This window comes from Gemmatimonadaceae bacterium (assembly GCA_016720905.1).
In the GTDB taxonomy this organism is placed as follows: domain Bacteria; phylum Gemmatimonadota; class Gemmatimonadetes; order Gemmatimonadales; family Gemmatimonadaceae; genus Gemmatimonas.
This window is the reverse complement of sequence record JADKJT010000009.1, coordinates 1-115,343: the sequence shown is the minus strand read 5'-3', so window position 1 is coordinate 115,343 and position 115,343 is coordinate 1. Positions and strand designations below refer to the sequence as shown.

Sequence of the window (115,343 nt, the reverse complement as noted above, 5' to 3'; positions counted from 1 at the left end):
ACGAAGGGCGCTCCCACGCGGGCGCCCTTCGTCATTGCAACGACTGGTCGCCGAAGCGATTGCACCGTCGAGGGCGTGATCGACTGGACCCATTCTCTCGTCTTGATCTTCCTATGAGCAGTCTCCGTATGAGCTACACCAGCATTGCCGACAAGCTGCGGTGCCACGACATCATCATCCTCGATGGCGGCACGGGCACCGACATTCAGCGGCGCGGTGCGCCGATGAGCGGCGACACTTGGTGCGCGGATGCCAACCTCACGCATCCGGACATCGTGCGCACGGTGCATCGTGATTACATCCACGCGGGTGCCGACATCATCACGGCGAACACCTTTGCGACCAGCCCGATCCTGTTCAGCCACATCGGAAGGTTCAGTGATGTCGCGCACATTGACGCCATCGCCGTGTCTCTGGCGCGGGAAGCGACGGTCGGAACCGAGGTATGCGTTGCGGGCTCCATGTCGACGATGCGACCGATGGCGGCAGGCACCGATCGCAACAACCTGAACTTCGTGCTCAGCGAGCACGACGCGCGCGCCCTGTTCCAGGCCAAGGCGAACGGACTCAGGGCCAGCGGCTGTGATCTCATCATGATGGAGTTGATGAGGGACACCGACTACGCGGTGTGGGCCAGCGAAGCGGCACTCGCCACCGAATTGCCGTTGTGGATTGGCCTGTCGGCCGAGCGCGGCAAGGACGGCACGTTGCAGGGATGGGGGCGTGATGATTGCGACTTCGACGATATCGCGCGCACGCTGGCGGCGCTCACGCCCGAGGTGATGATGGTGATGCACACCTCACCGAACAACACAGATGAAGCGCTGACGATTTTGCGAAAGCACTGGACGGGCCCGATCGCCACGTATCCTGAGTGCGGTTACTTCAAGTCACCGGACTGGGAATTCATCGACGTGATCTCGCCGGATGAACTGGTCAGGAAGTCGCATGACTGGCAACAGCTGGGCGCTTCCATTTTCGGCGGTTGCTGCGGGATCGGGCCTGATCATATTGCTGCGCTGACCAGCGAATTCAAGACGCCACGAATCCGTTCGATCACGACCAGCGGTCCGTCGGCGAGGGCTTGAGCACGGCGCTCCGCGCAACGAAGTGTCGGCGGTGTGATTGCCCGCCAACTTGAACCCGAACGAGCAGATGACGTGGCCGGCGGCATTCGTGGTGGTGCGGTCGTACCTGGACCAACTGGTACGCGGCACCGGCCTCGCAGCCGAGCGTACCACGGTGATTGCCGCGTGCGCACGATGGCCAGCGAAATCAGGCGGCTGGCGACGGCGTCGAAGTAGTCGCGTCACGCAACTCGGCGTACACGAAGGGCGCTCCCACGGGGGCGCCCTCCGTCATTGCATCCGCGGCTCCAGAGCACGAGCGCGCGGCTGTTGCACGCGACGCGCCGCTCGCGGGAACGGGGTTTGTGCGGCATGTTAGAGGCCGTGCCTTCCCCGGCGTCCCGGACCGACCGACTCAACACGGCCCTTTTCGGCCGTTACCGCATCGAGCGCGAGCTTGGTGTCGCCGTCGCATCGGTGAATCGACTGTTCGACGTCTCCGTCTCTGCAGGTGGCACGCTCATGGTCGATGTCTTCCCGGACGGCAACCGCTTCGCCATCACCGAAGTGCAAGGGATAGCCGAAGCAGGCGAGATCACCGTCGTGTCCAACTTCAGCAGGCTGCTTCGCGGGACAGAAAGAAAGTGACACAGACGGATCGCCTGAATGCCGCGCTCACGGGCCGCTACCGCATTGAGCGCGAGCTCGGGGCCGGGGGTATGGCCACAGTCTATCTCGCCGAGGACCTGAAGCACGAGCGGAAGGTCGCGATCAAGGTGCTCAAGCCGGAGCTGGCCGCGGTGCTCGGCGCCGAGCGATTCGTGGTGGAGATCAAGACCACGGCGGCGATGAGCCATCCGCACATTTTGCCGCTGTTTGATTCGGGCACGGCGGATTCGTTCCTGTTCTATGTCATGCCCTACATCCAGGGCGAGACCATTCGCGAGAAACTCAATCGCGAAACGCAATTCGGTGTCGACGAAGCAGTGCGCATTGCGCGGGAAGTCGCCGACGCGCTCGACTACGCGCATCGCCACGGCGTCATTCACCGCGACATCAAGCCCGAGAACATTCTGCTGCACGACGGGCGGGCGATGGTGATGGACTTCGGCATCGCGCTCGCGGTGTCGGCTGCTGCAGGCGGGCGCATGACGGAGACCGGGCTCAGTCTCGGCACACCGCACTACATGAGTCCCGAGCAAGCGACGGCGGAGAAGGAGATCACCGGTCGTTCCGACGTGTACTCGCTGGCCAGCGTGTTGTACGAGATGTTGGCGGGGAGTCCGCCGCACACGGGCGCGAGCGCGCAGCAGATCATCATGAAGATCATCGCTGAGCCCGTGGAGGCGGTGACGAAATTCCGGAAGTCGGTGCCGGCGAATGTTGCAGCGGCCCTGGCGAAGGCCTTGGAGAAGCTGCCAGCCGATCGGTTTGCGAGCGCCAGGGAGTTCGCCGATGCGCTTGGCAACCCCGCGTTTGCCGTCGTCGATGGCAGCGCAGTGAGCGACTCAGCCACGCGATCCGTGACCTGGCGCCAGCGCATTGCGATTCCTGCCGCGGCGCTGGCGGTGCTCTTTGCGCTGACGACCGTGTGGGCCTTCCGGCGCGAGGCGCCACCACTGGCGGTTTCGCGCTACCAGATCGAGTTGCCCGAAGGCAAGGGTCTGGGCACCACCCAGTGGTCGCCCATGGCCGTGTCGCCGAATGGCTCGACGTTCGTGTGGGTGGGGCCGAACGATCGGCTGATGGAGAAGCAGCGTGACCGCCTGACGGTCACAGAACTGGACGGTACGGAGCGCGCATTCAATCCGTTCTTCTCGCCTGATGGATTGCAGGTTGGCTTCATGAGCGGGACGGCCGGCAACGCCGAGATCAAGGTTGTATCGCTTGCCGGGGGGCCGCCGAGGCTCGTGACGTCAGCCAATGTAGGCGGACCAGGCGCGACCTGGGGATACGATGGCTTCATCTACTTCGATGGGAGCGGGGTTGGCCCGCTTCGCCGCGTCCTCGCGACAGGTGGCGCGTCGGAGGCCGTCTCCACGCTCGATTCCGCGTCCGGCGAGTTCCAGCACAACTGGCCCGACGCGCTGCCTAACGGTCGCGGCATCTTGATGACGGTCGATCGGGGCGGACCCGGCGTCAATATTTCGAGCACCAACGACATTGCCGTGCTCGACCTCAAGACTCGCAAGCATCACATCCTCGTGCGCGGTGTCTTCGCGCGCTACCTCCCGACGGGCCACCTCCTCTACGTCACCGCCGGAGGCGTGCTGATGGTCGCGCCCTTCGATCAAGATCGCATGGAAATCAACGGCGCCACTGTTGCGCTCGCGGAAGGCATCACCATTCGGTTGGGCGGCGGTGGAGTCGAAATGGCGGTCTCAGGGACGGGAACCCTCTGGTACGGCACCGGAACGGGTGCGTTGGAGCGCACCGTCGTGTGGGCGACACGAACAGGCGACTTCACGGCAGTCGATTCCACCTGGGTTGAGGAGTTCGGGACACTTGCCCCTTTCGCCGGACGGTACGCGGCTGGCGATCACGATCGTCGAGTCCGGCGGCGAGAATGTATGGGTGAAGCAGTTGGGTCGACGCGACGGGCCGCTTTCCAAGGTGACCTTCGATCGCGTTGACCGCGCGCCCCAGTGGCACCCGAATGGCGCGCAGCTCATGTACGTATCGCAGTTCATCGGACATGGAAATGCACTGCGAATGGTGCGATCGGACGGGAGCAGCACCGCCCCGGTCTTGCTGGTCGATCGCGCCAGTGCGGGCTCGTGGAGTGCCGACAGCCAATGGGTCGTCTTCCAGACCGCCAGCCGGAACCTCGTGGGCGGTGAGGCGCTCACACCCGGCATCTTTGGTATTCGTCTGGGCCGTGATTCGACGCGCGTGCCGCTCGTCGACAGTCCATTTGCCGAATACAACCCGTCGGTCTCACCCGATGGACGCTGGCTGCTCTACGAATCCAATGTGAGCGGGGTTTACGAAGTGTATGTCCGCCCGTTCCCGAACACGAAGGAATCTCTCACCCCGATCTCAACCGGCGGAGGCTCGCGGCCCAAGTGGTCGCGCGACGGTCGAGAGATCTTCTTCGCCAATGCGAAGCGCGAGTTGGTGAGCACCGCCGTCATTCCCGGCCGGACGTTCGCCGTCGGCGCCTCGCAAGTGCTGTTCTCGCTGCAAGGCATCAGCGATTGGGATGTCGCGCCGGAAAGCAAAGGCTTCATCATGTTGCGAGCCCGTGAGAGTCAGCTGCGCCGGAAGCTCGTGGTGGTGGAGAACTTCCTTGAAGAGCTGAAGGCCAAGGTGCCGCCATGAGCGCGGTCGCCGAACGGCTCACCGCCGCATTGGCTGATCGCTACCGCATCGAGCGCGAGCTGGGGCAGGGCGGCATGGCCACGGTGTACCTCGCCGAGGATCTCAAGCACAAGCGTCGCGTCGCACTCAAGGTGCTGAAGCCAGAGCTCGCTGCCGTACTCGGCGCCGAGCGCTTCGTGCAGGAGATCACGACCACGGCGGCGCTGCAGCATCCGCATATCTTGCCGTTGTTCGATAGTGGCGAGGCGGACGGATTCCTGTACTACGTGATGCCGTTCATCGACGGCGAGACGTTGCGCGCAAAGCTCGATCGCGAAACACAGCTCGGCGTGGACGAGGCCGTGCACATCGCGACCGATGTGGCCGACGTGCTGCATTACGCCCACACGCGCGGCGTCATTCACCGCGATATCAAGCCGGAGAATATTCTGCTGGCGAACGGTCGGCCGATGGTGGCCGACTTCGGTATCGCGCTGGCCGTGTCCGCTGCGGCCGGTGGGCGCACGACGGAAACCGGCCTGAGTCTCGGCACACCGCACTACATGTCGCCCGAGCAAGCCACCGCCGAGAAGGACATCAGCGCGCGCAGTGACGTGTACTCGCTGGGCAGTGTGCTGTACGAAATGCTCGCCGGGCAACCGCCACACCTCGGCGGTTCCGCGCAGCAGATCATCATGAAGATCATCACGGAGCCCACGCAGCCGGTGACGACACTGCGCAAGTCGGTGCCGCCGAATGTGTCGGCTGCACTCGCCAAGGCGCTGGAGAAAGTTCCGGCCGACCGTTTCGAGAGCGCGGCGAAGTTCAGTGAGGCGCTGAAGAATTCCGCCTTCACGACAACCACGTCCGCGCAGATTGCCAGCGGCAGTGCGTCATGGAAACAGCGCGCCGCTGTGCCTCTGCTGATGGCGTTGCTCCTCGCGCTCGGTACCACGGGTTGGCTCTGGACCAAGCGCGCGCACCCGGCTCCCGTCACGCGCCTCGATCTCGCGGTTGGCACGGCGACACCGCTCGCCAGCAGTGACGTCGTGATCTCGCCAGACGGGTCGACGCTGGCGTTCGTCGGCGTGTTGGGCACCGACCCGCCGACTATCTACGTTCGCCGCCTCGATGGCGACGGCGACTTTCACAAGGTGCCGGGGACCGAAGGCGCAAACGCGTCGCCGACCTTCTCGCCGGACAGCCGGTCGATGGCCTTTCGCCGCGGCCAGACGGACGGCACGCTGGTGCGGATGGAGCTGAAGGGAGGAACGACGATGAATCTCCTGCACCTCGGCGTCGTGCCCGGCACCTACCTGCACTGGGGCACCGACGACAAGATCGTCTACTCGGGTGGCCCCAAGGGTATCTACCGCATTTCGGCGACGGGCGGCACGCCGGAGTTCCTGGCCAAGACCGCGGCCGCGGAGCGCTACTCCTTCCTGCTGCCCGATGGCTCCGGGCTTCTGTTCAGCAACGCCGAGGGCGTGTCAGTGCTCACCTTCGCGACTGACTCGGTCACCGTTCTCGCCCAGCATGCCGTGCATCCCGCCTACATTGCCACGGGGCACGTGCTCTACATCGCGGAATCCGGCGGCCTCTTCGCGGTCCCGTTCGACCTCCGCCGCCATGTCACCACAGGCCAGCCGTTCATGCTGCTCGACAGGGTCGCGGCGGCGGTCGGGCAACGTGGCTACTCCGTGTCAAGCAATGGCGTGCTCGTGTATCACGAGGGAACGCCGAACCTCCGGACGGGTGGTCAGGTTCCAAACCGTCTCGCGCTCGTCGACTTCACTGGGGTCATCGCGCCGATTCAGATTCCCTCAGGCACATACGCCCTGCCGCGGTTTGCGCCCAACCGCGGAGCGATTGCCTATCAGGTGTGGGCCAACCGAGGCATTGACCGCGATATTCATACGTTCGATCTCGCCACAAAGACCGATGTCCGCCTCACGTTCGCCGATGACAACACGAATGCAGTCTGGTCTCCCGACGGGACGCGCATGCTCTTCGTGAAGGAGGTCGGCGGAAGCAATCGGTCCGATCTCTTCGTCAAGCCGGCCGATAACAGCGGATCCGAGCAGTTGGTCCATCCGCAAGTCCGGCGCGAAGTACCCAGCGATTGGTTTCGCGGTGACACTGTGCTGTTCAACGCGATCGGCACCGGCGGGTGGGACATTTTCACTTACGCGATGAAAGGTGGCGGAACCCCACAGCCATACGCCGACGGAGCATGGAATGAGACCACTGCCAGAGTGTCGCCGGACGGCACACTCGCGGCATTCACCTCCAGTGAGTCAGGCTCGCCCGAGATTTGGATCCGCGACTTCCCCATTCCGAAGGGCAAGTGGCAAGTATCCTCCACGTCTGGGCAGGGGGTACGATGGTCGCGGGACGGGAAGTATGTCTACTACTGGAAGTCGTTCGCTGCGGCCGGTGACTCGCTCTTCCGTGCGCGCATTGACCGGACGCCTGCGGTCGTCGTGCGTGCGCCCGAGTTTCTGCTGTCGCTCGCCGTCAGCGGCGGCGTGGAGAACTGGGATCTCCATCCTGATGGCAAGCGGTTCGTCGTCACGCTTCCGGACCTCCCTTCCAATCCACCTGCGAGCACCCCCGGCGCGCAGGCCTCGCGATACCTCGTCGTACAGAATTGGTTTACGGAACTGCAAGCGATCACGGCAAGGGCGAAGAATTGAACACCGAGCGCCTCTCCACCGCCCCATCGTTGCGAAGTTGCGCGAGTGTTTCGGACTGTCGTCGGCATATCTCCTGAAAACCAATTTGCGTGTTGAATACGGCGCGATTTAGGGAGGAGAAGGCGGACACTTACGGTGGGTTTGAGGCGAGTCCAGACCCGCTCCTGGCTCGACGTGCGCGATCCGCTTCCCACTCAACGAACGGGCCGTCGAAGTCAACAAGTCGTGTGCCGTCAAACGACCACACACGCGTGGCGACCTCACGCAGGAACGCACGGTCATGACTCACCAGCAACACCGTGCCTTCGTACTCGTCGAGCGCGTCCTCGAGCACTTCGATGTTCTCGACGTCGAGGTGGTTGGTGGGTTCGTCCAGCACCAGCAGGTTTGCGTTCGCCAGTGTCATCAGCGCGAGCGCCATGCGGGCCCGTTCGCCACCGCTCAAGGTATGAATTTCACGGAACACCTCGTCCCCACTAAAGCCGAAGGCGCCAAGATGATTCTGCACGTTCCCGCGGCCCCAGAGCGGCCGCTGATCCTGAATCGCATCAAAGAGCGACACGCGCAGCGGGAGATCCGACAGGTCCTGCCGGAACCAGGCCGGCGTGATGGAGCCGCCCACGCGTACCTCGCCATGCGCCGGCGCGCGATCGCCGAGGATGGTGGAGATGAATGACGACTTCCCCGCGCCGTTGGGGCCCACGAGCGCGACGAAGTCGTTGCGTCGCAGCACGGCGGTGAAGTTCTCCACCAGCACGCGGCCCGGCACCTCCACGCGCAGCTCGTTGATGGCCGTCACCTGATCGCCACCGCGCTCCGCCACTTCGAAGTGCAGCGTCATGGCGGCCGGATCGCCGGGTGGCGGCGCGAGGCGGGGCAGCCGTTCCAGACGTTTGCGTTTGCCCTTGGCCTGAAATGAGTTCACGCCCGCGATGTTGCGACGGATGTACTCCTCTTCCTTCTTCACATACGCGCGCTGCTTCTCCATTTCGCGCTCGCGCGTGAGCCGTCGTTCGGCACGCTGTGGCACGAACTGGCTGTAGTTGCCCTTGTACGATTCGCTCGACTTCGCCTCGACGTGCAGAATGTTGGTGCAGACCGCGTCCATGAAGGCGCGATCGTGCGACACGACAATCACTGTCTCGTCGGCCTCGCTCAGCCACTCCTGGAGCCAGGTGGTGGTGTCGAGGTCGAGGTGATTAGTGGGCTCGTCCAGCAGCAGCAGATCGGCCGGTGCGATGAGTTGCGCCGCCAGGCCGACACGTCCTCGCTCCCCGCCCGACAGCGTCGACACCAGCCGCGTCTTCGATTCCTCGGCGTCGAAGCCGAGACCCTGCAGCACGGCGTCCACGCGCGCGTGATAGATGTATCCGCCAATGTCGGCGAATCGCTCCTGGTCGCGCCCGAACCGTTCGAGGAATTCGTCCGTGACCTGCTCGCCCATGTCACCCAGTTCGAGGGCCTGCTCGGCGATGCGTTGCTCGAGCGCCATGACTTCGCGCCAGGCAGCAGCGCCCGCTTCCCACACCGTGGTGGCGCCCTCAAAGGCTCGGTGCTGATCGAGCAGCGCGTGCCGGAGTCCCGGCTTGCGCGCGACGCTCCCCACATTGGGCTGCAGATCGCCGGTGATGACCTTGAAGATGGACGTTTTGCCCGCGCCGTTGCGACCGATGATGCCCCACCGCTCGCCCTGGGCGACGGTGAAGGTGATGTCCTTGAACAGTTCCGTGGCGCCGAAGGACACGCCGACGTTGGATACAGAGAGAAGGGTCACGCGGGGATGGAAGCAGTATGAGGGGAGACCGCACGCGACTGGCGCTACTGCGCTTCGCGAATCGGACGCGACGTGGCCGTCAAGATACTACCACGGGATACGACGCGCTCCTCGCGCACTATGGTCTGGCGTCAGTAAGGGCTAGCTGGTATCCGCGCGAGGCGTGGTCGACGGGGTCAGGTTAGTCGTGGACGCACTGTTCCACGAAGGCGACGACGCCTCGCGAGAACCGCTCCGGATCCTCCCAGTGCGGTGTGTGTCCGACGCCCTCAAACACCAGGAGGCTGGACGACGGGATCGAGCGAGCAAGGAACTCGGTAGCCTCCCGGTCGATGATCGTGTCCCTGTCGCCCCACACGAGCAGCGTCGGCATGCGAAGCGCCGCGAGCTCGGCCGAGTCGTTGGACTCCAGCAGCGACGCGAACGTCTCACGCCACACCCGCGCTGGCACCTTGAGGCTCTCTTCGATCATTGCGTTCAGGTAGGCTTGAGATGGGGCGCGCGAACGTTTCACCAACGAAGTCGCGTACGAAGTCGCGCGCGACCGGATCCTTCAGTGCAGCAAACGCCGCTCCCACAGAGGCCGCGTGATCGCCGAGCCTGACGAACGAGCCCTCAAGGATCACCCCGGCGACTCGTTCCGCGTGATCGAGCGCGAATCGCCGCGCGACGAGGGAGGCTGAGGAGTGGCCTGCAACGACCACCTTGGGAAGCGCGAGAGCGTCGACAAGCAGCCCCAGATCCTTCGCGTAGTCGTGGACAGCGTAGTTCGTTTGCGGCTTGTCCGAATCCCCGTGGCCCCGCGGCGAAATGGCAATGGTCCGGATCGATGCAGGCAGGAGTGGAAGAACGCGCTCGTAACTCCGCCACGAGTCGCTGAGACCGGGGATGAGAACCAGAACGTCCCTCGCCCGAGGGTCCCCAACGTCGACGTAGGACAGCGTGAGCTGCGACGTAAGTTTGATCTTTCTGGGAGCGGGCATGATCGGCATGATTGCGGGGGCCGTGGTGGCGCGAGTGTCAGTGGGCCTTCGAATATTGACAGCGAACCGTCCGGGAGGGACCGTTGTCTCAACACACAAGAGCCTTCGGCTCGTCAGCACTCACCCAAGCCCGGAGCCGTCCAATGGGATCGAACCCGCTCATGAAGTCCACGATCACCGGTATCGTGATGCAGGCCCTGATGGTAGTCATCGGCAAGTACGTGCCAGCGGTCTCCGCGATGCCGAACTTCTACGCCATCTGCGGCACGCTGCTGGCGACGGTCACCGGGGCCATGGTTGCCCGCAGTGCGCCTGGAGCGGCGGCCGGCACGACGGCGACCAACGGTGCCATCGCCGGCGGCGTGAGCAGTGTCGTGGGCGGACTGGCGGCCGTTGCCACTGGCCAGTGGCCTGATTTCCAGATTGTCCAAATCCTCTTCCCGTTGATCTCGGGCGCCGTTGGCGGCGGTGCGGGCGGCATGATTGGACGCATGATGTCGAAAGGTCGCTCCAACTAACGGCCACCATGCATATCGGGGCGCCGCGCAGCTCGCGGCGCCCCGATTGTTGTTTCGCGACTCGCGCTACTTGTTCGCGTCCAGCAGGGCTTTGCGTTGCAGCCAGGTCTGACCGTCCGTGATCCACTTGGCCGACGTCTCGCCCTTCAGGTAGTGGGCAAACCACTGCAGAATGCGTCGCTCATAGTCGATGGCATTCTCGCGTTTGCCCAGGCCGTGGCCTTCGCCGGGGTACAGCAGCATGACGGCATCCTTGCCGGCGCGACGCGCGTAGTTGTAGAACTCCACACCCTGCCGCATGTCCACCGTGGGATCTTCGCCGCCAATCTCCATGAGGATGCTCTTGGCCGCCATCACCTGCACGCGGTTGAGCGGCGAATTGCGAATCATCGCCTGGGGATCTTCCCACGGGGCCACCTGCATGCGGAACTGCCCTGTCTCCCAGTGATCAAACTCGGGGACGTTGCTCCAGTGCATCTGTCCCGCAAAGCTCCACATGTCGGTAATGCCCGCACCAGCCACGGCCGTCTTGAACAGCGTGCTGTGCGTGGCCAGATAGTAGGCCTCATAACCGCCCTGCGAGTGACCGCAATGGCCGATGTTGGCCGGGTCCACCAACCCGCGAGCAATGACCGACTTCACGGCCGCCTCCACCGAGTGCAGCACGGCAATGCCAGGTTCGCGCGGACGGAAGACAATGTCCGGCATAAGCACGAAGTACCCGTTCTGCGTGAACACGTTGGCATTGTAGTAGTCGTTCTCGCGCGGCACGATATACCGGTGCAGCCCCTGCGAGAGTAACTCGTACGTATACACGATCATTGGGTACTTCTTCTTCGCATCGTAGTTGGCCGGGTAGTACAGAATGGCCTGCAACGGTTTCCCGATGGTGCTGGTGAAATTCATCAGCTCGGCCTTCCCCCAGGCATACTCCTTCTGGAAGGCATTCGTCTCCGACCAACGCTGTGGAGTGGCCAGGTCGGCGCCAGCAACATACGCGTTGGGCGACTCCTCAAACGACTGTCGAACGAAGGCATAGCGATCGGTGCTGTCGGCCTTGGACAAACTCGCAATCGATGCATCGGCCAGCGCCAGTCGTTGCACGTCGCCATTGGGCATCAGGCGTGCGTATCCGCTCTTCTTGCTGCGCGTGCCGTACAGCGCGAGATACACGGGCTTGGCGAGATCCACCGCGCGATCGGCCGCCGATGCGCCAAATCCGACGAACGACACCACGCGATGCTCCAACTGCTCGCGCGCGCCATCGGTGAGTCTACGGCCACCGGAGCCGTCAAGCGCCAGCGCCCACACGTCGTACGCAGAGTTCACCAGCATCGTGGCCCCGTCCCTGGTCCACGTTGGCGATCCGATGGACGGCAAGACATCGCTGGGATGGTCGTCGGCGCGATCGACAAAGTCGACACCCTTGGATGCCCGCAATGTCGCGGTCAGGTTCGTGCGTGCACCACTGGACACATCCACCACCCAGTAGTCACGACCATCAAACCACGGCACGCGCTTGCCCGTGGGATCGGCCGGGAACAGCTCGCGCACTTTCGTCAGCAACTTCTTGCGACTACCGCTGGCAATGTCCACCGTCCACAGGTCCTGATCGCGCCGACCAAACTTCTGGCCAAACGGATAGGGTTTGCGATCGACTTCCGTGGCGAGGGCGTCGCCCTCCAGCACGGCTGTCGCCTCATTGGGATCGCTGCCCAATTGCACCACCGTGCCATCCTGCATCCGCCACGCGGCAAGCATGGTGGCGCGCAGATCGCGTTGTTCGGAGCTCCGCTGATCGGGGATCACGTGCACATCGTTGGTGTGCCAGATCTCCACGTCGGACACCTTTTCGTCACTCTTCTTCGGCGCATCAGCCACGGGTTCACGTTGCCGCACGCCGAAGTACAGCGTGCGTCCGTCACGCGACCACGTCGGACGCCGATAGTCGGCAATGCGCACGCTCGTCGGAAATGTCGTCGCCGTGGCCGCATCCAGCGTGCGTGGCGTCGACGCCGCCGAGCCCGCTCCGCTCCAGACGAGAATCACATGCGCGGTATCGGCGAATTCCTTCTGCACATTGGAGCGCAACACGGCCAGGTCGTCCGACTTGGGCCGCCACGAGAGCGCGCGGTACACGTTGGGCGCGGACTCCAGCACGCGAACGGAACCCGATGCGCCGTCATACAGTTGCACGCCGTTTCCGGCCCCACCGTCCACCAACACTGTGAACGCGAACAACGGCTTTGCGTCGCTCCACTGCTGCTCCACCACGTTGCTGAACAACAACCGCGTACCCTTTGCCAGATCCAGCACCAGCACGTCGTTGGTCTTCTTCCCCTCGGCGGCGTACTTCGTAACCGACACAAACCCGCCAGACGGATTGAAGGTGAACGCGCTGACGTCGGGAATGGTGATGGTCTCACCGGTGGTGAGGTTGCGAAGCGCGAAGGCGTTGCGCACCGGCTTCTTGTCCTTCAGCAATCGGTCCCGCTCTTTCGGCGCCACACCAACCAGATACGCGAGCCACCTGGAGTCGGCCGAAAAGGAGGCGCTCAACCCGTACGGAATGACCACCGTGGAATCGCGCGCGCTGGCGCGCACACGCAGCTCATTCTCCTCATTGCCTCGCGTGATCCCGTACGACAGATACGCGCCGTTTGGCGACAGCCGCGTGGCTCCCAGGGATTCCCACTTGCCGAGGTCTTTCGGCGTGATCAGGGCTTGGTCTGCGCAGCGAGCGTGACAGCCAGAGAAACGGCGCAGAGTGCGACGGAGAGCAGTCGACGGAGCATGGGCGGGGGGGAGTTTGTGAGGCGGGCAGCGGGGCCGACGAGAACATACAGCCCCACGGCGTCGCTTGCCGACAATTCCCCCAACCCGGGACAGCGATCAGGTGGCGATGGCAGGACCCGCGCGTACCAGCCGCTGATACTCCATGTACATGCTGACTCGCCACCGGGAAATCATCCCGAACGCCAGCACAAACAGCACACCGGCCGTCTGCATCGGTGACACGAGATGGCCGATGTATCCGCGCAGTGCGAAGCGCGCGGCCACGAGCCCCACCAGGATCCACAGAAATGCGCGTGAGCGCCTGAGGACAATGTCAGTGCCACGCCACTCCAGTCGCGATGATCGCCGCAACGGCTCGGCCAGCACCAGGGCGCCCAGCGCGAATGCACCCAACGCCCAGCTGAGCGGAATCCTCGACGGCGGATAGAGAAACATGCAGAAACCGGTGCTCATCCCCAGCGGCGGAATCACGATGAGGGGTACCGTCACCGGCCGCTGCGTCTCGCGCATTCGCCAGCCGAGCATCACCAGGGCACCGCCAAGCGTGGCGGCCGCGCCAGTGAGCATCGATGTGGGAATCGGTATCATCGGGTTGGACAGAATCGGGTGAACCGTGCCTCACCTGAACAATGCATGAGCGCCGATCGGCGCGACACTGTGGTACACGGAAACCCCCGAATCCGCATGTCCGTATGGATGATTCTCCCCACCTGACAGGAGTGCCTCATGGTTCGACGGGTCAAAATGTGGCGTGGTGTCGCAGTCGTGTTCACCCTGGTGAATCTGGGCGGGGCCGGGTATGCCGCCATGCTGAGTGAGTGGTCGCATGCCGGCTTGCACGTGGTGCTCACGCTGTTGGGGGTGTACGCCGTCTGGAGGCTGTTCAGGGGTGCGGAACCTGACATCCAGCAGCGCGCTGGGCCGACGGACGAGCGGATTGAGTTACTGCAGCAGTCGGTGGATGCCGTCGCACTGGAGGTCGAGCGCATTGGGGAGGCGCAGCGGTTCAACGCCAAACGGCAGGCCGAGCGGGCCGATACCCCTAAGTAGGCGCGGGGGGAACACCACGTCGCTTCACAGGGTTTACCGATCATGAAGGTCGCCGTGGCGCTGCTGCTTGCCCTCTCGTCTGGAATTCCCCGCGTGTCCCTCGGACAGCCGCCCTATCAACAGGCGGCCGACTCCGCGCGCCTGTTCCCATCCGTCTCGGGGTCCAATCTCGAGGGTCGCAAATTCTCGTTACCTGCCGACTTCGGGGGCGATTTCAACGTCGTGCTGGTGGCCTTCAAGCGTGAGCAGCAGAACGATGTCGACACGTGGCTGCCCTTTCTCCGTGAAACGACGGCCCGCCGAAGCGATGTGCGCGTGTACGAGTTGCCGACGCTCAATCGGGGCTACCGGTTCATGCGCGGGGTCATTGATGGCGGCATGGCTCGGGGCATTCCGGAACGTGCAACCCGCGAAGCCACCATCACCCTGTACATCGACAAGTCCCCGTTCAAGCAGGCGCTGGGGATCGACAGTGAAAGCCAGATCCGGATATATCTGGTGGCGCGCGGAGGCCGCGTGCTGTGGCACGGCAACGGGCGCTATTCGGAAGAGCTCGCGTCGGCGTTGGCCGCGATGTTGGCGAAGTAGGCGGCATCTGGCAATCGCCCGAACGGGCTCGACGCTACTTTCCCAGATTGTCAATCATCGATTGCGTGATCAGCACCCTGCCCTTGTCGGTCCGTCGGAATCGTTTGGCGTCCAACGTCGCGTCTTCGCCCACCACGAGCCCCGCCGGAATGCGCGTACCACGGTCGATCACCACGTTTCGCAGACGTGCCGAGCGACCGATGTCCACATAGGGCTGCACGACGGCGCCGTCCAGATAGGCCCACGAGTGCACTTTGACGCCGGTGAACAGCAGCGTCTTGTGAATACGCGCGCCCGACACGATGCAGCCACCTGACACGAGCGAGTTGAGCGCGAGACCTCGTCGACTGTCTTCATTGTGCACGAACTTGGCCGGCGGCGTGATCTCGCTGTACGTCCAGATGGGCCAGTTCTGATCGTAGAGGTCGAGCGACGGCGTCACGCTGGTAAGATCGATGTTGGCTTCCCAGTAGGCGTCCACCGTGCCTGCGTCACGCCAGTAGGCCTCCACCTCCGACTCCGCCTTTACACACGAGGTGCTGAAGCGATGCGCCACCGCCTTGCCGTGCGCCACGACATAGGGGATGAGGTCCTTGCCGAAATCGCGACTGGACGTGGGGTCGGCCGCATCACGACGCAGCAGCTCAAACAGGTACGCGGTGTTGAAGACATAAATCCCCATGCTGGCCAGCGCCATGTCAGGATTGCCGGGAATACCCGGCGGGTCGGCCGGCTTCTCCAGGAACGAGACAATGCGATCGCTCGCGTCCACGTGCATCACACCAAATCCTGACGCTTCAAGTCGCGGCACCTCCAGCACACCCACGGTCACGTCGGCACCCTGGTCCACGTGCTGCTGCAGCATCAGCTCGTAGTCCATCTTGTACACGTGGTCGCCGGCCAGGACGACCATGAACTCCGGGTGGTACGCCTCGATGATATCGATGTTCTGGAACACCGCGTCGGCGGTCCCTTCGTACCACTGCGTTTCAGACACGCGCTGGCTGGCCGGCAGGATGTCGAAGCTTTCGTTGCGCTCCGGCCGGAAGAAGTCCCAGCCACGCTGCAAATGCCTGATCAGGCTGTGCGCCTTGTACTGGGTGGCCACGCCAATACGGCGAATTCCGGAGTTGAGCGCATTCGACAGGGCAAAGTCGATGATGCGGGTTTTACCGCCAAAATAGACCGCGGGCTTCGCGCGGCGGTCGGTGAGTTCATACAGGCGAGAGCCGCGCCCGCCGGCCAGTACATAGGCCATGGCGGTGCGCGCCAGCGTTCCGTGGCGATGCAGGGGCGTCATACCAGAATCATGTTGAACGGGTGCAAGCGGCGGAAGGGTGTGGTATCACGTACATTGGCGCAGTACCCGATTCGGCTGTGCCCGTCACGATAACCGCCTGCCCGTCCGCCCATGCACGTCCTGTTCGCCGCTGCAGAAGTAGCCCCGTTCATCAAGACCGGAGGCCTGGCCGATGTCGCCGGTGCGCTCCCCGCCGCACTCCGCTCGGCCGGCCACGACGTACGCGTGGTGATGCCCCGCTATCGCGAACTGCGGGAGCGGGGGGTGCCGATGGAAGGACCGATCGCTGCCACGTTTCTGCCGGTTGGCAGTGGCTCGGAGGAGCTCCGCGTGTGGCGATTGACCGATAGCGCGGTGCCCACGTACCTGCTGGACATTCCAGCGGCATTCGAGCGGAGCGCCATTTACGGCGAGCACGATGATGATCGCCGATTCATCCTGTTCACACGCGGCATCCTGGCGCTCATGCAGCACTTGCGTGAAGTCGAAGGATGGCAACCCGAGGTGGTGCACAGTCATGACTGGCATACGGCGCTGTTGGCCAACTACATGAAGACGATGTACTCGTACACGTTTGGACACATCGCCACCGTGTTCACCATTCATAACCTCGCCTACCAGGGACAGTTCAGTACGCGCTCGTTGGCGTTGACCGGGCTCAGCGACCGCGGCATGATCGAGGACGCCATCGGACCGGGTATCGCCGGGTCGTTCAACGCCATGGCGCGTGGCATCGCGTTCAGCGACGTGATCAGCACCGTCAGTCCGACGTACGCGCAGGAGATCATGACGCACGAGTACGGCGAACGTCTGGACGGGTTGCTGCGCAGTCGTCGCAACCGGGTGGTTGGCGTGCTCAATGGCATTGATTCGGTCGCCTTCAATCCGGCCACCGACCCGCACCTCATCGAGCCGTACGATGCCGATGACATGGTCGGCAAGGTGGAGTGCAAGCGTGCGTTGCAGCGCGCGTTCGGGCTCCCGGTCGCTCCGGAGCGACCCCTGCTGGGCATTGTGTCACGACTGGTGGAACAGAAGGGGCTGGAGTTGCTCGATCAGGTGGTGCCGTCGCTGGTGAGCGAAACCAACGCGCAACTGGTGGTGCTGGGATCCGGCCAGCCGAACATTGCCAACGCCTTTCGCCGTCACGCCCAGCGTCACCCTGATCGCGTCGCCGCGCATATCGGATTCGACGCGCCGCTGGCGCAACGCGTGTATGCCGGTTGTGATGCGTTTCTGATGCCTTCGCGATTCGAACCCTGCGGACTTGGCCAGATGATTGCGTTGCGTTACGGCACGGTGCCGATTGTGCGCGCCACCGGCGGCCTCAACGACACCGTGCGCGAAGGTTTTGACGGCAATGGCTTTCGATTCCACGAGTACGAAGCACGCCATTTTGCCGATGCCATCGGCCGGGCGCTGCACACGTACAAGGACCAGGCCAGCTGGGCGATCCTTCGCGATCGCGGCATGCGTGAGGACAACTCCTGGGCGCATGCGGCGGAACAGTACGCCGCGATCTATCGCCTGGCCGGTAGAAAGTAGGGATTGGCAGGCGACCGCTTCTGGTGCGGCGCGTGCCCCCTATGCATCATTGAGGGATGGATATCTACCTGACGAGTCTTGCTCTTGGTGGCGTGGGACTCGTGGCCATGGCAGCCAGTGGTTTTGGACAGCACGGGCATGCCGGGCACGGCGGTGGCCACGTGGGGCACGACGCCGGCCATGCGGGTCATATTGGCACGCCGGTCATGCCGGTCATGCCGGGCCCGCGGGTCATGCTGGGCATGCGGGCCATGATGCGCACGCGGGTCACTCGCACGACGCGGCCCACGCGTCGTCCGGCGGATCGCAGTTGCTGCTGTCGTTGATGTCGCCGCGATTGCTGTTCAGCGTGTGCCTGGGCTTCGGCATGACCGGTCTGGTGGCGCGCAGCATGCTGGGCGGCCCCTTGCTGCTGGCGGCCGCTGTGGCCGGCGGCGTGCTGTTTGAAGCGCTACTGGTGCGACCGCTCTGGAACTCATTGTTCACGTTTGCCAGCAATCCCGCCCTGACGCTGGAAAGCGCCGTGTCCAGCGAGGCGACGGCCGTCACCAACTTCGACGGCAACGGGCAGGGGCTCATTGCCATCGAAATGGACGGCCAGATGGTGCAACTCCTGGGCACGTTGCAGCCGGACGATCGGGCGATGGCCATTCGCGTCTCGGCCGGTACCCGTCTGCGCATCGAGGATGTGGACGCGGCGCGCAACCGCTGCACGGTCTCACTGCTGTAACATCACTTCTCCTCAATCAGGAACAGATCAATGGACGGCTTAGTGTCGAGCACCGCGATTGTTGTCGGCGTCGTCGTGTTCGTTCTCGTGGCGCTGCCGGTGATCGTCGCGAAGTTTCTGCGCAATGTGGAGGCTGGTGAAATTCGCCTGGTGAGTTGGCTGGCCGGTGGGACCGTCACCTACCGGGGACCCGGCAAGTCGAAGGAAATCCCGTTGCTCACCACCGGCACCACCATCTCCAGCAAGGTGATCAACGTCGACCTCGACATCACCGACCAAACGGCGGATGTGGACGACACCGGTACGCCGCGGCCTATCAAGGTGCGCGTGCTGGCCAGCGCCATCGTCTCCGTCGGCGATTCCGATGTCCTCATCAAGACCGCGGCCAATCGCTTTTTCTCCAAGCAAGCCGCCGACCAGATGAACACGCTCACCGACCTGCTGTCCAGCTCCGGTCGGCGCGCCATCAATCTGCTCACGCACGATCAACTCTTCTCGGCCAAGGCCACACCCTCGGCCTCACGCGCGCTGCTGCCGCCGTCGGAAGGTTCGCTTCCGGTGCGCATGGCGCCAGCGCCGGTCGTGCCTGCTACCCATGGCGACGGCACCGTAATTGAGGACGAAGACGATCCGCTGGCGGTGATCATTCGCAAGGCGTGCTCACGCGAACTCACCGACTTGGGTCTCATCTTCAATTCACTGAACATCAAGATTGTGCAGTCGGAAGTGGCCGAAGCGCGTCGTCGTCAATCGGCGGCGGAGGCGCAGGCCAACGCAGAAATCGTGTCGGCCATGCAGGCGCGCCGTGCCAAGGAAGCGCAGCTTGACGCTGAACGCGCCATCTCCGACAAAACGCGCGAACTGGAGCAAACGAAAGCGGCCAATGCGGCGCTTATCGCGCAAGCCGAGGCCAAGCGACAGGAAGCAGCAGGACTGCAGCGCACGGCGGAGCTCGATGCCACGCAGATTGCGCAGGCACGGGCCAACGCATCAATGGTGCGACTGGAGGCCGAAGCGTCTGCGGACGCCGAAGCCATTCGTATTCGTCGGGTGGCGGACGCCACAGCCGAGAGTATCCAGAAGGTGAATCAGGCCATTCAGGCGGGCGGTGAGGCGTACTTCCGTTATCGCCAGATTGAAATGCTGCCGTCAATCGCGCCAGCCATTGCGCAGGCGCTGGCCGAAGCGCGCATGGTTACTATCTCCAACGGCGACGTTGGCGCACCGGAAACGACCACCAACAACATGGTGAGCGTGATACAGACCGTGCTGGCGGCGCAGATGGTGGGACGAGGCGGTATGCTGGCCAACGAGGGCGATCGGCCCAAGTGAAGGGGTGAACGCATCGACCCTTTCGGTCCAGACGTACCGTCCCGAGTTTCGGAGCGACTTTGAGCGCCTCAACCGTGCATGGCTGGAATCCCATGCGCTGCTTGAGGCTGCCGACCTCGTGTATCTGGAGGACCCCGAGGGACAGATCGTGGCGAAGGGTGGACAGATCTTCTTTGCCCTTGATGGCAACGAAGTGACCGGAACCTGTGCCGCCATCCCGGTGTCCGCGTCGGTGATGGAGTTGGCGAAACTAGCCGTCACACCGGCCGCGCAGGGTCGGGGTGTGGGTCGACGGCTCACGCTGGCGGTGCTCGAGTACGCCCGCGCGGCGGGCGCACGGGACGTCGTGCTGACCTCCAATACCCTGCTGACGTCGGCAATCCACCTGTATGAATCGCTGGGGTTCCGGCATGCCGAAATGCCGGCGGACGTACGATATGAAACGGCCGATGTCTACATGACGCTCAGTCTTTGATGGGACAGGACGAGCGGAAGGCGAAACTCCAACAGCTGCCCCCGCCGTAGGGCCTTCGTCACCCTTCCGAGGAATCTCCCGTGCTCGCTTCGTTCTTTCGTCTGATGGCCCTGCGCCCCCTGCTGTCGATGGCGATTCTGGGCATCCCGGTGCTGGCGCTGATTGCCGTTGGGCTGTTCACGATTCTCGCGCTGAAAGTCCTGATCTTCATTGTGGCGCCAATCCTGCTGGTGATCTGGTTGGTGCGGCGTGTGATGCAGCGAGACCAAGGCTCCGCCCCCTGATTTGAATGCTGAGGTGCGCGCGGCGATTGGTCCGCTGCGCGCCCTCGACACGCTTGCGCTTCGGGCCGATACTTGGGGTTCCTTCCTCCCTGCCCCGATGACCAAGCCGTTTTCGCGACGTGACTGGATCAAGACCGCTGGCGTTGCCGGTGGCACTGGCGCCGCTGGACCTGGTGACCGGCCTGGCGAACATCACGCCAGCCGAGACCCCGGCCACGGCCGTCCCGATCGACATTCGCGCCGCGTACGCGCCCGGCGATGTGGTTGAGCTGTACTCAACCAGCGACGTGTTCATTCCGCCGCGCGGCAACTCGTTCATGAGGTTCAGTTTCGACTTCCCTGAACCCGGCGTGGTTTTCGGCGATCACCGGTTCAGCTTTCTGCTCTTCACCGAGGAGAACACGTACAGCCTTGATCGTGCGCTCATGCGAGCCAGCGGCACTGCCGACGCGCTTGAGCTGACGTGCACAGGACTGGTGTGGGCGGGCGGACAGGAGAAGTCTCCCGGCACGGTGACGGTACGGTTCACCCGCACGGGTCGCACCATCGATTGGGATATCGTGGCCGAAATGGGGAAACCCATCAAGACAGTCACCACGGTCATTCGCGACATTCCACGCGGCAAGGTGTCGTTTGGTGGCGGCGCCTTGAACGACACGCGCGACGGCGACGTGCTGGGTGGCTACACATTTGGCGCTGGCGACCTGCACGGGGCGGGCACACCGCAAAGCATGACGACGGCGGTGTCCATTCTGCAGGCCGCCGAGGCGGACTTCCTGTACCTCACGTCTCAGGACGCCAAGGTGCGCCCCAAGCGCCACTACTATCAGGCAGGCGAACGGGCGTTTCGGCTGGAAGCCATCTACGAGCACGACGCCTGGCGCAACGACACGCGCGTGGTGGTACCACGATGGCAATTGGGTCATGCCGCGACATTTGAAGACGCGATGACGCCACACATGACCCACATCGAGAAGGCGTACAATCTCCCGAGTTGGGAAACGCGCCAGGATGTGCCGGCGTGGATGCGTGACATCGCCATGGTGACCACGCTGCACGGCATGCACTACACGGGCTTCATGTTCAACGACTACGCCCAGCAATTGGCGATTCTGCGATGGATGGCCACACAGATTCCCGCCGAGCGCGTGCTGGTGTTTCTGGCGTCGTGGGATGGACGATACTACTGGGACTATCCCAACTATGTGGTACCGCAGCGCATGGGTGGCGAGAAGGGATTCCGCACACTTATTGGTGAGGCCCGGAAGCTTGGCTTCAAGATGATGCCGATGTACGGCACGAATTCAGCCAACCGCAAGCAGCCGGTGTATGCCAAGGTGGCGTCGGGCGCCACGCACAAGATTGACGGTGATATTTACAACCTGAACTGGGTGGACTGGAACAACGACCGGCATCAGGATGGGTGGCTCACCTACATGAATCTTGGCGACGACACGTGGCGTCATCACATGGAGGGGCGCATCGCCGAGATGATCGAACGGTTTGATGTGGACGCATACTTTCTGGATATTGTGGGTGGGCACGTGAACAGCACCAACGGCGACATGCACGAAGGCACCCGGCAACTGGTGCGGAATCTGCGCGCCAAGTATCCGAAAGTAGTGGGCGTTGGCGAGATGCCGTACGACGCGCTGTATGAATTCATCCCCATGTATCACGCCGGCGGCGGCGGGCGGTGGCGCAAGTATGCGCGGTTCTTCCAGCACCTGAGTGCACCGGCGCCGGGACGCGGGAGCAGTGGCGTGCACGAAGCCGGCTTTGGCCGCTTTCGCACGGAAACGCTGGGGCTCTCGCCGACGGCAATTCCCACCTTGCAGGTGGTGGACGACACCTTCACCAAACACCGGGACACCATGGCAGCAATTATTGCCGAGGCCAAGACGCGGGCCGGGATCGCATGAGTGCGGCGCGTGGGTTGCGCAAACGGGCGCTGCAAGTTTCGCGCGCGCTGCGCGAGGCGGTGTGTGAGGCCAACATCGAGCTGTTTCGTCGCGGCCTCGCGCGATTCACCTTTGGCAATGCCAGCGGCGTGGATCGCGAGTTGGGACTGATTGTCATCAAGCCCAGCGGCGTAGCGTATGATGCGTTGACGCCGGCCCAATTGGTGGTGACCGATCTGCAGGGGAACGTGGTTGACGGCGCCCTGCGTCCTTCGTCTGACCTGCCCACGCACGCCGCGCTTTACCGGGCGTTCCCGCTGGTGGGGGGCGTGGTGCACACGCATTCCATGTTCGCGACGGCATTTGCGCAGGCACGGCGGGAGATTCCGTGTCTGGGCACCACGCACGCGGACTATTTCCATGGTGCCATCCCGGTGACCAAACCGTTGTCGGCCGCGGCCATTGCGGCAGACTACGAGGTGAACACCGGTCTGGCGATTGTGCGACGATTCAAGTTGTTGGACGCGAGTACAATGCCGGCGGTGCTGGTGGCCAATCACGCCAGTTTCTGCTGGGGGGCGTCGGTTGAGCGCGCGGTGGAGCACGCATCGTATCTGGAGGAGGTCGCCACCATGGCGTATCACACCCTGCAGATCGCGCCGAATGCGCTGGCGATACCGCGGGTGTTGCTGGACAAGCATTTTCTGCGCAAGCATGGTGCGGACGCGTACTACGGGCAGCGGTCCTGAAGCGGCTCGCGTTCGCTCTGGTTCTGCCGCACGTTCTGGGTGGTGCGCGACGCTCATCCACTCCATATTCGGCAGGATGATCATCTGGGAGTGCCCGTGGCCGTAGGCCGCGCTGATATCGCGTCGGAACTCCGCGCCTTCGCCGGTTTTCTGGGCGGCGTACCGCAACTGGTTCGCTTACAGATGCCGGTGCAGCAGGCCTTGGCCATCGTTCAGGAGCGACTGCGCTATCGCGAGCGCAATTTTCTGGCGGTGATGGAGCGTGGTGCCTACGGCAATCCCCGTAGCCCCTATCGCGCGCTGCTCGCGATGGCAGGATGCACGCTGGGTGACCTTCGCGCACAGGTGGCCAGCGACGGACTGGACGGCACACTGACGCGATTGCGTCGTGACGGCGTCTATGTCCGCTTCGAAGAGTTCAAGGGACTCGAACCGATCGTGCGCGGCAGCCTGACCATCCACGCCGTGCCGTCCGACTTCGACAACGTAACGTCGCGTCGCTACTACGCTACGACTACGGGCGGGAGCACCGGGGAAGGACGGCGGGTGTTTCTCGATCTCGAACATCTTGAGGCGTCGCTCCCCAGTCGCATCATGGTGCGACATGTCCAGGGCATTTCGGGCATTCCCGCAGCGAGTTGGTCGGACCTTCCCCCAGGTGGAGGCCTGAAGGCGGTGCTTCTGCAGGCGGCCGCGGGGGAGCCCGCGCTGGACTGGTTCACGGCTCGCGCACTGAACGCGCGTACGGTTCCACGACGGTACCGACTGGCTACGCATGCGGCGCTCACGGTGGCCCGACTGGCCGGAGCGAAAGTCGCGTGGCCGCGAAATGTCCCCTTCGATCAGGCCATCGTGCTGGCGCATTGGGCTCGTGAGCAGGTGCTGCGGGTCGGGGCGTGTACGATTCACTCGTCGGTCAGTCGCATTCTCCGCATTGCCATTGCGGCAACAGAGGCTGGTATCGACCTCACGGGTGCCGTGTTGCGTGGAGGTGGCGAACCGCCGACGCCTTCGAAAGTCGCGCAGATTGTTCGATCAGGAGCGACCTTTCATTCGAGTTACGCTTTCACTGAGGCGGGATCGGTCGGGTCGTCCTGTCTGCATTCCGAGAGCCCCAACGACCAACACTTCATGCGCGATCAACTGGCAATGATCCAGGCCTCAAGACCGGTACCCGGTTTTGACCTCGATGTACCGGCATTCTGCTTCACGAGTCTATTGCCGTCGGCACCGAAACTGCTGTTGAATGTCGAGTCGGATGACTACGGCACCGTGGACACACGGCCCTGCGGATGCCTGTGGGAGACACTGGGATTTCCAGAGCACATCCGCGACATCCGCAGTTTCCGCAAGCTCACGGGTGAAGGAGTGACGTTGGTGGGGAGCAATGTGGAGCGTATTCTCGATGAGCATCTTCCCGCGCGATTCGGCGGCACTTCGTTCGACTACCAATTCGTCGAGGAAGAGGACGAGCACGGATTTACAAGACTCACCTTGCGCGTCGCCCCGACGATCGCCCTCGGCGACGACACGGCCATCGTCGAGTTCGTGCTCCATGCCCTCGAGCGGACCGGCGTCGCGGGCGCGCTTGCGCTGCACAGCTGGCGACAAGCCGGTACGCTTCGCATCCGCCGAGAGGTTCCCGTGATGACTGCGCGTGGGAAGCTGATGCCACTGGTCGTCGGCGTGAGGGTATCGTGAGGCCAATGCCGCGCCCACGCCTCGCCTGGGTGCTGTTGATGGTGGTCGTGAGTGCGTGCAGCACCCGCGGCGATGCTCCTCCTGGTGCCCCCCCGCACAAGGTCCGCGTGGCGTTCTCACCGTATGTCAGCTGGGGACCGCTCATCATTGCGCAGTCCGAGGGCTATTTCCGCAACGAGGGACTCGAGATTGAGTTCGTCTCGGCGCTGCATTCGGAGGAGTCGCTCGTCGCGCTGATCACCGGCGACCTCGACGTGCGGCCAGGACCGTTGTCAGCCGGATTCCTCTCAGCCGTGTCGCAAGGCGCGAGAATACGCATTGTTGCGGGCATGGGCTACCTCGCGCGCGACGGATGCCCATACTTCGGCATCATCCTGCGTCGCGGCATCGACACGGTCGGTGTACCGGCGATCAAGCGAATGCGAACGAGTCAGGACGGATACACTCGCTTCCTGGTGAGTCGCATGTTGGCGCAGCGTGGCGTGCAGCTGGAGGACATCGAAACGCTCCGTCTGCCGGCTCCCGTGATGGTGAGTTCGTTGCAGTCGGGGGCCGTGGATGCGATCGCGGCTTCGGAGCCAACGCTCTCGCGGGTTGCCGGAGCCGGCCAGCGGTGGGTGACCGCTCAGGAGTCGTCTCCCGATTTCCAGTGGGGCGTTATTGCCTTCGGCGAGCGATTCCTGTCGCGCGAGCCGGATCTCGGCGTCCGCTTTCTGCGCGCCTATCGACGCGGCCTGGCGCAGTACGCCCTGGGCAAGACGGCGCGGAACGTGACGATTATCGCGCAGGCAACAGGAGAAACACCCCAAGCCACCGGCGACGCCTGTTGGCCAGCATTTCAGTCCGATGCGCGTCCGAACTGGGGCAGTATTGCGACATTTCAGTCATGGGCGCGCGCGGAAGGTTTGCTGGACCAAGCCGTATCCGAGAGCGCGGTGTGGGACTCATCGTTCGTCATGGCCAGCGACCGCGCGGCCGAGCCGCGCAAACGGTGAGTGCGACGGCACGGCATTTCGGCTGCGCCGGCGTTGGCCATACGTTCGTTGGTGACGGTGGCACGGTTGAGGCGCTGACCGATGTGTCAGTGATTGTTCACGAACACCCGTGCCTGCATCGTCGGTCCGAGTGGCTGCGGCCCGTCAACGTCGCTTTCGGTCTTGCACTGTGGGAATTTCGCTCGCCGAACTTCGGTATGACAACTTGGCCCGCATTGTCGAGTGTCACGGTGGTTTTCATATGGTATTTGCCGCTTGGTTAATCCATTTGTTAAACCCATTTCCCCAAACACCCCACCCTGCTCCAGAGTGACGCAACGAATCATCGCAAGTCGTACAGTCGAACCGTCGTCGCCACCGGCGTCACACCCCCCAGCGGCGCCTGCATGCTCAGCAACATCGGGCGACCATCAATCCAGACCGGGTGCAATCCCATGCGCGCGGCCGGCTGCGGGGCGGGTACGAACTTACCGTTTCGGCACACCCAGACGGTGATGTCGTTCGGGCCGGGGTTGGCTTCGTCGAGCACGAGGTCTGGGCATCCGTCGAGGTCGAGATCCGCCACATGAAAGTCCTGGACATAGAAGCTATTGCCGTAGGTTGGCATCAGTTCCGATGTGATGTCCCGAAACGCACCGCCGACATATTCGAGGAACTGCAGTCCACTCCGTTGGTAGAGATCCGCGACCGACGACAGGATCACCACGTGCCGGCCGCCGAACGTCCACTGGCGCATTTTCACCACCGAGGTGCTCGCCGCCCCAAATAGCCCAGTCGGCATCCGTACGGGCGCCGTGCGGAAACCACCGTGTCCGTCGTTCGGGTACATCACCCCGGCTGACGGCGCGTTGCCGGCCGTTGCCAGCAGGAGATCCGGCATCCCATCGCCGGTCACATCGTCGAGCAGCGTGCTGTTGAACATCCAATTCCAGCTGGGAATCGGCGGGTTGGGCGCTCTCGCCACCGAGTCCGGAAGACTGTTCGCATCGTACGTGAAGGTGCCGTCGCGATTGCTGCGCAGCAGATAGGGACCCACGGTGAGGGGACAACCGAGGGTAAACGAAGGTCGCGGATTGGTGACGTACGTTGGAAGGGATTGGTTGCAGCCAAAGTTGCCGGCAATCGTGACCATGATATCCGATACGCCGATGCCGCGCACATCGGCCGCGTCGGTCGAATGGGTCGATGCGTTGATGGGCGGCAAGGCGGCGCTGGCGTCCAGCAATCCTCCGCCGCGCGCGAAGAGTACGGAGTTCCGCTCACCAGGGTACGGAGTGCGGTCGCACCCCATGTTGCCGAAGAAGAGGTCCGGTTGCCCGTCACCGTCGAAATCCCCCACGGTGGCCACATTGTGATGCAGGACGTCAGCGGTACCAACAATGGTCACCGTCGACAATACCGGACCACTGGCAATGCGCACCGCCGCATATCCGATCGGCATGCAGGAAAACTGATTTCGTGGCGCGTCCCACGTTGGACCCGAGAAGACGGCCAGCGACGATCCATCGGCGTACCGCAACACTGCCGACACTCCATTGCTCAGATTCGCCGTACCTTGCAGGCGTGCGACTTCCGTCCATTGCGTGGCATTCGTGCGGGACACCGTGACCATGGCGCTGCCGACCTTGCTGAACGCGCTGGCCGTGATGGTCGACTCGCCGCCGCTCACAGCAGTGACGAGACCGGTGTCTGACACCGACGCAATCGTTGTATACTGGGATCGCCACGATATTGCGCGTCCCGTGAGAGTATTGCCAGCACTGTCCGTGGCCACGGCGCGCAACTGGGCCGTCTGTCCAGGTGCAATCGGAGCCACCAGTGCCGCAATCGTGAGCGACGCAACCCGGATGGCGGTGGCAGCGATAGCGGTTGATCCGCTCTTCCCTTCACTGCTGGCGGATAGGTTGACGGTACCCGGCGCCACCGCAGTGGCCAGACCCGCGGCCGAAACACGCACCTTCGCCGAGTCGCTCGATGTCCAGACAATGGTGCGGCCACTGAGGAGCGCCCCCGCAGCGTTCAACGTGGAGGCAACCAGCTGGCGTGTTTCGCCGATTTCGAGCGTGGCTGTGGCTGGTGAGACGACAACCGTCGCGACGGGTGCCTGCTGTACCGTGATCGTGGCCTGACCCTGACGACTGCCTGCACTGGCGATGATCTGGGCCTGCCCTGGCGTGAGGCCGGTGACTACGCCCCCCGCATCGACCGTGGCGACTGCTGAGGCGCTTGAACTCCAGACAATCGATCCGGTCGCTATGCCCGCACCGTTCTGGTCTTGACCACTGGCGCTCGCAGTAGTGCCCTGACCAACGGTCACAGAGAGCACACCGAGCGACACGGTCAGTGTATTAGGTACCGGCGTCGGCGGCGTGGGTGCCGGCGCATCACCGCCGCTGCAACCGTTGAGTGCCAAGGTGAGCGCGAGTGCCAGCGCACCGCGCAACCGGCCAGCGACCTGACAACCTGAGACAATGCGCATGGAGACTGTGCCCTGGCGAAAGTGGGTGCAACACCCGCACGTCGGTCAATCGACAACGCGAGCGCGCTCCTCAGCGGCAATCGCTCGAACCAGTGACAGCACCTGCCTCATCGCCGTTCGAGGCAAATCTGGCGTCCCCATCGCGAAGTATAGCTGGCGGCACAATGGAAACAGGGACGCTTGACGGCCGCAGCCAGCCCAGTCAACTTCGGCTGCTATGGTCCCCACTACGCCGCACACACCGGCAGCGATCACGCGCGCGACAACACTCCGGGCGCTCATTGGCACGATAGCGGCCGGACTGGCCGCGTTCGTGGTCGTGTTCATGATCGCCCGCGTCTGGATGTTCGCCGCGATCATCGAGGGCCCTGAGGTGCGCGAGCGCCTCGCCGAGGTCGTCCGGATGTTCAACTACGGCCTTCGGTACGACATCCGGGTGGGAGCGATCATGCTCGCGCCGTTGACGATCGCCGGGCTCATCCTGCTGGCATGGCCGCGCGCCGCACGGTCTTACGCCGCGCGCCTCCCGCTCGTCATCGCGACGCTCGTCACGGCGGCGGCGCTCGCGGCCATCGCGAACTACTTCTACTATGTGACGTTCGGCACCTACTTCGACGTGTTCGTGTACGGGCTCGTTGAGGACGATACGCGGGCAGTGCTGTCCACCATCGTCGCGGACTACCCAGTCGTGTGGGTGACGCTCGCCATCGTGGTCGCCGCGATCGTGACGACGAAGGCGACCCGTTTTGTGTCGCGCCGCCTTCTTGCTGCGCCATGGCGACGGCGCCCGCATTGGCAGGAGGCGCTGATCGTGGTCCTGTGCCTCGCCGCCTACAGCCTGGGCATCCACGCGAGGGTCAGCGCTGTCCCCCTCGAGCGCAAGGACGCGCAGGTCTCGAGCGTCAAGGCGCTCAACATGCTCACCCCGAATGCGCTTATGGCGTTGCAGTGGGCGAGAGAGGACCACCAGCGCGAGAGCGAGTTCCCGCGTGCGAGTGACAGCGAGGGGCGCGCGCTGCTCGCGGCGTTTGACGCAGTCCCCGCAGGCGGGAGCGCTGTCAGTGTTGACGCATTCACCGCGCGCACGCCAGCCAATGCCTACCTCGCCGCCAACCCGCCGCACGTTGTGCTGGCGCTCATGGAAAGCCTCGGCACGCACCTCTTGGCGCAAGACGACTCTGCGGCGAACGATGTGCTGGGGCGGTGGCGCCCCTACTGGCGGCGCGATTTCACCTTCACGCGGTTCGTATCGGAGGGGAACAGCACCATGGAATCGCTCGTGCGACTCCTCGTGTCGAGCCCCGCCTCCTACATCACGCAGACACGGCAGCAGCGCGTGCGGTACGTGAGCAACATCATCCTGCCGTACAAGGAGCGCGGATACCGGACGGTGTTCATCACGTCGGGCAACGGGTCGTGGAGGAACCTCGGCGTGTTCCTGTTGGCGCAGGGCTTCGACGAGGTGATCGACCAGAACGAGGTGATGCGCCGGTACCCCGAGGCCGGATCGACAACCTGGGGCACGTTCGACGATTACTCGCTGCGGTACGCGCGCGAGCGACTGGAGGAGGCGGATCGGAGGAACGAGCATGTGTTCATGGTCTTCCTCAGCATGACGAACCACCCGCCGTATGTTGTGCCGGCGCCCTACCAGGCGGGGCCCGTTTCCCTCGACGACGCAACGCGACGCCGGCTCTCGGCGCTCTCCTATGCCCCCGAGCAGGTCGTGCGGACAATGCAGTACGCGAACGACGCGGTGGGAGGCTTCCTTGAGGGGATAGAGCGGGGGGGCCCCGGGGCGCACACGATCGTCGCGGTAACGGGGGATCACAATGTGCGCGGGGTTGCGTATCCGGAGGCCGAGGAGGCCGTCCTCGCGAAGGCGGTCCCGTTCTTCGTGCACGTCCCCGCGCCGTACCGCGCGCATCTGGCGCTGCAGTACGATCCGCGAAGGGTCGGAAGCCACAAGGACATCATGCCGACGCTCTACGCGCTGAGTCTCTCCGACGCGAGGTACTTCCACCGCGGAGTGAACCTGCTGTCGCGCGACGCGCCGTTGTCGCCGTGGTACTTCGGGTTCAACGACGCGCTGGCCATCTCGGACGCGGGGGCGTTTATCGCGGCCGGCGGCGAGTTCCGGCCGTGGGCGGACACGACGGGGCTGCGACTGGGCGCTGCGGTGACGTCGAGCGACTCGTTGACTGCGCAGCGGATGCGGTTCGAAAACTTCCGCGCGCTGACCTGGTGGCAGATGAACCGGCAGGTCAACGGTCAACCATAGGCAAGGCTCGGCTCTAACCGCGCCGAGTCCGCGCGATCGCCTCGAGCACCGCGATGTCTGCGGTGTCCTGCGGACGGCCGGTACGCTTCGAGGCAATCAGCACGTCGATCGAAACCGTCGGTACCGGCACGCCATCGACATCGAACACGGCGATATCGCGACTCGCCTCCTCCCACTGCACGTTCCAGGCGCGTGTGAGCACATCGACATTCGGGGTGTCGCCGATCATCGTCACTCCGCGCTGCAGGAGATCGTCCGGCGTCAGGTCGCGCGCGACCCCGAATGGCAACGATGAGAGCGCTGCGATCACGCGCGCGGCATTCTTCCTCGTTGGCTCGATAAGGACATCGATGTCGCGCGTGGCGCGCGACGAGCCCCAGAGCTGCATGGCGGTGGCGCCGACCACGACGTACCGCGCGTCAGCCGCGTTGAGCAGTGCGCAAATACGCGCGACGCGAACCTGCGTGGCCATCACGTTCGGCCACGCCGCCGCCACTTGGCAAATGCGTCGTAGGTTTGGAACGTGCGCGGTTGCTCGATGGGCCGTGACGACGCCACGGAAAGCACGCCGAGTTCGTCGGCCTCGCGGATCCGCTCGGTGGCCGTCAGCGCAAGGTCGCGCTTCACCTGCGCGGCGCGCGACGATCCGAGGGCATGCACGCTCTCCCGCTCCTGCTCGGCGACGTATCGTCGGATCGCCTCGGCCACGATCCAGCTGCGCGAACGATCCTGCGCGCGCGCCAAACGGTCGGCGGCGGCGAGATCGTCCGGCGGTAGCGAGATCGCGATTTTTGCGTATGCGGTCATACCCAATACTACTCCCTCATACCGCAGTCCGTCAAGCGGGGATTCGCAAGGGGGCTGAGCGACTGTCCGCGCTATCCGCCACGCCCGTGGCGCACCTCAGCGGCAATCCCTCGAACCATTGGCAGCACCTGCCCCATCGCCGTTGGCGGCGAATCCGGCGTCCCCATCGCGAAGTACAACTGGCGATACACCGGATACAGCCGCTCATACACCGCCACACTGCGCGCATCAGGCAGCACTTCCCGATACGGCGGGCACAATGCGGCCTGCGCCTGTTCGATACCGGTAAACTCGCCGCACGCGAGAAACGCAAAGATGGCGCTGCCCAAACTCGTGATCGAACGCTCCGGCACGAGCACCGGCATGTTGAGCACATTGGCGTAGACCTGATTCAGCACTTCGCTCTTCTGCGGGATGCCGCCACCGTGAATGACGCGACGGATCGGCACGCCGTGCTCGCGCATGCGATCGAAGATGACACGGGTGTGAAAGGCGGTCCCTTCGATAGCGGCGTAGAGATCGTCTTCAGCCGTGCTGTTGAGATTCCACCCCAGCGTGACGCCGCCCAGGTTTGGATTCACCAACACGGTGCGATCGCCGTTGTCCCACGTGAGCCGCAGCAGGCCGGTCTGTCCGGCTTGATAGTGGTCAAGGCCCACCGACAGCTCTCCAACGCTTCGCCCGGTTCGTGCCGCCAGCGATTCGAACAAATAGCCGCACGCCGACAGTCCGGCCTCGATGCCCATATAGTCCGGATGAATCGATCCCGGCACCACGCCGCACACGCCGGGCACCAGCCCCGCGCTGTGCGCGATGCCCATGATGCACGTCGCGGTGCCAATAACGTTCACAATGTCCCCTTCCGCCACGCCGGCGCCCACCGCATCCCAGTGTGCATCAAACGCTCCCACCGGAATCGGAATGCCCGCCGTCAGTCCGAGTTGCCCGGCCCATGCCGGGCACAACGCGCCGGCGATGGACTCGGACGTCCGATACGGTCCATTCAGCTTGTCACGCATGCCGGCCAACAGCGGGTCGACGGCCACAAAGAACGCTTCCGGCGGATAGCCGCCCAGCGACGCATTCCACAGCCACTTGTGGCCCATGGCGCAAATGCTGCGGGGCACTTTCGCGGCGTCGGTGATACCACACAGGACTGCGGCCACCATGTCGCAATGCTCGAGCGCCGTCACAAACTGCGAGCGCTTGTCGGGATTGTGGCGCAACCAATGCAAGAGCTTGGCAAAGCCCCACTCCGACGAATACACGCCGCCGCACCACTCGATGGCCGGCAGTTTCAGCTCGTGCGCCACGGCCGTAATGCGTGCCGCTTCATCCTTCGCCCGATGATCGCACCACAGATAGTAGTCGTCGAGTGGCTCCAGTCCTTCGCCCACCGGGATCACGGTGGAGCCCGTGGTATCGAGTGCCAGCGCACGCACCACATTACCGTCGACACCTGCGTCGCGCAGCGCTGCACGCATGGCGTCCACCAGCGCCCTCATGTGCGCCGCGTGCGACTGCGTGGCGAAATCAGGATCGCTGGCCCGGCGTTGCACCGGATACTCGGACACGCCATGCCCGATCACCCCGCGCACACTGTCCACGATGGACACGCGCACACTCTGCGTGCCGAAATCCACTCCGGCCACGACCGTCATGGTCAGCCGTGCCTCAGTACATCCCACCCCATGTAGCGCGTGGTCGCCTCATGGACGGCATCGGCCACATGCGAAAAGGTACCAGCCACATGATGCTCGAATCCGTTGCGACAAATGTGCTTGAGCAGCGCTTGCAGTCCGGCAATCTCCACCACGCCAGCACCGCCGAACGTCGACAGCGGGTCACTGGTGAACTGCCCCTCGCCGACGTATCCGCGAATGACACCGGTCGCGTCGTCGGTGGAGAAGCGCGCGAAACTCATGGGCCCCGCCTTCACCTTGCCGACGATGGTGCCATAGGTGTTCTCGCGCCCCACCGTGCCGGCAATGATGGCCTGGTAGTCCATGGTGTGCGACTCGAAGAAATCGCGCGGCAGGTTGCTGCAGTGAAAGCAGACGGCCTTGTTGGGATCGTCACCGTAGTTGTTGTTCCAGTCCAACAACGCAGCGGGAGTCTGCGAAGCGAGTGTGAGGGCATGCATGCTGATGGTACCCATCACGTCCACTTCGCAGGCACTGGGGAGATTGGCGTTGCTCAGCATGCTCATCACGGTGCATGGCACGACGCCAAAGTACTCCTCCATGCTGGTCCAGCACTGCACGGCGCTGATGGTGACATCCACCTCCTTCATCCAGCGCTCCATCACCAACCCCAACTTGGCCATCTTGAGCAGCGGCACGTCGGGAATGCCACTGGTCTCCACATAGGCTTTCATCTCGTCCAGCTTGGCTTTCACACCCACATCACTGTCGGCCAGGCGCGCGATGCGACCCATGATTTCCGACAGGTCGATTGGCTCGACCGAGATGCCGGTGCGCTCAAGGATCTTCTCGCTGTAGCGCACGGTCTTGAAGGCCGCCGGTCGCGCGCCAATGGCCCCGATGCGCGCCCCCCGCAATCCCTTCACCACGCGGCACACGGCGGCAAAGCCGCGCAAGTCCTGCCGGAAGCCGGGCGACTCGGGGCGCTGGGTGTGCATCGAGGTCAGCGAATACGGGATGCCGTACTGCGTGAGCACATTGCACACCGACATTTTGCCACAGAACGCGTCCCGTCGATGGTCAATCTGCATTCTGGTCGGATCGTCCGAGGTGGCGTGCACCAGCACGGGCACGTGGAGTCCGGCCAGCCGAAGCGTGTCGGCCACGGCACGTTCATCGCCGAAGTTGGGCAGCGTGACCACGACGCCGTCGATCCGATCGCGGTGCTGTCGAAACAGGTCGGCGCACGCTCTGGCTTCGTCGCGGCTTTCGATGGCGCCATGATTGGACGCAGCGGCATCGATGATCACCGCATCGATGCCCTCTTCCTCGAGTGCCCGTAGGATATCGACGCGCCCGCTGGCCGCCAGATGCCCCGGAAAGAAGCCCCGATTGCCCACGATTACGCCCAGGGTCACCCGATGCGGGACCGGGGTCGCGGGCCTGGCAGTTTTCGCCGTGCGTGCGGCCGTCGCCTTGCCGCCAACATTTGATTCCAGCTTATGGATGGTCATGACAAGTGGCGAGATGAAATACGTTGACGGGCATGGTGGCGTCCGTATGTTACAGCGTTCCCGCCCACTGGACAAATACGTCAGACAGACGCCGTGAATATCGCTGCTGCGCCACCATCGCTGCTCGGTCAGTTCCGCGGGTCCATTCTGCGCTCACAGCAGTTCGGACTGGTGGTCGTGCTCCTGCTGTTGGGCACTGCCCTCACCATGGGCGCCGGGTCCCACATTGACCCGCAATCGGGCGAGGTGGTGAACAACTTCCTCAATCGCTACACCCTCATCCAGATGGCCACCGACGCGAGCGCGTTCGCCATCATGGGCGTGGGGGCAACACTGGTCATCATAGCCGGCGGCATCGATTTGTCGGTGGGCGCGATTTACGCGCTGGCAGGCGTGGTGATGGCCATGGTCTTGCGCGCCCTCGGGCCCATGGATCCTTCCACCACCGTGGCGGTCGGACTGGGGACCTGTCTCCTCGTCAGTATCGGCTGCGGCGTTGCCAACGGCGTGATGGTCATCGGACTCGGCGTCCATCCATTCATCATCACCCTGGGCACCATGTGGATTTTGCGCGGCATCGCCTTCGTGAGCAGCCACGCCGAGAGCATTCTCGTGCCGCAGGCGCTCACCGCAGTGGCGAAGGCGCCGCTGGGACTCGGCACGGCGTTGTATCCGGTTCCCCTGCTGAGCATGCTGATGGTGACCGTCGTGGGCGGGTTGTATCTCTCCCGCACCATATGGGGCCGACACATCTTCGCGATCGGCGGCAACCCCGAAGCCAGTCGCTACTCCGGCCTGAACGTCCCGCGCATCACCTTGGGCGTGTTTGTGGTTTCGGGACTGCTGGCGGGCGCTGCCGCCTTTCTTGGCGCGGCATTCTACGGCTCGGCCACCTCGTCCGATGCCAACGGGTACGAACTGTATGTCATTGCATCGGCCGTGGTCGGCGGCGCCTCCCTGTCGGGCGGTAAGGGGAGCGCGATCAGTGCCATGCTTGGCGCGCTGCTCATTGTGATGATGCGACAAGGCATTCGTACGTTGCATCTCGACCAGAACTATGAGTGGATCATCATCGGCACCGCGCTGATTGTTGCGGTGGTGCTCGATCAGCGCGGCTTCAAACGGTTGTCCGAGCGGTTTTCCAGGAGTGCATGAGACCGTGAGTCTCCCTCCGACTTTCACTGGGGTTTCCATGCGTACACAGTCCCTGCAGTCTCGACGCTCCCTCCTACTTCTGGCCGGTGCTCTCACGCTCAGCGCGTGTGGCCGTGGCAGTGACGCCGCCAAGACCACCGACTCGGCGGCCGCCAAGACATTCACGATTGCCATGATCGCCAAGAGCTCCACCAATCCCGTGTTTCTCTCGGGACGTCAAGGCGCCGATGCGGCCGCGGCTGAACTGTCCAAAACGCACGGCATCACGGTGAAGATCGATTGGCTGACGCCGCCAAACGAAGACGGCGCCGTGCAATCACAGCGCATCGCCGAGGCGGTGAACTCCGGAGCCAATGCCATTCTGCTGTCGGCCAGTGACGCGAGCAAAGTGCAGGGAGCCGTGAATGAAGCCGTCGATCGCGGCGTGCCAGTGATGACGTTTGACAGCGATGTGCCGGACTCCAAGCGTTTTTCGTTCTACGGCGGCGATGATGCGAAAATGGGCGTCCAGGTCATGGAGGAGCTGGCAAAGCAGATGGGGGGCAAAGGCCGGATCGCCATTATCGCCGGCAATCAGAACGCGCCGAATCTGCAGGCTCGTGTCAAAGGGGTGCGCGAGACCGCCACAAAGTACCCGGGCATTACCGTCGTCAATGCGTTCTATCATGCCGAAACGCCGCAGGACGCGGCGGCCGAGGTGTTACGCATCAAGAACGCGTATCCCGACATCAACGGGTTTGCGATGATTGGCGGTTGGGCACTGTTCACCCGCACCCTGCTCACCGATCTTGACCCCAAGAAGATCAAGATCGTGTCCATCGACGCGTTGCCCGCCGAGCTGGCCTATGTGGAAACGGGACTGGCGCCCGTGCTGTTTGCCCAGCCCACCTACAGTTGGGGATACGTGTCGGTGAATACCATCTTCGACCACGTCTACCTCAAGAAGGACGTCCCTGCCAAGGTGCAGATGGAGTTGGTCCGGGTGTCCATGGACAACCTGGGCGAATGGGCTCGGCAGCTCAAAACGTGGGGCTTCTCCGACGTCGATCCCAAGTACCTGGCACTCCCAAAGTAATTGTCCGTCCCTCGCATTCGATTCCGCCGCGTCACCAAGCGGTTTCCCGGCATGGTGGCGTTGCGCGACGTGTCGTTTGACGTCGCGCCGGGATCGTGTCACGCCATTTGCGGTGAGAACGGCGCGGGGAAGAGTACGTTGGGCCGGATCCTGGCCGGCCTGCATCAGCCGGATGCAGGGACGGTGGAGATTGACGGGGTCCCGGTGCATTTCGCCTCGCCGCGCGACGCGCTGGCGGCGGGCGTGGCCATGGTGCATCAGGAACTGGCTTTCTGCGACAACCTGACGGTTGGCGACAACCTGTCGCTCCGATCGTTGCCGCAGCGCTATGGATTCATTCGGTCGAGTGCACTTCGTGAGCGCGCACTGGAACTGCTTGAGGCCGCCGGCGCGTCGATTGATCCCGACCGCCGAATGGCATCGCTCAGCGTCGCCGAGCAGCAACTGGTGCAGATTGCCGCTGCGGTGGGGGAGGGCGCCAAGGTCATCATCTTCGATGAACCGACCAGCAGCCTGGGCGACGCCGAGGCGGAACGCCTGTACGCGCTCATGCAATCGCTCAGGTCTCGCGGCGTGACGCAACTGTTCGTGTCGCACCGCATGGGGGAGATCTACAGGCTGTGCGACACGATCACCGTGTTGCGCGACGGGCAGCACGTGGACACGCGACCAGCCACGTCGCTCAGCGAAGCGACCTTGGTGAGGCAGATGATCGGCCGTGAACTCGGCGAGTACTTTGCCACGCACGGCGAGAAGCCGCGTGGCCCCGAATCGCTGCGTGTCGAGCACTTCACATCACCCGGGCATTTCACCGATGTGTCGTTCGCGGTGCACGCCGGTGAAGTGGTTGGGCTGGCCGGACTCGTGGGCGCGGGACGCTCGGAGATTGCGCGCGCCATCTTTGGCCTCGACCCGTCGGTATCGGGGCAGGCGTATGTGCGAGGCAAGCCGGTGACGATGCGCAGTCCGCGCGACGCGATGCGGCACGGCATTGGCCTCGTTCCCGAGGACCGCAAGAAACAGGGACTCGTGCTTGGCATGCGCACGCGGGAGAACGCCACGCTCCCGACACTCTCGCGTTTCGCGCGTGGCGGCTGGGTGAATCGCCGGGCGGAAGGCACCTCCGTGCAGACCAGCTTTGCACGCGTTGCGTTGCGCGCCGGTCCGGAGGCGCCTGTCGCGTCGCTGTCCGGCGGGAACCAGCAGAAGGTGGTGCTGGCCAAGTGGCTCACCGCGGAAAGCGATCTGCTGATACTCGACGAGCCCACTCGCGGCGTTGATGTCGGCGCGAAAGCCGAATTGCACGCCTGGATTGATCAACGCGCCGCAGAGGGCGCGGCGGTGCTGTTGATTTCCAGCGAGCTGCCGGAGCTGCTTACGCTGTCGTCGCGCATACTGGTGCTTCGCGAGGGACAGTTGCGCGGCGAGTTGTCGCGCGCGGAGGCCACGCAGGATGCGCTGTTGCGGATGATGACTGGATTGGGCTTGACTGATGGAGGTTTGAGGGGAGAGGGCCTTAGGGGGGAGCAACCGAAGCGTTGAGCGCTAGAGGGGCCAGCCGGCGAGGGTAGAGCTCAGTCCTGCCCTCGCCGGCTCGCCCCTCTAGCGCTCAACGCTTCAGTTGCTCACCCCTCATGTCCCTCTCCCCTCATCCTTGCCCTGCCTTACCGCACGACCATGCGGATCGCATACACCGGCACTATACGCCCCGCGCCCACAGCCTGCAGCCGAACAGTGACGCTCCCCTTCCCTGCGGTCAGCGCAGCCGGCACGTCGTACACCGCGTCATAGAAAGCCGATGCCGCCTGGTTCGGCGCATAGTGTCCCACGCTCGTGCCGTCGACCAACACGTCGAAGTTCCCGAGCGGTGCCGGCAACCCCGGCTCGACAAAGTACGTAACCACAAGCGCCATTGGTGCAGTCGCACTCACCGGCAGGTCGTACGAGAACCATCCGGTGCCGGCGCGATTCGTGCGACGCTCGGCGCGTCCCACCACCCGATCTTTCGGGTCGCTCTGGTAGTTGCGGTCGCGCTCCGACGCGACGTCGCCCACTTGCACCAAGCCCACCGTACTGGCGACCAGTCGCGCCGCCGCCGCGCGCGCTGCCGCCATTTCGCCCACTCGACTTTCGAACTCGGCGGGCGTCAGCAGGTCGTAGTACAGCGAGTAACGGCGTCGATGCGTGCGGTAGAACGGCGTGAGCGCTATGTCACCAGCGACGGCCCCATCAGTCGCCCGTCGCGGTGCACCGGTAATGCGAAAGTCACCGCTTCGCGCCGCCGGCACCACGAAATCACCGGGCTGCCGGGAACTCGACACGAGCATCGGCACTTCGGTGCGCGGTGTGGTTTGCGCGTTCTCCGGCGTGCGGCCAATTCGTGAACCCACTTCGCCAGCCAGTGCGAGCGGTCCCCACATGATGGCCGTGACCTGCGGATTGTCGGCGGTAGGCTCCAGGTGCAGTGACTTGGGAAGTGTCACCGATACCGTATCGCCCGACTTCCAGGTGCGCGTGATGGAGACATACCCGCTCGATACCACTTCCGACTCGTTGCCGATGCCCCCGGCGCGACCACCGGCCACCGGATCGTTCAAAGTGGAGAGCTTGGGTTGTTCCAGCGCGACGCCATTGACCGCGATGGCGAAACCGTCGCCTGCCCAGACAGGGCGACGCACTGCCAGCGTGAACGACTTGGGCGTGGGAACGGTGACCCGAATGGTGGCCGAGTCGCCATCGGGGAAATTCGTGTCCATGGTGAGTTGCGCCTTGGCCACCGCGCACTGCGCCGTGGACGGCACAAACAGATTCACCCACACGGTATCGCTTGACTCGTAGTACACCCCCAGGCCGTGCAGGGCGTGGCTTTCCATACCCGATCCCACGCAGCAGGTGAAGTCGCGCAGCATGTCCTGATACTCCTGCTGTTCACTGCGCCCGACCGGCACCATGTACGAGGTGCGCCCATCGGTGGGGTCAATGGACGCGAGGATGTGGTTGAACAGCGCCCGCTCGTGAAAATCGGCATAGGCACCGTCCGGTCGCAGCGAGAACAGTCGTCGCGACAGCTTGATCATGTTGTACACGTTGCACGTTTCCGCCGCGCGACCGTCCACCCGGGCGCTGAGCTTGTCGGGTGGCCCGAAGTACTCATTGAGCCCGTGCCCGCCACTGGCGTAGCTGTGATGCCGAGCCACCCGATCGAAGAAGAACGACGCTGCCACGATATCGTCCATGTCGCCGGTGTAGCCGTAGCGCGCCGCCGAACCCATGAGCTTGGGAATCTGGCAGTTGCCGTGCTTGCCGGAGAGATTGTCCTGGTGCCGCTTGAGCGGTGTGGTGAATGCCTGATGCTCAAACCGACGGGACAACGCGAGCCACCGCGCGTCACCGGTGTCAGCGTACAGGTCGGCGAGGATCTCGTTCATCCCGCCATGCTCGGTGTTGAGCATGGATTGCATTTGCGTTTCGGTCAGCGGCGCCAGCACCTGTTCAGCCCACGCGGCGAACTTGATTTCCACCTTCAACGCCAGCGCACTACCGGTGTGACGGTAGGCATCCCGCAATCCGGCGTATGTCTTGTGCAACGTGTACCACGGTGACCAGAGACCATTCAGGTCGAAGCCGCCCGACTTGATCTCCCCTTTGGACACTTTTGCGAACGCCTCGCGCAAACCTTCCAGTGCGCCCACGTATCCGTCGCCGTTCACGCGCTGCACTTCGTCAAGCTCGCGCACGATATAGTCGGCGCGCTCCCTGAACCGCGCATCGCCGGTGGCTTTGTACATCAGCGACACACCCGACAGGTGATGGCCCGCAATGTGCCCGGTGAGATTCCGCCCGCCGCCGTCCCAGCCGGTGTACGGTTCCGCCTTCTGCGTGAGTCCTGCGCGCACGCGATAGTACGCCAGCATGCGATCGGGTTCGAGCGACAGCAGGTAGGTCGCGGTGAGATCCTGGGCCTGCTTGAGCGGCCCGCCCGTTACGCGTACGCGTTCCAGGGGCACGGGCTGCGCGCGCACCATACGCCGCTCGAAGGCGAGCGGTGCGGTATCAGTCTCGTTGAGGCGACCCAACGTGTCAGGCGCTGATTCCGTTGCCTCGGCCTTGGTCAGCAGTGGGCTCAGCGTGAAGGCCGCCGTCGTGGCTGCGGAGGCCTTGAGAAATGTGCGACGATGAGAGTCCATAAGTGCACCACAAGGTGAAGGCGAGTGTTCAACTGCAGACGCACGCGGCTGCCGGGAAACTATTTCCCCCGCAGCCGCGCCACCAGACCATCGACCCCATTGGGAAACTGGTCGTTGGCAAACCGATCGTCATCACGCACCGCCCGCTTGAGACGGGCCAGCTCGGTCTTGAGTGTGGCGGTAAGCGCGGACAGGCCGGGCTGCCCATACAGGTTGTGCAATTCGTACGGATCGTTGACCAGATCGAACAGCTCGTACTGATCCTTGGTCCAGAAGTAGATCAGCTTGTGCGTTTCGGTGCGGACGCCGTAGTGCGCCCGCGTATTGTGATCGCCCGGGTCGTGGTAGTAGCGATAGTACATCGACGTGCGCCAGTCGGCCGGCGTGCGCCCGCGCAGCACGGGCAGCAGACTCCGTCCCTGCATCTCGGGCGACGCGGGGAGTCCCGCGACGTCAAGAAACGTGGGCGCGAAATCCACATTGAGCGCCATCGCGTTGCTGGTGGTGCGCGGCGCAATGCCCGCCGGCCAGCGCACAAGGAACGGCATGCGGATGGACTCCTCGTACATAAAGCGCTTGTCGAACAGCCCGTGGTCGCCAAGGAAAAACCCCTGATCGCTGGTGTAGATGACCATGGTGTTCCGCGCGAGGCCACTGGAGTCCAGGTATGCCAGCAGGCGTCCCACGTTGTCGTCCACCGACTGCACGGTGGCCAGATAGTCCTGCATGTACCGCTGGTATTTCCAACGGATCAACGGCTCGCCTTTCAGGGTGACGGTTTTCCCTTCAAGCACCGTGGTGACGGAATCCGGCTTGATGGCACGCCACTGGTTGAGGGCCGGCCCTGCCAGGCCCGGGGGCGGCACCATCTTGAGATCTCGGTTGGTGAGATCGGCCGCAACCCGTTGCTGGTTTTCGTGCAGCGCATCGGTGCGCGTGGCATATGTATCCCACAGTGTGACCGGCTCAGGAATTCGTTGTCCGGCAAACTGCGCCGCGTGTGCCGAGTCCGGTTCCCACGGACGATGCGGCGCCTTATGGTGCACCATGACAAAGAACGGCTTGTCGCGTGGTCGATGCCGCAGCACCTCCAACGCGCGATCGGTAATCACGTCAGTCGCGTAGCGACCCGTATACGTGGACTCGCCCGTGGCCGTGTAGAACACGGGATCGAAATACACGCCTTGACCCGGCAGGATTTCCCAGCGATCGAAACCCACCGGATCGCTGCCGAGATGCCACTTGCCGATCATCCCCGTGTAGTACCCGCCCTGCTGCAGCAATCGCGCCACCGTCATGCGCTCACTGTCGAACCGATTGAACACGGTCACGCCGTTCACATGCGAATACTGGCCGGTGAGGATGGCCGCCCGGCTTGGCGTGCAAATGGAGTTCGTGGCAAACACACGCGTGAGCATGGCGCCTTCGCGGGCCAGGCGGTCCAGATTGGGCGTCCGGTTGACACGTGATCCATAGGCACCGATAGCGTGCGCGGCATGGTCATCCGTCATGATGTACAGAATGTTCGGACGAGTGACCCGCGGGCGCTGGGCCGACGCCTGGATCGGCACGTGCACGACCGCCCACATGACCAACAAGGCGTGCCACTTCATGGTGCCTCCTTACGGTTTCGCCGCGACGAACCGGATTCCTTTCAGCGCTTCGTTCTCGTGCGTCAGTTCAACCGCGCCGGCCGGGAAGCCGTTGAAACGCAGCATAAAAGCAATCACGTCGGTGATCATCGGTCTGGCATAGACACCCGGCGTATCGGTGGGCATGGACGTGCGCACCCGCTCATGCAATTCGTCCAGCGTCTGGCCGTTCCAGCTGCTCATGAATGCGCTGCCGGTCAGCGCCGGCGCTTCGTCACCGCCCGCCAGCGTTTCGCGATGACACCGCGCACAGGTCTGATTGTATGACGTCTGCCCACGCGCTGCCTGCTCGGCGGTAAACACGCTGTCCCAGGTGGACCGATCACGCGTGCGCGACGGCACGCGCGGGGTCGTTCCTCGCGCACCGCTGGCCAGCGCGGGGACCACCACCAGCGCGGCAAACAGGCCCACGGCACGACGTGCCAGTGACCTCCCAGCGTGCCAACTCACCGTGGGCCGGCCGTTGGCAAACGAAACGCGATGTACTCGCCCGAATACGGACCGCCACTGACCGCCACCACGATGTACTGGCGTCCGTTCACGGCATACGTCATGGGTGATCCGCTTTGCGGTGCGGGCATCATCACGCCGCCCACTTCCTTGCCGCTGGCTTTGTCGTACGCGCGCAGCATCGCGCCGCGCGGACGCGGTGCGACGGTGGTGACTTCCGGATCACCGGCAATCACCAGCGTCTTCGTCACCAACGTCCCGACACTGCCCGCCTGACCCGTGCGTGGCACAGTCACACCCTTGAGCGCTTCGTGATTGCGAATCGCGTCGGGGGTCTCACCGTGGGGCACCTGCCACACGATATCGCCACGATCGAGATTGATGGCCGAGATCGTCCCGTAGGGCGGTTTAAGCAGCGGCAATCCCTGCACGGTGAATCCACCGCCTCCGCGCCCACCGCCGGGCTGTGGGGCGAAGCCGCGCACGTAGCGCATATCCGACGCCCCCGGCGGCGGCACCACCAGCCCAAGCGGCGACGGCGAGGCGTTGGTTGCCGACACGTACAGCATGTGCGTGTCCGGATCGTACGAGCCACCAGGCCAGTTGGAGCCGCCGTTGGTGGGACCATTCGTGAAAGTGGCCAGTGGCCCTTCTGATTTGCTGAGTACCGGCGGCGTGAAGATGGGTCCCAGTTTGAAACGCGAGGCCATCGCCACGCCTGCGTCCTTGAGCGCCGGCGTGAAGTCAATCAGATCGTTCAGCGTGACGCCGTTGCGCGCATAGGCAGCCGGTTTCGTGGGCATAGGCTGTGTGGGCGCATACCATTCGCCGGGCACCTCGCCCTTCTCCACGGCCCGCTCCTCGAAGGGGAATACCGGCTTGCCGGTGACGCGATCAAACATGTACAGAATGCCCTGCTTGGTGGGTACCGCCACACTCTTCACCGCTTTTCCGTCAACCGTGATATCGGCAAGAATCGGCGCCGCCGCGAGATCGAAATCCCAGATGGGATGCCGTACCATCTGGTAGTGCCACTTTCTCACGCCGGTACGCAGATCCACGCACACCAGACTTTCGCCATAGAGATTGTTGCCCGGACGATGGCCGCCGTAGTAGTCGCCGGTGGGCGACTCGACGGGCAAATACACCAGCCCAAGTTCCTCGTCAACGGTGATCTGCGTCCACACACCTGTGTTGCCGGCATTGTCAGCCGATCCATCCAACCACGTGTCGTAACCAAACTCGCCTTTGCGCGGAATGGTATGAAAGGTCCACAGCTTCCGGCCCGTGCGCACATCAAAACCGCGAATGTCGCCCTTGTTGTTCCGATATGACTTGGGCGCGCCCCCCTCACGGAACGCGGCACCGATGATCACCACATCGCGCCCGATCACTGGCGCACCCTGATAGCCGATTTCACCGGTGACAAGATCCGGCAACACCGGCGAGTCCATGTCCTTCTTGAGATCCACCGCACCGCTGTCACCGAAGCTCAGAATGCGCGCACCCGTACGCGCGTCCAGCGCCACCAGTCGATACCCGGGCGTGGTATACAGAATGCGCGCGCTCTTGCCATCGGTCCAATACGACAGGCCACGGCCGGAGAGCGGGCGTGGAGCCGCGGCCCCGCGTTCGCCTTCGTTCTCGCTGTGCATCCACAGCAGTTCGCCCGTCGTCGCGTCGAGCGCCACCACCGCCCGTCGAGTGCCGCCGGTGGTGTACAGCACGCCCCCCACCATGAGTGGTGTGCCTTCCAGCTTGAACTCCGGACGCGGACCCAGTTGATCGGTCTTGAATCGCCAGGCCACCTCCAGCGTGCCGAAATTGGCGGCGGTGATCTGGTCCAATGGCGAATAGCGCGAGCCACGCGTGTCACCGGTGTAACTGGGCCACTCGCCGCTGGCGGTGCTGAACGACTTGCTTGCGACTTGCTGGGCCGACCCAAGCGCCGGCGCCACGATGAACGCAGCAGCCAGGGCAAGCGACGGCGCGAAGGATGAACGCGTACGGAAGGTCACGGGGGAGGTATGCTGGTGGGGATCGAGTTACGGCACGGGCCTACGGGTCGCCTTGGCCTTGCGGTCGGCCACCATCTTGTCGAATTCGGCTTGCTCCAGATACGTCACGTCGATCCAGTTGTGCGCCATCTCGTCGACGGTACGGTCACCCCAGCCCACCCACTGTGCGGGATCCGGATTGTTGGGGTTGGCTGCGGTGTTGTCGTGCCACGCCGTGAACGCCAGCATGGTGCCCTTCGGTAACAGCGGCGCCACCTCGGTGGCGTAGACATAGTTGATGTGCCAGTTCCACTGGAAATTGCTGACGGCACTCAACACTTCCTTGCGACCGTCCGGATAGATGGCCTCCAGCGACATGGCCTTGCCGCGCATGTGCATATGCGGCTGGAAGTTTTCCAACCGCGCGGGCGCCGGCAGCACATAGAAGTTTTGCGTAATCGTCTTCTCGTTGGGCGGGATATCCAGATCCGATCCGCGCGACAAGTCGAACATCCGCAGTACCGTCCGATGTTGCGGGACGAAGCCTTTGGGATAGAAATACACGGCCATCTCCACCTGGCTGTCCTTGATCTCCTCGCCGATGGCATGCATGTGCACTTCCCAACGAATCTGGGAGCCTGGCAGCATCAACTTGCCGGCGTCCTCCGGAAAGATCTGTCCCGTCTTGCCAACGGCCCACTCCATGAACAGACCCGCATTGGACTGATGATCATGCGCGCTGCTGGCCAGGCCCGTCACGCCGTCTTCCGGCTGCAGCAGATAGGCCAGCACGTGGTGCACAATCTTGCGATCGTTCGCGCGCACCGGCTTCACCTCGATAGCCCTCACCCAGCGCGGTTCCGTGACGCCGGTCTCCACGACGGGACGGTACCACTTGTCCTGCGTGCGTGGTGCCAAGGTATACGGTTTCGACCGGATCACGAGATCGGGTGCGCCCAGCTTCTCGGCCAGCTGCCAACGGTTCGGATCGGGAAATTTCACGGCCGGTGGCATGTCCTTTGGATCGCCCAACGGCGTGCCCGCATCGACCCAGTTCACGATGGTGGCCACCTGCGCATCACTGAGACTCCGATCGTTCTTGAACTGCTGAATGCCAATCGTGCGATCGATGTGCCAGGGCGGCATCAGCCGTTCCGACACCTTGGTGCGGATGCGCCGCGCATACTTCTTCGCGTCGTCGTAGGTCAGCAGCGACATCGGCGCGATGGAGCCGGGCTGATGACACTCCTGACACTTCTGCTGCAGAATCGGCGCGACATCCTTGCTATAGCTGGGCGCCATGGGAGTGCTTGAGGCAGACGCGAGCGGATTCTGCGCGACCAGCGGCACCGCGCTGAGCGACAGCAGCAGCGCACCCGCGGCGAGGTCGCGGCTACGAGTCACCATCAGTTGCGACACGGGTTTGTTCATCAGCATCCTCGTCGTGTGAGCGATCATGGAGTCACCGTCACCTTGATGAAGCCGTTCGACCAGCAGCATTGCGAGTGTCCGGCGCTGGCCACGGCGGAATCGTTGGCGCGCACGCGCACCAGATAGTCACCGGCGCGACTGAATGTCGCGGTGGTGGTGCCGGTGCCACCGGTCGGCGTCAGCCGATTCGTGGGCGAACTGAACGACACGTCGCCTGGGCCCTGATGCTTGAACCAGGTCAGGTCCACTGGCGTGCCAACCCGTACGCCATTGGCCCCAGTCGCACCGGTCTTCGCGTCGTCCTTGACGGTCACGGTCACGTTGAGCGGCTTGCCGACGGCGATGGTGAGCGGCCCGACGGTGATCCCCAGCGGCCCGCGGCCCTCGGGACCACCCGCGGCAAAACTCAGCCCGGGCGGTGTGTTGTCGGCGCTAGCCTCCCCTTCCAGGGCATCGATCTGCCAATCCGGATTGAGACTCCCCGGGATGGCAAACGTCTGTCCGCGGTCCTTCAAGGTCCACACCACCGTTTTCTGGCCGAAGTCGGCCGGCACGACCACGGCGAACACGCCCCAGTGCCGTCGCGGCGAAAACGCGGATGGCTGCCCTTGATTGGCCGGACCGGGCGAGACGAAGTTCTCGTCGCCGATGGGCACATTCAGCTGCTCCATCGCATTCCGGTTGTAGTAGCCGAACGACAGGCTGTACGTGCCATCGCTATTCCGGTACCAACCCTCGAACACCGGCGTGACACTTTGGCCGCTGGGACTTGTCGGCGCCAGCGAGCGTTGCGCCCTGGCGCTTTGGGGGGACAGTACGGCGCAGAGCACGAACAGTGCCCGAACCACGACATGCCGGTAGTGCACGAAACCTCCAGCCAACGGGGGGGGATTTGCTGGTCCAATTACGGGCACAAGTGGGCAACCCGCAAGCGTGGGTGACGGTCGGACCGCGCACCCTGGCCGGAGTCCAGTTTTTTCCGCCCTTGTGGGTATCCGTTTGGGGTGGTTGACTAGGCGAACCACGCCCCATGCACGCACCACGCAGAGGCCGCTCACGATGAAAACTCCGGCATTCGCCTTGCCCGTCACGCTGGTCGTTGCGTGGTATCTGCATGTGGTGAACCGGGCCGGCAACGGTCCCGGATTCCAGTGGCATCGTGTTCCGGGCAACGCCAGCTTCACGGCGTTGCTGACCGGAGTGCTGTACCTGGTGTTCGTGGTGGTCGCGGTGGTCGTGGCGTATGTCACTCACGTGCGCCGACAACCGGTCAGCACCACCAGCGTGCTCGCACCAGTCGTCCTGCGCCTGGCCGCTGTCTATGTGATCGCGGTCTTGGTTGGCGCGGCGCTGGGCGAATGGTATTGCGTCGCCGACGAGCGCGCGTTTCAGCGAGAGACGGTGGAGTATCTCGCGCATGCGCCTCCGAATCCGGTAACGCCCGACCCGCCTCTGTATTCTCGACCCCGGTGGTGGCCGGGCAATGCGCAACTGCTCGTCAGTCCCACCGCGGCGAGTCGCTGAGCAGAGGCTTCACCGACCGCAATTCGCTCAGGACGGGTCTTTGGTGCGAGTCCGCGTGACACCGGTGAAGATTCCGGCACCAACCAGGATCACGCACCCGATACCCACGTAGAGCTGGGGCACATGCATGGTAAGCAGCGCCCACGCCACGCCGCCGATAGAGATGAGGGCGCCAAGAAGGTACAGTCCGAATGACATTTGAGACTCCGTAAGGAATTTGACCCACACTGCGTCCGTTGAAGCTACCCAATGCACGGGGTGACAGCTACGGCGTGGTCACGGGCTCAACCGATCGTGGCGAGCCCAGCCAGCGATGAAACCGATCAGGGCCGATGGTGGCCGCATTGACTACTTGACCGCGCGTTCCGTGAGCTTGAGCGTGCCCGCCTTCTCCATCGCTCGCAAGTAGGACATCAAGTCGTCCAACGACAGCGGCTCGAATTCTCCCGTGAGAAAATCACGGATCTCGAGCGCCGTCATCTTCCGGTTGAGCAGCGCATTCAGTTCGCCCGACATGTGCTGGGGAATCTTGCGTTGCGCGGCCGCGACGTCGGCATTCTGTGGACCGCCGAACCCGCCACCACCACCACCGCCACCGCCTGGCGCGCCGGCAGCCGGCGCGATCCGCTCGACGGTCAGGCGCGCCGCCTGCTTTTCCAGATCGCTTTGCACCGGCTCGGTCGCCGATACCCTCCACGTCGCGGCCGCGAGGCGAAACGTCGCCGTCACCTCGGCCAACAGTGCGGCAGTACGTGCTTCGACAAGCGGTTCATACACCGCCAGTCGCTTCGCTCCACTGTCCGGATTCGCGAACAACACCCCGCTGGACTTCACCACCGCCTTCTCGATATTGGACTGATGACGCACCGTCGCCCTGGCGTCTTTGTACGCTTGCGTCAACTGCGGCGCCGACGTCACGTCTCCGAGATAGCCGAGGGCCTTGCGCTGATTCGCCGCCATGCGCTCGGCACCGCGACCGAGCGCGTCAGCGGCCACGCGAAGCGCCATCGGATCGTCGGCCGCCGCCAGCACGGTCATCGCGCCGATGCTCACGACCGCCGCGCGCTTGAACATGGTAGGATCGAGCTTGTCGGGCGTGTCCTGGCTGGAGTGGTACCAGTAGTCCGGCCAGGTGTTGAAGATGACGGCCGGGATGCCGTGCTGCATGTAGGTCGCATGATCACTCGCGCCATAGTACTTGTCGACCTTGATGTAGAACGCGTCCCGGCTGCCATTGGCCGACACCACGGGATCGACCGGCGCGTAACCATTGGCGCGATACCGCACGCGTTCACGACTGATTTCGGCCACATACTCCAGGAAGTTCTGCGCCACATCGTTGAGGAACGACGGATAGCTGTCGGGCGTGCGCATCAACAGCCAGGTGGCGCCACTGGCCGTGAGTCGCAGCCCTTCCATGTCGTAGTTCAGATCGGCAATGATGCGCTTTTCAAGATCCTTGTGCGCGTTGAGCCACGCGTTGGTGCCGCTGATTTCCTGCACCCAGAGAAAGTGGATGGTGCGTTTGGGCCTGGGCAGCAGGCCCTGCTTCACCAGGTCGATGTACGCGCGACCCATCTCCAGCGTCATCGCGGCGCCGGAGTTGTCGTCATTGGCGCCCTGTTTGATGAGGCCTTCGTACACATGCGCCGACACGACGATGTCCTGCTGGGTACTGCCGTCGCCCTGAATTGTGGCGTGAATGACTTCCTGCCGTCCGGGAAACGTCTGCGCCTGCACGATGGACCGCAGCTTCACCGCTCGCCCGGCGGCCAGCGTGTTCTGCATCTCGCGCGCCACGCGGGCCGAGATCGACCAGCCGAATCCCGCCGGCGTTCCATTGGGGCCCGCGGCTCCGATACTCGATGAGATGAACTCATCCGGCTGGTCGTCGGCGCGCATGAGACTGTAGGTCATGATCCCCACCGCGCCGCGTTCAAACACGCCGAGTCGCTGCAGTGCCGCCGCGCCGGCGGAGCCGAGCACGATTTTCCCTTTCACGTCTTTCCCGGCGTAGTCTTCGGCGCGACCGCCATTGCCGACATCAACCACATCAGCGGTGATGTCGCCATTGGCGGAGTTGCCGGCCAGCGCCACCGGGGTGTCATAGATATCAAACAGTTTGCGCGGCTTGGGTTCGACCATCCATAACTGCCCTTTGGTGGGCTGATAGAGCTGACCGCCCGAGGGGAACGACTCGACTTCGACCGTTGAGTAGCCGTATTCGCGGGCAAACCGCGCCATGACCTCGCTCTCGCGGAAATGTCCATCGGCGCGATACTCGCTGAGTGGACGCACGCGCTGGTACGGCACCAACTCCAGCAGATGATGCATGGCCCGCTCGCCCGACGCTTCGTCGATGATGGCCCGCATCTGCCTCCAGTTGAGCAAAGTGCGGTCTTCGGCCTCCTGCGCCCCCAGCAGCACGGGTGTCGAGCACAGGGCAACGGCGGCAATCAGGTGACGGAGCGTGAGCGATGTCATGCGACAATGGAGGGAGGTGGGGATGGCGTGCCGAGGATGCCGCCTACAACTTGATGCTATGGTGGGATGACCGGGAACACCACTGTGTGGAGGTACCATGGGCCCGACAACAATGGATTCGAACGCCCGTCTCTCCGAGTTGCTTCACTCGCGGGCGTTGGCGACGGCGCCGAGACGTCTCCTGCTCGATCTGGCGGGCGGCACGGTGGTCACGGCGGCCGCCCTCTGGCTGCGCCCCAAGGGTTGGATGGCGCTCGTGAGCGCCGGTCTGTGCTTCGCCCTGTACGGCCTGTGGGCGTTTTCCGAGCGATATCTGGCGGCGGACGACTGGACGTCGTCCGCGCGCGTGCGACTCGGCATGCGCATCGTGCACATGGCGGCGAGCGGAATGGGGCTCGTCGCCTTGGTATCGCTCCTGTTTTCCCTGCTCGGCCTGACGCTCGGCACCTGGATCAGCTGAACCCGCTGGCCCATCGTCCACGCAGCGCGATCTCGCACAGCTCCGACGGTCGCGTGGGATCATCGGCGTCGACAACGACATAGACGGACTGCGTCGACGTCTGCGACCGGAGAACGCCCTCCACTTTCTCGCAGAACGGCCGGCCCGATTGGTCGGTGATTGTCGTGCAGCGCACGCGGCCATCGCGTTCAATGACGCCCAACACCGAACCGGTGACCGGTCCGTCCGTCGATGCATCATCGGATTGCTCGGCCGTCGCGGAATACAACACCGCATCACCAAGGATGGTCGCGTCGGTGAATCCCAAAGGCGTACCCGCGAGGTCACCCAGGGCGTATTGGGTGATGTTGTCGGGCGCCGGCGGCACGGCCCGCTCGGCATCGCGAAGGTAGACCAGCAGCGATCGCAGTGGTACGTCACACGTAGCGTTGAGCGCGTGCAACCCGTCGCGTGATTTGCCGTTCCCTCGCCCGAAGAAGCGCACGGCGTCCGCGACCACCAAGGCGCCTTCGATGTTCATGTCGCTGCCGGCAAACGCCGTCTCCAGTTCCAGCCGCTCGTAGAAGCTCGACGCGTCATGCACTGCGACTCTGGGTGCCTCCGCCTCCCACAGATCCACCGCCACCACGTGTCGCCGACGTCGCTTCGATCCCGAGCCGAACGCCAGCAACGTCGGGCCGCCTTCACCGGCAATCGCCACACACGCTTCCAAATCGAGCTTGAACTTCTTGTTGCCACGGAGGTCGTCGAATTGGCGTTTCCCGCCGTCGCCGCGCGGCAGCACGATGGCCTGAGCATCGCCACCGTGCGCGTCGATAAGCGCCACGAAGTTGGCATCGTCCTGGATCAGGGCAATCTGGCCGTTTACCCAAGCCAGACTGGACGCGGCTCGAATGTGCGCGGGCCGATCCGCGCGTGCATCCGCACCAGCGGTATACATGAGGGACCGACGTGAGATTACTACCGCACTGAGGTTTTCGTCGTGTTCGGCGCTTCGCAGGATGGGCATGGAGGCGCAAGGTCGCATACGCGTTCGGGAACCGCTATCCCGGAGGTGCTGAAACCGGGCAACTTTTCCCCCGTCATGGGTGTCTTACGGTGAGTTTGAAATTCCCCGCCTGAATGTCGCTCCCCTCCCCCCCCGCGACGACTCATGAAATTGCTGCGTGCCGCATTCCTCTCGGCGTTCCTCTGGAACGCGCCGCTGGTCGCGCAGGGCGCGCCGCCTGCTGACACCGCCAGGGTAGAACTGATTCGGGTCTTTCTCGATTGCCAATCCAGCGGCTGCGACGACGATTTCTTTCGCACCGAGATCACCTGGGTCAACTTTGTCCGCGATCGCACGGCGGCCAACGTGTTCGTCCTCGTGGCCTCGCAGCGCACGGGAAGCGGCGGATCGCAGTTTTCCATCAACTTCGATGGTCAGGGCACCTTTGCCGGCGTGCGCGATTCCCTGGGGTATACCACGCGCCAGGGGAACACGGACGACGAGAATCGACGGGCACTGTCGCGCACACTGGCCTTCGGCCTCCTGCGATTTGCCAGATCCACGCCGGTAGCCGATCGGCTGCAATTGACCTTGAGCTCGAGCAAGTCGGATGCACCGCCGGCGGGCGCACGCGGTGCCGCTGACCGGTGGAACCTGTGGGTGTATTCCGTCAGCGCGAACACGTTTGCCAACGGTGATGCGAACTACAAGAGCGCCAATGTATTCGGCAATTTGTCAGCGCGCCGTGTCACCGAGGCGTGGAAGCTCAATCTCAATACGTACATCAACTACTCGGAAAACAGTTACAAGCTGAGCAGCGGCTCCATCGCCAATTATCAGCACTCGTACGGTGCGTCCGGCGAGGCCGTGAAATCCATCAATGACCGATGGTCAACCGGGATCACCGGCAACGTCAATTCATCCAAGTACGAGAACTACCGACTGTCGGTGCAGGCGATGCCCGCCATCGAATTCGACCTGTTCCCGTACAAAGAGGCCACCCGTCGCCAACTCGTTGTACGGTATGGCGTAGGCGTGCGGTCCTTCCAGTACGACTCCACGACGATCTTCGGCAAACTGCGTGAGACGCGTCCGGCGCATGAACTCATCATCGCCGCCGAGGCGCGGCAGAAGTGGGGATCTCTGAACCTTGGACTGGGCGGCAATCAGTTCCTGGACGATCTCGACAAGCGCCGACTGAGCATCAACGGCGGTGTCAGCTGGCGTATTGTGCGTGGTCTCGAGTTCAATGTGTTCGGTTCGTACGAGGTGTTGCGCGACCAGCTCAACATCCCGCGTGGCGAGCTTGACGACGCGGACATCCTGATTCGGCTTCGGCAGATTCGCTCGGGGTACAACTATTTCGGCAGCGTGGGATTGAGTTATACGTTCGGTTCGCTGTTCAACAACGTGGTGAATCCGCGGTTTGGCGGCGGCGGCGGGCGGGGCTTCACGATGCGCATGTAGGGCGCCAGCGACCGAGGGCCGCGCATCCGTGTGATTGGGCGCGATTTGCTGAGACTTGAGCGGTGAAGGGCCGGAGGGGTGGGCAACGGAAGCGTTGCTTACTCCTCCGGCCCCTCACCGCTCCAACCCCCTCGGCGGACGGCAGTCAACGCACCCCGGCCAAAGTCTCAGACAACTTCTGCGACAACACCCCAGGGTAGTGCGTCCAACGCTTCTTGGTTGCGTACGGCCACGCCATACCGCAATCTCTCCGCATGACATCCACCGCTGATAATCGCCGAGCAATCGGAACGTATCTGGTCCTCGTCTTCGGCCTCAGTTCCATTTTCTACGCGCTGATCATTCACGCCGGCCAGATTGGGGCGGCCAACGGCGCGTACGTACAAGGGCTGATGTGGTGCCCGGGTATCGCGGCACTGCTGACTTGCCGACGAATGGGCCGATCTGCGCGTTCGTTGGGCTGGACGTGGAAACCCGGCTTTCAGGTCGCGAGCTACGTCATTCCGGTCGCGTACGCCACCGCGGCGTATGTTCTCGTGTGGCTGAGCGGGCTGGGCGGATTTCCCAACCATGCGGTGCTCGATCAGATCGCGAAAGTCGCCGGCTGGGGCACCATGCCGGCGGGACTCACGCTCGCCTGCTATGTGTTGCTGCGCGGCACCGTCGGCATGGTGACATCCACGGCGACGGCACTGGGTGAGGAAATCGGCTGGCGCGGATTTCTGGTGCCGGAACTGGCGAAGGTCACGTCCTTCACGGGCACCGCGTTCATCAGTGGCCTCATCTGGGCCGTTTGGCACTTCCCGCTCCTGCTGTTTGCCGACTACAACAACGGCACACCAGCATGGTACGGCCTGTCGTGTTTTCTGGTGCTGGTGGTGGCCATCAGTTTCGTGTTCGCCTGGATGCGGCTCAAATCAGGCAGCCTGTGGACGGGCGCCTTCCTTCACGCGGCGCACAATCTGTGGATCCAGTCGATTTTCACGCCACTCACGACAGATACCGGTCGCACGAAGTGGGTGATTGACGAGTTCGGCTTCATGCTGCCGCTGGTGGCGATATTCGTGGCGATGTACTTCTGGCGGCGACGGGCGGAGGTCGAACGCGCAGCGTCCTGATGCGCGTATCAGGAAAACGCCGCCCGAAAGAAGCCGGGCAGCTCGATAACAAACGGCTCCGACATCCCCTCCGGTTGCCACGTGACTTCCTTGCTGAGCACATCGCCGGGATCGTCGCGGCCGCGCCACCGTGAGACGTTGCGTGCGTCGGGATTGAAGATCCAGTACTCCCCCACGCCCTCACGCAGGTAGAGGTCGCGTTTGACCTGATAGTCGAGCAGCGGATTGCTGGGCGACACGACCTCCACCGCAAGCAGCAGTTCGTGCAACTCGTACGGGTACGCCGGACGTATTCCGTCGTGCTTGCGCACCACAAAGACGTCGGGCTGCACCCGATTCCGGCGGCGGTCGCCGCGCCGCACATCCGACGGCGAGACCATGGCCTTGCCAATGCCGCTGCCCATCAGGTAGTCGCGCAGCAAGCCGTACAATTCGCCAACGATGTCCTGATGCCCTTCGCCCGGCCCGGGCGTCACAAACAACTCTCCGTCAATGATCTCGTAGCGCTGCCCGTCGTCCGGCAGCGCGTCGAGCATCTCGACGGTCCAATCGTTGATGGTCGCTGGCATACCCATAGGTTATTCCACTCGGCGGGGAGATGGCAAGTACGCATCGCACAGAATAGCCGCACCAGGTTGGCACATCGTCACCCAATTCGCGCACCAGCGGCGAATTCGCCGCCACGCATGTGCCGTGCCTACGTGCCGCCTGAGTTGCCGATGCGCGCGCGCAGCCGCTGCACCTGCTGATCGAGCAACGACCGCTCGTTCGTTCGTTCCTTGCTGACACGACTGGCGATGGCCCGCGCCGTGGCCTCGACTTCCCGCTGCGCGCGGCCCCGAATGAAACCCATGCCGGCCAGGGCGGAGCCGGGCACCACCAGGTTGCGATAGGTGAGCAACGTCCCGTCGCGATACGGCTCAAAGCGCGCCTCACCATCAGCGGCCTTGGTTGAGCTTGCGCGCACCAGCGTCCATGCGACGCGATAGGTGCGCTGGCCCGCTTCGACCGTGCTCGTCAGATGATTGCGCACCGTATACGACTCGTCCGAGACGACGGGAACGCCAATCACGTAGTCCACTTCCGTGGTAGCCGAGTCCACCACGCGACTGATGCGCGACTGCTTGACGTTGGGCAGGAAGGTGCGATGACGGTCATAGTCCGCAAAGACGGCCATCGCCTCTTCGGGGCTACCTGAAATGAACTGGTAGACGGTCACGCGCGGCCAGCTTGACCCCGACACCGTTTCGGCCTTGACCACCTGACGACCGGAGTCAATGGCTGCGCGTTCCGCCACGCCAAGACTTTGCGCATGAATGCGGGTGGCCCAGAGCAACATACTCCCCAGCACGATCGTTCGACCCGCGTGATTCACATGTTCCTCACTCTGGTGCAGCAGGACGTTCAGCGGGCAAGGCGTCGAATACGGCAATCTGGATTGCGATTCGGTCCTTGCGAACCTCCGGCCGAAGTATAGATGATTGAACGCATGACGCGCACCACCATCTGGCGACTCGCGTACTATCTCTTCTTTGCCGTCATTCTCGGCACGGCTGCTCTGAACATGCGGCAGGTGCGTGGCGGATTCTGGACGAACCATGCTGCCGACGTGTTCGTCCCGGCCTGGCTGTACGTGGCATCCCGAGGGCTGCACTCCACCACAGGCCGAACAACGCTGATCCAGCGCACCATTGGCCGCACTCCCGAAATTGCCGCGCTCACGCTCTTCGCGGCCAGCGCGGCGACGGAAGTCTCCCAGTACTACTGGCCACACGGGATGTTCCCTGGTCGCTTTGACTGGTATGATCTGTTGTCCTACGCGGCAGGCCTCATGGTGTGTTTTGCCGCTGACAAGTTGTGGCCCATCAATGGCTAGGGATCACTCTCTTCCGTCCTACCCGCCATGCGCACGCGCTTCGCTCTGAACGGTCTTCTCATTGCGCTTGTTTTCGGCGCCGCCCCGGTGGCCGCGGAGCCGGCACCTGCCGCCGTTCGCGAGTACGAACGGACGTTCCCCACGTATCCATTCAGCGATCCGAATCCGATTGCCATGGTGGGCCGCATCTATCCGTATTTCCGATTCGACGGGTTCGCGGCCACCTCCACGCCGCAGTCATGGAAAGTGGTGGAGCTCGAGAACGACTACATCAAGGTGATGATCCTGCCGCAGATTGGCGGCAAGATCTGGAACGCCGTCGACAAGCGCACCAATCGCCCGTTCATCTATTTCAATCAAGCCGTCAAGTTCCGCGACATCGCCATGCGCGGGCCGTGGACCAGCGGCGGCATCGAAGCCAACTACGGGATCATCGGCCACACGCCCAACGTGGCCACGCCGGTGGACTACGCCATGCGCACGAACGCCGATGGCAGCGTAAGTTGCATCATTGGCGCGCTCGACTTGCTCACGCGCACGCCGTGGCGATTGGAGATCCGGTTGGCGCGAGACGAGGCCGCATTCAGCACCACGTCGTTCTGGTACAATGCGTCGCCGTTGGAGCAACCGTACTACTCGTGGATGAACGTCGGCATCCCCGTGAAGGGCAACCTGCAGTACATCTATCCCGGCACCAGTCAATTGGGGCACGCCGGCGAGCATGGACCGTGGCCCATCAACCGTCAGGGCCGCGATCTCTCGTGGTACAACAACAACGACTTCGGTGGCTACAAGTCGTACCACGTGTTCGGACAGGCCACCGACTTCTTTGGCGCGTACTGGCACGACCAGGACTTCGGCATGGTGCGCTATGCGCCGCGCGACGAGAAGGCCGGCAAGAAGATCTGGATCTGGGGCTTGTCCCGGCAGGGGATGATCTGGGAACAGCTGCTGACCGACACCGACGGACAATATTCCGAGGTGCAATCCGGACGTCTGTTCAATCAATCGGCCGAAGGGAGCACGTTCACCCCATTCAAGCATCGCGGGTTTGCGCCGCATACGGCCGACCGGTGGACCGAGTACTGGTATCCCGTGGCCGACACCAAGGGGATCGTGGCCGCGAGTCGCGTGGGTGCGCTCAACGTCACGCCGCTTGGCGACCGCATGGTTGTCGCGCTGTCGCCTGCGCTGCCCATTGCCGACACGCTGCGCGTCTTCAACGGCGCGCGCCGGCTTTACACGCGGTTCGTCTCTCGCCAGACGCTGCAGCTGTTCGTGGACACGATTGCCCTGAGCGGCGCGGCACGGGACAGCCTGCGCGTGACCTTTGGCACTGACCTGTTGGTCTATCAACTCGATCCGCGCAGCGGCGCGCTGACCCGGCCACTGGACACGCCGACAAACTTCAACTGGAAGTCTGCGTACGGCCTGCATACCCGTGGCAAGGAGTGGTTGCGCCAACGCGAGTATGCGCAGGCTCGCGTGTACCTCGATAGCGCGCTGATGCGCGATCCGCATTACGTACCGGCCCTGGCCGACCGCGCGATGCTCGCGATTCGCGACATGGACTACGACGCCGCGCGTCGCGATGCCCGGACCGCACTCAGCATCGATACCTACGATGGTGCCGCCAACTACTACTACGGCATCGCCAACCGTCGCCTTGGCAACGTGGCCGACGCGCAAGATGGGTTCGAGATCGCCGCTTCGTCGCCAGAGTATCGCGGTGCGGCCTGGACGGAGCTGGCGCGGCTTGCCTCGGCACGGGGCGACTTCCTGTCATCCGCCCAGTATGCCCACAAGGCCCTCGCGGTCGACGCCGACAATCTCGACGCTCTGGGCGTAGCGCTTGTCGCGGCGCGCCAGGGTGGCGACGCGCGCACCCATGAACAAATGTTGGCACGCCTCGAGGCAGCCGATCCGCTCAGTCATCAGGCGCGACTGGAGCGACTGATGGCGCACCGCGATCCGGCACTCACCACCACGCTCGCCGCTGGCATTCGCGCCGAGCTTCCAGAACAGGTGTTACTGGATCTGGCGGCCTGGTACGTTGACGTCGGTGAACCGCTCGTGGCCCGGCAAGTGCTGGAGGCCGCCGGCGATCATCCGGAAGCGCTTTACTGGCGCGCGCATTTGCTGACGCTCAGCGGACAGCCCGGCGCGGCGGCTCTGGTGGAGCGTGCCAACACGCAGTCCGCCGCACTCGTGTTTCCCTTTCGCCCGGAGATTGTGCCGGCGTTGCGCGCGGCCGTGGCGGCGTCGACACACTGGAAGCCGCGCTACTATCTGGCGCTGGCGCTCTGGAGTGGCGGACAACTGCCCGAGACCGAAACCCTGCTCAACGGCCTTGGCGGGCAACCGGACTTTGCGCCGTTCTATGCTACACGCGCATCATTCCCCGGCCGAAAGGCGGCCGACGCGCAGCGCGATCTCGAACGCGCCGCCTCGCTCGATTCATCCGAATGGCGCTACGGCAAGCTCCTTACCGACCACCTGCTCGCGACCGGCAATGCCGCATCCGCTGCGGCGGTCGCGCGCCGATATCACGCCCGCTTTCCGGCCAACTACATCCTGGGTCTCACGCTCACCAAGGCCTTGGTTGCGGCACGTCAGTTCCGCGATGCCGACAAGCTGCTCAGTACGCTGGAGATCCTGCCTTACGAGGGCGCCCGTGACGGACACGTGCTGTATCGACAAACCAAACTCGCGCTGGCGACAGAAGCGATTGCCGCGAAGCAGTGGGACGTTGCGCGGGCACACATCGCCGCCGCGCGCGAGTGGCCCGAGCGACTGGGAGCCGGCAAGCCATACGACGCCGACCTGGACGAACGCCTGGAAGATTCCTTGTCCGCGGTTGTCACCAGGCGCAGTGGACAGCTACCCGCGACGACGGCACTGTCCACGCAGCCAGGCGCCAATGCACTTCGCTACGGCGTCGGGTCCTGGGTGGCCGACTCGCTTGGCAATCACCGCGCCGTGGTGCGCGTGGCCAGCGCCGCAGACGTGGTGTTTGCGCACATACCGTGGCGACGTCGGGACCTCAGGCCGGAGGTCGTCAATCTGGTGGTGATGTCCGCTGCCACTCAACAGCGCGTCCGCAACGTGACGCGTCTGGACATCAACCGCGAGTTCGGCGACATCGCGTTTCAGGCAACCGCGCCCGGTGAGTACTACGTCTACTACATGCCGTACACCGGGACGTTCACCTCGAACTACCCGAAGATCACCTATCGCGTACCGGAGCAAACCGCCGACCCGGCGTGGCTGGCCCGCCATGGACTCAGCGGCACCCCCAGCGCCGCAACGGCACGCGCCTTTCCGGCGGCCGCGATGGTCGGCTTCGATGCGGTCAACGAGTTCTCGCGCTTCACGCCCATGGAGTACATCGCGGGGGCCGCCGAACGCGACGCGCTGCGCGCCCAAAACCCGGCGGCGCCCTATCTGGCGTTCGCCGAAGATCGCTCGCTCTCCATCCGCATGCAGGAAGACATCCCGCAGGTGTGGGCTGAACGTGGGGCGTTCCAGCCGTTCCGCGGCACGGCCACGCGCGGCGAGTATTACACGTTTCAAATTGGCGTCTGGGCGCACCGGGCACCGGTCGATTTGCTGCGCTTCCGGTCGAGTGCGTTCACGCGACGCGGCGGCACACAGTCCATTCCCGCCGCCGCAGTCACGGCATTCAATCTGGAAGGCACCGACTGGGCCGGGCACCGGTTCGTACGCTCCGTGCGCGTGGATTCGGGCCGCGTGCAACCGCTGTGGTTTGGCGTGGACGTGCCCACGCGCGCCGTGCCGGGCGATTATGACGGACGGATCACGTTGTCCAGTCGAGGCAGCGCCGATCGCACGATTCCCGTGACCATTCGCGTCTCGGCGTCCGTGGCGGTGAATCACGGTGACGATTCCCCGGCCGAGCTGACCCGGCTGCGCTGGCTCAACTCGCAGAAGGCCGCGGATGACAGCATCGTGGCGCCATACACGCCGATGCGCCTGGTGGGTAACACGGTGTCGCTGCTTGGTCGGTCGCTCACCTTTGGCGCCGACGGGATGCCCACCAGCATCCGGTCGTTCTTCTCGCCCAACAACACCGCAATTGGAACGGCGTCTCGCGAGATCCTGAGCGCGCCGATGCGATTGGTGGTACGCGACTCGGCCAATCGTGAGATCGCCTGGAGCGGTGCGGCTCCGGTCGTCACCAAACGCGCGGTTGGTGCGGTGGCATGGGAAACGAACAAGACCGCCGGCGCCCTGCGACTGCGGTCGCACGCCACGCTGGAATTTGACGGCACGGCGGAATACACGGTTGCCGTGAAAGCCGTCCGTCGCACCTCACTGAGCACCGTGCAGTTTGAACTTCCACTGCAGGCCGATGCGGCGAAGTACATGATGGGGCTGGGCCAGAAGGGCGGATTCCGTCCCGAGAACTTCCATTGGACGTGGGACGTCGCGAAGAAGAACCAGGACGCCGCCTGGCTGGGCGATGTGAACGCCGGCGTGCAGTTCACGCTCAAGGATGAACACTACGTCCGCCCGTTGAACACGAATTTCTATCTGTCCAAGCCACTGATTGCCCCCACGTCGTGGGCCAACAACGGCAAGGGCGGCTGCGACATCGTGCGCGAGGGTGAGCGCGTGCTGGCGTCGTGCTATAGTGGAAGTCTGGTCATTGAGGCCGGCGACTCGTTGCGTTTTGATTTCCGGCTCATGATCACGCCATTCAAACCGCTGGATACCAAGGGCCAGTGGGCCACACGGTTCTTCCACGCATTTGTGCCCGTGGACTCCGTCAAACAGCGGGGCGCCAATACCGTGAATGTGCATCACGCCAACCGCGTGAACCCGTGGATCAACTATCCGTTCATCGAGACGGCCGCGATGCGCTCGTACATCGACTCGGCGCATGCGCAGGGGCTCAAGGCCAAGATCTACTACACCGTGCGCGAGCTCACCAATCACTCGCCGGAAATGTTCGCGTTGCGTTCACTGGGTGATGAAGTGCTGTCGCACGGGCCTGGCGGCGGGTTCTCGTGGCTGCAGGAACATCTGGGCAGCGACTACATCGCCGCATGGCACGTACCGGCGAACAAGGACGCGGCCGTGGTGAACAGCGGTGTCTCGCGCTGGCACAATTTCTACATCGAAGGATTGGACTGGCTGGTGAAGCACGAGAAGATCGACGGTCTGTATCTGGACGACGTGGCGTTCGATCGCCTCACGATGAAGCGGGTACGCAAGACGCTCGACCGCGGCAATCCCGGCGCCCTGCTCGATTTGCATTCGGCCAACCAGTACAATCCGCGCGATGGTTTCGCGTCCAGCGCGAATCTGTATCTCGAACACTTTCCGTTCATCAACCGGCTCTGGTTTGGCGAGTACTTCGACTACGACTCGCGTCCGGACTACTGGTTGGTGGAAATCTCGGGGATCCCGTTCGGCTTGATGGGTGAGATGCTGGAGAAGGGCGGCCATCCGTGGCGTGGCATGACGATGGGCATGACCGCGCGACTGCCGTGGGCCGGCGACCCAACGCCCCTGTGGAAAGCGTGGGATGATTTCGGCATCGCCCAGAGTCGCCTGCAAGGGTGGTGGTCGGGCACCGACCCGGTGAAAACGAGTGACGCTGACATTCTCGCTACCACGTGGATCAAGCCGGGCTCGGCGATGGTGTCACTGGGTTCGTGGCGCGATGTTGATACCAGCGTGCAACTCACCATCGACTGGAAGGCACTGGGCCTCGACCCGGCGCGCGCACGGATACGCGCGCCCGCCATTGCCAACTTTCAGGATGCGGGAAGCTGGTTGCCCGGCGCACCCATCACGGTGCCCGGAAAGAAGGGACTCCTGCTGATCATCGAACCATGACCCTGCAATCCGTACAACTCCTGTCGGTCGTCACTGTGTTCGCTGTTTTTGCGGTGGCGGAAGTGCTCATCGGGAAGTTCTTCGCGCCCGAGGCGTCTACGGAAGACAACCGACTCGACCTCGCGGTTGGCGTAATGTTCCCCGTGGTATCGGGACTCGTATTCGCCGCCGCCCAGGCGCTGTGCGCGTGGCTGCTGCCGAATGCGCGCGACGCCTGGGCGCACTGGTCGTGGTGGCAAATGGTACTGATGCTGCTGGTGGCCGACGATCTCACGCAATATCTGTGGCATCGGTTGTCGCACACGTCGTTCATGTGGCCCCTGCATCGCGCCCACCATTCGGCCGCGTACATGAGTGTGCGCGTCGTGTATCGCAACAACGCGTTCTACTACGCGCTCATGCCGGGGCTGTGGTTGAGCGGTGCCCTGCTCTATCTGGGATTCGGTTGGATCTTCGTGGGGTACAGCATCGTCAAGCTCACGGTCATCATCGGGGCGCACTCGGCGGTGCGCTGGGACCGCTTCCTCTACCGGTATCGCGTCTTGCAGCCGGTGGCGTGGGTGCTGGAACGCACCATCTCCACGCCGGCCACGCATTTCGCCCATCACGCGCTCACGCAGGATGATGGCATCGGGCATTACATCGGCAACTACGGAAATTTGCTGTTCCTGTGGGACGTCTTGTTCGGGACGGCGCTCATCACGCGTCAGTATCCCCCGGCGTACGGGTTGAAGGACGATCGGCGGCATGGTTCGGAGAAGTGGTATGCGCAGCTGTTGTTCCCGGTGTTCCGGTCGAAGCGGGCAGAGACGGTGCTGGGGCACGAGAAGCATGTGCCGATTGATTGAGGGGCGCTCGGCGGGGTCGATCGCATAGGCCGAACTGCTTTGCCGCGAAGTTCGCCAAGGACGCGAAGTACAGCTTCTCTTTCGAAGTTGTTCTTCGCGACCTTCGTGACCTTCGTGGTTAGTCTTTTGGGTTCTTATTGTCATGCGACTGACAGCTTCGCCTCGATACAATTCTGGCTGCGCCAACGCGTCAACCCGCATTCCCCCACGAGCCCACCATGACCGCACGGTTCTCTCCTGCCGCCGTCCTCGCTGCCACGCTCCTCATCGCGAGCCTCGCCCAATCCCAAACGTTCAAGGTCGAGAAGTACAACATCGGCGGTGAAGGCGGGCACGACTACATCGTGGCCGAGTCGGGCACCGGACGCGTGTTCGTGTCGCGTGGTTCGCATGTGATGGTCATTGACGGACCCACGGGCAAGGTGATCGGCGACATTCCGAATACCCCGCGCGTACACGGCGTGGGGCTCGCCCCGAAGGACAATCACGGGTTCACCACCAACGGTGGCGATTCCAGTGTCACCATGTTCGATCTCAAGACGCTGGCGTTCATCAAGAAGACGCCGGTCAAGGTGGGCGGCCTGGACGGCATCATGTACGATGATGGGGCCAACCTGATCATCCTCACCAACCACAGCCGCCCGGGCACGGCGGTGTCCATCGACCCGAAGACGGGTGACATTGTGGGGACCGCCGAACTGGAGGACAACGCGCCGGAGGGCGCCGCCAGCGACGGCAAGGGCAAGTTGTTCGTGAACAATGAATCCAAGAACACCATTCAGGTCCTCGAATCCAAGACCATGAAGGTGTTGTCCTCATGGCCGCTGGACGGATGTGACGGACCCACCGGCATCGCCCTCGACCGGGCCACCAGTCGCATCTTCTCCGGTTGCAGCAAGCAGTCGGTGGTGGTGGACGCCAAGTCCGGAAAAGTCGTGGCGAAGATTCCCAATGGCGATGGCACCGACGCGCTGGGATGGGATCCCGCTCAGAAGCTGATGTACCTGCCGGCCGGTCGCGACGGCAACGTGACCGTCGTGCATCAGGACGGGCCGGACAAATACACCGTCGTGGCCACGGTACCGACCATGACGGGCACCAAGACGCTGGCCGTGGACCCGGTGAAGCACGTGGCCTATGCCGTGGCACTGGAGTATGGTCCGGCACCGGTACCGGCGGCCGGCGCCACACCACCACCGGCAGGAGGGCGCGGCCCAGCGCGGCCCGTCATTGGCGCCTGGTTCTTCGTGATCAGCCACTGAGCGTGGCTCCAACGGGATAGCGGGACGAGCGTACAGGGCGCAGGATTGGGGGCGACATTCGTGTGGCCCCTTTTCCATATCCCGCCCAAAGTCCCGACCGCCATGCCCTCGCTCACGCGTTCTCCGATTCCCCTGCTCGCGCTCCTCACGATCGCCAGCACCGCGTCGGCTCAAAACGCCACGCAAACCGCGGGTCGACCCATCACGTCGGCCGACGTCAAGAACTGGAACACCATTCGACAGACGGTGCTGTCAAACGACGGCAAGTGGTTTGCCCATGTGGTGGGTCCGGCCGAAGGCGACCTGACGCTCGTCATTCGTGGTACGGCGGCCGGTGCCACGGAGACGCGCGTTCCGGTGGGTGAGACCGGTGGATCGATTCAGATCTCGGGCGACTCCAAGTGGCTGGGCTATCTGGTCACACCCAATAAGGCGGTCGCCGCAGCGAACGGTCGCGGTGGACGTGGCGGCGCTCCTGGTGGTCGTGGCGCGCCTCCGGGTGGTGCGCCCATTGAGGGCGGTGCACAGGCTGCCGACACCACGACTCGCAACACGTCGAAACTGGTGCTGTTGAACCTCGCCTCGGGTGAGAAGAAAGAGTTCAACGGCATTCGTCGATTCAGCTTCAACGCCGATGCGCCCACCTGGATGGTGATGCAGGCCGGAGGTGGAGCACCAGGTGGAGGCGGTGGTCGCGGTGGTGCGCCGGGTGGCGGTCCGGATTTCGGCGGCGCGGCGGGCAGCACGTCAGGCGGTACGGCCGATTTGCTGCTGTACAACATGGCCACCGGCGAACGTCAGAACATGGGCAAGGTGGGCCAGTACGATTTCAGCGATGATGGCGGGTGGTTGGCGTACACGATGGACAACAGCGACCAGATTGGAAACGCCGTGCAGCTGCGCAACATGACCACCGGTGCCGTGAAGGCGCTGGACAGCGAAGACGTGCTGTATCGGCATCTGGCGTGGACCGACAGCTCGCGCGCGCTGTCCGTGATGAAGGGCAAGATCAGCACCACCGGTACACGTGACACCGCATTCTCGCTGACCGTGTTTCGCGGCATCGGAGTCAATGGGGCCACCAGCACACTCACATTCAATCCCGCCGGTCGCACGGATTTCCCGGCAGGATGGAAGCTGGCCTCTGATCGCGCGCCGAGATATTCGGCCGACCTGTCGATGGCGTTCTTTGGTATTCGCGAAGGGATCAAGCCAGCCGCGCGCGTGGCAGACGCCGGTGGACGCGGTGGGGCGAATCCACTGGTGCAAGCGGGCGCGCCGGGCGCTGGCGGCACGATCAACCAGACTGCAGCGGGACGCGGCGCCAGCGGCACGGCGGCTGACTCCGTGGCCTCGCTCATTCTCTGGCACGCGAAAGATTCGCGCCTGCAATCACAGCAGATGGTGCAGGAAGCGGCCGATCGCGCGTTCAACTTCCTCGTGGAGTTCCGTTTTGCCGACAACAAGTTCGTGCGATTGACCGACGAGTCGCTCAAGAACGTGGTCGTGACCGCGAACGACAAGTTCGCCTACGGCATGGACAACACGCCGTACGAACAGGCGGCCAGCTATTCGGGTCGCAACTACAACGACATCTACTCGGTTGACCTCAAGACCGGTGCGCGCAAGTTGATCTGGAAGAAGCGCGCGACCAGTATTGGCGCCGCGTCGCCCGACGGTTCGAAGGCGCTGATGTGGGGAACCGACGGGCACTACTGGGTGCTGGACCTGGCCACCATGGATAGTGTGAACATCACGAAGGCGGTGCCTACCAGCTTCGTGAACACCGAAGACGATCACAACAACATCCTGCCGCCGGCAATTCCCGCGCGTGGATGGAGCAAGGACGGTTCGTCGGTATTGCTCTCCGACAACTGGGATATCTGGAAAGTGCCGGTGTCGTCCAGTGCACGCGCCGTGAACCTCACCGGCGACGGCAAGCGCACGCAGGTGCGTTATCGCCAGTTCTACAGCTGGGGTGACGAGGCCACGGTGGCAGCCGCCGGTCGCGGTGGACGCGGCGGTGGTGGTGGTCGCGGCGGTGCGCCTGGTGCATCGGCCGGTGTCGATCTCAGCAAGCCCATGTTCATTGCCACGTACGGCGAATGGACGAAGAAGGAAGGCGTGTCACGCGTTGATCCCAATCAGCCAGGTGCGAAGACCATCCTGTTTGAAGACGCACGGTTTGGCATCACCAAGGCGCGCGACGCCGAGACGTATGCGTTCTCGCGTCAGACGTTCACCGAGTTCCCGAACTATTGGGTGTCGGGTCCGGACTTCAAGAACGCGCGTCAACTCACCGACGCCAATCCGCAGATGAAGGAGCTGGCGTGGTCGAGTGGCACACGCCTCATCAACTACACCAGCGACAAGGGCGACAAGTTGCAGGCGGCGATGTACCTCCCGGCCAACTTCGACCCCGCCAAGAAGTATCCCATGTTGGTCACGATTTACGAGAAGCGTTCGCAGAACAAGAACGGCTTCGTGGCACCCAGTGAAACGCAAACGCCCAGCCCGCGCATGTACACCAGCAAGGGGTACATCGTGCTCGACCCGGATATCGTGTACAAGCTGAACGATCCGGGCATGTCGGCGCTGTGGTGTGTGGTGCCCGCCGTGAAGGCGGCCATCGCCACGGGGAGCGTGGACGCGGCGAATGTGGGACTGTGGGGCCATTCATGGGGTGGCTACCAGACGGCGTTCCTGGTCACGCAGACCAACATCTTCAAGAGTGCCATCGCCGGCGCCGCACTCACCGACATGGTCAGCATGTACAGCTCGGTATACTGGAATTCCGGCGGCACCAATCAGGCCATCTTCGAAGCCAGCCAGGGGCGCTTCAAGGGCAATTTCATCGACAATTACGCCGCGTATATCCGGAATTCGCCGGCGTTCCACGCCAACAAGCAAACCACGCCGCTCATCCTGCTGCACAACGACAAGGACGGCGCGGTGGATTTCAACCAGGGCATCACGCACTTCAACACGCTCAGGCAGCTGGGCAAGGATGTCATCCTCCTGGAGTATGTGGGCGAGAATCACGGGCTGGCGCGCCCGGTCAACCAGAAGGACTACGCGGTGCGGCAGGCCGAGTGGTTTGATCACTATCTCAAGGGCAAGCCGGCACCGGATTGGATGGTGAACGGGATTCCGCGGCTGCAGATGGCGGATCATCTGGCGAGTCGGAAGGACTCCACGGGTGCGGCGGGGCGGGTCATCGTTCCGTAGAGATCGGTAGGGACGTAACGGGGAAGACGGGAGACGGGAGAAGGGAGACGGGAGACGTCCAGTCGGTTGGACGTCTCCCGTCTGTCTTCTCCCGTCTCCCGTCTTCCCCGCTATGTTCCGGTATTCCCTCTCCGGAGCCATCCCGTGCACTGCTTGCGTTCGCTATCCGCGTTGACGCTGATTGTTGCCGGCCATCACCTCGGCGCGCAAGCGGCGCCGCCTGGCGGTATGCAACACGTGCCCGGTATGCAGCATACACCCGGCATGCAGCACCCAGACGCAACGGTGCAGCCGACACAAGGCGGACAAGCGGCATTCGCCGCCATCACCGAAATCGTGAAGCTGTTGGAAGCTGACAGCACCACCGACTGGTCCAAAGTCGATATCGAGGCGCTTCGCCAGCATCTTGTGGACATGGACGCCGTGACCATGCGCGCACGCGTTCGCGCGACGCGCACGACTGGCGGATTGATCATGGACGTGACCGGTGAGCCCATGGTGGCCGCATCGATTCGTCGTATGCTGGGCTCGCACGCACCAATGCTGGAAGCCATGGGCGGATGGCGCGCAACGGCCACCACGATTCCGGGCGGCACCCGGCTCACTGTCGTGGCCAGCAACGCTGCTGATGCCGGCACCATCGCGCGCATTCGCGGACTGGGCTTCATCGGGCTGATGACGCAGGGCGCGCATCACCCGGAGCATCACCTGCTGATTGCCAAGGGCGCTGGGGCGCACGCCCACGGGATGCCCTGATCCCGCCACAAACGTTCAACCCTACACGAGTGTCCGCATGAACCGCCGAGACGCACTGTTCGGAATCGGAATTGGCGCACTGGGCTTTGCCACCAGTCGACTGCCAGCAGCGTTCCCCGTTCGACGCCTGATGACGTCGGCGTTCGACCCTGACGTCGATCTGACCCTCACGGCGGCTCCTGCGGAGACGCAGATATTGGCCGGCGCGCGAACCCGCGTCTGGCGTTTCACTGGCACAGTCCTCAAGGGACCGGCCTCATCGCTGCAGGTCATTCCCGATTCATACCTCGGCCCCGTGATCCGAGTACGAACGGGACAGAAGGTGCGGATTCGTTTTCGCAATGACCTGCCAGAACCCAGCATCGTGCACTGGCACGGGATGGATGTGCCCGAAGCGGCGGATGGGCATCCTCACCGCGCAGTCGGACCGGGCGCGGAGTATGTCTACGAATTCGAAGTGATCAATCGCGCGGGAACGAATTGGTATCACCCGCATCCGCACGGACGGACCGGCAGTCAGGTGTACCAGGGATTGGCAGGCGTCATGGTGGTCACCGATGACGAGGAATCGGCGCTATCGCTGCCGAGTGGCGCGGAAGATCTGGTGTGTGTGTTGCAGGACCGAAGCTTTGATGCGGGCAATCAGCTTGCCTACTTGAGCGGTGGTATGATGGACCGCATGCACGGCCTGTTGGGCAATCGCATGCTGATGAACGGCAGCGTGCGAACAACGTTGTCGCTCGCCACCAGGGCATACCGAATACGCCTGCTGAACGGATCCAGTTCGCGCGTTTTCAAGTTGACGTGGGACGACGGCACCCCATGACCGTTATTGGAGCCGATGGCGGGTTGCTGGAGCAGCCGCTGGAGCAGCCGTACCTCACGCTGGCGCCATCGCAGCGCGCCGACGTGATTCTCGACCTGAGCAAACACGCCGTTGGCAAGACAGTGCAGCTGCGCAGCGCCCCGTTTCCATCGAGCGAAGTGAGCATCGACGAAGGCGGGATGATGGGCGGCATGGGCGGCATGGGAGGCATGGGAGGCATGGGAGGCATGGGCGGGGCAACCGTACCCAACGGCGCCTCCTTACTGCTGATGACCGTGCAGGTGGCGCGAAAAGAGGTTTCGACGTTCCGACTGCCAGCGAGGCTCTCCATTTATGGCCCAGCGTGGATTGCCGAGACCTCGGCGCCTGTGCGACGCATTGCGCTGGACTTCCGCGCGGGCCAATGGCTACTGGGCGGACGGAGCTTCGAGATGATGGAGGTGGCCCCGGAAGAGATTGTGCGCGCCGGGTCCACGCACGTCTGGGAGCTGGCCAATGTCGGCGGCATGATGGGCCAGCAAATGGCGCATCCGTTTCATGTGCACGGCACTCAGTTCCGCGTGCTGAGCCGGTCTCGACCGACCGACGCGGTGACGCCTGCGCGATCCGTGCGAGAAGGTGTGGTTGATGAAGGATGGAGGGATACGGTGCTGGTGCTGCCCCGTGACACGGTGCGACTGCAAATGCGGTTCACCAAGTACCCCGGGCTGTACCTGTATCACTGCCACATCCTGGAACACGAAGATGCTGGCATGATGCGAAATTTTCGTGTGACTGCGTAGGCGTCGCAACGTCGATGCCAAGGGGGCCAGTGGCAAACACTACCAAATGGTCCGCGATTCCCTGATACCGTTCAATGCGTTGATCGGTATATACCAATGGAAGTGAGCGAATCCCTTGTGCTGGAGGAATACCATGACCCATCGCCTGTTCGTGCGGCTGCTTGCCGCTGCTCCGTTTGTCGTTGCCAGCGCCTGCGCCACCGTCAGCGTCGGCGCCGACCATGAAGCGGGCGTCCGCTTTGACCAGTACCGAACATTCGGCTGGGAAGGTCGCGACGCGCTGCCCGTGGGCGATCCGCGTCTGGATAACAATCCGTTCTTCGACTCCCGCGTGCGTGGCGCCGTGGAACTGGAACTCGCGGCCAAGGGGCTTCGCCTCGTGACCGAGTCGCCCGACCTGCTCATTCACTACCACGCCAGCGTGCAGCAGCGCGTGGACGTGATCAAGCGCGACGAGGGGCGCGGCTACACCACACCGGACTACGGCCAGCCCAGTACGGTGGTGGAGTTCGAGGAAGGCACCATCATCGTTGATGTCGCCGAGGCGAAATCGAAGAAGATTCTGTGGCGTGGGTGGGCGCAGACTGATGTGGGCGGGTTGATGGATCGGCCGCGCGAGATGGAGAAGCGCATCAGCGAATCCATGCGCCGAATGATCAAGAACTTTCCGCGGAATCCGTGATGCCGAAGATTGCCACCGCCGTCATCGCGCTCGCCGTGCTCACGGCCTGCGCGTCGTCCTCCGGCGCGCGGCCCGACACCGCCCTCACCCCCCGTGCCACTCGCATCGTGACGCATGTCGTGACGCACGATGCCAAACTGATCGGCTCGGCCGTCGGTGGCGTACGGGTGGTCATCCGTGACGCCAGCACTGACCGCATTCTGGCGGAAGGGCGACACGAGGGCGGCACCGGCGATACCCGGCGTATCATGCAGGATCCGCGCAAACGCGGTGACACCATCTTCACCGCCGCCGATGGCGCGCGTTACGAGGCGTCCGTGTCCATCAGCGTTCCCACGATGGTGGACATTTCGGCCGAGGGGCCGCTGGGCTATCCGGACCAGCTCACCCGCGCCAGCAAGCAACTATTGCTGCTTCCCGGGCGCGACGTGGGCGGTGACGGCATCGTGCTGGAGTTGCACGGGTTCATTATTGACCTGATGGGCCCCGACACCACACAGGCACTTCCGGCATCCGCGTCACTCAAGGTTCGGGCCCGCGTCCGAATGCTCTGCTCCTGCCCGACGCAGCCTGGCGGCATGTGGGAGGTGCGAGACCTCACGGCCCGCTTGGTGCGCGACAATGTCGTGGTGCGCGAGGCAACGCTTTCGTATGGCGGTGAGCAGAGCGTGTATACAGGTGAACTCGCGCCCGTCGAACCGGGGGTGTACATGCTCGAGGTGATCGCGGCATCGCCAGGATCTGCCACGTTTGGAATTGTGCGACGGCGGGTCACCATCGCACGGTGATGTCCGCTCACTCCTCGCCCGAGTGCTTCATCACGCTTTCGATTTTCGGCAGCACCGACACAATCCGGCCCAGCATCAGCACCGTGAAGGCGATGGAAATAAGCCCCTGCACCACGCTCACAAACCGCGCCCATCCTACCGGCCGGATGTCGCCGTAGCCGATGGTGAGCTGCGTGACGGCGCTGAAATACAGATCGTCCAGCCATCCGGCCGATCCCACCAACGAATCGGCATACGTCGTGTACAGGATGCCGAAACACACGAACAGCTCGACATAGTTGAGGAAACTCAACACCAGCGTACGCACGGCCGAGGAGATCACCAGGCGTTCTTCCGTGCGCAACTGGTCGAACACGCTCATGTTCACCGACGACTGGAAGATGTCGAGGATGCGCACGATGGCCAGGGTCCGCGGAATCCACAGCGGCCAACCCAACTCGATGGCCGCCGCGCCCAGCAGTCCCAGCTCCACCACGAACCACGCGATGATGTAGCCCTCCACGCGACGGGAACGCCGCACCGTGGACCCGTGTGGATCGTCGCGGAACGCCATCGAGCTGACGTGCGCCACCCGACTGCGCCGCACCAGTCGGCTTGGCGAGAGTTGATGCAGCAACCAGAACACGCGCTCGAAGAACCACGTGATGATCGAGTACTCGCGAAGCTTCTGTCCCAGCAAACGCTGACGCGGAATGGCAACCTCCAATGACGGTCATGGCCCTTGATGCGTGAAGTATCGACGAGCCGGATGCGCCTGTCCATTGCCCGTGGTGCCTTCCGCGGACGGTGCACCGCCCGCAGATTCGACGGCCAACGCCCAGCCTCGCGGAGCACCTTCCCCGACCGTCCAAAGCCATGAATTCTTCCCGCCAACTCGCCCGCGCCGTCGTCGTGGTACTGGTGGCCCTCCAGGCGCAATCGGTGGCCCACGCGCAGGCGCTCACCAGCGTCACCTCGCTCTACGTGACGTACAGCACGCGCAAGGTCACCATCAATCCCACCGGTGACATGAAGGCGCGCATCGACTCGGTGGATCGCGACCTGCAGGTGGCCAGTCGGAATGGGCGTACCGGCGAAGTGCGTCGGCTGTTGGCCAAGGGCAACGCGCTGCTGTCCAACCGACCGTGGACCGATGCGGCCGACTTCAACGCCTCGCTGCTGTTGCGCTCCGATCGGGTGGTGGTGGAGTCACGGAAACCGTACACGGTGCGCCTGGAGCAACTGTTTGCCCCGGCCATCGACCTGACACGCGCCTTGTCGGCCCACGCGACGCTCACGGCGAGACCCGCCAACAGCCCACCCACCCAGCCCGCAGTGCTGGTGAAGGAGCTGGGTCGCTATGATGGCGTGAGTCGCGACCTCCGTGAGTCGCCCTTGGCGATGGAGTTCGACCTGCGCGATGTGGCCGACGGGCGGTACACCGTGGTGGTGGAGATCGCAGACTCCGCGCGGGCGCTGGGCAGCGCGACACTGGGCATCGTGGTGCACAAGGGGATCGACGAAACGGTGAGTCGGTTGGAGAGTGCCGCGAGCCGCGCGCCGGAATCGTTGCGCGCGGAAATCCTGTTTCCGGTGGACCGCATGCGCCATGTGAATCGCGGACTGCTGGAGCTGCGGTCGTGGGATTTTGACCGGGATTTTTCCGCCACCGATTCGCTGGTGTCCGTGGTGCAGAAGGGCAAAGACCCCTTTGCGAAACGCACCGGCGACATGAAACGACATTACTTGCTCGCGGCCGCGAACGAGGTGATGCCCTACCGGCTGTATGTGCCCACGGCATACTCGCCGGCGAAATCGATGCCGCTGATTGTCGCCCTGCATGGGTTGGGACAGACAGAGGATTCCTTCTTCGACGCGTACGGCCGGAAGTTGCCGGAGTTGTCCGAACAGCAGGGCTACATCATGGTGGCACCGCTGGGCTATCGGGTGGATGGCGGCTACGGATGGGGCGTGGCCACGCCACCCGTTGACCCGGTGGCCAGGCGCAGCGCGGAGTTGAGCGAGATGGATGTGATGCAGGTACTGGCCGAAGTGCGCAAACTCTACAACATCGATGCGAATCGCATCTACCTGATGGGTCACTCGTTGGGCGCCATCGGCACCTGGAAAGTGGCCGCCAAGTATCCGGACGTCTGGGCGGCCATTGGCGCGTTTTCCGGACAGGGTGCCGCCACCACCATGGAGCGCATGAAGCGCATTCCGGCTTTCGTGGTGCATGGCGACAACGACCCCACCGTGAATGTCCGCGGTTCGCGCACCATGGTGGACGCGATGAAAGCGCTCAATGTGGATTACAGCTACATCGAGGTGCCTGGCGGCAATCACACGAATGTGGTGGAGCCCAACCTGGCGGGCATGGTGCAATTCTTCAATGCGCGTAAGAAGGGCGCTCCGTAGTGTCCCAATAGCTCGTACAATTCGCGATGCGTTGATTCACTCTTCCCGAGCCGTGCAATGTCACTTGTCTTCTCTGTTGTGATCGCCTTCGTGCTCTCGAGTGGGAGCTGGCGGCCCGCATCGGTCGACGAACCGTGTCAACCGCTGTCGCCGCCCAAGCGCATGCCGAGTGTGGGCCAGTTGGTGGACTCGCTCAGCCTGCTCGCTCGAGTGCAGGCGCTGGATTCGGCGGCGTCAGGAGAAGTGGTCGTCAGCGTTACGCCGTCTCAGCCCCCCGGCGGGTATCTGGTGGACCTGCCGAACCCGACGCCGAGGCAGGATAGCGTAGTCGAGTTCGTATTGGCCGCGATGCGTCCGGCGTCCAGGGCACGCCGCCGAGATTTCGCGTGCGCGTCAAATACGGTGCGACGGCCGCCGCGACGGTGGAACCATCGATCCTGTGCCGACCAGTGAGCGACGGCGGAGCAATGATGTCAGGAACCATCATCGGTCGAGTGGTGGTCAGTTCCTCTGCGGGCGGACCGCCACGCTCGACCCCCACGCGCGTTACACCGCGACTGCACATCGACATGGCCGGGCGGGTCGTGGACGTCGACCTGGGGTCGGGCTCGGGGTATGACGAGGTCGACCGGTCCATTCAGGCGAGTATGCGTGCCCAGCGTTTTTCCCCGGCCCTGCTGGACGGAAAGCCGGCGGAAGTCTGGTTATCCGCCAATAAGGCGGAGCTGGTGCGGTGAAATCGCCCGGGCGTTCGGTTAGTTTGCCTGAAGACGCGAAAGCAGCCGAATGGGGTCGGCGACGCGAGTTCAGACACGCCACCCAGAGGCTCCCGACTTGGCCCGCAAACCCAACTACGATTTTGACAAGCGTCGCAAGGAACTTGATCGCAAGGCGGCCAAGGACAAGAAGCTTGAAGAGCGCCGCCTGCGTCGCCTGGCCGGACCCGTGGCCGACGATCTGATTGAGCCGCTCGACGGCCCCGCGGTTGAGGGTGATCCGGTTGAGGGTGAATCCGCGGAGATCACGGGCGATCAGCCCTGACGTTGATGGGGCACTGACGAGCCGCCTGGAGGCCCTCATCGAAGAAGGATGGGCCCTCTGGGAACGGTTCGACTCCGACGTCCGCGACCGGGAATTCCACTCGTTTGTCGCGGCCGACTATGACGCCGTGCTGGCAGTGTTGCTCGCCCAGCGCGGTCCGTCGCTCCGTTTTCTCGAGTTGGGCTCGGCCACGGGCGTCATCACCATCATGGCCGACCTGCTGGGATACGAGGCCTATGGCATTGAACTCGACTCGGGGCTGGCGCGGCGCGCGCGCAAACTGGCCGAACAATTTGATTCCCGCGCGCGATTCGTAATCGGCAGCTTCCTGCCCACGGGATACCGGTGGCAGCCCAAACCGTCCGACGGCACCATCGAGACCCTGGGCACCGGCCTGTCCGGTTACCTCGAGCTGGGGTTTGCGCTGGATGACTTTGACGTCGTATTCGGATTCCCGTGGGGCGGCGAAGACTCCATGATGCTGGATCTCATGAAGGGCTACGGACGCCCCAACGCGCTGCTGCTGTTGTACAACGTGGACGACGGCGTGGTGGCGTATCGCGGTGGTCGCCGAGTGCCGCTGACGACCGACCGCTAGCGCGTCACGGCGTACGGGCGTTCACGACGTCCTTGAGTTCGTCGGCGATCGATCCCGGCATTCCCATATTGCGCGCAAACTTCATGCGCCCCGCGTCCTCGAAGTACATCTTCATGCGAAACATGGCGCCAATGGCGTCGGCTTTCACCTGGCCTGCGTCACGGTGAATCACCAACTCCAGCGGGAACGCCGCGGCATAGGCCATGCCCGGGCACTTGAAGTCGGCTCGAGAGTGTCGTCGTCGCCGGCGCCCACGATGGCAAACGCCTTCGTTTCCATCGCCGCGCCGCTCACGCCGAGAATCACCACACCCTGATCGTCCAGATCAATGCGATAGATGCCGTGCAATTGCCATTTCCCTTTGGGCGGCTGCTGCAGGCGCTGCCAGATGCCGTCGGCCAGCCGGCGCACGTCGGCCGGCGTGCTGCCGGCAACTGACGTGATCGTTTCGAGTTGACCGGCAAACGGGCCACCGGCCATCACGCCCATCGTCTTGCCAATCAGGCCGCGATCGCGCGATTGTCCGTAGCTGCGATTCGCCTTGCGACCGCGCGTGGCCGCAACCACCAGTCCGGCCACCTCCTCCACCATCGCCCGCCCCGACGCCTCGAGCCCTGACTCGGCGACCATGGTCCGTTCCACCGACAGCGGATTCACCATCGAGACGTGCACACCGCGTTCGTCTTCGAACACGCCGATGCGCACAGGCACGGCGAACGCGCCCAGCGCCCCCTTGGCCATGACGGCAGCCGTGTGCGGCGCCTGCCGGGCCACCACGACGCGCGCGGCATAGCTGCAGCGTGTGGCGTCAACCCCCACCGTATGCGTGGCCAGGATGGTCCAACCCTGGCCCTTCAGGGACTCAGCGATAGCCGTCGACGCCGCCGAGACGGTCATCGGAACGGAGTCAGCAAGCACGACGTACACCCGCTGCGCACCCTGCGCCGCGAGAGATGCCGGGGACAGCAATACGGCCGACGTCGCCAACGCGAGCGCGGCCCGACAGACAGAGGATGGCATCATGAGGACGGTATGGTCAATTGTATAGTTACTCAGTTTTACAACGATGTATGAATCGGGCGCATTCGTCTGGCGGGAGCCATAGGGGAATTCCGGACAGACAGCGGGGGAATTGCCGCGCACCATGGCGTGCACCGTTGGTTGCCTGCGGCCCGGCATCTCCGTCAAATGGATAACCGTCCTTCACGAGAACCCGCCATGTCCGTCGCCGTCGATAAACTCAAGCGCAGCATTTACGAAGCGAAGCTGGCCGAACTGCACTTCGAACTGGTGAAGATGCAGTACTGGATCAAGGAGACCGGCCAGAAGGTGGTGCTGCTGTTTGAAGGGCGCGACGCGGCCGGCAAGGGTGGCGCCATCAAGTGCATCAGCGAGCCGCTCAATCCGCGCGGCTGTCGCATCGTGGCGCTGGGCACACCTACCGAGCGCGAGAAATCGCAGTGGTACTTCCAGCGCTACGTGGCACACCTGCCGGCGGCCGGCGAGATCGTGTTGTTCGATCGCAGCTGGTACAACCGCGCCGGCGTGGAACGCGTGATGGGCTTCTGCACCGACGAGCAGTACACCGAGTTCATGCGCGCCTGTCCCGAGTTCGAGCGCATGCTGGTGCACTCGGGGATCACGCTCATCAAGTTCTGGTTCTCGGTGAGCGACGAGGAGCAGGATCGACGGTTCGAGGAGCGGTCGGGCAATCCGGCGCGACGGTGGAAACTGAGTCCCATGGATCTCGAGTCGATGAGCCGGTGGGAGGACTACTCCAAGGCCAAGGACGAGATGTTCCTGCACACGGATATCAAGCAGGCGCCGTGGTGGACGGTGGAGGCCGACGACAAGCGTCGTGCGCGACTGAACTGCATCAACCACGTCCTGCAGTCGGTGCCCTACACCGACGTGATTCCGCCGCCGCTGGAGGTGCCGCGCCGACGCAAGGTGAAGGGCGGCTATGTGCGTCCTCCCCGTACCGATCAGAACTACGTGCGCGATCTGGCGCTGTAACGCACCATCGCCTTAGAAGCGCAACGAAAGACAGCTCAACCCACCGTCCATCTTGGCGTACTCGCTCATGTCCAGAATCTCGAGCGTGTAGCCCAGCGTGCGCAGCATGGCGTGGGTGTGCGGATAGTCATCGGCCACGAACACCACGTCATTGACGCGCACACAATTGGCCGCGTACTCCTCGCCGGCGGGAACGCGCACCACGTCGTAGTCGCGAAACTCCGGATGCGAGGCCAGTGCCCCGATCGCAACCAGTCGGTTTTCCTCAATGGCCACCACGCCGCTCTTGAAATGCAGGATGCCCGGCGTGTCGCGAATGTCCACGGTGCTGGCGGTCACGCCATGGGTGGCCAGCCAAGCGGTGAGCTGACGCGCGCCCTCGGCGTTGGTGCGGTGCGAAATGCCGATGAACACATGCGTGCCCGCTTCGCACACGTCGCCAGCGTCAAGCGTGCCGGGCGCGACAATCTGCGGCGCATTGGGGAAGAACCGGCACACCGCGTCACGAATGGCGTCCACTTCACCGGCTCGGCTGGCGGCGCCGGGCAGGGTTAGCATGGCGCCCTTCCCCGGCAGGATGAGTGCCGTGTCCTCGACAAATGTCGAATCGGGGTAGCGATCGTCGGCGGGCAGCGTGATGAGCGCACAGCCGTTGCGTTCGAGCGCCGAGCAATAGGCGGCATGCTGCGCCAGCGCGCGGTCCACGTCGGGCACTCCAATGTCCACGGTGGTGAGTCCGCTGGCAAAGTTGCGGGCGGGCGGGCGGACGATGGCCTGCGTGAAGCGACTGAACATGGCCGAGGGCGTAGGTGGGGACCGTGGTGTGAGTGACAATATGGCGTTTTGCGCGTTCGTGCGGGATGTTAGGGGATGACTGAATCCCTGAAACGCACGCTGGGCAGCCGAGACCTGACGCTGCTGGTGGTTGGCAATGTGATCGGTTCCGGGATTTTCCTGGTTCCCGCGTCGGTGTTGAAGCAGAGTGGCGAATCGATGCCCATCGCGATTGCGGTGTGGCTGGTGGGCGGCGTGCTGAGCTTGATGGGCGCGCTGTCGTACGCGGAGTTGGGAGGCATGGACCCGGGGGCGGGTGGCCTGTACGCGTACATTCGCGACGGGTTTGGCGCGTTTCCGGCGTTCCTGTACGGGTGGACCCTGTTCTTTGTGATTGGGGCCGGCACGATTGCCACGTTGGCGGTGGCCGCCGCCGATTACATGACGCAGTTCACGCCCATGTCGCCCATGCAGAAGAGCATTGTCGCGGTGACGCTGATCGTGATCATGGCGGTGATCAACGTGCGCGGCACCAAAGGCAGCGCGTCGGTGCAGAACCTGGCCACTGGTATCAAGGTGCTGGCCATTCTGGCCATGAGTGCCCTGCTCTTCATGATGGGCAAGGGCTCCACCATGACGGCCGTGGCCCACACGGTGTCAACCGTGTCGGTGTCGGGCGTGGGGCTGTCCATCATCTCGGTGCTGTGGGCATACGAGGGGTGGCAGTACGTGACCTTTGTGGCGGGCGAAGCGAAGGACCCGCAGCGCACCATTCCGCGCGCGCTGATTATCGGCACGCTGATTCTGATTGGCATCTATATCATTGCCAACTTCGCGTATGTAGCCGCGCTCGGCACGGCGCGCATGGCGGCGTCCGATCGCGTGGCCGGCGAGGCGGTGGCCGAGGTGCTTGGGCCGACGGCGGGGAAAGCGATTGCACTGGCCATCATCATTTCGATGTACAGCGCTGCGCACGCCACGGTGATCACGGTGCCGCGCGTGTATTTCGCGATGGCCCGTGACGGATTGTTCTTTCGGAAGCTCACCGAGATTCATCCCACGTACGGCACGCCGGCGGTGGCCGTGGTGACGAGTTGTGCGTGGGCGGCGGTGTTGGCCATGACGGGGACGTTCCAGCAGTTGCTGACGTACGTGGTGTTCATCGGCTGGATTTTCTACGCGCTGGGTGCCGCGGCGGTGATTGCGCTGCGCATCAAGCGCCCGGATGCCGCGCGGCCGTTTCGCGTGCCGGGCTATCCGGTCACGCCGGCCCTGTTCGTGCTGGCGGCGGCGGTGATTGTCGGCAACACGGTGATCTCGCAGCCTGGGCAAGCGGCCATTGGCATTGGCGTGGTGATGCTGGGAGCGCCGGCGTATCTGGTGTGGAAGCGGCGGTTGGCGCGGTAGTGCTGGCGCCGCGCGATGTCACGTGGGCGAAGCAGTTTACCGATGAGGCCGCGGGTGTGCGCGTTGCGTTGGCGGTCGTGACCGGCTTCGGAGACGCTTGATCGGATATCGCGTTGTCTTGAGGCACTGCGGTACCAGCCACTGGGCGAGTTTGGGATTCCAGGTCGTCGGTACTTTCGCGAGGGCTCTCCGGCGGGCATCCGCACCCATCACCTCCACGCCCTTGCCCTTGGCTCGGCCGACATCGTATCGGCATCTTGGATTTCTGGACTACCTGCGGGCGCACGCCGCTGGCTCAAGCCTACGAAGCGTTGAAGGTTGGACTGGCGGCGCATTCAGCCGGCGATGGGCGCGCCTACACGGAGGGCAAGACCGTCAGCCTGTTGACGAGTGACATCGACAGTGCCCGCATGATCGTGCATGTGCGTGCCGGCAAGGGCGGCCGTGATCGGTATGTGCCGATTGCCGAATCGCACGCTTGAGTTATTGCGCGCGTATTGGCGGACGGCGGCCCCGCGCCCCGGCTTTGGGCTCCCGCGCGGCCCTTGGCTCATTGCGACTCGGGAAGCGACGGGGCCACTGCATCCGACGAGCTTGGAGAAGACCTTCGCCGCGGTCCTGCGCGGGAGCGATCTGAAGACGCATGCCTCCATCCATACCCTCCGGCATTCGTACGCGACGCACCTGCTCGATTGCGGCGTGCATCTGCGCGCGATTCAAGAGTTGTTGGGCATCAGAGTCCCGCGACCACGGCGGTGTACACGCACATCACGCCGCAGGTGACCGACGTGTTGCAGCGGACGGCGAATGCGCTGATGGCCTCGCTGTAGCCGCACGTCGGGCGCGGGCGTGACCGTCGCGGCGGTCGTGCGGCAGTTCCGGCCGGCGTATGTGGCGCGCTTCGGCGCCACGATGCCGGCGAGCCCGACGTCGCGCCGCCGGCGCCCACCAGCTGGCGGCGCATGATCGCTGGGTGCAAACTCCATAGACCAGCGCCGGCGGTTCAGTTCAACGGAGGTTTGGCGTCGGCTTCGCGACGCAAAACCTCTGATTTGTTTTATTCCGGCAAGTACCGAATCGTAGCAGTTGGCATTTTGGTCATCGTCAGCGGCACGATCACGGTCGCCGGCGATTTCATGGGCGGGGAACCGCGAGCCTCCTGCCGCTACGGAACCGACGGGAACTCGTAGAGATACAGATCGGCTTCGCGGCGGTGGAACTCGAACCTCTTCACGCCGCGACGGCGTTCGAGGGCTGCCTGCAACTGGCTGAGATTAGGCTCGCGATCTCCGGGATTGATGGGCACGAAGAACAGCCAGACGCGGTTCCCGGCGCTCCGCATGCGGGTCGCTTCGTTCTCCGCCCAGCCGTCGTCAGGCGCCTTGCCACCGCCGTATCCCCAGCGCTCCACGCGTCCGGTTGGCACACCGATGAGCTCGAGCCAGTCGCCGTGCGAATAGACCAGATTCTGGCCTTCATTTACGACGGCCCGCTCGCGGCTGGGGTTTGCAGGGAACGCCGGCCCACCCGCACGTGCGATGTCGGCGAGCCACCGCAGACGCCCGAACTCTGGCGCTGACCAGTCCGGCGAATAGAACGCCCACGACGGCACGGCGTGCGGATAGATGTAGACGGCGTCCCGGCCGGTGCGCCGCCGCTGAAGTTCTTCGACGACCTCCCGGGCATCTTGCCGCCGTATGGGTGCAATAGAGGTCAGGACTCCGCGGGCGAACGCCGGCCCGACAAATGCAGCCGCCAAAAGAACGACGGCGGCTCGCCGATGCCGAGCCGACAGCCATGCGGCGGCCTGCACGATGCCCAGCGAGAGCGCCATGAGTACGAACGGCGCGACGAACAACATCAACCGAACCGAGATGGGATACTTCTCGACCGCAGAGGCTCCGGCGGCCGCCACGACTCCGCCTGCGAGCATCACCACCAGCCAGACTCCGCGCTGTCTGGCGATCGTGACCAACCCAAGAAGAGAGAGCACCACCGCAGCGAGCGTGTGTATGGTCACGCCGGCCATAATCACCGGACCCCATCGTCCTTCGTCCAGCGTCCCCAGCAGAAACCCGGACATCGTCGCGGTCACGGCGAAGGACAGACGCTCGAGAATATCCGGCGCGTTCGGGCGCAGGAAGTTGAACTCCCACGCATACAAAATGAGCGGATGGTTGGCGGCCGAGTACTGATAGATGAAGACGTACTGGAGCGCGAACGTGGCCACCCACGCACTGCCTACCGCGGTGATTCTGCCCAACCATCCCGGGACGGCACGCACCTTGGGTGCACACACCAGTCCTGCGCCGACCGCGGCAACAACGAACAGCGCGGGAATCGAGAGAATCAGACCCCCGACGCCCGCACAGGTGAGCACGATCCAACGACGTACGGGGGCCGGGTCCTCCACAACCCAGATGGCGGCCAGTACGAGGAGGACCGCCACGAGCGCGTCCACTTCGTACGGTTTGGCCTCATTCGAATACCGGATGAGCATCGGCGACAAGCTGACGAGCGCTGTGGCCACCAGCGCCTCGGTCTCGGCAAAGACCTCGCGGGTCAGCCTCCAGACCATCAGGACGACGAGCAGGCCGGCGACGAGGGAGAGAAATCGCAGCGAGTACTCATTCACCCCGGCGATCTGCACCAGCACCTTCTGCGCCCAAAGGAAGGGCACGGGCGCCGCCTGCTCGTAGTCAAGCGGCTGCAGAAGACCCGACCACGACCGCGTGAGGACGTTGACTGAGAGCATCGCCTCGTCGTACCAGAGCGACCGTCGATCGAGAAACGAGATGAGGCGAAACACGACACCGACGCCGAGTACGGCCCAGAGCAGCGGGCGCGTACCTCGTGTCAAATCGGACCGGATGGGCATTGGCTTAGTATGCACGAGAAGGAAGGCGCGCTCAACCAGCGACCCGGCAGGAGATCCGCGGCGTGGTATCCTGCTGGTCAGTCGCCGTAGTGCACGGTCAGGACGTCGAGCGCGCGCGCGAGCCCGTCGAGTCCATCCGGCGGTGCACGCATTTCGAGCGAGACCCAACCGGCGTAGCCTGCGTCGCGTAGCGCGTCGGCGTACGAGGCGTGATCGGTCGCGTTCGCCCCCAGTGGCGCAAGGAACGGCTCACTGGCGTGGAAGTGCCGGATCAGCGGTCCTGCCGCCGCGATCGTGTCGGCGACAGCTTCGCCATTGATTGCCATCGCGCCTGCGTCGACGTGCAAGCCGAACCCGGGCTCTCCGACCGCGCCAACCAGTACGGACGCCTCAGCGAAAGTCCTGACGAAGTCACAGTCGTAGGCCGACGGGTTGGGTTCGATACACAGCCACACGCCGCGTTCGTGGGCGAGCTGGCCGATGTCGCGGAAGAACTCGATGGCGATGCGTTGCGCGACGTCGCGCGGTACGCCGCCGACCGTGCGGTTCCTGGGCGACCCGAACACCAGCGGACCGACACCGAGTGCGGCGGCGAGATCCATCATCCCGACGAGATGGGTGCGCATGCCATCACGCGCGGGCTGATCGCCGAAGAGCACCAACTCCGGGCGCCCGAACAACAGCGCCTGCATGGACGAGATGGCGAAACCGCGCTCGGCCCACCACGCGCGATACTCGCGGCGCTCGACCTCTGTCGTCGTCAACGGATCGGCCCACACCGCTGTCGGCGCGACTTCGATGCCGGTCACGCCGGCATCGCGAAGCATCGTCGCAACGCCCTCGTCATCCGCCTGCTTCCACGCAATGTTCGAGACGGCGAGCTTCATGCCGCTGCCCCCGTCGTGCTACGGGTGCTCACGACGCCACTCCTCGACGAACTGCCGGATCGACGAGAGCACCTGAGCACGCGTGGCCAGGTAGGCCCCCGTGCTGTCGAACCGCTCGGCGTACTTGGTGTGCATGTCGTAGCGGGCCGCGTTGGTGACCGCCGGATTCTCGAAGGCCACACCGAAGCCGACCTTGGCCACGTCGCGCACGCTGACCGGCTCCACGGCGAAGTTGACCGTCGGCAGCGCGTGTGCGCGCGCGATCGTGATGTCCTGCCAGAGGCGGTCGAGATGATAGAACTGGAACAGACTGTCCGCGCAGATGGCGCCCACTGCGTTCGCGTGCAGGAAGTCGAAGATGATGTTCTTCTTCAGCCCGCGTCCGAACAGTCCAGGGAGTCGGATGATGGTACTCGCGAAGCGATCCTGCACGAACTGCTCGATCTCAAAGCGGTGGCGACCGTACGGCGTGGCCGCCGCCGGATCGATCGGCGAATCCTCGTCGACGTCGATTGGCGTGGCGTACACATCCACCGTCGAGATCAGGATGACATGCTTGGCCTCGACCTCGCCCAGACACGCGAGCATGCGTTGGATGTTCTCGCGATCGCGCTCCGGCTCCTTGTTCGCCTTCCACTTCTCGGCCGGCGCACCGGCGCACACCACCACATCGTAGGAGCATCCGCGAATCGACTCGATAGTGGTCGAGCGATACACATCGTCGAACGACGTCTGGCGCAGGAGCGTCGTACCGACGAATCCCGTCGCGCCGATCAGGGCATCAGCCATGGGCCTTGGTCCCCGAGCGGTTGGTGGGTGGATCATAGAGATGCAGGCACGCGTGCATCAGCGTCCTGAGGATCTTGATGCTTCCTCTGACCGGACTGATTTTCGTGGGAACCGGTCCGTGAGCCGGATACGCGCGTGTGACGGGTACTTCCTCCACGCGAAACCCGAGCCGTGACGCGCGGATGGCGAGATAGTAATGCAGTTCGTATGCCGAAAAGACATCGCGAAACGGCGCGACGCGCACGTCGAGCAGCAGTCGCCGACTGTACGCGCGAAATCCGTTCGTCGTGTCCGTGTAGCGCGTACGCGCCGCGAGGCTGATGAGCGGCGCGTGCAGGAGGTGAATGCCGAGTAAGCGCGCGGGCGGAGTGTTCTCTGCGTGTCCGCCCGGAATGAAGCGCGATCCTTGCAGATGATCGAGGCCACGGTCAAGCCCTGCCGTGAAGAGCGGAATCGCCGCCGGATCGTCCTTGTTGTTGCCATCGATGACGATGAGTCCGTCGTATCCTTCGTCCATCGCCCACGCCATCGCCATGCGCATCTGGGCACTGAGCTTTCCGGGACCGGTCTTGGTGAGCAGCGCGCGGACGCCGCGTGGCGCCAACAGGTCCTCGCCGACCGAACCGTCGGTACTCCCGCCGTCGGCGATGACGATGTCGACCAAGTCCGCATAGGGCAGCATGCGGCCGAGCTGGGCGTGCAGCCGACCGTTCTCGTTGAGTACGAATACCGCGCACGCGTAGCGCGCGTGCTTCTCGCGGAACGCTTGCACGCGGAACGTGGGCACCTCGCGCATGATCATGGGCTCAGCGGACAACGGGATCCGCCACGATATTCATGCGGTCCTCGGCAATCGACGCGACGGCACTCTGCCGCTCCTCGAGCACGAAGTACAGCGGACGATCCTGGTTCTCTCCCAGGAGTCGCGCGAGGTACGCGGCGACGATCGTGAGCAAGGCACCGATGGCGCCGAACATTCCGCCAAGGATCAGCGACTGCGTTGTCCACCCTTCGGCGACATGACGCTTGAGGAGATAGATACCGACGACGTACGCCACGAAGAGCGTATTGGCCGCAACGACGAGGAGGCCGAGCCCGACGGCGAGGTACAGCGGCTGCAGTGAATTCGCCACAATGATTCCCATGGCGAGCTTCGCCCCGTCCAGCACGCTCTTGCGGCGTGTCACAGTGCGTCGATGCAGCGGTTCGTACTCCACGCTCTGGCTCGCGTACCCGACGTAGCCGCTCAGCGTGCGCAGGTAGCGGTTGCGATCGCGGATCTGCACGATGGCGTTGACCGTCTGGCGGCTCAACACGCGAAAGTGCGTCGAGTCGGGCGGGATATTGAGCCCAAGCAGGGTACTGCCGGCACGGTAGAACACGGTCGCCCCCAGTCGGAGTAGCAACGGTTCGCCGACCCGACTCTTGCGGATGCCGAACACCACGCCAATGCCTTGTCTCGATTGAGCCACCATACGCGGTATGAGCGCGGGTGGATCGCTGTCGGGCAGCATGACCACCACGAAATCGCCGATGGCCGCGTCGAGTCCCGCGGAAATGGCGACTTCACTGCCGAAGCTGCGCGAAAGCCGGATCAATCGTACCGACTCGTGGTGCGCGAGCACGGCGTTGATCGCGCGAACGCTGTCATCGGTCGAGCCGTCATCCACGAGTAGCAACTCGTAGTGGACGTAGTGCGCTCGCAGCGTGCGAATGGTTTCCTCCACGAACGCAGGCAGGATATCGCTGTCGTTCGAGAGCGGTGCAACAACCGATACGAACACATCGGACGCGGTCACGACACCCGATCCGTGATCAGGGCGCTCGCCGTCGCTTCCTCGTCGACGCGTTGCAGCATGTCATACGCGTTGTCCACCTTCGATCCGATCACGCAGTGAAAGCCCGGCATGCCGTGGTCCTGGCTGAATAGAATCGGACGGCTGTCGTCCGCCTCGCTCCGCGGCAGCAGCGTCTTTACCTCCCAGAGTGAGTCACGCTGCGTGCATTGCCGCATCGCGCGGCGGGGAGATAGCGCGCGCATCACGCACCATGTGCGGAAATGTACTCGTGCGTTCGTACCGGGCCAGCCGCACATCGGCATCCTCGTACGCTTGCCCTGGCACGTCGTGCCACGACAGGTGTGGCGTGTATCGCACATAACTCAACGTGTGCAACGCTCGCGACGGATACGGAATCATCGAGAAGAAGGGCCCGCACATGACCGTGACACCGGCCTGCGCCAGCTCGGCGGGGGGCTCGACCAAGGCCATCTCGGTGAGTTCGTGCTTGAGTGGCACCAGCGGCAATCCGGAGGCCACATGCAGTCGGTTGAGTCCCGAATACGTGCAATTGTACACCTTTGCCGCGCGGACTACCCGCGTCTCGGCCGCCAACATGTCCGCAGCCGCCCCGTAGTCGACGTTAATCGCTCCTTCAGGAGACTGCCAGACGCGGCGCGCCGTGGTGGACAGCGCCACCTCCACTCCGGCCGACGCCAGATCGTGCATGACGCGTTCGCGCAGGCGGACCGCATCGAAGGTGTACTCGGGGACCTGCAGAACCTCCTCGATGAACGCCGAATTGAACAGCTTCGCGGCCGATGCCGGTGCCGGTGCATAAGGAGCACCAATGCGATCGCAGAAGCGCTTGAACTGCGCTGCCGTGACGTTCGAGAAGGTTCTACCGATCGCGTAGTAGTGCGTGAACGCGTCGAAGATGGTCGCGCGATACTCGTCGATGAAGCGCGGCGCGTTCACGCGCGAGCGGAGTCCGGTCAGGTAGCTGCGCGGGTAGTGATAGCCGGCGTGCACGCGTGCCTGATTGATGATCGACGCACGTCCGAGCAGCACCGGCTCCGACTCGAGGAGGAGTACCTGCCCTCCCGCGCGCCCCAGATGCACGGCCAGCGAGGCGCCGAAGAAGCCGCCGCCGACGATCACGGCATCGAAGACACGCGGCCTGCCGTCGACGTGACCCTGCGTTGCGCGGAGTTCGGTCGTCATGCGTAAAAAATGTTGGGGTACGCCCAGCGATGCTTCATAGTAGCGCGATCAGTGCTCCAAAGGCCACCAGACCCGAGCCGAGGGCGACGAGGCCCCACGCGCGCAGTCTCTTCAACTGCCACCACATCACCAGACCGGTGACTACCCATGCGATCAGGGCGAGGCTGACGAGGTCCACGAACACGGCCCACAGGTCGCTCCATCCATCGTTGGCGAATCCGCCGCGCGCATGCCATCCCGTGAAGAAGTGATCCCATCGGAACTGCTTGTCCTCAGCGCGCAAGGTCCCGCGCTTCGCGTCCCAGATCAGCTGAGTCGCCGTGCGGAACGTATGCACATACACATTGATCTGATCCGGCTGCGGCCGGGACGCTGCGTAGGATCCGGTGACCCCCGCCTCCTTCATCAGGATCGCGCCGAGCTCGCGCAGATCGGTCGTGTTCGGTGGCGTGTACGGACGCTCGAAGCGAACGGTCCACACAGGCTCGCCGTACCAGCGCTCACCCAGCCCGGAGTGGCTGAACATGATGGAGGTGATGCCGTAGCCGATGAACCACGGCAGCAGGAGCATACCGAGGTAGAGGTGGATGCGCCGGACGGCCTTCATATCGTGAGCAGAAAGAACGTGAAGGCAGCCAATCCGGCAATAAGGAACGCGGCGCCCAGCCGGCGGGTGACGCGCATTTCCCACCACAGCAAGACTCCGGTAATCGCCCACGTCAACATCACGACGATGAACCCGTCGACCAGCGCACCCCACAGCCGGTCGGTCCAGAACGGCTGAGAAAAGCCACGGCGGCGATGCATGCGTTCCAGCATCTGCGCGGGCCGCCTTTCTGCGGCCTCGATGAGCAGCGATTCCTCCTTCAGCGTGATGCGCTTCGGCTCAAGAAGGTCGTTCCTGTTCACCACCAGTGCGCCGTCACGCTGTGCCGCCGAGTACGCGCCTTCCATTCCAAGATCGCGCAGCACCTGCCCCCCCTGCTCCCACGGCCCCACGCCTTCGGTGAACACGGCCTCGTAGCGCCGCTCCTCAACCCGACGGAATTCGAGCGGCGGCGTCCCCAGATGCTCGCGGTGATTCATCGCCATCGTGCTCAAGGCGTACATCAGCACCCACGGTGTCAGCGCGAGCCCCGCGTACATGTGAATGCGCCGAATCACTGGCGTCCCTCGCCGGTGGCGCGCGTCGTTCTGCCGTTCGTTTCCAGCATGATGCGGTGGCCTTTGCGGTGAGGACCTACTCGTTCTTGCCCGTCGTGGCGTCTCACGCGAGCGCGTCCGGGCCGCATGCATCGACGTCCAGCCACGGGCAGGCAACAGTTGCTACACGTCTCCGCAAATGTATAACCACCACGGGAAAGCCCTACAATATCGACCACCGGCCGTCGTTCAGCGCGGCGGTCCCGGATGCGGCCACTGACGCGTGCCGCGAGCGGCCAGAGGCGCCGCTGGCGTCGCGTGCGTTGTGTCACCTTCTCGGTCTCGACGTGAGGGTCCAGCGAGCCTCCTTCACAGATCACGCGCTCGGCCCGCATGGTTTCCGATTGGACGGTCACCTTCCCCGCGGCCTCCCGTGATGCGATCCTCATTGCTCCTCCTCTTCACTGTGGCGACCTGACGAAGGCGCGGGCATTCCTTGACGCACCACGGCCCATCGACGTCGTGGGTATAGTGGGCGCCACCTCCCCCTTCGGACCACCCTCATGCGCCGGGGCCTGTGCGTCCAACCCGGAAGCGTGAACAGAAGGCTGAGGAGCACCTTGAGGATCGCTCGGACAATCGAAAACGCTGTGACGGCAAGCCTAGCAACAGCAACTGGGGCTTGACGCAGTCCGGCGCTTCACAGAAGGAAATTCAATCAGGGTGCGTTGAGTATGGGCTGCGGTCCCTTGCCTCGCGAGCGGCGGAGAGTGGGCGTCGGCGTGCCCTCCGCCGGGCTGTCGCGCCTCGTGGGCCGTTCGGGACGGTGTTGAAGAAGATGGACCAGATGCCGTCGTCCGTCTCTTCCAGTCCGATGTGGTGGTTCGTGAGCGACCGCGCAATGAAGAGCCGTCGATGTTGGAAGCGAAACGTTCCGCCTGTCGTGTTTTTCTTCACCAGGAAGTGCCCGGGATATTCTTGGGCCGGGAGCTGCTTCGGATTTGAACGGGGCGAACTCGCGTAATGTGCGGACGGCGTCTCCCCACCCAAGTACTCGTGTGGTCGTTCCGTGTTGTATTCGCGCCGGAAGGCGTCGAACGCCCGCGGCTGCGCGGCGGCATTGGCCCGTGGCGGGCGAATGGCGGCGCGCTTCAGCGTCCGGTGCATGGTTCATGCGCGCCGTTCTGTTGCGGTCGTCCCGGATGGATGCGTTGATGCTGAATGCCGAGCCGCATCCACCAGACGTTGCGCTGCGACAGGCCATGAATGCCGGTCGTGGCGAACGGCACCCCGTGGTCCGTGCGGATGGCCAAGGGCAATCCATACTCGCGGAATGCGCGCTCGAAGAACGGTTTGACGCCGACGCCCTTGGTCGAGAGGAGCCCCTGACCCGTGAGGAGAAAACGCGGGTGAACTGCCCCTTGAAGTCGGCCGTCCACAGATCGTTTGTCGTCGTCACGAGCGCCACCACTCCAGGGTGTTGATGTGGGCGCCGACGCCGACGCCTGACCACCACGCCGCGGCGTGCGAGCAAATCCCCCGCGGTACTCGTCGCGGGCCACTCGAGGTCCGGATGACGGGCGGCGAGCCAATCGAGCCGCTTCGCCGGCCCCCAGTCCGGATGCTTCTTTCGCGCCTGACCGAGATGCTCCGCCACGACGTCGCTGAGGCGATGCGGACACGTGTGCGGCGCTCGGCTACGATCCGCCAAACCGCGCCGTCCGCCGTCGGCGAATCGCTCGAGCCACTTGTAGCCGGTCTTGCGATTGATCCCATACCGGGCGCAGAGCTCGGACATGGAATAGAAGCCCTCCTGATAGTCCTCGATGAACTGTTGGCGCTGCTTCACCGGTGCGGTCTCCAACCACGGCATCGTCGCTCCTCGCGGGGTATGAAGCGAAGATGCAGTTTGAATGGCGTGTAACCCATGCTGCCGGTTTGTTCGGTTACCTATCGACCCGGTTTGTACCGTGAACCGAGAACATTCATTACCGTCGACCTATGCAGCGCGCTGTGCAGGTGTTCTAAGAACTGTCATGGTGATCACGCGCCGCGCGGTTGGAGTCCCCTGGCGAAAGGCACTCGCTGCAGGGCTGGTTAGAACCCCTGCAGCGCCTCCCCTTCCCCGGGAAACACCGGCAGGATGGTCGCGAAGCCCGAAATCTCGAACACCTCGCGGACTGATGCATTGAGCCCGAACATCCGCAGCGCCCCGCCGGACGCTTTGACCTGCTTGGCCGTCCCCAGCAGAACACGAAGCCCCGCGCTGCTGACGTAGTCGAGCGCGGTGAAGTCCACGGCAAGCTTTCGCGCCCCGCCGGCGACTACCGCATCGAGGGCGTTCTTCGCCACGGGTGACGAAGCGCTGTCGAGACTCCCCGTGATCGCCGCGATGGTGACGTCGCCCAGCGTGCGTGTCGTGACCTGCATTATGTGCGCTCCTTCGGGGACCGGGCCCCGTCCAATGTCTCCAGATGCTTGATCAGCACGACTTCGTTCTGGTCGCCCCGTCGCGAGTACCGGACCTCGTCCATCATCTGCCGTACGAGGTAAATGCCCAGGCCGCCGAGTGTCCGTTCCTCGACGGACAACGTCGTGTCGGGGGTGGCGAGCGCAAAGGGATCGAACGGCCGGCCGTTGTCACACACCGCGACCACCAGACGGCCCGGCTCAAGCGCGCCTTTCACGGTCACCCGCACCCCCGGCCCCCCCAGCGTGGCGCCGTGGGTTACGGCGTTCATGACAAGTTCATCCAGGGCAACCAGCATGGTGCGTCGCACAGCCGCCGGGAGGGCATGCGCGTCCGCGAAATCAGCGAAGGCGCTGGTGACCCTCCCCACCTCGTCCGACTTCCCGGTGAATGTCACCCCGAACCGATGGTCCATTGCGCTCTCCACGAGGCGAAAGACACTCCGGGGGCAAGCGGCTGTCAACCGCGCCGCGGAATTTGACGCCGGACGTGACCAACGCGACGTTATCCCCGGCAGTTTCCAACTTTTCACGGACCGGCCTGTACTTCATGCATGAGACGAACGTAGCGCAGGATATGCGGGACCGAGCGCTCGTCCGGGGACATCTGGCGGGCGACTCCTCCGCGGCCGCCGAGCTGGTGGGGCACTACGAAGCGCGCTTGTTCAACGTGGCACTGCGGATGCTCGGGAACGTGGAGGATGCAGAGGACGTGACGCAAACGGTGTTCGGCAACGCGTTCCTCGCGCTGGAGTCGTACAACCCGCAGTACCGGTTTTTCAGCTGGATCTATCGGATGACGGTAAACGAGTCGCTGAACGCCCTTGACCGGCGCCGGCAGATGGTCACGCTCGACGAGGAGCTGGCGATCCCGGCGGCAGAACCGGGGGTGACCGGCGCGCTGGAGGCAGATGATCGCGTGGGAAAGGCCTTGATGCTCCTTACTCCGAACGACCGGGCGATCGTCGTGTTGCGGCACCTCGCCGAGTGCTCGTACGACGAGATCGCGTCCATGCTCAACGTGCCGTCCAAGACTGTCAAATCACGCCTGTTCACCGCTCGCGAGCGGCTACGGCAGGTCCTTATCTCACAGCGCTGAAACGTGTCGAATCTGCCGCCTCTTTCCCCTGAACAGCGTGACCTGATTCACCGCGGCGCCGACGGCGCGGTGACGCAGGCCGAGCAGGCGGAGCTCCGGGAACTTCTCGCGTGGCACGAGGAGGCGCAGGCGCTGCACGCCGACCTCATGCTCCTCGTGGAGGAGTTCCGGGCCGTGCGCGTCCCGCCCCCCGGCCTTCGCGCGGCCATCCTCCGCTCCATCAGTCATCCCATCCCCGCCACGCGCGAGGCGGCCTACCGTCCGTTCGATGTTGCAGCACCGTTCCGTTCGCTCATACGCAGCTGCGGTACAATCTTTCACGATCTGGAGGCACGCATGGCCAGGAAGACGCTGCTCATAGGGACATTCGCCGTGGCGGCAATCGCCATCATCGGGTACGCTGTCGGCGGTTCGCCGCCGAGGGGACTGACGTTCGGCACCATCGGCGCCGGTGACAGCATCAGCGGCGTCGAGCGGGCGTCTCGTTACAAAGCGCGCTCCATGGATGAAGGCGATGTCTCGCTCAAGAATCCCGAGGTGCAGGCGCTGTTTCAAAACGACCAGGTACTCAAGCTCGTGCGCAGCGATGCCTTCCGGCAAGCCATGCAGAGCGACGCGTTCCGCAACCTCCAGTCCAACGAGGCGTTCCGAAAGGTCATGAACAACGACGACTTCCGCGCGCTGATGGCGAACGATGCCTTCATGCGGATGATGTCGACTGACGCCTCGGCGCAAATGATGTCGGACGCCGGTTTCCAATCGCTGATGGCGCAGCAGGCGTTCCGCTCCGCCGCGAATTCCGAGTCGCTGCAGGCGTTCATGGCCAGCGATGCCTACCGGCAGCTCAAGGCCAACGCCGCCTTCAGCGATGTGATGGCCAGCGACGCCTTCCGCAACCTCATGGCGAACGACGCCTTCCGAAAGATGCTGTCGAACGAAGTGTTCGCCCGCATGATGTCCAACGAAGCGTTCCGGTCGGCCTTCTCCAACGAAGCGTTCCGATCCGCGTTCGCCAATGACGCGTTCCGCTCGGTCCTGGCGAACGACGCCTTCCGTTCACTGATGGCGTCCGAAGCGTTCCGAAGCGCGTTGCGAAGCTCGGCCGCCGCCGAGGTCTTCCGCGGCGAGGCGATGCGGATGGCCCCCTAACGGCCCGTCCGCGCCCGCGGAGTCTCCGCAACGGGGACGACGACCCCAGTCGGCCACTTGCCCGGCTGGGGTCGTTTCGTATGTTCTGCCGTCCCCAGACTCCGGAACATGCGCCTTCTCGCCAGACTCCTGTCGTTCGCCGCCGCCTTCGTGGCCGTTCCACTCGGCGCGCAGCTGCAGACCGTCGAGTCGCCGACCATGCGGCTGATCTACACGTCATCGCTGCAGTCGTATCTCGTGCCGCAGGTGACCGGGACGTTCGAGAACGCCCTCCGCTTCCACGAGCGGTTGTTCAACTATGTCCCGCGCGGACGGATGGGTGTGCTCATGCACGACCTGTGGCATTACGGCAATGCGGGCGCCCGCCCGGTGCCCGAGAATCACGTCACGATCGGCATCGCCCCGTATGGGCACGAGTACGAGTCGGCTCCCGCCCCGGAGCGCATGGCCTCGTCGATGAATCACGAGCTGGCGCACATCTTCACCACCGACAAGTCCACCGCGCGCGACCGCTTCTACCGGCGGCTCTTCTTCGGCAAGGTCTCACCCGACGCGCAATCGCCGCTGTCGATGGGCTACGCGTACCTCACCACGCCGCGGTGGTATGCGCCACGCTGGTATCTCGAAGGGATCGCCACGTACCTCGAAACGTGGATGAATGGTGGCATGGGGCGCGCCATCGGTCCGTACGACGAGATGGTGTTCCGCACGCTGGTGCGCGACAGCGCCACCATCTATGACGTCGTCGGACTCGAGTCCGAGGGAACGACCGTCGACTTTCAGGTGGGCACCAACTCTTACCTCTACGGCACGCGCTTCATCAGCTATCTCGCGCTGCGCCACGGCAACGACAAGCTGCTCGCCTGGGTCGATCGACGCGAGGGCTCCAGGGGCTACTTCTCGCGGCAGTTCCGGCAGGTCTACGGCATCTCGCTCGAGGAGGAATGGGCGAACTGGATTGCGTGGGAGCGCGAGTGGCAGCAGGCCAATCTTGCATCCATTCGCAAGAACCCTACTACGATGGCACGCGCCATTACGGACCGCGTGCTCGGATCGGTCTCGCGTGCATGGTTTGACGAGACGAACGGTGCGATTCTCGTTGCGGTCCGCTACCCGGGGCAGGAATCGCATATCGCCTCGATCGACATTGCCACCGGACATTTGACGCGGCTGCACGACATTCCCGGCGCGTCGGGTCTCTCGGTGACGTCGCTGGTCTTCGATCCAGGCGCGCGGACGATCTTCTACACGACCAATAACGCCGATTGGCGTGACCTTCGCGCGGTCGACCTGCGTACGGGGCATGACCGGTTGCTCATCAAGGGGGCCCGCATCGGCGACCTCGCGTTCAACCGCGCCGATAGTTCGCTCTGGGGTGTCCGGCACGACAACGGCTTCTCGACCCTTGTGCGGCTGCCCGCGCCGTACACCGAATGGCGGCAGGTCTACACGTTGCCGTACGGGACGGACCTGTTCGACCTCGACATCAGCCCCGATGGCGCGGCGTTGATTGCATCGATGTCGGCGATCGGCGGCGAACAGAAGCTGGTGCGATTTGCGATCGACGCGCTGTTGCGTGGAGAAAAGACGCCCGACGAGCTGTACAACTTCGGCGAGTGGTCGCCGTCGAACTTCGTCTTCGCGCGCGACGGTCGCTCGGTGATTGGCACCTCCTACTTTTCGGGGGTCTCCAACGTCTTCCGCTACGATCTCGAGCGGCGGGTGATGCGCCCCCAGAGCAACGCCGAAACCGGGTTCTTCAAACCGCTCCCCATCTCGAATAACTCGACGCTCGTCTTCGCGTACTCAGGACGTGGGTTTGTCCCGTCGATCATTCCCAACGCGGTTCCCGAAAAGGTGAGCGCCATCCGGTTTCTCGGTAACGAGATCGCCGAGCGGCGTCCGGAAGTGCAAGGGTGGATGCCGCCGCCGATGCGCCTGCTCCCGCCTCAGTCGCTGGTGACCACGCAGGCGCCGTATCACGGCGTGCGTTCGCTGAGGCTCAACTCCGTCTATCCCATCGTCGAAGGATACGAGAATGCGAACGGCGCCCTGGCCGTCGCCGGCGGCCTGCGCTTCAACTTCGCCGATCAGCTGGGAGCGACCGGTCTGGACGTCTCGTCATCGTACTCACCGGATGCGCGTCTCGACGCGTACGAGCGGTTGCATCTTCGGGCCACGTTCCGGCACTGGAACTGGCACCTCTCAGGCGCATTGAATCGCGCCGACTTCTACGACCTGATCGGACCGACGCGCGTGAGCCGTCGCGGGGCTTCCCTCGCCGCACAGTACTCCGGCCAACTCAAGCTCGATGGCCCCACGAGCTTTGGTTACACGGTGCAGGTGGCCGGTCACGATGGGCTCTCGATTCTGCCGGAGTTCCAGGGCGTGGCGACTCCCATCACGCGGCTCGGCAGCGTCACGAGCACCCTCGAGTACAAGTCGATGCGGCGCTCGCTTGGCGCGACGCAGGACGAGTTCGGCTTGGCGTGGAATGCAGGGATTCGCGGCAATGCTGCGGGTGGCAGCGCCTTCCCGCGCGTGGGCGTCGACTTCACGCGTGGCTTCCTGCTGCCGATCGACCACTCGTCGGTGTGGTTCCGCGCCGCGTCGGGCTGGTCGCTCGCCACCGACCGGCGGAATCCACTCGGACGGTACTATCTGGGCGGGTTCGCGAACAACTGGATTGAGCACCGTGGCATCAAGCAGTTCCGCGACGTGGAGAGCTTTGCGGGGTTGGAGATCAACCAGGTGAGCGGATCGAGCTTCGCCAAGGGACAGATTGAGTGGGTGTCGCCGCCGTTGCGCTTTCGTAGCGCGGGGATTCCCAGTGCGTATCTGCGATGGGCCGGACTCTCCGTGTTCGCGTCCGGTCTGGTGACCGACGTTGACGCGCCAGCCACGCGCCGCGCGTACGCCAACGCCGGCATGCAGGTCGACTTGCGCTTCATCTCCCTCTCGCACCTCGAGTCGACACTCTCTGCCGGCGTTGCCGTGGCGGGAGGCCGGGGCGTAGCGCGACGTGCCGCGCCGATGATTTCGCTCAAGCTGATGTGACGACGTTCATCGCGCTCGCCATTGGTGTCGTCCCGGTGTTCCTGTTCCTGTGGGCGTTGTACGTGCTCGACAGCTACAGCCTGCTCTCGTTGCGCGTGGTGCTGCTGGCCGTCTGCGCGGGTGTGGCGGCGGCGCTCGTGGCGTATGTGGTGAACCGGTGGCTGCGGCCGACACTGGGCATCGAGCTTGCGCCCTACGCGCGGTACGTGGCGCCGGTGGTCGAGGAATCGCTCAAGGCCGCGTATGTGATCGTGCTCCTCGCCCGCAACCGCGTGGGATTTGTCGTGGACGCGGCGATCTACGGTTTCGCCGTCGGCACTGGATTCGCCGCGGTCGAGAACCTCCACTACATGAGTCTCGGCCTCGACGCGAGTGTGTGGCTGTGGGTGGTGCGCGGATGCGGCACCGCCGTGATGCACGGAGCGGCCACGGCCCTCGTCGCCATGATTGCCCGCACACTGCACAATCGCACCACGCGATTCGTGCCGCATCGGGTACTGCCCGGTCTTGTGGCGGGAATCGTCCTGCATTCGCTCTACAATCACCTGCTCATCCAGCCCCTGCTGGCGACTGCCGTGATCATGGTGGCCTTCCCGGTCCTGGCCACGGCGGCGTTCGAGTACAGCGAGCGCGACACGCGCCGCTGGCTGGGTACCGGATTTGATACCGACCAGGAATTGCTGCTGGCGATGAAGGCGGGCAACACGGCCTCCACGCCCGTTGGGCAGTATCTCGCGAGTCTTCGCGCGCGCTTCGCGCCTGAAGTGATCGTGGACATGCTGTGCCTGCTCCGCCTGCGCGCCGAGCTGGGCATCCGCGCCAAGGGTATACTCTTGATGCGCGAGGCCGGCTTCGAGCCCGACCCCGATCCGTCCGTCCGCGCCAAATTCGATGAGTTGCGCTACCTCGAGCGCAGCATTGGCGCCACCGGGATGCTGGCGATGGTGCCGTTTATGCACACGAGCGCGCGCGACCTGTGGCAGCTGAACCTCCTGGACGAAGGAACGCAATGACCGCACCCAAACCGCCACGCGGCACGATGACCACGCTTCGGGCGCCCAGTCGCATTCTTCTGGTGGGCGCTGCCAGTGCGGCGCACGGCATGCGATTCGTGGACGAGAACTACATGCCGTTCCCGACGTCCACCGCCGCTGACGCGGCGAAGAAGCTGCAAGCTGGGCGATACGAGTTCGCGGTTGTCGACGTGTCGCTTGCCGATATGCCCGCTGCGGCGTTCATCGCCTCGATTCGCGCCGATGAGGCGCTGGCGCAGTTGCCGGTCCTGGTCACGAGCGCCACGGACGACCTCGCCGCCATCGAGGCGTGTCTTGGTAGCGGGGCCGATGATTACCTGCCGGCGTCGTGCGGCCAAGGGATACTGCGCGTACGGATCGCCGCGGCGATCGACCGCAGAAGCCTTCAAGACACACAGGCGTTGCGGCGCGACATGGTCGTGGCGCGCACCATCCAACGGGATTTTCTCCCCGAGGCGCTTCCGCTCGTTCCCGGCGTCGAGCTGGACGCGGCGCTGCAGCCGGCGAGGCAGGTTTCGGGTGATTTTTTTGACGCCTTCCTGCTCGGCAGCTCCGGCCGGCTGCTGCTGGTGGTGGGCGATGTCTGCGACAAGGGCGTGGGCGCGGCGCTCTTCATGGCGTTGTTCCGGAGCCTCATTCGCGCATCGGCCGACCCGGTTGCCGGAGGCGCGGAGCAGACTCTCGGCCGTCAGACGCCCGCGGCAGGCGACACCGACGCCGATGGCACCCCCGAGCTGCTGACGCGCGTGGCGTCGTTCACCAACAACTACATCGCGCATCTCCACGGCCGGACGAACATGTTCGCGACGGCCTTCCTTGCATGCCTGCGTCCGAGCGACGGTGAGCTGGTGTATGTGAACGCGGGCCACGAGCCGGCACTGATCGTGGCGCCGGACGGTTCCATCGAGGAATTGCGTCCTACGGGGCCGGCGCTTGGCATGATGCCGGACTCTCCGTTCACGGCTGTCACCCGTACGCTCCCACTCCATCACAGCCTGTTCGCCTTCACCGACGGCCTGTCGGAGGCACGGAGTTCGAGCGGTGTCGTGTTCGGCAACGAGCGCCTGCGAGCGGCCGTAAGAGACCACGGTGTGCGCGGCGCATCGGCGTTAGTGCACGGCCTGCTGCAGACCATGGAAGCCTTCACGCGTCAGGCCGAGCCACACGACGACCTGACGATGCTTGCCGCGACTCGGAACAGCATCTCGTAACCGGCTCGTCTTCGGCGGGTGCGACGGCCTCACGTGTCGCACCCTTCTCTGGCGGGTTTGGCAATCGGACACGAGTCACGACAGAAGGAGAACTGAGCATGAAGCGCAGTCAGTTCATGATCGTCGCAGCCATCGTCCCGTACCGACCTTGGACTGGCCTTCGACGGACACGAAACCGGATATCGCGTGATTGATGCACTGGATGTGCATGTGGCGCTGCTGGCCGACATCGCGGCGGGGCACACGCCTGAACCCACGCCGCCGGCACGACGTGGCAGGTATGGGTCCCGTCCCGCGCATGCGCTACGGCACGATGACCACTTTCCCCGTCACCTTCCGCGCCGCCATGTCGTTCAAGGCCTGCGCGGTATCGGCCAGCGCGTAACGCGCCGAGATGTGCGGCTTGATGGTGCCGTCTGCCAACCAGCCCATCAATTGCCGCATCGCCTGCGCATTGGCTTTCGGCTCACGCTTGGCGAATTCCCCCCAAAACACGCCCACCAACGACGCCCCTTTGAGTAGCGTGAGGTTGAGCGGCAGTTTGGGTATCTCGCCATTCGCAAAGCCCACCACCAAATACCGTCCACGCCAGGCGATCGAGCGAAACGCGGCTTCGCTGTACTCGCCGCCGACGGGATCATAGATCACATTGGGACCTTTGCCATCGGTGGCCGCTTTGATCGCCTCGCGCAAGTTCTGCGTGCTGTAGTTGATGGTGGCATCGGCACCGTGTGCGCGGCATACCGCCAACTTCTCTTCGCTCGACGCCGCCGCAATGACGCGCGCGCCCAACGCCTTGCCGATTTCGATGGCGGCCAACCCCACGCCACCGGCCGCACCCAGCACCAGCATGGTCTCGCCGGCTTGCAGTTGCGCGCGGTCACAGACCGCGTGGTGACTGGTGCCATAGGTGAGGGTGATCGCCGCGGCAATGTCAAACGACATGCCTGGTGGCATCGGCATCAGGTTGGTGGCCGGTACGACGACTTGTTCCGCGAACGCGCCGTGATCCGCGAACGCAATCACCTGGTCGCCCACCTTCCACTGCGCCACGCCGTCTCCGACAGCAGTGATCACCCCGGACAGTTCACTCCCCGGCGTGAAGGGTAACTGCGGTTTGAACTGATATTTGTTCTGGATGATCAACACGTCGGGGAAATTGACGCCAGCTGCCTTGACCGTGATCACGACGTGATCGCTCGTTGCGACCAGGTCAGCGTGCTCCTCGACCACAAGGGTATCGGGCAAACCCCAGGCGTTGCACATCACGGCTTTCATAGCACTCCTTGGCTGGGGATGCGTGCGCGGTCGGGCGGGTCGTCGGGGAAAGATGGTGCCGCGGCCGTACCGGCGCTAACGTCTCGATTCGGGTGGGCGCATCGATCTGTTCAGGACGACATCCGACCCGCATCTCGATGCGTGGCGCTTGAGTGCGTATCAAGGCCCCGTGGCAGACGCACCAGGGTCCCCGTCGGCGTCGGGTATCGCCGTCGCCTGTGGCTCGGCCGCGACCAGTAACAGCGAGTCCTCGGGGACGGCGACGGCCAGTCGGGCGTCTTCGCGCTCCCGCTCATCCGAAATTTCCACCGCAATAGCGGCCGCTTCGTGCACGGGCAATCCCTCGGCGCGCAGCGTGTACTCCCTGTTCGCTCACTTCATCACGTTCGCGTCGAAGTCCTTTGGCTGGGGTTTCGATCTGGCCGGGGAGTTCCACGCGCAATTCCTCGACAAGCATCAGCAAAGCGGCCGCGACCGGCAACGCCAATAGCGCCCCGGCAATGCCCATCAACGTGCCGCCAGTCAGCAGAGCGACCAGCACGACCGACGAGGGCAGCCGCAGCGAACGCGCGTACACCATGGGAATGAGGATGCGGCTTTCGAGCTCCTGATACACGAAGATCGAAATCGCCACCGTCACCGACACCGCAGTGCCCAGCGACATGGTCGCCAGCAGCGCGGGACCCATCACCAGCAGGACGCCGATATACGGCAGCACATCCGCCAGTCCCGCCAACACGGCGATAGCCAGCGCACCTTTGACGTGCAGGATCGAGAGCAGCACGAGCATGAAGCCGCCCATCAGCAGGCACGTGATCAGCTGCCCGCGAATGTAGCCACCGACGATGTGCTCAAGGTTGAGCAAGATGCGCGACAGGCGGATGTGCTGCGTGCGCGGCACCAACGCAAACATCGCGCCCCGCAAGCGATCGCGATCAATCATCATGTACAGCGCGAGAAACACGGCGCCTACGCCGTAGGCCACCAGTTCAAAGGCGCGCATCGACGTCTTGAGGGCGAACTGGCCCGGGTTGCCGAGCAGCGCCCCGTAATTGATGTGGCGCAGTGAGGCCGCCATCGATGACGTGATGTGCCAACGGGAGAGCAACACCGCCAGGCGCTCGCGCAACACCGGCTCCTGTTCGATCAGTGACGTCACCTGAGCGATCAACTCAGGGATGGTCAGCGTGGACAGAAGCAGCACAACTGCGAGCAGGATCGTAAACAGCAGCGCGATCCCGCGGCCCCGCCGCATGCCGTGTGCTTCCAACCACTCGAGCGGCGGCGACAGCGTGCCAACCAGCAGGAGCGAGGTAATCACCACCAGAATCACCGACGTGATGCGGAGCAGGAGAAAGGCTGACGCCACGACCGCCAGCAGCATGACCATCGAGCGGGCGGTGATGTCGATGCGATGCACGCGAACTTGCGCCGCTGGCGGTACAACCGCCACCTCACCCAACGACGATGGAGTGCCTGACACGTGGAGCGTGTTCAGGCGGTGCGTGGCGTTCGCAGTGCGTTCAGGAGCAGCACGGCCACCACGAACGTTGCCGCCACGACCAGGCCCGAAGACGGGATCGCCAACCACGCCAAGGACTCCTTGGCGGCTCCGGTACCGCCAAGGGCAGGCGCCCGGAACCCGGCCCAGACCCAGTACAGCGAGTAGCCAAGGGCACCGATGCCAAGCGCCACACTGATGGCGGCCGCGAGACGTGCGCCGGTGCCGAGCAGCATGACGACCAGGGTCAGCGCGATGGCGACGGTTCCAAGGCTGCCGGCATGCAGATGGGAACGCTGCATATAGGTCCACGACTTGTCGGTCACCGCCTTCATGGCCGCCGGGTCCTGATGGTAGACCGCGGTATCGGCCGCCGCCGCCGAGGCACTCAATCGTGACTTGATCAAGTCTTCATTCAGCCCGAACACCACGCCAAGCATGAAGCCCAGCAGGAGGGTGAGGACCGCCAGCAGTAGTCCGGGCAGCACCGGCCGGAGCGCGCGCGCGGAGATCGTGAGCACCGGCGCAGCGTCAATGGGAGACATTGTGAAATCGTTCATCCCGAACGCTATGCCGGTCGCCCTCGAGGTACCATCACTCAAAGGAGTGATGGGTTCGTGGTCCGAGATCACGGCAGAATCTCGGGTGACTGGAGAAACGGGACGGACGTATCCGACCGTCTCGTGAGGCACCGCAACGCTGCGTGAATCCTACGCTTGCGCAGATCCCATCGCGAGCATTGCTTGGCTTGGCGCTCCATGAGCATACCCGCGAGCCTTTCGCCCCCTCTTCCCTCAGTGACATGCACATCGGCTTGATCGGCGGTATCGGACCGGCGGCGACGGTGGTCTACTACCAGCGCCTCTGTGCGCGGATGCGGCAAATGCAGTCACCGCTCGAACTCACCATCGTGCAGGCGGATGTCAACACGCTCATCCGGAACAACCTGGCCGATCGTCGCGACGAGCAGGCGGCGATCTACGCGGCACTGATCGACCGGTTGAAAGCCGCCGGGGCGGAATGCGTCGGCATCACATCGCTGGGCGGGCACTTCTGTTTCGACGAGACCGCGCGCCTCTCCTCGCTACCGCTCGTTTCCGCCGTGACGCCGCTTGATGAATACTTCGCTGGCGAAGGCATCGGTTGCGTGGGTCTGCTTGGCACACGGGTAGTGATGCGCACGCGACTGTACGGCCAACTGCATCGCACGCGCGCCGTGGCGTGCGACGATGATATCGAACGGCTCGGCCAGTTGTACCAGGATGTCGCCGTCACCGGTGTGTGCACCGATGCGCAGCGCGAGGTGCTGTTCGACGCCGGCCGGCGCATGGTGAATGAGCAGGGCGCCGAGGCGATCGTGCTGGCGGGTACGGATCTCGGACTGGCCTTCGACGGGCGGGAGACGGGTTACCGGGTTATCGATGCGCTTGATGTGCACGTGGCGTTGTTGGCCGACCTGGCAGCGGGGCGCACAATCATCGCGTCACGTCCATGACCCAGATGTTGCTCTGTCGATCATAGTGCGTGTAGTACAGCCGCCCGCGCGCGAGCTTGAACGAGAAGCGATCCGCCTGCAAATCGTCACCAAGGTCCGTCACCTTTGTGGGCGTTCCGCCGGTCGACGGCACCGACCAGATGGAGGATGCCCCGCGGCGGTCATGACTCTTGAAGTAGATCGTACGGCCGTCGTCACTCCAGGCGCTCATCTCCGCCTTGGGCGCGCCAGGTGCCGTTTCGTCGTACAGGGGCCGCGGCAACCCGCCGTTCACCGACACCACACGCAAACCGCCCAGCCCGCTCAATTCGGTTGCAAATGACAGCATCGTGCCGTCAGGCGACCAGTTTTGGAAGACGCCCGTCTCAAGCACTTTGCGCGTGCTCCAACGGCCATCGGTTGCGCGGCGTGCGACAAAGAGGCCGAACGGCTGAGACTGGGAGGCGAAAGACAATGACTGCCCGTCGCGTGACCAGACCGCGTTCAGTTCCTGATACGGTGTCCGGGTGACCTGCTCCAGCGGTCCGCCGTCCAACGGCATGACGAAGATCTCGCGGGAGCCGTCGCGAAATGAATGGAATGCCACGAACCGGCCATCGGGCGATGGGCTGGGGTTGAACTCAGGCCTGCGGTCCACGGTCAGTCGCTCGGCTTGACCGGACGGAAGGCGCATGCGGTAGAGATCCGGATTGCCCGTCACGTCGGAATCGAAATACAACCACTGGAGGTCGGACGACGGTGACGCCGTCTCGACGACGCCTTGTCCGAACGTCAACTGGACCGGGCGCTCGCGAGTGGCCCCCGATGACGGGAAGAGCGGCTGAGACCAGGCGTTCGAGGTCGTGGTCAGCACCGCATACGCCATGCGCGCGCCATCGGCGGAGATGGTGAACGAGCTCACGTTGAGCCCAACGGTCAGCCGCTGCGGCGACCCCGCCGCGGTTCCATCGGCATTCACGGCCTGCGAGAAAATGTCAGGAATGCCCATGCGGTTGGACACATACATCACGCGTCGCCGGTCGGCCGACCAGGTTGGTGCCTGGTTGTAAAAGACGCTGTCGGTGATGGCGCGCACGCGCCGAGTGTTCGCATCGATCACAACAATCCAACTTGGCGCGGAATTCGAGAAGTTCATGCCGGCCTTGAGGTACATGCGATTGCCTGCCGAGCAGGCGACGAGATCCGCCGGCCCCCACGCACACATGGTCGGCTGCACCATCGTGGCGACCAGCGTGCTCGCCCCGTCGGCGTCGCGCACGAACACGGAATCATCAACCACATAGGCAATCCGCTGCTCGTCGGGCGACCACGTGGCCGATTCGACGTCAGCCCCGCGGCGCGGCACCTCCTGCTTGGGCGCGCCACCACCGGCGGGCGCGCTGAATACCAATCCATCCTTGAGGTAGAGGATCCGCGCGCCGTCGTGTGACCATTGTGGCTGCGTCTCCACCGCAAGCGTGTCGTCGGTGAGCGGCGTGGCGCGACCTCCGGCCACAGGCCGCACAAAGATCTTGAATCGCGTGCCGTTGCCGAGTGCGTAGGCGACCAGCTTTCCATCCGGCGAGATGGCCGGCACAATCTCGAGACCGGATTCCCACGTGACCTGCGTGGCCTGGCCGAACTGCTCGACGCTCCCGCGCGTACCGCCAACCGCGCGGCCGATGAAAAACATGCTCGCCCCCACGGCGAGAACCCCAACCGCCACGGCAGTGCGTTTCGATCGAAGACCGTGCACAGGGAGATCAGGAATTCCCAGCGAGCCTGACACGGTGACGAGCGCTGCTGCGAACGCTTCCGCTGACGTGTACCGATCGGCCGGCAGCTTGGCCAACGCCTTGAGCACCGCGTACTCGACGTGCGGCGGCACGGTATCGCGCGCCTGACGTAGTGCCGTTGGTCGCTCCGTGAGGACCTTGGCCACGATCGCTTGCGCCGTTGACCCGACGAATGGTGGTCCGCCCACCAGCATCTCGTAGGTGACCGCGCCTAGCGCAAAGATATCGCTGCGCGCATCGATCGCGCGCTCGCCCATGGCTTGCTCGGGCGACATGTAGCAGGGTGTGCCGAGCGAAATGCCCGTTTGCGTCAGTCGCGCGCCACCAGCCGATTGCACCGCCAGTGCTATGCCGAAATCCGCCACGAGGGCGTGCCCATTCTGGAGGAGGATGTTCTCGGGCTTGATGTCGCGATGAATGATCCCCAGTCCGTGCGCATAGCCGAGGGCGTCGGCCACTTCACGGGCGATCAGGACCGCGTCATCAATCGGCAGCTGTTTCTCTCGTTCGAGGCGCGCGCGCAACGTCTCGCCGGTGACGAACGGCATGACGTAGTACAGCAGTCCATTCGCGTCGCCGCTGTCGAGCAGTGGCAGGATGTGTGGATGCTGCAGGCGCGCCGTGGTGCGGATCTCGCCAAGAAACCGCTCGCCGCCGAGTGCGGCGCCGAGGTCCGGATGCAGGACCTTGATGGCGACATCGCGATCATGCTTGAGGTCGTGGGCGACGTAGACCGTGGCCATGCCGCCTGCGCCGAGTTCACGATCGACGCGGTAGCGGTTGGCGAGAGCCTCCTGCAGGCGGGCGAGCGATTCGCTCATGTGCAGGCCCCGTTCAAAGTTCGACGCCCGCGCCAGTGTATGACATACGCCAATATGAGTCGTGCAATCGGCGGCGTCGAGGCGGTTGGCAGGTCCTCACGGTCCTTTCAGGCGCACTCGATCCCGCTGCCGGATGGCGCGCCACTGCACCTTGCTGCTATGCTGTGCATGATGGCAGCGTGCCCGCCCCGATCTGTCGCCGCTCCTCACTCCCTGACCGCCTCCTTCCCTCTCCTCGTGTCACGTCGCCCGCGCTCTGAGTGGGGTACGCACGCCGTCACTCCCACGACATACGGCCACTCCGTGCTCGGCGTGCCGCTCGAGGTATGGCGACCCGCTGGTCGTTGCGACCTCCTCGTGTTCGCCGCCATCCATGGCGAGGAGCCCGAAACGACGTGGGCACTCTCCCGGGCCCTCCGACAGATTGCCGAACCGCTCGACCACGTTGCGGTCGTCCTCGCGGCGAACCCTGACGGACTTATTCGTGGCACGCGCGCCAATGCCAACGGGGTCGACCTCAATCGCAACTTCCCCACCTCCACCTGGCGCGCCGGTCCCGTCACCAGCCGCGCGACGATCGGGGATCCCAGCGACGTGCGACTGAGCCCGGGCACGCACCCGGCGTCGGAGCCGGAGACGCGCGCCCTGTTGGCGTTGATCGACGAACTCTCGCCGACGGTGGCCGTGGCCTTGCACGCGCCCCTGGCATGTATCGACGACGCGCACGAAAGTGCCTTGGGCGCCCGACTCGCGGCGCGCACCGCCATGCCCCTCGTGCGTGATGTGGGATACCCCACCCCAGGGTCGTTCGGCACGTGGGGACTGGAGCACGGACTCGCCGTGATCACCTACGAATTCCCGGTCATTGCCAACGAGGACCTGATGCGCCTGCATGTGCCGGTCCTCGTGGAACTCCTCACCGGAACACTGCCGTGACGCTCAACTACATCTGGCTCAGTTTCTTTCTGGTGTCGCTGGTGGTGGGACTGGTCAAGCTGATTGGCGGCGACACGGCGGTCTTCGCGTCCATGACCCAGGCCACGTTTGATTCCGCAAAGACGGGTTTCGACATCTCGATCGGACTCACCGGCGTGCTGACGCTCTGGCTCGGCCTCATGAAGGTGGGTGAGGCCGGCGGAGCCATCGGGGTGCTGGCGCGCCTGGTCTCGCCGTTCTTCGCGCGTCTCTTCCCGGAAATTCCGCGCGGCCATCCGGCGCTGGGCTCGATCATCATGAACTTCTCGGCCAACATGCTGGGGCTGGACAATGCCGCCACGCCGCTTGGCCTCAAGGCGATGAACGAGTTGCAGGAACTCAATCCCGTCAAGGACACCGCCACCAACGCGCAGATCATGTTCCTGGTGCTGAACACCTCTGGGCTGACACTCATTCCCATCAGCATCATGGTGTATCGCGCACAACTCGGTGCCGCGAATCCGGCGGACGTGTTCCTGCCCATTCTCATCACCACCTACTTCGCGACACTCGCCGCGCTCATCGGCGTGGGACTCATCCAACGCATCAACCTGCTCGATCCCGTCCTGCTGGGCTGGCTCGTTGGCGTGACCGCGCTGGTCGCTGGGATCGTGTGGACGTTTGCTGGCATGGACCAGGCGCGCGTGCAGGCGATATCGAATCTGGTGGCCAATGTCGTGCTGTACGGCGTGATCTCGACGTTTCTCATTATGGCGATGGTGCGCAAGGTCAATGCCTACGAGGCTTTCATTGAAGGGGCGAAGGAAGGATTCCAGGTGGCCATTCGCATCATCCCGTACCTCGTGGCCCTGCTGGTGGCGATTGGCGTGTTCCGCGCCTCAGGATCGCTCGATCTGCTGATGCAGGGAATCGCCAAGGGCTTCGCGTTTTTTGGCCTGGACGATCGCACCATTGCCGCACTGCCCACCGCGCTCATGAAACCACTGTCCGGCAGCGGCGCGCGCGGCATGATGGTGGACGCCATGAAGACATATGGCGCCGACTCATTTGCCGGACGCCTGGCGTCCACGTTTCAGGGCGCGACCGATACGACGTTTTACATCCTGGCCCTGTACTTCGGCTCGGTCGGGGTCCGGAAGACACGACACGCTGTGGCGATGGGACTGTTCGCCGACGCCGTTGGCGTCGCGGCAGCGATCACGGTGGCGTACCTCTTCTGGGGATAGACGCGACGGCCTGGGATTCCGCTATCGTCCGATCTTGTCAAAGGTGACGTTGCCGATGGCGTAGTCGCGCCAGCTGCCAAAATCAAAGTGCCACCACTCGAGGGCATTCACGACGAATCCCTCGCGCACCATCGCGTTGCGCAGCAGCGCGCGATGCCACCGCTGCAGGGCGGTGCCCCCGGGGTAGTCGGCGTGTGCGCGCCCGGTGCTTTCATCATACGTGCTCGGCATCTCAATCGGCCGACCTGACTTGAGATCGTAGAGGGTCAGATCAACCGCCGCGCCCCGATTGTGCTTTGACCCGTCAGCGGGATTGGCCACGAGCCAGCGCTTGTCGGCGGGCATCGCATCCCAGAACATCCGGGTCACGTACCACGGCCGATAGGCATCGTGGATCAGCAGTCCATAGCCGAGGACGCGCAGCGCGCGATGGGCGCGCACGACCGCCTCGGCGGCGGGTCGCTGCATGAAGGCGCGCGGCTGGTCGTAGAATTTCGCGCCAGCAAAATTGTTGGTGGTCGCGTAGCGGATCTCGAGCTTGATGCCCGGGTCAAGTGTGGTGAGTTCAACCAGATCACTGGCGCGCGCTGGGGGTTTTTCGGTCGGTGGCGAGGCCGCGAGGGCCTCACGGCGAAGATCCGCAATGCTCCGAACCGGTGTCACCTTGAGCTGGTTCGCGCCCGCGACCGGTCCCACCTGGCGCTTGGTCAGGTGCAACTGCTGCAATGCGGCCGGTGTGAGCACCTGACGCGACGCAGTTGCGCGCGCGGTATCGAGCAACACCAGCGTATTGCTGTCTTCAATCACGAATACGACCTGGCCGTTGCGGTCGTACTCACCCACCCACTTGCCAAGGGCCGGCGCGGCGGCGGGCTTGGGCCCAGGCTGCAGTGCAGCTGAGGGAGCAGTGTTCTGCGCGCCCAACGGGGCACACAGCGGAGTGCTCAAAAGCACCGCCACGGAAAACGGCGCGAGCGTGGCACGGCGGCGACTGCGGTTCACGGTGAGCTCCATCGGCAGGTGAGCGTAGATGATGCGCATTGGCACCCGAGTTTACAACGTCGTGGCCGTCTTCCTGCGGGGTGCAGGCTCCAGCTGGAAGGTGACGAGGCCCGGGCGCTGACCGTCAGGAAGGAGTGTCCCCCGCTTCGCGGGACCGCTCCCCCGAATGAGGCATCCCATTGTGATTTCAGTGCGTTGCACCCTTCTGGCCCTCTCGCTGACCGGCAGGAGCACGGTGGCGTCGCGGCAGCCTGAGTCCGTCACGGTGCTGTCGCACGTGACCGTCATCGATGTCGTGCGCGGTATTCGGGTGCCCGATCAGGATGTCGTGCTGCGAGGCGCACGCATCATCGCCGTGCAGGGTGCGGGAACCTATCAACTTCCCGTCGGCGCCCGGGTGATCACTGCCCGCAATCGGTTCGTGATCCCGGGGCTGTGGGACATGCACACGCACTTGACGGACACGCCGTGGACCAAAGCGCATCCGGGGGCCGATAGCACGGACGCGCGAGCCCGCTATTACTTCTCGGCGCTTCTCCTGGCGGCCGGGGTAACAGGGGTGCGCGACTTGAGCGGCAATCTGGATGTGCTGCAGCGGTGGCAGCAGGTGGCCGATACCGCACGCAACGCGCCACCTATGCCGCGCGCGTTGGCCACGGGCGGCAAGCTGGGCAAGGAGCCGGTCGTTCCCGGCGCACCATTCCCGATTCGAACCGTGGCCGACGTGCAGACGTCGGTGCGTCTGCTGCGTGAGCATGGGGCGTCGCTGGTCAAACTCGAGGCCGAGCCCGAACCGTGGATCGTGCGCGCCGCGCTCGACGCCTGTCGCACGCAACACATCCGATGTGTGTCACACGGCACCGAGTTGGTGAGCCTGCAAGAGCTGGCCGCCAGCGGGATGTCCAGCGTCGAGCATCTCTTCTGGTTTCCTGAGAACACCGCGGTCATTCCGTAAGGCGAATTGCGCGCCATGCGGCGCACCGTGCAGCAGCCCACGCTGTTCGAGCGCGTGCTCTTCAAGGTCAGGGTTGTGGAGCGGCCAAGCTATGGGATCCTTGACACAGCGACGGTCTCGCATTCGCCCGCACAGGCAGCGAGGGTCTTTGCGGATGTGGCGCGGCACAGCATGTGGGTGACCCCCACGCTGACGCTGCACGATCTGATGTTGCGCATTGCACCGCGTGATCCGGTGGCGCGTGACACGAGTCTCATGACCGAACCGCCCAAAGACGTCGAACGGAAACGCAGTCCACACGTGATCGCCCTGGCGACCTCCAAGTGGAAGCTGTTTACCCGCTTGATCCGTGAACTGCGCGATGCGCACGTTCCGCTGCTGGCCGGCACCGACATTCCCCTGCAAGCGGCGCCTGGCTTCTCCTTGCAGATGGAGTTGGCACTCCTGCAGTCTGCCGGACTCACCCCGCTGGAGGCACTCCGTACCGGTACCCTCAATCCGGCGCAGTATCAGCACGCGCAGGACTCCCTGGGCACCGTCGCGGCCGGACGTCTCGCCGATCTGGTCGTGCTGCGTGACGATCCGCTGCGTGATGTGCGTGCCGTGCGTTCGATCGACTTCGTTGTTTCGCGCGGCCGTGTCTACGCCCGTCGAGACCTTGACGCGATGGTCGAACAAGCCCGCGTGGCGCTGCGCGAACTGCGACTCAGCGAAAAGACCCGCCACATGGCCGAGCGCTAGCGCGACACCACCGTCCGGGCGTCCGCAGCCACCGAGAGCACTTATGTGATCCTCCGCGAACTGGGCGAGGGGGCAGGTTCCCAACCTTTGCCTGTCGGGGCGATATTCTGTCTCCTCCCTTCGCCCCGAGACCACGGCACCGATGACCTACTCCACCATGCGCTGGCCGTGCTGTGCCATTTTTTCGATCGGTATTGCCGCGCTCACCGTCGCGCCGGCGCGCGCGCAATCAGCGCCGGTCATCGACGGTCCACCCGCCCCGGTGGCTCCAGCCGTCATTACCCGCAACGCCGCTGGCCAAGCCACCGTGCGTGCGATCAAGCTCTCGGCACCACTCATGTTGGACGGCGTGCTGGACGAGGAGGTGTACGCGCGCGAGACGCCGTTCGGCGGGCTGATTCAAGTGGCACCGACCGACGGCGCTCCCGCGACAGAACGCAGCGACATATGGATCACCTACGACGAGCACAACATCTACCTGAGCTGCCGGTGCTATGAGACCGCGCCGCCAGCGGAGTGGATTGTCAACGAACTGCGGCGCGACACGGGCGGGCTCCGCAACAACGAGCACATCGGTGTGCTCTTCGACACCTTCTTCGATCGCCGCAGCGGGTTTGCGTTCTATACCAATCCGCTCGGCGCGCGCGCCGATTATTCCGTGGTGGACGAAGGCGGATCGAACACCGACTGGAACCCCGTGTGGACTTCCAAGTCCGGACGCTTTGACGGTGGTTGGACCGTGGAGATGGCCATCCCCTTCAAGTCGCTCCGGTATCGTGCCGGTCCCGATCAGACGTGGGGCATCCAGATTCGCCGCTCGGTCCGGCACAAGAACGAGTGGGACTACCTCACGCCCGTGCCGCGCATCATGGCTGGCCCGCAGGCGCTCAACCGCGTGTCGGCCGCCGGGACACTGGTGGGTCTCGATCTCCCGGAGGCCGGCAAGAACATCGAGCTCAAACCGTACGCCGTCTCGCGCGTCTCAACCGACCGCGTGCGCACACCGCAAACCAACAACGTCTTCGGCAGCGAAATTGGCGGCGACATCAAGTACGCCGTCACGCCCAATCTCACGGCGGACGTCACCGTCAATACCGACTTCGCGCAGGTGGAGATCGATGAGCAGCAAGTCAACCTGACGCGATTCAGCCTGTTCTTTCCCGAGAAGCGCGACTTCTTCCTGGAGGGTCGCGGCATTTTCGACTTTGCGCGGGGTGGCAGCGGCGCCTTCAGCGGCTCCAACACGAGCGATACGCCGCAGCTGTTCTACACGCGACGCATCGGACTCGACAACAGCAGCGTCGTCCCCATCAATGTGGGCGGCCGACTGACCGGTAAGCTTGGCAAGTACGCCATCGGGCTGATGAACATCGGCACCTCCCGTGACGCGCCATCGAATTCCGAGGCCACCAACTTCACCGTGGTTCGCCTCAAGCGCGATGTGCTGCAACGCAGCTCCATAGGCATCATGGCCACCAACCGGTCGGTGGGCGCGTCGGGCACCGGCACCAATGCGGCGTACGGGGTGGATGGCGCGTTTCTGCTGTCACAGGCGCTGACGGCCGGCGCTTACTGGGCGCAGACCAGCACCACCGGTGTGAGCGGCGACAACCAGAGTTACCAGGGTCGCGTGGACTACAGCGTCGACCGGTACGGTGCGAAAGCGGAGTTCTTGTCGGTGGGACGCAACTTCGATCCGCAGGTTGGGTTTCGCCGACGCTCCGACTTCAACCGGTCGTTTGGCGAAGTGCGCTTCAGTCCGCGACCGATGCATCTGACACAGGTGCGGAAGTTCACTGGGACTGCATCTGGCGAATACTTCGAGAACGGCGCTGGCGCGGTCGACACGCGAATCTGGCGCGGTCACTTCGGCACGGAATTCGCCAATAGCGATCAACTGAACATCGACGTCACGCAGGACTTCGAGTTCCTGCGCCGCCCGTTCACCCCCTCCGGGTCGCCCGCCGCCATCGCGCCAGGCGGCTACGACTTCTCTGATGTCGCGTTGTCGTACGAGTTCGGCGCGCAGCGACGCGCGTCGGGCACCATCAAGGTTCAGGGCGGGCGCTACTATGACGGCTCCATCCGGAGCGTGACCTTCGGACCCGGCAGTACGTTCTCGGCCGCGCGCATCGCGGTCATGCAGCGGCTGGCCGTGGAGCCGACGTTTTCGATCACCCGCATCGAGCGACCGAATGCCGCGTTCACCACGCGGCTGGCACGGGCGCGCGTGGACTATGGATTCTCGCCGTTGATGTTTGCCAGCGCACTCGTGCAATACAACTCGGCCGACCGCGCGTTCAGCACCAACCTGCGCTTCCGTTGGGAGTATGCGCCCGGTAGCGAGCTGTTCCTGGTGTACACCGATGAACGCGACGTGCGGGACGATCGGTACGTCACGCCAACGACGGTGCGCGGGCTCAAGAACCGCGCGTTCGTGGTCAAGATCAACCGGTTGTTTCGCTACTAGGCGTGCCGGTCCACGGAATACCTGACTGACGACGTGTTCATGTCTTCCGCGCCGTACGATGTCCGCGAAGTTGTCGTTGCCGCTCGTCGGGTTGCCGGCGTGCGTGCGCAGGTGCCGCGTGGCCGGGTCGGCCATGAGTTCGGCCGGCATCTGGATCAGGTGTACGCCGCCGCACGGGCGGGTGCCGTGGCGCTTGATGGGCAGAACATCTTCATCTATCGCGCGGCGACCGCCGAAGAACTCACAGTGGATTTCTGCGTCGGCGTCACCGCGCTTTTTGACGCCGTTGGGGGCGTGATGCCGTTGGAGACGCCCGGTGGGGTGGCGGCGATGACCACGCACGTCGGCGAGTATGGACGCCTGGGCGAAGCGAATGCGGCCGTTGTGGCCTGGTGTCGCGCCAACGATCGCACGCGCGCCGGTCCATCGTGGGAAGTGTACGGGCACTGGCACGCCGATCCCTCGCAATTGCGGACGGACGTCTTCTACCTGCTGCACCCCAGCGGTGCCGACGGTCGATGGGGCGCCGCACATCCGGCACCATAGAAACCTTTCCCGCGCGGGCGCCGTCCAAGTCCAAGGCTACCGGACTTCCCTCCTCCCGCGTCCCGCCCCATGCGAAACATCACGCTCGCCGCACGGATGTTGATCAAGACACCGTTCGTGACGACCATCGCCGTCCTGTCCCTGGCGCTCGGCATCGGGGCGAACGCCGCGATCTTCTCGATGTTTGACACGCTGCTGCGGCGCCCGCTGCCGGTGCCAGCGCCGGGCGAGCTGGTGAATCTGTCGGCACCCGGTCCAATGCCGGGTTCGAATTCGTGCAACACGTCCGGCCGCTGCGATGAAGTGTTCAGCTACGCGATGTTCCGGGATCTGGAGCGCTTGCAGACGCCGTTCACCGGTATTGCCGCGCATCGCATTTTCGGGACGTCGCTGACCGTCCGCAACGAGCCGATGACGGGCGAAGGTTCGATGGTGAGCGGTTCGTACTTCCCGGTGCTCGGGATCAAGGCCGCGGCAGGGCGATTGCTGACCCCCGATGACGACAACGTTATTGGGGCGCACTTCGTGACCGTGATCAGTTTCAGCTTCTGGAAGGACCGGTTCGGAAAAGACCCCGGCGTGATCGGACAGACCATTCGCCTCAACGGCAAATCGTTCACGGTGATTGGTGTGGCACCGGAGTCGTTTGAGGGCACGTCGCTTGGTGCCCGTCCCCTCGTGTACGTCCCGCTGTCGATGCGCGGCGAGGTGCAACGCTTCACCCGTTGGGAAGACCGCCGCAACTACTGGATCTATCTGTTTGCGCGCCTCAAACCGGGCGTGTCCATCGAGACCGCGCGCACCATGGCCAACGGCGTGTTTCATCCGCTGCTGGTGAATGTGGAAGCCCCGTTACAGCAGGGTCTGAGTGACAAGACCATGGCAAGTTTCAAGGCCAAGCGGCTGCTGATCGTCCCCGGCGCGCATGGCCAGAGCAACATGATTCGGGAAGCCAGGACGCCGCTGACACTGCTGTTCTCGGTGACCGGTGTGGTCCTGCTGATTGCCTGCGCGAACATTGCGAATTTGCTGCTGGCGCGCGGCGCCGGACGGGCCACCGAAATGGGCGTACGACTCGCCCTGGGTGCCACACGTCGGCATCTCGTGCTGCAACTGCTCACCGAGAGCATCATGCTGTCGATGATTGGCGGCCTGGTGTCGCTGCTCGTGGCCGTGTGGACGCTGCGCGCGATCGGCGCCCTGCTCCCGCCGGAGGCGTCCACGACCATGCGATTCTCGATCAGTGGCTCGGTAGTCGCTTTTTCGGCGATGCTGAGTCTCATCACCGGCATCGTGTTCGGCCTGTTCCCCGCCCTGCACAGTACGCGCACGGGCGTCATGAGCACGATCCGCGCGGGCGCCGGCCAGATCGCCGGCGGTCGCGCGGCGGCGCGCTTTCGTGCCGGTCTCGTGACCGCGCAGATTGCGCTGTCGATGGGGCTGCTCATCATGTCCGCGTTGTTCCTCAGAAGCCTCATGAATGTCACGCGTGTCGATCTCGGCCTGCGGGTGGACAACATCGCCACCTTCAGCATTGTGCCGCGGCGCGCCGGCTACGACAGCGTGCAAAGCGCGGAGCTGTTCAATCGCGTGGAACAGGAGTTGAAGACGGTTCCTGGCGTGACCAGTGTGACGGAAGGCGAAACGCCACTTCTCAGCGGCGACAGCAACAACAACTCGCTCAAGGTGCAGGGATACAACTGCGGCCCGGACGTAGACTGCAATTCGGCCGCAAACCAAGTGGGCTCGGACTACTTTTCCACGTTCAACGTGCCCATGATTTCCGGTCGAGAGTTCACGACCGCTGACCGGGTCGGGTCACAAGCCATTGCCATTGTCAACGAAGCGTTTGTGAAGAAATTCGGATGGGGGCGCGACGCGGTGGGGAAGTACATTGGCGAGTCCGAAGGCGACTCCCTGAACGTGCAGGTCGTCGGAGTGGTTCGAAACCTCAAGTACAGTGACGTCAAGGACTCCATCCCACCTGTGTACTATCGACCATGGCGTCAGGACGGCGACGTGGGTGCCTTGTATTTCTATGTGCAGTCGTCGATCCCACCGGAACAGATGCTCAGCGCATTGCGTGCCACCATGAAGCGCATCGATCCGACGGTGCCGATCGAGGATCTCAAGACGATGCCGCAGCAGGTCCGGGAGAACATCTTTCTCGACCGAATGATCTCCATCCTCTCCAGTGCGTTCGCGCTGCTGGCCACCGTGCTGGCCGGAGTGGGCCT

At 64.0% G+C, this 115,343-nt stretch carries 98 protein-coding genes and 4 pseudogenes; 57 read left to right on the top strand and 45 right to left on the bottom strand.

The genetic code is table 11. The features are described from left to right. Nucleotides 1–113 precede the first annotated feature (113 nt). From IPP90_10105 to IPP90_10085, 5 genes are all read left to right on the top strand, one after another. Nucleotides 114–1,088 carry a homocysteine S-methyltransferase family protein gene (locus IPP90_10105; GenBank protein ID MBL0171068.1) on the top strand — a complete coding sequence of 325 codons (975 nt, stop codon included), beginning with the start codon at nucleotides 114–116 and terminating at the stop codon, nucleotides 1,086–1,088. Between the two features lie 309 nt (nucleotides 1,089–1,397). Further along, complete coding sequence (locus IPP90_10100; protein ID MBL0171067.1) at nucleotides 1,398–1,715, top strand: hypothetical protein; 318 nt, start codon at nucleotides 1,398–1,400, stop codon at nucleotides 1,713–1,715. Then, on the top strand, nucleotides 1,712–3,700 hold the full coding sequence (locus IPP90_10095; protein ID MBL0171066.1) for a protein kinase: 1,989 nt from the start codon (nucleotides 1,712–1,714) through the stop codon (nucleotides 3,698–3,700). The genes IPP90_10100 and IPP90_10095 overlap by 4 nt, the downstream gene beginning before the upstream one ends. After that, on the top strand, nucleotides 3,681–4,388 hold the full coding sequence (locus IPP90_10090) for a PD40 domain-containing protein (GenBank protein ID MBL0171065.1): 708 nt from the start codon (nucleotides 3,681–3,683) through the stop codon (nucleotides 4,386–4,388). Before IPP90_10095 ends, IPP90_10090 begins: the two co-directional genes overlap by 20 nt. Further along, complete coding sequence (locus IPP90_10085) at nucleotides 4,385–7,063, top strand: protein kinase (protein ID MBL0171064.1); 2,679 nt, start codon at nucleotides 4,385–4,387, stop codon at nucleotides 7,061–7,063. Before IPP90_10090 ends, IPP90_10085 begins: the two co-directional genes overlap by 4 nt. A gap of 130 nt (nucleotides 7,064–7,193) precedes the next feature. On the opposite strand, the gene IPP90_10080 is transcribed toward IPP90_10085, so the two are convergent. From IPP90_10080 to IPP90_10070, 3 genes are all read right to left on the bottom strand, one after another. Then, entirely contained in the window at nucleotides 7,194–8,837 is a 1,644-nt protein-coding gene (locus IPP90_10080; protein MBL0171063.1) for an ABC-F family ATP-binding cassette domain-containing protein, read from the bottom strand. A 181-nt stretch (nucleotides 8,838–9,018) separates the two neighbouring features. Further along, nucleotides 9,019–9,309, bottom strand: coding sequence for an alpha/beta hydrolase (locus tag IPP90_10075; GenBank protein MBL0171062.1), 291 nt, complete (start codon nucleotides 9,307–9,309; stop codon nucleotides 9,019–9,021). Continuing rightward, nucleotides 9,266–9,829 (bottom strand): alpha/beta fold hydrolase, encoded by a 564-nt coding sequence (locus tag IPP90_10070; GenBank protein ID MBL0171061.1) that lies wholly within the window; start codon nucleotides 9,827–9,829, stop codon nucleotides 9,266–9,268. Before IPP90_10070 ends, IPP90_10075 begins: the two co-directional genes overlap by 44 nt. Nucleotides 9,830–9,981: 152 nt before the next feature. Here IPP90_10070 and IPP90_10065 point away from each other — a divergent pair, with 152 nt between their 5' ends. Further along, the gene (locus IPP90_10065) at nucleotides 9,982–10,338 is read left to right on the top strand and encodes a hypothetical protein (protein MBL0171060.1); all 357 of its coding nucleotides are present in this window, start codon (nucleotides 9,982–9,984) and stop codon (nucleotides 10,336–10,338) included. A 66-nt stretch (nucleotides 10,339–10,404) separates the two neighbouring features. Here the strand turns inward: IPP90_10065 and IPP90_10060 are convergent, their stop codons facing one another. Both IPP90_10060 and IPP90_10055 read right to left on the bottom strand, forming a co-directional pair. Continuing rightward, nucleotides 10,405–12,942: a S9 family peptidase gene (locus IPP90_10060; GenBank protein MBL0171059.1), complete on the bottom strand. Its 2,538-nt coding sequence runs from the start codon at nucleotides 12,940–12,942 to the stop codon at nucleotides 10,405–10,407. A 288-nt stretch (nucleotides 12,943–13,230) separates the two neighbouring features. Further along, nucleotides 13,231–13,722 (bottom strand): cytochrome c biogenesis protein CcdC, encoded by a 492-nt coding sequence (locus tag IPP90_10055; GenBank protein ID MBL0171058.1) that lies wholly within the window; start codon nucleotides 13,720–13,722, stop codon nucleotides 13,231–13,233. Nucleotides 13,723–13,860: 138 nt separating this feature from the next. Between IPP90_10055 and IPP90_10050 the strand changes: the two genes are divergently transcribed. After that, the gene (locus tag IPP90_10050; GenBank protein MBL0171057.1) at nucleotides 13,861–14,184 is read left to right on the top strand and encodes a hypothetical protein; all 324 of its coding nucleotides are present in this window, start codon (nucleotides 13,861–13,863) and stop codon (nucleotides 14,182–14,184) included. 42 nt (nucleotides 14,185–14,226) lie between these two features. Continuing rightward, a complete protein-coding gene (locus tag IPP90_10045) occupies nucleotides 14,227–14,772 on the top strand; it encodes a hypothetical protein (GenBank protein MBL0171056.1) in 546 nt (181 codons plus the stop codon). Between the two features lie 34 nt (nucleotides 14,773–14,806). On the opposite strand, the gene glgC is transcribed toward IPP90_10045, so the two are convergent. After that, entirely contained in the window at nucleotides 14,807–16,072 is a 1,266-nt protein-coding gene (gene glgC / locus IPP90_10040; protein ID MBL0171055.1) for a glucose-1-phosphate adenylyltransferase, read from the bottom strand. 111 nt (nucleotides 16,073–16,183) lie between these two features. On the opposite strand from glgC, the gene IPP90_10035 reads away from it, so the two are divergent. The 10 genes from IPP90_10035 to IPP90_09990 all read left to right on the top strand — a co-directional run bounded on the left by IPP90_10035 (nucleotide 16,184) and on the right by IPP90_09990 (nucleotide 25,784). Further along, a complete protein-coding gene (locus tag IPP90_10035; GenBank protein MBL0171054.1) occupies nucleotides 16,184–17,617 on the top strand; it encodes a glycogen synthase in 1,434 nt (477 codons plus the stop codon). A gap of 56 nt (nucleotides 17,618–17,673) precedes the next feature. Next, a complete protein-coding gene (locus IPP90_10030) occupies nucleotides 17,674–17,943 on the top strand; it encodes a hypothetical protein (GenBank protein ID MBL0171053.1) in 270 nt (89 codons plus the stop codon). Next, a complete protein-coding gene (locus tag IPP90_10025) occupies nucleotides 17,943–18,347 on the top strand; it encodes a hypothetical protein (protein MBL0171052.1) in 405 nt (134 codons plus the stop codon). Before IPP90_10030 ends, IPP90_10025 begins: the two co-directional genes overlap by 1 nt. 30 nt (nucleotides 18,348–18,377) lie before the next feature. Next, the gene (locus IPP90_10020) at nucleotides 18,378–19,679 is read left to right on the top strand and encodes a hypothetical protein (GenBank protein ID MBL0171051.1); all 1,302 of its coding nucleotides are present in this window, start codon (nucleotides 18,378–18,380) and stop codon (nucleotides 19,677–19,679) included. A 4-nt stretch (nucleotides 19,680–19,683) separates the two neighbouring features. After that, nucleotides 19,684–20,154 carry a GNAT family N-acetyltransferase gene (locus IPP90_10015; GenBank protein ID MBL0171050.1) on the top strand — a complete coding sequence of 157 codons (471 nt, stop codon included), beginning with the start codon at nucleotides 19,684–19,686 and terminating at the stop codon, nucleotides 20,152–20,154. 80 nt (nucleotides 20,155–20,234) lie between these two features. Beyond that, entirely contained in the window at nucleotides 20,235–20,438 is a 204-nt protein-coding gene (locus tag IPP90_10010; GenBank protein MBL0171049.1) for a hypothetical protein, read from the top strand. Between the two features lie 97 nt (nucleotides 20,439–20,535). Further along, entirely contained in the window at nucleotides 20,536–20,706 is a 171-nt protein-coding gene (locus tag IPP90_10005; protein ID MBL0171048.1) for a twin-arginine translocation signal domain-containing protein, read from the top strand. Between the two features lie 1,650 nt (nucleotides 20,707–22,356). Next, the gene (araD, locus tag IPP90_10000) at nucleotides 22,357–23,088 is read left to right on the top strand and encodes an L-ribulose-5-phosphate 4-epimerase AraD (GenBank protein ID MBL0171047.1); all 732 of its coding nucleotides are present in this window, start codon (nucleotides 22,357–22,359) and stop codon (nucleotides 23,086–23,088) included. Between the two features lie 96 nt (nucleotides 23,089–23,184). Next, entirely contained in the window at nucleotides 23,185–24,789 is a 1,605-nt protein-coding gene (locus IPP90_09995; protein MBL0171046.1) for a hypothetical protein, read from the top strand. 5 nt (nucleotides 24,790–24,794) lie between these two features. Then, the gene (locus IPP90_09990) at nucleotides 24,795–25,784 is read left to right on the top strand and encodes an ABC transporter substrate-binding protein (protein ID MBL0171045.1); all 990 of its coding nucleotides are present in this window, start codon (nucleotides 24,795–24,797) and stop codon (nucleotides 25,782–25,784) included. A gap of 322 nt (nucleotides 25,785–26,106) precedes the next feature. Here IPP90_09990 and IPP90_09985 read toward each other — a convergent pair whose 3' ends face one another. After that, on the bottom strand, nucleotides 26,107–28,263 hold the full coding sequence (locus IPP90_09985; GenBank protein ID MBL0171044.1) for an Ig-like domain-containing protein: 2,157 nt from the start codon (nucleotides 28,261–28,263) through the stop codon (nucleotides 26,107–26,109). Between the two features lie 313 nt (nucleotides 28,264–28,576). On the opposite strand from IPP90_09985, the gene IPP90_09980 reads away from it, so the two are divergent. Continuing rightward, nucleotides 28,577–30,544 carry a sulfatase-like hydrolase/transferase gene (locus IPP90_09980; protein MBL0171043.1) on the top strand — a complete coding sequence of 656 codons (1,968 nt, stop codon included), beginning with the start codon at nucleotides 28,577–28,579 and terminating at the stop codon, nucleotides 30,542–30,544. Nucleotides 30,545–30,557: 13 nt separating this feature from the next. On the opposite strand, the gene IPP90_09975 is transcribed toward IPP90_09980, so the two are convergent. From IPP90_09975 to IPP90_09960, 4 genes are all read right to left on the bottom strand, one after another. Beyond that, nucleotides 30,558–31,040: a hypothetical protein gene (locus IPP90_09975; GenBank protein ID MBL0171042.1), complete on the bottom strand. Its 483-nt coding sequence runs from the start codon at nucleotides 31,038–31,040 to the stop codon at nucleotides 30,558–30,560. After that, entirely contained in the window at nucleotides 31,016–31,351 is a 336-nt protein-coding gene (locus tag IPP90_09970) for a ribbon-helix-helix protein, CopG family (protein ID MBL0171041.1), read from the bottom strand. Before IPP90_09970 ends, IPP90_09975 begins: the two co-directional genes overlap by 25 nt. A gap of 71 nt (nucleotides 31,352–31,422) precedes the next feature. Beyond that, on the bottom strand, nucleotides 31,423–33,012 hold the full coding sequence (locus tag IPP90_09965) for a ribulokinase (GenBank protein ID MBL0171040.1): 1,590 nt from the start codon (nucleotides 33,010–33,012) through the stop codon (nucleotides 31,423–31,425). A gap of 2 nt (nucleotides 33,013–33,014) precedes the next feature. Beyond that, a complete protein-coding gene (locus IPP90_09960; protein MBL0171039.1) occupies nucleotides 33,015–34,508 on the bottom strand; it encodes an L-fucose/L-arabinose isomerase family protein in 1,494 nt (497 codons plus the stop codon). Nucleotides 34,509–34,601: 93 nt separating this feature from the next. On the opposite strand from IPP90_09960, the gene IPP90_09955 reads away from it, so the two are divergent. From IPP90_09955 to IPP90_09945, 3 genes are read left to right on the top strand one after another with little or no spacing between them, the layout of a single operon-like run. After that, nucleotides 34,602–35,663, top strand: a complete 1,062-nt coding sequence (locus tag IPP90_09955) for an ABC transporter permease (protein MBL0171038.1) — start codon at nucleotides 34,602–34,604, stop codon at nucleotides 35,661–35,663. 37 nt (nucleotides 35,664–35,700) lie between these two features. After that, on the top strand, nucleotides 35,701–36,738 hold the full coding sequence (locus tag IPP90_09950) for a substrate-binding domain-containing protein (protein ID MBL0171037.1): 1,038 nt from the start codon (nucleotides 35,701–35,703) through the stop codon (nucleotides 36,736–36,738). Beyond that, nucleotides 36,739–38,280 carry a sugar ABC transporter ATP-binding protein gene (locus IPP90_09945; GenBank protein MBL0171036.1) on the top strand — a complete coding sequence of 514 codons (1,542 nt, stop codon included), beginning with the start codon at nucleotides 36,739–36,741 and terminating at the stop codon, nucleotides 38,278–38,280. 122 nt (nucleotides 38,281–38,402) lie between these two features. Here the strand turns inward: IPP90_09945 and IPP90_09940 are convergent, their stop codons facing one another. The 6 genes from IPP90_09940 to IPP90_09915 all read right to left on the bottom strand — a co-directional run bounded on the left by IPP90_09940 (nucleotide 38,403) and on the right by IPP90_09915 (nucleotide 47,198). Further along, nucleotides 38,403–40,925: a glycoside hydrolase family 127 protein gene (locus IPP90_09940; GenBank protein ID MBL0171035.1), complete on the bottom strand. Its 2,523-nt coding sequence runs from the start codon at nucleotides 40,923–40,925 to the stop codon at nucleotides 38,403–38,405. A gap of 59 nt (nucleotides 40,926–40,984) precedes the next feature. Continuing rightward, the gene (locus IPP90_09935) at nucleotides 40,985–42,538 is read right to left on the bottom strand and encodes a sulfatase (GenBank protein ID MBL0171034.1); all 1,554 of its coding nucleotides are present in this window, start codon (nucleotides 42,536–42,538) and stop codon (nucleotides 40,985–40,987) included. 9 nt (nucleotides 42,539–42,547) lie between these two features. Beyond that, nucleotides 42,548–42,988 (bottom strand): cytochrome c, encoded by a 441-nt coding sequence (locus tag IPP90_09930; GenBank protein ID MBL0171033.1) that lies wholly within the window; start codon nucleotides 42,986–42,988, stop codon nucleotides 42,548–42,550. Nucleotides 42,989–43,023: 35 nt separating this feature from the next. Then, nucleotides 43,024–45,003 carry a PQQ-binding-like beta-propeller repeat protein gene (locus IPP90_09925; GenBank protein ID MBL0171032.1) on the bottom strand — a complete coding sequence of 660 codons (1,980 nt, stop codon included), beginning with the start codon at nucleotides 45,001–45,003 and terminating at the stop codon, nucleotides 43,024–43,026. Between the two features lie 69 nt (nucleotides 45,004–45,072). After that, nucleotides 45,073–46,482, bottom strand: a complete 1,410-nt coding sequence (locus tag IPP90_09920) for a hypothetical protein (protein ID MBL0171031.1) — start codon at nucleotides 46,480–46,482, stop codon at nucleotides 45,073–45,075. Next, complete coding sequence (locus tag IPP90_09915) at nucleotides 46,479–47,198, bottom strand: hypothetical protein (GenBank protein ID MBL0171030.1); 720 nt, start codon at nucleotides 47,196–47,198, stop codon at nucleotides 46,479–46,481. The genes IPP90_09920 and IPP90_09915 overlap by 4 nt, the downstream gene beginning before the upstream one ends. 316 nt (nucleotides 47,199–47,514) lie before the next feature. Here IPP90_09915 and IPP90_09910 point away from each other — a divergent pair, with 316 nt between their 5' ends. Further along, the gene (locus IPP90_09910) at nucleotides 47,515–47,979 is read left to right on the top strand and encodes a hypothetical protein (GenBank protein MBL0171029.1); all 465 of its coding nucleotides are present in this window, start codon (nucleotides 47,515–47,517) and stop codon (nucleotides 47,977–47,979) included. A gap of 27 nt (nucleotides 47,980–48,006) precedes the next feature. Here the strand turns inward: IPP90_09910 and IPP90_09905 are convergent, their stop codons facing one another. Beyond that, nucleotides 48,007–48,177: a hypothetical protein gene (locus IPP90_09905; protein MBL0171028.1), complete on the bottom strand. Its 171-nt coding sequence runs from the start codon at nucleotides 48,175–48,177 to the stop codon at nucleotides 48,007–48,009. A gap of 150 nt (nucleotides 48,178–48,327) precedes the next feature. Beyond that, nucleotides 48,328–50,463 carry a M28 family peptidase gene (locus IPP90_09900; GenBank protein MBL0171027.1) on the bottom strand — a complete coding sequence of 712 codons (2,136 nt, stop codon included), beginning with the start codon at nucleotides 50,461–50,463 and terminating at the stop codon, nucleotides 48,328–48,330. A 97-nt stretch (nucleotides 50,464–50,560) separates the two neighbouring features. Here IPP90_09900 and IPP90_09895 point away from each other — a divergent pair, with 97 nt between their 5' ends. Then, entirely contained in the window at nucleotides 50,561–50,923 is a 363-nt protein-coding gene (locus IPP90_09895) for a hypothetical protein (protein ID MBL0171026.1), read from the top strand. Here the strand turns inward: IPP90_09895 and IPP90_09890 are convergent. Then, nucleotides 50,916–51,932, bottom strand: a complete 1,017-nt coding sequence (locus IPP90_09890) for a hypothetical protein (protein MBL0171025.1) — start codon at nucleotides 51,930–51,932, stop codon at nucleotides 50,916–50,918. The genes IPP90_09895 and IPP90_09890 overlap by 8 nt on opposite strands. Nucleotides 51,933–52,076: 144 nt before the next feature. Between IPP90_09890 and IPP90_09885 the strand changes: the two genes are divergently transcribed. Both IPP90_09885 and IPP90_09880 read left to right on the top strand, forming a co-directional pair. Continuing rightward, on the top strand, nucleotides 52,077–53,378 hold the full coding sequence (locus tag IPP90_09885) for a hypothetical protein (GenBank protein ID MBL0171024.1): 1,302 nt from the start codon (nucleotides 52,077–52,079) through the stop codon (nucleotides 53,376–53,378). Between the two features lie 254 nt (nucleotides 53,379–53,632). Continuing rightward, complete coding sequence (locus tag IPP90_09880) at nucleotides 53,633–54,496, top strand: CPBP family intramembrane metalloprotease (GenBank protein ID MBL0171023.1); 864 nt, start codon at nucleotides 53,633–53,635, stop codon at nucleotides 54,494–54,496. Nucleotides 54,497–54,504: 8 nt separating this feature from the next. Here IPP90_09880 and IPP90_09875 read toward each other — a convergent pair whose 3' ends face one another. After that, nucleotides 54,505–55,071, bottom strand: a complete 567-nt coding sequence (locus IPP90_09875) for a Uma2 family endonuclease (GenBank protein MBL0171022.1) — start codon at nucleotides 55,069–55,071, stop codon at nucleotides 54,505–54,507. A 122-nt stretch (nucleotides 55,072–55,193) separates the two neighbouring features. After that, nucleotides 55,194–55,871, bottom strand: a complete 678-nt coding sequence (locus IPP90_09870) for a hypothetical protein (protein ID MBL0171021.1) — start codon at nucleotides 55,869–55,871, stop codon at nucleotides 55,194–55,196. Between the two features lie 102 nt (nucleotides 55,872–55,973). On the opposite strand from IPP90_09870, the gene IPP90_09865 reads away from it, so the two are divergent. The 9 genes and pseudogenes from IPP90_09865 (at nucleotide 55,974) to IPP90_09825 (ending at nucleotide 71,409) form a co-directional block, all read left to right on the top strand. Further along, nucleotides 55,974–56,372, top strand: a complete 399-nt coding sequence (locus IPP90_09865) for a hypothetical protein (GenBank protein MBL0171020.1) — start codon at nucleotides 55,974–55,976, stop codon at nucleotides 56,370–56,372. Between the two features lie 27 nt (nucleotides 56,373–56,399). Next, nucleotides 56,400–62,237 carry a DUF5107 domain-containing protein gene (locus IPP90_09860; GenBank protein ID MBL0171019.1) on the top strand — a complete coding sequence of 1,946 codons (5,838 nt, stop codon included), beginning with the start codon at nucleotides 56,400–56,402 and terminating at the stop codon, nucleotides 62,235–62,237. After that, nucleotides 62,234–63,085: a sterol desaturase family protein gene (locus IPP90_09855; GenBank protein ID MBL0171018.1), complete on the top strand. Its 852-nt coding sequence runs from the start codon at nucleotides 62,234–62,236 to the stop codon at nucleotides 63,083–63,085. The genes IPP90_09860 and IPP90_09855 overlap by 4 nt, the downstream gene beginning before the upstream one ends. 218 nt (nucleotides 63,086–63,303) lie before the next feature. Continuing rightward, a complete protein-coding gene (locus tag IPP90_09850; GenBank protein ID MBL0171017.1) occupies nucleotides 63,304–64,347 on the top strand; it encodes a YncE family protein in 1,044 nt (347 codons plus the stop codon). A 102-nt stretch (nucleotides 64,348–64,449) separates the two neighbouring features. Then, nucleotides 64,450–67,575 carry a S9 family peptidase gene (locus IPP90_09845; GenBank protein MBL0171016.1) on the top strand — a complete coding sequence of 1,042 codons (3,126 nt, stop codon included), beginning with the start codon at nucleotides 64,450–64,452 and terminating at the stop codon, nucleotides 67,573–67,575. Nucleotides 67,576–67,719: 144 nt separating this feature from the next. After that, entirely contained in the window at nucleotides 67,720–68,331 is a 612-nt protein-coding gene (locus IPP90_09840) for a hypothetical protein (GenBank protein MBL0171015.1), read from the top strand. 37 nt (nucleotides 68,332–68,368) lie between these two features. Then, nucleotides 68,369–69,939, top strand: a pseudogene (locus IPP90_09835) (multicopper oxidase domain-containing protein). A 133-nt stretch (nucleotides 69,940–70,072) separates the two neighbouring features. Further along, complete coding sequence (locus tag IPP90_09830) at nucleotides 70,073–70,621, top strand: DUF4136 domain-containing protein (protein ID MBL0171014.1); 549 nt, start codon at nucleotides 70,073–70,075, stop codon at nucleotides 70,619–70,621. Next, nucleotides 70,621–71,409: a hypothetical protein gene (locus IPP90_09825; protein MBL0171013.1), complete on the top strand. Its 789-nt coding sequence runs from the start codon at nucleotides 70,621–70,623 to the stop codon at nucleotides 71,407–71,409. Before IPP90_09830 ends, IPP90_09825 begins: the two co-directional genes overlap by 1 nt. 7 nt (nucleotides 71,410–71,416) lie before the next feature. On the opposite strand, the gene IPP90_09820 is transcribed toward IPP90_09825, so the two are convergent. Then, complete coding sequence (locus IPP90_09820; GenBank protein ID MBL0171012.1) at nucleotides 71,417–72,115, bottom strand: two pore domain potassium channel family protein; 699 nt, start codon at nucleotides 72,113–72,115, stop codon at nucleotides 71,417–71,419. 149 nt (nucleotides 72,116–72,264) lie between these two features. On the opposite strand from IPP90_09820, the gene IPP90_09815 reads away from it, so the two are divergent. The 5 genes from IPP90_09815 (at nucleotide 72,265) to IPP90_09795 (ending at nucleotide 75,445) form a co-directional block, all read left to right on the top strand. Next, nucleotides 72,265–73,806, top strand: a complete 1,542-nt coding sequence (locus IPP90_09815) for a dienelactone hydrolase family protein (protein MBL0171011.1) — start codon at nucleotides 72,265–72,267, stop codon at nucleotides 73,804–73,806. Nucleotides 73,807–73,863: 57 nt separating this feature from the next. After that, nucleotides 73,864–74,259, top strand: coding sequence for a hypothetical protein (locus IPP90_09810; GenBank protein ID MBL0171010.1), 396 nt, complete (start codon nucleotides 73,864–73,866; stop codon nucleotides 74,257–74,259). Between the two features lie 17 nt (nucleotides 74,260–74,276). Next, entirely contained in the window at nucleotides 74,277–74,543 is a 267-nt protein-coding gene (locus IPP90_09805; GenBank protein MBL0171009.1) for an energy transducer TonB, read from the top strand. Nucleotides 74,544–74,640: 97 nt separating this feature from the next. Then, nucleotides 74,641–74,847, top strand: a complete 207-nt coding sequence (locus IPP90_09800; protein MBL0171008.1) for a hypothetical protein — start codon at nucleotides 74,641–74,643, stop codon at nucleotides 74,845–74,847. Continuing rightward, nucleotides 74,813–75,445: a hypothetical protein gene (locus tag IPP90_09795; GenBank protein ID MBL0171007.1), complete on the top strand. Its 633-nt coding sequence runs from the start codon at nucleotides 74,813–74,815 to the stop codon at nucleotides 75,443–75,445. The genes IPP90_09800 and IPP90_09795 overlap by 35 nt, the downstream gene beginning before the upstream one ends. Before the next feature lie 4 nt (nucleotides 75,446–75,449). On the opposite strand, the gene IPP90_09790 is transcribed toward IPP90_09795, so the two are convergent. Both IPP90_09790 and IPP90_09785 read right to left on the bottom strand, forming a co-directional pair. After that, nucleotides 75,450–75,650 (bottom strand): hypothetical protein, encoded by a 201-nt coding sequence (locus IPP90_09790; protein ID MBL0171006.1) that lies wholly within the window; start codon nucleotides 75,648–75,650, stop codon nucleotides 75,450–75,452. Then, nucleotides 75,614–76,465 (bottom strand): hypothetical protein, encoded by an 852-nt coding sequence (locus IPP90_09785; GenBank protein MBL0171005.1) that lies wholly within the window; start codon nucleotides 76,463–76,465, stop codon nucleotides 75,614–75,616. The genes IPP90_09790 and IPP90_09785 overlap by 37 nt, the downstream gene beginning before the upstream one ends. Before the next feature lie 168 nt (nucleotides 76,466–76,633). On the opposite strand from IPP90_09785, the gene ppk2 reads away from it, so the two are divergent. After that, nucleotides 76,634–77,461, top strand: coding sequence for a polyphosphate kinase 2 (gene ppk2 / locus IPP90_09780; protein MBL0171004.1), 828 nt, complete (start codon nucleotides 76,634–76,636; stop codon nucleotides 77,459–77,461). 12 nt (nucleotides 77,462–77,473) lie between these two features. On the opposite strand, the gene IPP90_09775 is transcribed toward ppk2, so the two are convergent. Next, nucleotides 77,474–78,256 carry a N(G),N(G)-dimethylarginine dimethylaminohydrolase gene (locus tag IPP90_09775; GenBank protein MBL0171003.1) on the bottom strand — a complete coding sequence of 261 codons (783 nt, stop codon included), beginning with the start codon at nucleotides 78,254–78,256 and terminating at the stop codon, nucleotides 77,474–77,476. A 75-nt stretch (nucleotides 78,257–78,331) separates the two neighbouring features. Between IPP90_09775 and IPP90_09770 the strand changes: the two genes are divergently transcribed. The 3 genes and pseudogenes from IPP90_09770 to IPP90_09760 all read left to right on the top strand — a co-directional run bounded on the left by IPP90_09770 (nucleotide 78,332) and on the right by IPP90_09760 (nucleotide 80,425). Continuing rightward, nucleotides 78,332–79,642 (top strand): amino acid permease, encoded by a 1,311-nt coding sequence (locus IPP90_09770; GenBank protein MBL0171002.1) that lies wholly within the window; start codon nucleotides 78,332–78,334, stop codon nucleotides 79,640–79,642. A gap of 105 nt (nucleotides 79,643–79,747) precedes the next feature. Continuing rightward, a pseudogene (locus IPP90_09765) lies at nucleotides 79,748–80,036 on the top strand (GrpB family protein). A gap of 59 nt (nucleotides 80,037–80,095) precedes the next feature. Beyond that, nucleotides 80,096–80,425: a tyrosine-type recombinase/integrase gene (locus IPP90_09760; protein MBL0171001.1), complete on the top strand. Its 330-nt coding sequence runs from the start codon at nucleotides 80,096–80,098 to the stop codon at nucleotides 80,423–80,425. On the opposite strand, the gene IPP90_09755 is transcribed toward IPP90_09760, so the two are convergent. From IPP90_09755 to IPP90_09690, 14 genes and pseudogenes are all read right to left on the bottom strand, one after another. Beyond that, on the bottom strand, nucleotides 80,376–80,606 hold the full coding sequence (locus IPP90_09755; protein ID MBL0171000.1) for a hypothetical protein: 231 nt from the start codon (nucleotides 80,604–80,606) through the stop codon (nucleotides 80,376–80,378). The two genes, IPP90_09760 and IPP90_09755, sit on opposite strands and share 50 nt — an antisense overlap. Nucleotides 80,607–80,807: 201 nt before the next feature. Next, nucleotides 80,808–82,520, bottom strand: a complete 1,713-nt coding sequence (locus tag IPP90_09750) for a glycosyltransferase family 39 protein (protein MBL0170999.1) — start codon at nucleotides 82,518–82,520, stop codon at nucleotides 80,808–80,810. 77 nt (nucleotides 82,521–82,597) lie between these two features. Beyond that, entirely contained in the window at nucleotides 82,598–83,407 is an 810-nt protein-coding gene (locus tag IPP90_09745) for a sugar phosphate isomerase/epimerase (GenBank protein MBL0170998.1), read from the bottom strand. 18 nt (nucleotides 83,408–83,425) lie between these two features. Next, nucleotides 83,426–84,196 carry a pyridine nucleotide transhydrogenase gene (locus IPP90_09740; GenBank protein ID MBL0170997.1) on the bottom strand — a complete coding sequence of 257 codons (771 nt, stop codon included), beginning with the start codon at nucleotides 84,194–84,196 and terminating at the stop codon, nucleotides 83,426–83,428. Continuing rightward, a complete protein-coding gene (locus IPP90_09735; protein MBL0170996.1) occupies nucleotides 84,189–84,998 on the bottom strand; it encodes a glycosyltransferase family 2 protein in 810 nt (269 codons plus the stop codon). Before IPP90_09735 ends, IPP90_09740 begins: the two co-directional genes overlap by 8 nt. Nucleotides 84,999–85,002: 4 nt before the next feature. Further along, on the bottom strand, nucleotides 85,003–85,995 hold the full coding sequence (locus IPP90_09730) for a glycosyltransferase family 2 protein (GenBank protein ID MBL0170995.1): 993 nt from the start codon (nucleotides 85,993–85,995) through the stop codon (nucleotides 85,003–85,005). Beyond that, nucleotides 85,992–87,198, bottom strand: a pseudogene (locus IPP90_09725) (FAD-binding oxidoreductase). Before IPP90_09725 ends, IPP90_09730 begins: the two are co-directional and overlap by 4 nt. Before the next feature lie 34 nt (nucleotides 87,199–87,232). Further along, on the bottom strand, nucleotides 87,233–87,805 hold the full coding sequence (locus IPP90_09720) for a hypothetical protein (GenBank protein MBL0170994.1): 573 nt from the start codon (nucleotides 87,803–87,805) through the stop codon (nucleotides 87,233–87,235). Next, the gene (locus tag IPP90_09715) at nucleotides 87,802–88,362 is read right to left on the bottom strand and encodes a hypothetical protein (protein MBL0170993.1); all 561 of its coding nucleotides are present in this window, start codon (nucleotides 88,360–88,362) and stop codon (nucleotides 87,802–87,804) included. Before IPP90_09715 ends, IPP90_09720 begins: the two co-directional genes overlap by 4 nt. Before the next feature lie 693 nt (nucleotides 88,363–89,055). Continuing rightward, nucleotides 89,056–89,508 carry a transposase gene (locus IPP90_09710; GenBank protein ID MBL0170992.1) on the bottom strand — a complete coding sequence of 151 codons (453 nt, stop codon included), beginning with the start codon at nucleotides 89,506–89,508 and terminating at the stop codon, nucleotides 89,056–89,058. Then, a complete protein-coding gene (locus tag IPP90_09705) occupies nucleotides 89,493–89,780 on the bottom strand; it encodes a hypothetical protein (GenBank protein ID MBL0170991.1) in 288 nt (95 codons plus the stop codon). Before IPP90_09705 ends, IPP90_09710 begins: the two co-directional genes overlap by 16 nt. Nucleotides 89,781–89,878: 98 nt before the next feature. Then, nucleotides 89,879–90,214 (bottom strand): annotated as a pseudogene (locus IPP90_09700) (helix-turn-helix domain containing protein). A gap of 224 nt (nucleotides 90,215–90,438) precedes the next feature. After that, nucleotides 90,439–90,771 (bottom strand): STAS domain-containing protein, encoded by a 333-nt coding sequence (locus IPP90_09695; GenBank protein MBL0170990.1) that lies wholly within the window; start codon nucleotides 90,769–90,771, stop codon nucleotides 90,439–90,441. Then, nucleotides 90,771–91,226: an ATP-binding protein gene (locus tag IPP90_09690; GenBank protein ID MBL0170989.1), complete on the bottom strand. Its 456-nt coding sequence runs from the start codon at nucleotides 91,224–91,226 to the stop codon at nucleotides 90,771–90,773. Before IPP90_09690 ends, IPP90_09695 begins: the two co-directional genes overlap by 1 nt. A gap of 74 nt (nucleotides 91,227–91,300) precedes the next feature. Between IPP90_09690 and IPP90_09685 the strand changes: the two genes are divergently transcribed. The 5 genes from IPP90_09685 (at nucleotide 91,301) to IPP90_09665 (ending at nucleotide 98,360) form a co-directional block, all read left to right on the top strand. Continuing rightward, nucleotides 91,301–91,909 carry a sigma-70 family RNA polymerase sigma factor gene (locus tag IPP90_09685; GenBank protein ID MBL0170988.1) on the top strand — a complete coding sequence of 203 codons (609 nt, stop codon included), beginning with the start codon at nucleotides 91,301–91,303 and terminating at the stop codon, nucleotides 91,907–91,909. 3 nt (nucleotides 91,910–91,912) lie between these two features. Next, nucleotides 91,913–93,058 (top strand): hypothetical protein, encoded by a 1,146-nt coding sequence (locus tag IPP90_09680; protein ID MBL0170987.1) that lies wholly within the window; start codon nucleotides 91,913–91,915, stop codon nucleotides 93,056–93,058. Between the two features lie 108 nt (nucleotides 93,059–93,166). Next, nucleotides 93,167–96,115 carry a hypothetical protein gene (locus tag IPP90_09675; GenBank protein MBL0170986.1) on the top strand — a complete coding sequence of 983 codons (2,949 nt, stop codon included), beginning with the start codon at nucleotides 93,167–93,169 and terminating at the stop codon, nucleotides 96,113–96,115. Then, on the top strand, nucleotides 96,112–97,128 hold the full coding sequence (locus IPP90_09670; GenBank protein MBL0170985.1) for a PrsW family intramembrane metalloprotease: 1,017 nt from the start codon (nucleotides 96,112–96,114) through the stop codon (nucleotides 97,126–97,128). Before IPP90_09675 ends, IPP90_09670 begins: the two co-directional genes overlap by 4 nt. Continuing rightward, entirely contained in the window at nucleotides 97,125–98,360 is a 1,236-nt protein-coding gene (locus IPP90_09665; protein MBL0170984.1) for a SpoIIE family protein phosphatase, read from the top strand. Before IPP90_09670 ends, IPP90_09665 begins: the two co-directional genes overlap by 4 nt. Nucleotides 98,361–98,663: 303 nt before the next feature. On the opposite strand, the gene IPP90_09660 is transcribed toward IPP90_09665, so the two are convergent. The 3 genes from IPP90_09660 to IPP90_09650 form a co-directional block, all read right to left on the bottom strand. Beyond that, complete coding sequence (locus IPP90_09660; GenBank protein MBL0170983.1) at nucleotides 98,664–99,638, bottom strand: NADPH:quinone oxidoreductase family protein; 975 nt, start codon at nucleotides 99,636–99,638, stop codon at nucleotides 98,664–98,666. Nucleotides 99,639–99,930: 292 nt separating this feature from the next. Further along, on the bottom strand, nucleotides 99,931–101,121 hold the full coding sequence (locus tag IPP90_09655; GenBank protein ID MBL0170982.1) for an AI-2E family transporter: 1,191 nt from the start codon (nucleotides 101,119–101,121) through the stop codon (nucleotides 99,931–99,933). A gap of 11 nt (nucleotides 101,122–101,132) precedes the next feature. After that, entirely contained in the window at nucleotides 101,133–101,699 is a 567-nt protein-coding gene (locus IPP90_09650; GenBank protein MBL0170981.1) for a hypothetical protein, read from the bottom strand. A gap of 242 nt (nucleotides 101,700–101,941) precedes the next feature. Here IPP90_09650 and IPP90_09645 point away from each other — a divergent pair, with 242 nt between their 5' ends. Next, nucleotides 101,942–102,634 (top strand): aspartate/glutamate racemase family protein, encoded by a 693-nt coding sequence (locus tag IPP90_09645; GenBank protein ID MBL0170980.1) that lies wholly within the window; start codon nucleotides 101,942–101,944, stop codon nucleotides 102,632–102,634. Here the strand turns inward: IPP90_09645 and IPP90_09640 are convergent. Next, a complete protein-coding gene (locus IPP90_09640; GenBank protein ID MBL0170979.1) occupies nucleotides 102,615–105,230 on the bottom strand; it encodes a serine/threonine-protein kinase in 2,616 nt (871 codons plus the stop codon). The two genes, IPP90_09645 and IPP90_09640, sit on opposite strands and share 20 nt — an antisense overlap. Nucleotides 105,231–105,401: 171 nt before the next feature. Here IPP90_09640 and mpaA point away from each other — a divergent pair, with 171 nt between their 5' ends. Together mpaA and IPP90_09630 are read left to right on the top strand one after the other, a co-directional pair. Beyond that, nucleotides 105,402–106,166 carry a murein tripeptide amidase MpaA gene (gene mpaA / locus IPP90_09635; protein ID MBL0170978.1) on the top strand — a complete coding sequence of 255 codons (765 nt, stop codon included), beginning with the start codon at nucleotides 105,402–105,404 and terminating at the stop codon, nucleotides 106,164–106,166. Further along, a complete protein-coding gene (locus IPP90_09630; GenBank protein ID MBL0170977.1) occupies nucleotides 106,163–107,392 on the top strand; it encodes a spore maturation protein in 1,230 nt (409 codons plus the stop codon). Before mpaA ends, IPP90_09630 begins: the two co-directional genes overlap by 4 nt. 21 nt (nucleotides 107,393–107,413) lie before the next feature. Here IPP90_09630 and IPP90_09625 read toward each other — a convergent pair whose 3' ends face one another. Continuing rightward, on the bottom strand, nucleotides 107,414–108,406 hold the full coding sequence (locus IPP90_09625; protein ID MBL0170976.1) for a M15 family metallopeptidase: 993 nt from the start codon (nucleotides 108,404–108,406) through the stop codon (nucleotides 107,414–107,416). Nucleotides 108,407–108,584: 178 nt separating this feature from the next. Between IPP90_09625 and IPP90_09620 the strand changes: the two genes are divergently transcribed. The 5 genes from IPP90_09620 to IPP90_09600 all read left to right on the top strand — a co-directional run. Next, nucleotides 108,585–109,349, top strand: a complete 765-nt coding sequence (locus IPP90_09620) for a hypothetical protein (protein MBL0170975.1) — start codon at nucleotides 108,585–108,587, stop codon at nucleotides 109,347–109,349. 15 nt (nucleotides 109,350–109,364) lie between these two features. After that, the gene (locus IPP90_09615; protein ID MBL0170974.1) at nucleotides 109,365–110,090 is read left to right on the top strand and encodes an amidohydrolase family protein; all 726 of its coding nucleotides are present in this window, start codon (nucleotides 109,365–109,367) and stop codon (nucleotides 110,088–110,090) included. A gap of 142 nt (nucleotides 110,091–110,232) precedes the next feature. Beyond that, the gene (locus IPP90_09610) at nucleotides 110,233–112,560 is read left to right on the top strand and encodes a carbohydrate binding family 9 domain-containing protein (GenBank protein MBL0170973.1); all 2,328 of its coding nucleotides are present in this window, start codon (nucleotides 110,233–110,235) and stop codon (nucleotides 112,558–112,560) included. Between the two features lie 39 nt (nucleotides 112,561–112,599). After that, nucleotides 112,600–113,106: a GyrI-like domain-containing protein gene (locus IPP90_09605; GenBank protein ID MBL0170972.1), complete on the top strand. Its 507-nt coding sequence runs from the start codon at nucleotides 112,600–112,602 to the stop codon at nucleotides 113,104–113,106. A gap of 69 nt (nucleotides 113,107–113,175) precedes the next feature. Further along, nucleotides 113,176–115,343, top strand: a 2,168-nt coding sequence (locus IPP90_09600; GenBank protein MBL0170971.1) for an ABC transporter permease, incomplete at its 3' end; no start/stop codon positions are given.

What these genes read in the sequence shown, in the direction of transcription:
- IPP90_10105 (MBL0171068.1), top strand. Translation starts at nt 114, where the DNA reads ATGAGCAGTCTCCGTATGAGCTACACCAGCATTGCCGACAAGCTGCGG.
- IPP90_10085 (MBL0171064.1), top strand. Translation starts at nt 4,385, where the DNA reads ATGAGCGCGGTCGCCGAACGGCTCACCGCCGCATTGGCTGATCGCTAC.
- IPP90_10075 (MBL0171062.1), bottom strand. Translation starts at nt 9,309, where the DNA reads ATGATCGAAGAGAGCCTCAAGGTGCCAGCGCGGGTGTGGCGTGAGACG.
- IPP90_10070 (MBL0171061.1), bottom strand. Translation starts at nt 9,829, where the DNA reads ATGCCGATCATGCCCGCTCCCAGAAAGATCAAACTTACGTCGCAGCTC.
- IPP90_10065 (MBL0171060.1), top strand. Translation starts at nt 9,982, where the DNA reads ATGAAGTCCACGATCACCGGTATCGTGATGCAGGCCCTGATGGTAGTC.
- IPP90_10055 (MBL0171058.1), bottom strand. Translation starts at nt 13,722, where the DNA reads ATGATACCGATTCCCACATCGATGCTCACTGGCGCGGCCGCCACGCTT.
- IPP90_10050 (MBL0171057.1), top strand. Translation starts at nt 13,861, where the DNA reads ATGGTTCGACGGGTCAAAATGTGGCGTGGTGTCGCAGTCGTGTTCACC.
- IPP90_10045 (MBL0171056.1), top strand. Translation starts at nt 14,227, where the DNA reads ATGAAGGTCGCCGTGGCGCTGCTGCTTGCCCTCTCGTCTGGAATTCCC.
- glgC (MBL0171055.1), bottom strand. Translation starts at nt 16,072, where the DNA reads ATGACGCCCCTGCATCGCCACGGAACGCTGGCGCGCACCGCCATGGCC.
- IPP90_10035 (MBL0171054.1), top strand. Translation starts at nt 16,184, where the DNA reads ATGCACGTCCTGTTCGCCGCTGCAGAAGTAGCCCCGTTCATCAAGACC.
- IPP90_10030 (MBL0171053.1), top strand. Translation starts at nt 17,674, where the DNA reads ATGGATATCTACCTGACGAGTCTTGCTCTTGGTGGCGTGGGACTCGTG.
- IPP90_10025 (MBL0171052.1), top strand. Translation starts at nt 17,943, where the DNA reads ATGTCGCCGCGATTGCTGTTCAGCGTGTGCCTGGGCTTCGGCATGACC.
- IPP90_10020 (MBL0171051.1), top strand. Translation starts at nt 18,378, where the DNA reads ATGGACGGCTTAGTGTCGAGCACCGCGATTGTTGTCGGCGTCGTCGTG.
- IPP90_10005 (MBL0171048.1), top strand. Translation starts at nt 20,536, where the DNA reads ATGACCAAGCCGTTTTCGCGACGTGACTGGATCAAGACCGCTGGCGTT.
- araD (MBL0171047.1), top strand. Translation starts at nt 22,357, where the DNA reads ATGAGTGCGGCGCGTGGGTTGCGCAAACGGGCGCTGCAAGTTTCGCGC.
- IPP90_09990 (MBL0171045.1), top strand. Translation starts at nt 24,795, where the DNA reads ATGCCGCGCCCACGCCTCGCCTGGGTGCTGTTGATGGTGGTCGTGAGT.
- IPP90_09985 (MBL0171044.1), bottom strand. Translation starts at nt 28,263, where the DNA reads ATGCGCATTGTCTCAGGTTGTCAGGTCGCTGGCCGGTTGCGCGGTGCG.
- IPP90_09970 (MBL0171041.1), bottom strand. Translation starts at nt 31,351, where the DNA reads ATGACCGCATACGCAAAAATCGCGATCTCGCTACCGCCGGACGATCTC.
- IPP90_09965 (MBL0171040.1), bottom strand. Translation starts at nt 33,012, where the DNA reads ATGACGGTCGTGGCCGGAGTGGATTTCGGCACGCAGAGTGTGCGCGTG.
- IPP90_09960 (MBL0171039.1), bottom strand. Translation starts at nt 34,508, where the DNA reads ATGACCATCCATAAGCTGGAATCAAATGTTGGCGGCAAGGCGACGGCC.
- IPP90_09950 (MBL0171037.1), top strand. Translation starts at nt 35,701, where the DNA reads ATGCGTACACAGTCCCTGCAGTCTCGACGCTCCCTCCTACTTCTGGCC.
- IPP90_09940 (MBL0171035.1), bottom strand. Translation starts at nt 40,925, where the DNA reads ATGGACTCTCATCGTCGCACATTTCTCAAGGCCTCCGCAGCCACGACG.
- IPP90_09935 (MBL0171034.1), bottom strand. Translation starts at nt 42,538, where the DNA reads ATGAAGTGGCACGCCTTGTTGGTCATGTGGGCGGTCGTGCACGTGCCG.
- IPP90_09920 (MBL0171031.1), bottom strand. Translation starts at nt 46,482, where the DNA reads ATGATCGCTCACACGACGAGGATGCTGATGAACAAACCCGTGTCGCAA.
- IPP90_09910 (MBL0171029.1), top strand. Translation starts at nt 47,515, where the DNA reads ATGAAAACTCCGGCATTCGCCTTGCCCGTCACGCTGGTCGTTGCGTGG.
- IPP90_09905 (MBL0171028.1), bottom strand. Translation starts at nt 48,177, where the DNA reads ATGTCATTCGGACTGTACCTTCTTGGCGCCCTCATCTCTATCGGCGGC.
- IPP90_09900 (MBL0171027.1), bottom strand. Translation starts at nt 50,463, where the DNA reads ATGACATCGCTCACGCTCCGTCACCTGATTGCCGCCGTTGCCCTGTGC.
- IPP90_09895 (MBL0171026.1), top strand. Translation starts at nt 50,561, where the DNA reads ATGGGCCCGACAACAATGGATTCGAACGCCCGTCTCTCCGAGTTGCTT.
- IPP90_09890 (MBL0171025.1), bottom strand. Translation starts at nt 51,932, where the DNA reads ATGCCCATCCTGCGAAGCGCCGAACACGACGAAAACCTCAGTGCGGTA.
- IPP90_09885 (MBL0171024.1), top strand. Translation starts at nt 52,077, where the DNA reads ATGAAATTGCTGCGTGCCGCATTCCTCTCGGCGTTCCTCTGGAACGCG.
- IPP90_09880 (MBL0171023.1), top strand. Translation starts at nt 53,633, where the DNA reads ATGACATCCACCGCTGATAATCGCCGAGCAATCGGAACGTATCTGGTC.
- IPP90_09875 (MBL0171022.1), bottom strand. Translation starts at nt 55,071, where the DNA reads ATGGGTATGCCAGCGACCATCAACGATTGGACCGTCGAGATGCTCGAC.
- IPP90_09865 (MBL0171020.1), top strand. Translation starts at nt 55,974, where the DNA reads ATGATTGAACGCATGACGCGCACCACCATCTGGCGACTCGCGTACTAT.
- IPP90_09860 (MBL0171019.1), top strand. Translation starts at nt 56,400, where the DNA reads ATGCGCACGCGCTTCGCTCTGAACGGTCTTCTCATTGCGCTTGTTTTC.
- IPP90_09855 (MBL0171018.1), top strand. Translation starts at nt 62,234, where the DNA reads ATGACCCTGCAATCCGTACAACTCCTGTCGGTCGTCACTGTGTTCGCT.
- IPP90_09850 (MBL0171017.1), top strand. Translation starts at nt 63,304, where the DNA reads ATGACCGCACGGTTCTCTCCTGCCGCCGTCCTCGCTGCCACGCTCCTC.
- IPP90_09845 (MBL0171016.1), top strand. Translation starts at nt 64,450, where the DNA reads ATGCCCTCGCTCACGCGTTCTCCGATTCCCCTGCTCGCGCTCCTCACG.
- IPP90_09830 (MBL0171014.1), top strand. Translation starts at nt 70,073, where the DNA reads ATGACCCATCGCCTGTTCGTGCGGCTGCTTGCCGCTGCTCCGTTTGTC.
- IPP90_09825 (MBL0171013.1), top strand. Translation starts at nt 70,621, where the DNA reads ATGCCGAAGATTGCCACCGCCGTCATCGCGCTCGCCGTGCTCACGGCC.
- IPP90_09815 (MBL0171011.1), top strand. Translation starts at nt 72,265, where the DNA reads ATGAATTCTTCCCGCCAACTCGCCCGCGCCGTCGTCGTGGTACTGGTG.
- IPP90_09810 (MBL0171010.1), top strand. Translation starts at nt 73,864, where the DNA reads ATGTCACTTGTCTTCTCTGTTGTGATCGCCTTCGTGCTCTCGAGTGGG.
- IPP90_09805 (MBL0171009.1), top strand. Translation starts at nt 74,277, where the DNA reads ATGTCAGGAACCATCATCGGTCGAGTGGTGGTCAGTTCCTCTGCGGGC.
- IPP90_09790 (MBL0171006.1), bottom strand. Translation starts at nt 75,650, where the DNA reads ATGGCCTATGCCGCGGCGTTCCCGCTGGAGTTGGTGATTCACCGTGAC.
- IPP90_09785 (MBL0171005.1), bottom strand. Translation starts at nt 76,465, where the DNA reads ATGCCATCCTCTGTCTGTCGGGCCGCGCTCGCGTTGGCGACGTCGGCC.
- ppk2 (MBL0171004.1), top strand. Translation starts at nt 76,634, where the DNA reads ATGGATAACCGTCCTTCACGAGAACCCGCCATGTCCGTCGCCGTCGAT.
- IPP90_09775 (MBL0171003.1), bottom strand. Translation starts at nt 78,256, where the DNA reads ATGTTCAGTCGCTTCACGCAGGCCATCGTCCGCCCGCCCGCCCGCAAC.
- IPP90_09770 (MBL0171002.1), top strand. Translation starts at nt 78,332, where the DNA reads ATGACTGAATCCCTGAAACGCACGCTGGGCAGCCGAGACCTGACGCTG.
- IPP90_09760 (MBL0171001.1), top strand. Translation starts at nt 80,096, where the DNA reads ATGTGCCGATTGCCGAATCGCACGCTTGAGTTATTGCGCGCGTATTGG.
- IPP90_09755 (MBL0171000.1), bottom strand. Translation starts at nt 80,606, where the DNA reads ATGCGCCGCCAGCTGGTGGGCGCCGGCGGCGCGACGTCGGGCTCGCCG.
- IPP90_09750 (MBL0170999.1), bottom strand. Translation starts at nt 82,520, where the DNA reads ATGCCCATCCGGTCCGATTTGACACGAGGTACGCGCCCGCTGCTCTGG.
- IPP90_09745 (MBL0170998.1), bottom strand. Translation starts at nt 83,407, where the DNA reads ATGAAGCTCGCCGTCTCGAACATTGCGTGGAAGCAGGCGGATGACGAG.
- IPP90_09740 (MBL0170997.1), bottom strand. Translation starts at nt 84,196, where the DNA reads ATGGCTGATGCCCTGATCGGCGCGACGGGATTCGTCGGTACGACGCTC.
- IPP90_09735 (MBL0170996.1), bottom strand. Translation starts at nt 84,998, where the DNA reads ATGATCATGCGCGAGGTGCCCACGTTCCGCGTGCAAGCGTTCCGCGAG.
- IPP90_09720 (MBL0170994.1), bottom strand. Translation starts at nt 87,805, where the DNA reads ATGAAGGCCGTCCGGCGCATCCACCTCTACCTCGGTATGCTCCTGCTG.
- IPP90_09710 (MBL0170992.1), bottom strand. Translation starts at nt 89,508, where the DNA reads ATGCACCGGACGCTGAAGCGCGCCGCCATTCGCCCGCCACGGGCCAAT.
- IPP90_09695 (MBL0170990.1), bottom strand. Translation starts at nt 90,771, where the DNA reads ATGCAGGTCACGACACGCACGCTGGGCGACGTCACCATCGCGGCGATC.
- IPP90_09690 (MBL0170989.1), bottom strand. Translation starts at nt 91,226, where the DNA reads ATGGACCATCGGTTCGGGGTGACATTCACCGGGAAGTCGGACGAGGTG.
- IPP90_09675 (MBL0170986.1), top strand. Translation starts at nt 93,167, where the DNA reads ATGCGCCTTCTCGCCAGACTCCTGTCGTTCGCCGCCGCCTTCGTGGCC.
- IPP90_09665 (MBL0170984.1), top strand. Translation starts at nt 97,125, where the DNA reads ATGACCGCACCCAAACCGCCACGCGGCACGATGACCACGCTTCGGGCG.
- IPP90_09660 (MBL0170983.1), bottom strand. Translation starts at nt 99,638, where the DNA reads ATGAAAGCCGTGATGTGCAACGCCTGGGGTTTGCCCGATACCCTTGTG.
- IPP90_09650 (MBL0170981.1), bottom strand. Translation starts at nt 101,699, where the DNA reads ATGAACGATTTCACAATGTCTCCCATTGACGCTGCGCCGGTGCTCACG.
- IPP90_09645 (MBL0170980.1), top strand. Translation starts at nt 101,942, where the DNA reads ATGCACATCGGCTTGATCGGCGGTATCGGACCGGCGGCGACGGTGGTC.
- IPP90_09640 (MBL0170979.1), bottom strand. Translation starts at nt 105,230, where the DNA reads ATGAGCGAATCGCTCGCCCGCCTGCAGGAGGCTCTCGCCAACCGCTAC.
- mpaA (MBL0170978.1), top strand. Translation starts at nt 105,402, where the DNA reads ATGGCAGCGTGCCCGCCCCGATCTGTCGCCGCTCCTCACTCCCTGACC.
- IPP90_09625 (MBL0170976.1), bottom strand. Translation starts at nt 108,406, where the DNA reads ATGGAGCTCACCGTGAACCGCAGTCGCCGCCGTGCCACGCTCGCGCCG.
- IPP90_09615 (MBL0170974.1), top strand. Translation starts at nt 109,365, where the DNA reads ATGCGGCGCACCGTGCAGCAGCCCACGCTGTTCGAGCGCGTGCTCTTC.
- IPP90_09610 (MBL0170973.1), top strand. Translation starts at nt 110,233, where the DNA reads ATGACCTACTCCACCATGCGCTGGCCGTGCTGTGCCATTTTTTCGATC.
- IPP90_09605 (MBL0170972.1), top strand. Translation starts at nt 112,600, where the DNA reads ATGTCTTCCGCGCCGTACGATGTCCGCGAAGTTGTCGTTGCCGCTCGT.